The following is a 115,343-nucleotide window of genomic DNA, read 5'->3' as shown; positions in this document are numbered from 1 at the left end:
TGCCGAACCCGTTCATCGGGTAGCCGAAGTCCAGCGAGCTGATGGTGATGCCCGAGTAGACCAGGGTGTCCGCGATGTGGATGTTCCGGAAGGTGTTGTGGTAGCCGCCGTAGACGGCCAGACCCGCGGCACGCCAGGTCAGCGTCGTCGTCAGGTTCTCGTACACGTTGTTCTTCATGTCCGCGCCGCCCGCGTCGATCGCCGAGAAGAGCGCGAAGCTGTCGTCACCGGTCGCCCGGGCGTCGTTGTTGGACACCAGGTTGTCGGTCGAGCCGTTGGTCATGTTGATGCCGTCGGCGAACATGTTGCGGATCCGGGAGTTCTTGATCGTCATCCGGTCGGTGTTGGCGCCCCAGTACAGGCACACCATGTGCTCGTTCCAGATGTTGTCGATCACGATGTCCGAGGTGTTGGAGAAGTCGAACACCTTGCCCGGCCCGTCGATGCGGGTCGTGTAGTTGCCGAAGTAGGCGAAGTCCGCGAACGTCGAGCCCTTCGCGCTCGCCTCGGCACGGAACCCGATGTCGGTGTTGTCCTGCGTCGTCGGCGCGTGGAACTGGGTGAACCAGGGACCCGCGCCGACCACCTTCACCGCCTTGCCGTACACCTGGAACTTGCTCGACGTCCGGTAGTCGCCCGGCGGCAGGTACACCCCGACCAGCTTGCCGGAGGTGTCCATGCGGACCTTGTCGAGCGCGTTCTGCACGTCCTGGTGCGTGAACCCGGCCGGCACGGCGTACGCCGCCGGGTCGGGGTTGGGCAGCGCGGCGACCTGCTCGAGGTTGACGAAGTCGATCGCGTAGTCGGAGGTGTTCGCCGCGTCCTTCTGAAGCCGGATCGTGCTGCCCGCCGGGACGGTCTCGCCCAGCATGATGTGCGCCTCGTCGTAGATGTGCCGCGGGGCGCCCGCACCGGGGGAGTTGCCCGGCGACGCCTCGGCGCCGTACAGCCAGGCATACTTCGACGTCAGCGGCAGCGCCTTCTTCATGACGCCGTCGACGTACACGTTCAGCGTCGCGTCGATGCCGCCGCCGCCCGGCGCGTCCGGGATGGAGAAGCGGGTCACCAGGGTGTTGGTGTCCGCCTTCGTGGTGAACTCGACGTATTCGCCGGTCTTGTCGAGGTGGACGGCCCTGCGCCCGGACGCCTCGCCCGCGATGTCGCCGATGGTCCGGTTCGGCCCGACCACCGAGGCACCGCCGCCGACCGTCCCGTCCTCCGCCTCGTACATGTCGTACGGCATGTTCGCGCCGCGCCCGACGAACAGCGGCTGCGTGGAGGTGTTGTTCTCCCGCTTGACCGGCAGCTCGTTGGCGTCGTCGCCGACCGTGACCTTCAGGGTGTACGAGCCGTTGACCGCCTTCCAGGTGCCGAGGCTCACGGCGGGGGCGGTCTCTCCTGCGGCGATGACACCGGAGTGCGCGCCGGTCAGGGTCTTGACCGTGCCGCCCTTGGCATCGACCAGGGCGAGCGTCACCGCGTGGCTGCCGCCCGCCGAGTCCTGGGTGCCCTGGTTCTTCAGCGCGACCTTGAAGGTCACGTCGTCACCGGCGGCCGGACCGGACGGCGCGGTGGTGACGGTGGCCGCGACCAGGTCGGAGCTCTGCACCGGCTTGACGACCAGCGGGTCGGGCCGGGTGTAGGTGTTGTTGGTCTCGTTCTGCTCGATGATCTCGTTCGCCTCGTCGGCGACCGCGCTCAGTTCGTACGAACCGGCGTCGCGGGCCCCGAGGGACGCGCCGACCGTGCTCTGCGCGCCCGCCGCCAGGGCGGGGACGTCGGCGGTGGCTACCTTGGTGTCGCCCAGCCGGACGGCGACCTTGCCCGCCGGCGCGTCCGCCGCACCGCTGTTGCGGACGGTCGCGGACACGGTGATCTCGTCCGACTCGACGGGGGAGTCGGGCGACGTGGTCAGCTTCGTCACCTCGAGGTCGGGGTTGGGCGCCGGGGTGCCGACGACCTGGAACTCGGCGACCTGACCGGCCGTCGCCCCGCTGTTGGCGGTGAACTTCAGCTGGACGTCCGCGGCCCGCTCACCGACGGGTATCGACACGCTGTTGCCGCCGCTCGCCGGGTCGAAGACGTAGTCCTTCGCGTCCACCAGCGAGGTGAAGCCGGACGCGTCCTGGTCGCGGCCGAGCACCTGGATCTTCTGGGTGCGCTTGGACCAGCTGTTGTCCGGGTTGAGCTTGAGGACGACACGGTCGACGTCGGCATTCGCGCCCAGCTTCAGGGTCAGCGTGTTCGGATAGCTGCCCGACGCCCCTTCCCAGTAGGTCGACGTGCTGTTGTCGTTGGCGTTCTCGGCGACGTAGGTGTGGATGTGGGACGAGGCGCTGATCGGCTTGCCGACGGCCAGGTTCGAGCCGTCCTCGGTGCCGTTGCGGATCACGGAGTTGCTGTCGCCCGACACGTTGCCCGCCGCGTCCTTGGCCCGCACGAAGTAGGTCACGTTCGCCGACGCCGGCTGGGTGTCGGTGTAGGTGGTGACGTCTCCGGCGACGCTCTTGCGGAGCTGGTTGTTGGCGTAGACGTCGTACCCGGTGACACCCTTGTCGTCGGTGGAGGCGTCCCAGGTCAGCTTGATCCGACCCGGGTCCGGTTCGGTGAGCGCCAGGTTCGCGGGCGCGGTGGGCGCCTGGGTGTCGCCGGTGTCGGCGCGGCGGGTGACCGAGTCGCTGTTGCCCGACTGGTTGCCGGCCGCGTCCTTGGCGCGCACGTAGTAGGTGACCGTCGTACCGGCCGGCCTGGTGTCGGTGTACGTGGTGACGTCACCGGCGACGGAGGTCAGCAGGTCGCCGTTGGCGTAGATGTCGTACCCGGTGACGGCCGTGTCGTCCGAGGACTCGTTCCAGGTCAGCCTGATCTGCCCGGTGGCCGGTTCGGTGAACGCGAGGTTCGCGGGCGCGGTGGGCGCCTGGGTGTCACCCGTCTCGGGGCCGTAGACCTCCAGCTCGGAGACCTGGGCCGCGGGCTGACCGGTGTTGGCGCTCACCAGGACCCGCACGTAGCGCGCGGTGGCCGCGTCGAAGGTGATCGCGGCCGACTGACCGCCCGCCGCGTCGAAGGTGTACGCCTTGGCCGCCGTCAGGTCGGTGAAGTCCGAACCGTTCTCACCGGCCTGGATCTTCAGGGTCTGGCTGCGGTTCGGCCAGCCGTCGGGCAGCCGCAGGACGACGCGGTTCACCCGGCGCGAGGAGCCGAGGTCGGCCTGGAGCCACTGCGGCAGGGCGTTGTTGGCGCTCTCCCAGTAGGTGGCCCTGTTGCCGTCGTTGCCGTTGCCCGGGGTGTACGCGCCCGTGGAACTGCTCGCCGTCAGCCGCCGGCCGGCGGCCAGGTTCGTGGACGACTCGCCGGCCGCGTGCACCTCCAGCTCGGAGAGCTGGGCCGCCTGCCAGCCGGTGTTCGCCGTGATGTTCACCCGCACGAACCGGGTCTGCGTGGCGGGGAAGGACACGGTGACCGTGTTGCCCGAACCCGGGTCGAAGGCGTAGGTGGCGGACGTCTTCAGCGTGCTGAAACTCGTGCCGTCGGCGCTGCCCTGGACGGCGAGCGTCTGGTCGCGGCTCTCCCAGCCGGCGGGCAGTCTGAGCACGACCTCGTCGATGCGCTCGGTGGCACCGAGGTCGGTCTGGACCCACTGGGGCAGGCTGCTGCCGGCGCTCTGCCAGTACGAACTCTGGTTGCCGTCGGTGATGTTGGCGGCGCCGTACTCACCGAGCGAGCTGCTCGCCGCCGTGGCGTCCCCCACGGCGATGTTGGGACCACCGGCTGCCGTGGCCGACAGCAGCGGTCCTCCCAGCGCCAGGAGACTGGTCGCGACCACCGTGCACAGGGCACGTGATCTCCGGATCCGGTTTCTCATCTATCCCCACATCAGGTAGACACTCAATGTTCTCTGACATTTACGTTGAGCGCTCGCAGAGTTGCAGAGAAATGTTGAGTCGTCTACAGGACGGGCAGCGCGAAGTCGCCGCACGGCAGGGCCGGTGGCGGCGGGTGAAGCCTGGGCAGGCGCCGGGGCATGCCTCGGATCAGCCGCTTTCACGAGCTACGTCGGGTAGTCGCAAGCAGCTGTCATTTCCCGCAAGGAACTTGCGGTCGAAGGACGGTGCGGGGAGGTCCCTAGCCGGCGGCCGGCTGTGCGGTGGAGCCGCGGACGACGAGTTCGGGTTCGAAGAGCAGCTCGCCGTGGGGGACTTCGGTGCCTTGGATCTGTGCGCAGAGGAGGTCGACGGCGGCGCGTCCCATGGCTTCGATGGGTTGGCGGACGGTGGTGAGGGGTGGTTCGGTGCAGGTCATGAAGGCGGAGTCGTCGTAGCCGACGACGGAGACGTCGTGGGGGACGTGGTGTCCGCGGCGGCGGGCTGCGCGGACGGCGCCGAGGGCGAGGGGGTCGCTGGCGCAGATGATGCCGGTGACGCCGCGTTCGAGGAGGCGGGTGGCGGCTGCCTGGCCGCCTTCGAGGGAGAACATGGCCCGCTCCACGTGGGCGTCGGGCAGTTCCGTGCCGGCGGCGTGGGCGGTCTCGTGGGCGGCGGCGAGTTTGCGGCGGGAGGGGATGTGGTCGGAGGGTCCCAGAACCAGGCCGATGCGCTCGTGGCCGAGAGACGCGAGATGCCGCCAGGACTGCTCGACGGCCACCGCGTCGTCGCAGGCGATGCACGGGAAGTCGAGGTTCTCGATCGACGCGTTGATCAGGACGACCGGGATGTTGCGCTCGGCGAGCAGCCGGTAGTGGTCGTGCGGGGCGTCCGCCTGCGCGAACAGCCCGCCCGCGAAGACCACGCCGGACACCTGCTGCTGGAGGAGCAGTTCGACGTAGTCGGCCTCGGAGACGCCGCCCTTGGTCTGGGTGCACAGCACGGGGGTCAGCCCCTGCTGGGCGAGCGCGCCGCCGATGACCTCGGCGAACGCGGGGAAGATGGGGTTCTGCAGTTCGGGCAGGACCAGTCCGACCAGGCGGGCGCGCTCGCCCCGCAGCTGGGTGGGCCGCTCGTAGCCCAGGACGTCCAGCGCGCTGAGCACGGACTGCCGGGTCGCCGCCGAGACCCCCGGCTTGCCGTTGAGCACCCGGCTGACCGTGGCCTCGCTGACCCCAACCTTCTTCGCCACCTGAGCAAGTCGTCGCGTCACAGGCGAAAGGCTAACGCAAACACCGCAAGCGGCTTGCTTCAGTCCCAGTCGATCCGGGCGGCGACCGGAAGGTGATCGCTGCCGGTGGCGGGCAGGGTGCGGATGACGCCGACGGCCCCGGCGCGGACCATCACCTGGTCGATCCGGGCCAGCGGGAATCCGGCCGGGAAGCTGAGGGCGAGGCCCCGCTCGGCGACGTTCAGCCGAGTGGTCAGGGGAGCCAGCGCCCGGTCGTCGACCGTGCCGTTGAGATCGCCCAGCAGGACCGTCCGGCGCAGCTCCTCCGCGGCCAGGGCGTCGCCCAGCAGCCCGGCGCTCTCGTCCCGCCAGGACGAGGCGAGACCGCTCGCCCCCACCCGGACCGACGGCAGGTGCGCGACAAGGACGGCGACCTCGCCCTGCGGCGTGTGCGCCACGGTCCGCAGCCCGCGCTCCCACTCCTCGTGGATGCCCCGCGGCTTGATGTCGAGAGGGCGGGAGCCGGTGAGCGGATACTTCGACCAGAGCCCGACGGTGCCCCGGACCGTCCGGTACGGATAGTCGGGGGCCAGTGTCTTCGCGTACACCTCCAGCGCCGGCGGCACGAGTTCCTCCAGCGCGATCAGGTCGGGCTCGGCACGGGCCAGGGCGCGGGCCGTGCCGGCGGGGTCGGTGTTCTCGTCGCTGACGTTGTGCTGCACCACGACCAGATCGCCGGCGCCGGGATCCGGTGCGGGCAGGAGCAGCCCGCCGAAGTGATACGTCCAGGCGGCCGCCGGCAACAGCACGGCCACCAGCGCGAACGCCGAGCGGCGCACCAGCGCCAGGACGAGCAGCACCACGACGACCGCGCCGAGCCACGGCAGGAAGGACTCCAGGAGACTCCCCAGGCCTGCCACGCGGTTGGGAACCGCCCCGTGGAAGGACAGCAGGAGCGCGGTGACCACCGCCGCCCCGGCGAGCACCCGCCCTCGTGTCCAGGCAGACCGGCCCGGCCCATCCGTCCGCCGAGTCCACGCCGGACGTCCCGCCCACCGTCGCACCGCATTCACCGCCGAGGCCGCACCACGGCCCACCCGCTCCGCCATCGTTTCCCGTCCACTCGTCCTACCCCATCAGGACGATCCACCGCGCTGATCGGGTTCCCGGGACCATGCCCCGGACGGGGAGGCGATCACGGTGGCCGAGCACCGCGCCACCGACGTCGCGCCGGCGTACGAGACCGCCGACCGGTTCGAGCGGCTCCGTGCGAGCGGACCGCCTTCCCCGGCTTTCGCCCGCACTGTCAGTGTCAATCCGTACGCTCGGCAGCGTGAAGGGGAAAGAAGAAGGAGCACTTGCCGGGGAGACCGGTGCGGAGGCGTGGCAGCGGCTGAGCGCGTACGCCTACCTCAGCGCGCCCGAGCGTGTGGAGTACGTGGCGGTGATGCGGGTGTTCTGCGGCACGATCCTCGCCGACCTGGCCATACCCGACCTCCTCGCCAAGCTGTCCGAGCGCGGTGGCCCGGGGGCGGCGCTGGACGCGGAAACCCTCGCGCGCAGGCTCGAAGAGCTGGTGCGCTGGGGCAATCTGCTGCGCAGCACGCACACCGTCAAGGCGACGAGCATCTCCGAGTACCAGCGCTCCCGGTCGCGTTACCAGCTCTCCAAGCTGGGGGAGCGCGTGCAGCGGGACGCGGACGAGGTGCTGGGCGGGGCGGACGCAGCCCGCGAGGTGAGCAGCGAGTTGCTGGCCCTCGTCGACCGAGGTCTGCGGGAGATCGCCGCCATGGCCGCGGCGCCGGGCGGCGCGGACCCGCAGCAGGCGCTGGAGCGGATCAGCACCCTCTTCGTGCAGTTCGCCGAGTTCGCCGAGTCGGTCCGGGACTTCTACGCCTACCTGGGCCAGGTGCTGGCCCGCTACGACCTCGACTCCGCCGAATACCAGGGTTTCAAGGAACTGCTGCTCGACTACGTGGAGGCCATCACCGAGGACGTTTCCTTCCGCGCCCCGCGCATCGCGGCCCACCTGGACGCCGTCCGGCCGCACCTGCCGGCGCTGCTCGCCCGTATCGACGCGCACGCGACGGGGATCGGTGCACTCACCGACGGACTGCGCAGCGCCTCGGGCCGGTTTGACCAGGTCAGACTCGGAGCCCCGGCCATGCGACTGCTGCTGGAGCTGCTCACCATGGTACGCCCACCTGGTGAACGCGGAGGTGAACGGGCCGCACACTGCGATCGGCACCGACGGCTCCTGGCGGCTCGGCATCGCCCGAGGCCGCCACACCAAGCAGGCCGCCGAGTACGTGGGCGCGGAGGTGCGCGCCCGGACCCGCCGCCGGGCACTGGCGGACATCGACCGCAGGCTGAGTGACGTACAGGACGAGCTGGAGTGGCACCGGCACCGGCTGCGCACCCTCACCGCGCACCGCGACCAGGTCGGCGGCACCCTGCGCCGACCGCCCTCCGCACGCGGACTGACCGATGCGTGGGCCCGTACCGCCGAGGCCGAGCGCGCCGCCGAGTCCCTCGCCTCGCAGGCGTCCACGCTCGCCCGCGGGGCGCAGCAGGCACGCGCCCGCGCGGTCACCGTCCGACGCGAGACCGAGGCGACGGCGAGTGCCCAGAACCTCCCGGTCGACCCGGCCGCACTGGACATGGTCCGCCTGGACCTCGGTCGTCTCGGACAGGGCACGCAGCAGCTGCGGCGGCGGATCCGCGCGGTCCTGTCCACCACCGAGAGCCACAGGACCGGCCGCACGGACCACGAGCGCGCCCAGTCCGCCCGCCGGGAAGCCGAGGCGGACTATGCCGAGCCGCTGGGCCGCCTGGAGACGGCCCGCCGTACCGTCCGGGCGCTGGAGGACGTCCTCGGTGCCACGGAGCAGGAGATCCTCGCCCGCGAGGCCGATGCGAAGCGCCGCCTGGACGCCGTGGGACGGCAACTTCCGCCCGCGAGGAGGGACCGGGCAGAGGTGCACGACCTGCGCGTACGCGCGGAAGAGGACGAGAGGAAGCGGCGCGAGACACTCGCCGCGCAGGAATCCGAGGCACTGGCCAGCGGCAGCAGTCTGCGAACGGCCCTGTCGTTGCCGGGTGTCCTGAGAGCAACGGGTCTCCACACCGACGCGGACGGGAAGGCCGTCACCGATACGGACGGGAGGACCGTCACTGACGCGGACGGGAGGCCCGCCAATGTTCCGGACCCCGTCCACCACGACGTGAGGGAGCGCATCGCGGCACTGAGCCGGCTGATCGACGCCGTGCGCGGCGGCCTGGACGTCGAACGCCACGACCTCTCGGACACCGCCCTCCTCAACCGCCACACCGAACTGCGCGACCAGCTCTCCGGCGGTTACGACGCGACGATCGAGGAACAGGACGGCATCAAGCTCTGCCGCCTCGTCGACGACCGGGGACCGCACGACATCGCCCAGGTCGGCGAACGCGTCGCGACCGAGGCGGCCGAGGCACGCGACCGTCTGACGGAGCGTGAACGCGAAGTCTTCCAGCGCTTCCTGACGGGAGAAGTGGGCGACCACCTGTCCGCACAGGTGCTGGCCGCCGGTGCCCTGGTCGCCGCCCTCAACACCAGCCTCGCCACGGTCCGTACCTCGCACGGCCTGGGCGTCACCCTCGACTGGAAACTGGCCGACGGTGTGGAGGCGGACGTCAAGGCGGCCGTCGACCTCCTGCGCAGCCCCTCGGGCCTGCGCACCCGTGAGCAGTCCGAACGACTCCGCGACGTCCTCCAGCGCCGTATCGAGGACGCCCGCCGCGCCGACCCCGCCGCCGGGTACGCGGCACATCTGCGCACCGCCCTGGACTACCGCACCTGGTTCACGTTCACCCCCTGAGTGGTGAACGACGCGGCACCGGGCAACCGCCGCAAACTCTCCGGCCGCACGGGCCTGAGCCAGGGCGAACAGCGCGTCCTGTCCTACCTGGTCCTCTTCGCCGCGGCGGCGGCGCACTTCACCGGCCTCGCCGACACCGCCCCGCACACCCCCCGCCTGATCCTCCTCGACGACGCGTTCGCCAAGGTCGACGAGCCCACGCACGCCCGCCTCGGCCGCATCCTCGTCGATCTGGACCTCGACTTCGTCCTCACCAGCGAACGCCTGATCGGCAACTGGCCCGACGTACCGTCCCTCCATATCTACGAATGCCTGCGCGACCCGCACGTACGGGGCGTGGCCATGCTCCACTACACGTGGAACGGACGGCAGCGGAGACTGATGCCGGTATGAGAGAAACCCGCCCCGTCGACGCGCCCGCCCTGAACGCCGACACCCTCGCCTTCCTCACCCGGCCCGGCATCGCGCTCGCCAACCGGATCACGCAGCGGTACGACGCCGAACCGTGGCGTATGCGGGCGGCCGACTACGAGTACCTGGCGATCCGCGCCCAAGTGCGGGACACACCCACGATCCCCCTCACCGGCCCGCCGGCCGAGGCCGCCTGGGACCCGGAACTGGCCCCCACGATGACCGCCGTGGGAATCGCCCTGCACGAGGAGGCGGTGCTCGATCTGCTGCTGGAGGACCTCGGCTGAGGTCAGACGTCGAGCCCGCCCGCGGCGAGCAGGTCGGACACGTCGTTCACCAGTCTCCTGCCCCTGCCACCCGCGTCCTCGAGTCGCGTCTCGAAGTCCCTGAGGCTCCGGAAGACCTCGGCGTACGCCGCCTGTTCCGCCAGAGGGAGTTGCAGAACCTGCAGGCGCCGGATGTCGACCCGGGACGAACTGGAGGCGTGGGTGCCCGCCTGTCGTCCGTTGGCCGGTGCGCGCAGACAGCCGGCCAGGAAGTGGGCGTCCAGCTTCGCCGGGTCCACCCGCAGGGCGTGCAACTGCGGCCCCAGGGCCGTCGGAGGACCCTCGTGCACCCAGGCCTTGAACGCCCGCACGACACCGGCGACCACGACATCGCCCTTCTCGGCGATCACAGGCGCCGACTCGACGGCGACGGCTCCGCTGGGAGTGCCGTCCGCCAGCAGGTCGGCAATGGTGAGGAGGGGAACGGAGTGCCCGCCGGATGCCACCGCCCCGTCCGGCGGCTGCTGCCCGGCGCACAACGACAGGGCACCGGCCTTGACGAGGTCTCCGACGCCGACCGTGGTCTGCGGCCTGTCGCCGTCGAACTCCAGTTCCGACAGGCGCTCGGCCCGACGCACCAGGTCGGTCAGCGTCGACCCCACTTCTTTCCAGACCGCCGAGAGTTCGAGGCCGGACGGCTCGGTACTCGCCGAGGTGTAGCGCCCCGGCGTGACGTCCACCTCGTCGTCCAAAAGGTCGATGAGAGGAACCCGGACGGCGCCGTCCGGCAGCTCCGCGTCCGGGAGGTCGAGGGCCTGCAGCGCGGAGAGCACAAAGGCCTGGAGCGGCTCCCAGCCGGGGCCGGCCTCCCGCCCGCCGGTGCGCGCGAAGCGCGTCGCGTCGACCAGAAGCGCGTCCTGACCGGGCGAAGCCGCCCCCGAACCGTCCGGAGCGGCTCTGAGGATCCACAACTGGAGCGAGACGCTGTGCGGTTGGGCGCTGCCGGGTGGGAGAGCCACTACGGCCCGGAGCGCACCGGTCCGCAGCAAGGAGCCTCTGATGCGCCGGCCGGCCTTGCGTGAGGCGACCGCGGGAGGCAGGACGACCACGGCCGCCCCGCCGGGCTGAAGGTGGGCGAGCAGGTGCTGCACCCAGGCCAGTTCCGGCTCGGTGCGCGGCGGGAGGCCGTACGTCCAGCGCTGGTCGGTGGCGAGTTCCTCGTAGCCCCAGTCACGTTCGTTGAACGGTGGATTGCACAGCGCGACATCCGCCCGCACCTCGGCGAACGGGTCCTCGCGCAGAGAGTCGGCCGTGGCGACCTCCGCACGGACGTCGTGGTCGTCCGCGACGAACGCCAGGCGGGCGGAGGCCAGCGCGGCGAGTGCAGGGTCTCGCTCGCATGCCAGCACCCGCACACCCTGACTTGCACCACTCGCGCTCGCGCACTCCTGCACGGCGGCTGCCACCAAGTGCCCGGTGCCGCAGGCCGGGTCGAGGACGGTGAGTTCCTCGTCGAGCCCGCCGACGCGGACGTCGAACGCGATCCGTGCCATCAGGGCGGCGAGCGACGCAGGCGTCGTGCTCAGCTGACGCACATGGGTCTCGAGCCACCGCTGGAGCAGGAACTCGAACGTCTCGCGCGTCCCCTCGTTCCGCCCCAGCTTCGCCGCCTCGGCCGCCAACCGTTCGGCCTCCGGGGAGACTTCCACCCGCGATGAGCGTGCACGTGGTGAACGCATCCGGTGGGCCGCCTCGGCGATGGCCAGACCCGACTCATCCCTGCTGCCGAGCACTTCGAACCGGGGCCACAGGAGCTCGCGCCCCGCGACGCTGTCGAGCTTGCCGTTGTCCCGCAACCACTGCTCGACCTCCGCCAGGGAGAACTGGGGACTGACGTCCGTGCCCCCGATGCGGGTGGGAAAGGAGTCGTGACGCCGCCGCCAGTTGCTCACCGCGGCACGTCCCACCCCGGCGATCCGGGCGATCTCGGCAAGGCTGACGGGTACGGAACCGGTTGTACTCATCGACAGTCTCCGAGGTGCTGGGGCGGGTGGACGGACGGACGTGCGGGCCGACGGCGGGCGGGTCTCTGCAATGACGCTGTACATGAGAGGCTACTACGCTCATTGACTTTGTTCACAGTGCAAATGTCCGCGTGCGTTGTGCGGAAAGTGTGGAGGACGGGCCAAATGCATGAATTCGCGCCGGGGACAGTGCTCCTGGACCGCTACCAACTCACCTCGGTGCTCGGCCGAGGGCTGATGGGTCATGTGTGGCAAGGACGGGACATGCGCCTGGAGCGGCCCGTGGCCGTGAAGACGGTCGCTGCCGACCTGCTCGCCGTTCCCCAGAGCCGTGAAGAGGCGCTGCGGCGCTTCCAGCGGGAGGCGAAGGCCGCGGCACGTCTCGGCCACCCGAACGTGACCACGGTCTTCGACGCGTCGGTCACGGACGGCACCTGCTGTCTGGTGATGGAGCTGATCGAGGGCACCACCCTCGAGTTCCTCTTCGACCAACAGGACGACGGACGGTTCGACGTGCCCACGGCCGCCGCGGTCGCGGCCCAGTTGTGCGCCGGCCTGTCGGCCGCCCACACGGCCGGCCTCGTCCACCGTGACCTCAAGACCCAGAACGTCATGGTCGGCGGGGACGGCGTCGTGAAGATCCTGGACTTCGGACTGGTGAAGGTCCTGAGCGACACCGACCCGCGCCTGACCATGACGGGGGAGAGCGTCGGCAACATCGTGTGCGCCTCGCCCGAGCTGCTCTCCGGGCAAGGGCGGCTCGACGGACGCAGCGACCTCTACGCGGTCGGCTGCCTGCTGCACAACATGCTCACCGGTGAGACCCTCTTCGCCACGGACCAGCCCGCGCTGCTGGTGACGCACCACCTGAGCTCACCGCCGCCCTCGATCGCGGACTCTGGCGTCGACGTCCCGCGCGACCTGGGGGAACTGATCACGGCCCTGCTCGCCAAGCGTCCGGAGGACCGCCCCTCCTCTGCGGCCGAGGTGTACGCGGCCCTGGCCCCCCACCTCCCGCCTCCCAACCCCCGGCTGGCCACCCGACGAGGCATGCCGGAGGACCCTCGCCGTCCGTTCCTGGTCCCGCAGGGACCGATCCCCGTGTGAGCGGCACCCCGCGCGGGTGGCGTCCGCGGTGAGAGGCGCCGACGTGGGTGGCCCCTGCTCGGGTGGCGTCCCCGGTGAAAGGCGCCCAACGTGAACGGAACGCCGGGGGAACAGACCTCCGTGCGAGCAGACCTCCGTGCGAACAGAGCCCCGGGCGAACGGTGAGAAAATAGCCGCGCCGACCGGGTGCGTGACCTGACCACGCCCCGGCCACAGGGAAGCCTAGGGCGCACGGGCGCCGGGACTGGGGACGGGCACGATGCGGCGAAGCCTTGGACGGTACGAGCTCACCCGAGAGCTGGGCCGGGGCGGCATGGGAGTCGTCTGGGCGGCGAACGACCGGGAAGGCGGCCGCGAGGTCGCGGTGAAACTCCTCGCACCTCCGGCGGGCAGCGCGGACTTCAGCTCACTGGAGCGCCGCTTCCTCCGCGAGGCCCGACTCACCAGCCGCCTGGACCACCCGGGCATCCCCGCCGTCCACGACCACGGCAGCCACGAGGGAGAGCTCTATCTCGTCATGGACCTCATCCCCGGCCGAGCCCTCGACGCCGTCCTCAAGAGCGAGGGCCCGCTGCCCGTCGCGCGTGCCGCGGACATCACCAGACGCACGGCCGATGTCCTTGCCCACGCACACGCTCAGAGCGTCGTGCACCGCGACCTCAAACCCTCGAACCTGATGATCACGCCCACCGGGGAGACCAAGGTCCTGGACTTCGGCGTCGCCGCCGCTCTCGAGCCGCAACCCGGCGAAACCCGCTTCACCGCGGCGAACGCCACCCCCGGCACCGTGATGTACATGCCCCCCGAACAGGCCGTGGGCCAGACCGTGCCCGCCAGCGACCTGTACTCGCTGGGCTGCGTCCTCTACGAGCTGCTCACGGGCGCCCCGCCCTTCGCATCCGGAAGCCACTTCTTCCTCTACCACCAGCACGCCCACGACCCCGTGCCGCCACTCGCCGAGCGCCGCCACGGCGTCCCGGCCGGACTGCGGGAACTGGTGGAGGCGCTCCTGGAGAAGAAGCCGGAGGACCGGCCCGCCTCCGCCGCCGAGGTGGCCCTGCGCGCGGCCACCTGGGCGCCACCCGCCCCGGCCCGCCCGACCAACCCGGTGATTCCGCACCCGCGGCTGGCCGAGATCGACCGCCTCCGCCGCTCCGGCCACCCGGCCCGCGCCCTCCAGGAGTACGGCGACCTGATGGCCGGTGCCCGCCTCGGACGGGCCGATGTGCTCGCCGCCCGCGCCGGACACGCCCTGTGCGCGGGCACCATCGGCCGCACCCGCGAGGCGCTGGACGAGCTGAAGTCAGTCCTCGCCGAGCAGCGCAGCCTCCTCGGACCGGACGACCCCGGGGTGCTGGACACGCGGTACGAGATCGCCGTACTGCTGGCCCGCACCGGCGACCGCCATGCGGCCGGGGAACTGCTGAAGCGCCTCGCCGACGACGAGGACCGGATCCTCCCCGGCACCGACTCCCGATCCGGGCGCGCCCGCGCGCTGCTCGACCGACTTCGCCGCATCGCATGACCACCCGTGACCACCGGCACGGCAACATGGGAGCGGAGGGTTCTGTGATCTATGTTCACAAGCAGTAGACGTGTTAGCATGCGGTCGCACCGTTCCGGTGGGGAGACAGGACACTGTCTACGGACGGCAGCAGGAGAGAACCGAGGGGAACAGCGCCCATGACGTCAGCAGCTCAGCGCGAGACCGAGCGGTCGGGGGCGGCCGAGAAGCTCCCCGAGGAAGGCAACCTCGTCGAGGTGCGCGGCCAGTCGTGGGTGGTCGCCCGCGTGGAACCCTCCCCGCTCGCAGGGGACGACGCTGAGGAGGTTCGACGCCCCGCCACCCTCATCCACCTCCAGTCCGTCGCCGACGGCCGCTTCGGCGACACCCTCTCCGTCATCTGGGAGGTCGAGCCCGGCCGCCGCGTCCTGCCCGCCGGCTCCCTCCCCGACGCCTCCACGGGCTCGTACGACTCCCCGAACCGCCTCGCCGCGTTCCTCGATGCCGTCCGCTGGTCCGCCGTGGCCTCCGCCGACGCGAAGACCCTCCAGGCCCCCTTCCGCTCCGGCGTCGCCGTCGAGCCCTACCAGCTGGAGCCGGTGTCCCGCGCCGTAGGCGCCCCCCGAGTCAACCTCCTCCTCGCCGACGACGTCGGCCTCGGCAAGACCATCGAGGCGGGCCTGGTCGCCCAGGAACTCATGCTGCGCGGCCGAGCCCGCCGCACCATGATCGTCTGCCCGGCCGGCCTCACCCTCAAGTGGCGCGACGAGATGGCCGAGAAGTTCGGCCTGGAATTCACCATCGTCGACTCCGAGCACTGCGCCCGCCTCCGCCGCACCCACGGCACAGCGGCCAACCCCTTCCGCGTCCACCCCCTCACCATCGTCTCCCTGCCCTGGCTGCGCGGCCAGAAGGCCCAGCGCCTCCTCGACGAGGTCATCGGCACCCCCGAGGCGAGCAGCGACGGCGAACACAAGCGCTTCTTCGACCTCCTCGTCCTCGACGAGGCCCACCACGTCGCACCCGCCGCGCCCAAGCAGGTCTACGCCGTCGACTCCCAGCAGACGAAGCTGATCCGGCGCCTGGTCCCGCACTTCGAGCACCGCCTCTTCCTCTCCGCCACCCCGCACAACGGCTACCCCGAGTCGTACACGGCCCTCCTCGAACTCATCGACGACCAGCGTTTCGCGCGCGGCGTCGACCCCGACAAGGAGGCCCTGAAGGACACCGTCGTACGCCGCCTGAAGTCGACGGTCACCAACGCCGACGGCACGCCCCGCTTCCGCACCCGCGTCACGCGCGAACTCTCCGTCGACTACACGCCGCAGGAGCGCGCGATCCACGAACTGCTCGGCTCGTTCGCGGAACTCCGCCGCAAGAAGCTCACCCCGAAGGCCCGGGGCGGCCGCCGCGCCGCCGACCTGGTGACCCTGCTGCTGAAGAAGCGCCTGTTCTCCTCTCCGGCCGCCTTCCTCCACACCGTCCAGGTCTACCTCTCCCACCTGGACGACACCGGCGGCCCGGCCCGAGGACGCTCCGCCGCCGCCGAAGTCCCCGAGTGGCTGGAGGAGTTCGCCGACCTCGTCGCCGACCTCGACGACACCGGCCTGGTCGACGCGGAGGACGACGCCCTGACCCGCTCCACCTCCCTCACCCCCGCCGAGGACGGCCAGGAACTCGACCTGCTCCAGGAGATGGAACGCTGGGCCCTCACCCACGAGGCCGCCCCCGACTCCAAGGCCGACGCGCTGCTCGCCGAGCTCAAGGCCGTCTGCCGCCCCGACGGCAAGAGGTGGACCAACGAACGGGTCGTCGTCTTCACCGAGTACCGCGACACCCAGGAATGGCTCCACGACCTCCTCCAGCAGGAAGAACTCACCGACGGCGGCCGCGTCGAACGCCTCCACGGCGGCCTCTCCGCCGAGGAGCGCGAGCGCATCCGCCTCGGCTTCCAGACCGAGCCGTCCCGCGCCGAGGGCAAGGTCCGCATCCTCCTCGCCACCGACGCCGCCGGCGAGGGCATCGATCTCCAGAACCACTGCCACCGCCTGATCAACTACGACATCCCCTTCAATCCCAACAAGCTCGAACAGCGCATCGGCCGCGTCGACCGCTGGGGCCAGAAGAAGGACCCCGAGATCACCCACTTCATCGGCTCCGGCTGGCAGCAGGCGCAGGCCGGCTCCTACGAGGCCGACCTGGAGTTCCTCTCCCGCGTCGCCAAGAAGGTCGCCCGCATGGAGCACGACCTCGGCTCCGTCAACGCCGTCCTCGCCGACGCCGTACAGCGCCGCATGACCGGCGACACGGCGCCCGTCGACATCGAGAACGCCAAGCCGAAGCCCATCAAGGGCCGCCGCACGGGCGGTGACGTAGCCCCCGAGCAGAACGTCACGGCGCAGACGAAGCGGCTCGCCGACCAGTACGAGGAGACGGTCGGCACGCTCGGCTTGACGCCGGTCAACGTCAAGCGCGTCGTCGACACGGCTCTGGCCCTCGACCACCAGCCGCCCCTCCAGCCGTCCACCGTCCGCGCGGAGGACTTCGAACCGGGCGACCTCTTCGACGTACAGCCCCTCTCCGGCAGTTGGGAACGAGCCACCCGCGGTCTCGCCCACAAGCTCCGCGAGGGCGAGCAGCGCCCGCTCACCTTCTCCCCGCAGGTCGCCGCGCAGGGCAGGGACGACGTGGTCCTCGCCCACCTCAGGCACCCGCTCGTCGCCCTCTCGACGCGCCTGCTGACCGCCGCCGTCTGGAACGCCGACTCGGTCGGCCTGAGCCGCGTCACCGCCGTCGTCACCGACGACCCGGCCGTCACCACGACCCTCGTCTCGGCGTACGCCCGTTACGTTCTCGTCGGCACGGACGGCACCCGCCTGCACGAGGAAGTCCTGTACGCGGGCGGTTGGTTCGGCGACACCGGCCGCTTCCGCCGCTGGGAGTCGGTGGGGGAGCAGGGCCGGGTCCTGTCCCAGGCCCTCACCCAGGGCACCGAGGCCGCCCCGCACCTGCGCAAGGAACTCACGGAGGCCTGGCCCAAGCTCCGCGACCCCCTCTACCGCTCCCTGGAGGCCCGCGCCACCGAACTCGGCCGCCAGCTGGAGAGCCGCCTCGCCGACCGCCGGACGGAAGAGGAGCGCCGCATCACGGCCACCCTCGACCGCTTCGAGAACACCCTGCGCACGAAGCTCAAGGAGGAGGGCGACGGAGAAGGCGAACAGCTCGCCCTCCTCACCACCCACGAACTGACCGGCCACGAGCGCCGCCAGTTCGAGGAGGACCGCCAGCGCTGGCAGCACCGCCTCGAAGGCCTCCCCGCCGAACGCGAGCGCGAACTGTCCGCCATCGCCGCCCGCTACCGTGAGCCCCGCTCGCACCTCTTCCCCGCCGCCGTCGTCTTCGTCGTCCCCGCAAAGGAAGCCCGCCGATGAGCCCCCGCCGCCCCATGAGCCGTGGAGTAGCCGCCGCCAAGGCCCAGGCCGCCGACGGCCGCCGGCAGCACCAGGAGTGGCTGGACCTCACCGAGGTCTCAGGACCGTTCCTGACGATGCCCGTCCTGCTGCGCGCCTGGCCCCAGCTCGACACCCTGGAGAAGGACGAACGGGCCCGCCTGCGCGCCCACCACGCCGACTGGCAGACTGACACGGTCGCCGGACGCGACGCGTGGGTGGCGTACGTCCTGCGCCGCCTGCTGGGCTGGGACGACGCGCTGACCTTCCGCGAGGGCGAGTCCGAACACCACGGCCTGGACCGCCTCACCCTGCGCGTGGCCGAGCACAACACGGAGGTGCGTCCCGACTTCGCGCTGGTGGAACCGGGCGCCGACCTCGCCGCCGAGCCGGACGTGGACTCCGCCGCCAAGCGCGTACGGCTGCTGGGCGTCACCGTCCCGGCGGGCACCGCGCCCACCGCGCGGGCGGGCGGTGGCGGCGACTGGGCTGCCGCCCCGGCCGACCGCCTGGCCCGCCTGTTGCGCCACCACGGCGTCCCGCTGGGCCTGGTCACCGACGGCCGCTGGTGGTGCCTGGTCTGGGCCCCGCTCGGCGGCGTGACGACCACGGCCGTCTTCGACTCCATCGGCTGGAACGAGGCGGCGGAACGCAATGTCGTCCGCGCGTTCGGGTCGCTGCTGAGCAGGCGTCGCTTCTTCGAGTACGACGATGCCGAGACGCTGGTCGGCCTGCTCAAGGCCAGCCTGGCGGCGGGCGAGGACGTCACCGAGGCGCTGGGCGTCCAGGTCCGGCAGGCCGTGGAACTCCTCGTCGACGCGATCGGGCGCGCGGACGTGCGCGCGGTCGAGAACGGTGCGGCAGGGCTGCACGCGTCGGGCGTGCCGGCGAGCGAGATCTACCGCGGCGCGGTCGCGGTCATGATGCGCGTCGTCTTCCTCCTCTTCGCGGAGGAGCGAGGCCTGCTGCCGGCCGACAACGAGGTGTACGCACGCTCCTACTCCGCCCGCTTCCTGCGCGACGAGCTGAAGGCGCGGGCGGACGAGGAGGGCGAGACGTCCCTCGAGCACACGACGTCGGCCTGGCACCGCCTGATCGCCCTCTTCCACGCCGTGCACGGGGGAGTGGACCACCCCGGCTCCGGCTTCCGCCTGCCTGCCTACGACGGCTCGATCTTCGACCCGGACAAGTACCCGTGGCTGGAGCGCACCACCCCGCTCCTCCCCATCGACGACCGCACGGTCCTGCACATGCTCCAGGCCGTGCAGGAGGTCCGCGTCGGCAAGGGCAAGGACCGCGAGGTCCGCACGCTGAGCTTCCGCGCGCTGGACGTCGAGCAGATCGGCTACGTGTACGAGGGCCTGCTGTCGTACGACGGGCGCCGCGCGACCGAGCACATGGTGGGCTTCATCGGCCCGGAGGGCCTGGAACACGAGGTCCCGCTGCGGGAGCTGGAGTCCCTGGCGGCGAAGGCGGGCGGCTCGCTGAAGACGCTGGCGAAGTCCATCCACGAGAAGTGGAAGGACCCCAAGCCCCCGGCGACGGCCGGCCAGTTGGAGAAGAAGCTCGCCCCGCTGGGCGCGGAGGACGCCGCCGAGGCGCGCCGCCGCCTGAACGCGGTGACGAAGGACGCGGCACTCACGGAGCGCCTGCTCCCCTTCGTCGGCATCCTCCGCGACGACCTGCGCGGCCTGCCGACGGTCATCCCGAACGGCGCGCTGTACGTCACCGAGTCCTCGCTGAGGAAGAACACGGGCACGCACTACACGCCCCGCTTCCTGGCCGAGGAAGTCGTCCTGCACGCGCTGGAGCCCCTGGTGTATGAGCCGGGCCCGCTCCAGACGGCGGACACGGGGGGGTGGCGGCTGAAGTCCGCCGACCAGATCCTGGACCTGAAGGTCGCGGACATCGCAATGGGCTCGGCGGCGTTCTTGGTGGCGGCGTGCCGTTACCTGGCGGACCGCCTCATCGAGGCCTGGGAGAACGAGGGCCGCACGGACGCGATGGTCTACCGGGCCGGCCGCGCCGTGGACGCCGTGACGGCGGCCGACGCCGAACAGGACCCGGTGGTGGTCGAGGCCCGCCGCCAGATCATCGAGCACTGCCTGTACGGCGTGGACATCAACCCGATGGCCGTGGAGATGGCCAAGCTGTCGCTGTGGCTGGTGTCGATGGACCCGGAGCGGCCCTTCACGTTCCTGGACGACAGGTTGGTGTGCGGCGACTCGCTGCTGGGCGTGCACAGCATGGCGCAGATCCAGTCCGTCCACATGAAGCCTGAGCAGCAGGCCGATATCCTCGCGGAGCAGGCGCGTCAGTTGGCGGACCAACTGACACGGGAGCGATTGGCGATTACTGCCGTCAAGGGCGTCGACCTGCCAGCGCTTCAGGAGAAGCGGGAGCGGTTGGAAGAGGTCAATCGGCATTCGCGGAGACTGCGGTTGGTGGGTGATTTGATCGCGGGGGCAGGGTTGGCCACCTGTGCCTCAGGGCGGGTGCCGTGGTACGAGGAGAACGGTGGGGAGCGGGTCCGGGACTTGTTTCCTCGTGCTGCGCTGATCGTCCAGCAGATCATGGAGGACGGCATCGAGGACGCCTCCGAGGCTGTGCGGGAGGCGTGGAATACGGCCCAGAAGTGGCTGGGGGCGGAACTCCCCGAGGCCGTCTCCGAACGGAGACCCGTGCACTGGCCGCTTGTCTTCCCAGAGGTCTTCACCACACGGGGCGGCTTCGACGCTGTCGTCGGCAATCCGCCTTTCCTGGGAGGCCCCAAGGTATCTAACGCCCTAGGTGCCGCACACCGTGAATACCAAGTCACGTACACGGCTGAAGGCGCGGGACGCACCAATACCGACCTCGTGGCCTATTTCATCCTCAAGGCTCATCAGCTCCTCAACGCACACGGTCAGACGGGCCTCATCGCCACCAACACCCTGGCTCAGGGACATACCCGTGAAGTCGGCCTGGACCAGCTCGAATCGGCAGGTGTCACGCTACGCCGCGCCGTCAAGAGCAGCCCTTGGCCGTCGCGTTCGGCCCAGCTCGAATACTGCGCCGTATGGACGAGCAAGACCCCGCCGTCCCCGGGCATCCGCTACGTCCTGGACGGTCTGGCCACCCCCAACGGCATCTCCACATCCCTCAATCCCGCCAGCCGTGAACCATTCTGGGCGGAGTCCTTGGTGAAGAGCTCAAGGATGTCGTTCCTGGGCTCCTGCGTCATGGGCATCGACTTCGTCCTCCCCAAGGAAGAGGCTCGGTTCTGGATTGAGGAGGACGCCCGGTACGCCGACGTCCTCTTCCCGTACCTAGGGGGCCAAGACGTCAACACACACCCGTCGCAGGGCACGGGCCGCTGGATCATTAACTTCCGCGAGATGCGGGAGGACGATGCGAGGGCCTATCCCCGCGCTTACCAGCGTCTGCATGAACTGGTCCGTCCCTGGCGTCAGGAGAAGCCCGCGGACAAGTACCCGCGGATGGTGCACGAGTGGTGGAAGTACTGGAACGCCCGCCCCGGTCTCTACGGTGCCATCGACGCTCTGAGCGAGTGCATCGTCATCGCCCGAGTGAGCAAGGTGGCCATGCCCGCTATCGTCCCGACGGGACAGGTCTTCAGCGAGCAATTGGTTGTCATCGCCTCGGCCGACCCGGCTCTGTTCGCCCTGCTCAGCAGCGCCCCGCACTACTGGTGGGCGCTGGACCGCTCGTCCACCATGAAAGGGGATCTCCGCTACACCCCTACGGACGTCTTCGAAACCCTGGCCCGCCCCGTTCCCACCGGCTATCTGCGTACCACCGGCACCAGGCTGAACGACCGACGCCGCGAGGTAATGCTCGCCCGTCGAGTGGGTCTGACCGGCATCTACAACCTGGTGCACGACCCCGAGTGCCGGGACGAGGACATCGCCGAACTCCGCCGTATCCACGAGGAGATCGACAGGGCAACCATCGAGGCGTACGGCTGGGGCGACCTTCTGGACGACTCGGAGCAGACCCCGCCCGCAAACCCGACCCACGAGACGTTCCCGCTCGACCACGGCTTCCACGAGACCGACCAGGGCACCCGCTACACCATCGGCCTACTGGCCCGGACTGAAATCATCGACCGGCTGCGCCAGTTGAACCACCAGGCGTATGCCGACGAGGTGCACCTCGGTCTGCACAAGGGAATGACGGAGAAGAAGGCTAGGGAGAAGCACCCCGACCTGCCCCCGCCCTCGCCCGAGGCCGTTCGGACGCGCAAGGAGCAGCTGGCCGCGCGAGGTGGGTCGGATTTCGGTGAGGGCGCCGAGGGCGCCCTCTTTTGAGTCGACAGCATGACAACGGGCTGGTACGCGTCACCTTGAGAGACGCGAACCAGCCCGTTGTTCCGCTCGGGAGTCCTGGTCGTAGCTATCCCGCCGTGAGCGCCACGAACGCCGCCCACTCGCCCCGGCCGACCCGCAGCACCGGTCCGTCGCCCGCGGCCTTGGAGTCCCGTACGTACACGGCGTCGAGATCAGCGGCCACCTCCACGCAGTCGCCGCCGCCCGACCCGCTGTAGCTGCTCTTGAACCAGCGCAGCCCGTCCATGTTCTCGGTCACCTGCTCCATGCTCACGTCTCTCCCACCAGCCGTTCGATGAGCCGCGCAGACTCCACGCCATTCAGGGCCTGCGATCGCAGCTTGCCATACCGCAACCCGAAAGCGCTGACCTCTGCCGGATCACGGATGACGCACCCGACCTCTTGGGACTCGATGTACCCGAGGTGATGGTGCTCGCTGGTCTCCAGCACCACGAACGGCCCGTTCAGCCCGGGATGAAACCCCGGAGCGGCAGGCATGACCTGAACCTCGACGTTGCGCAACGCACCGACCTCCAGCAATCGTTGCCACTGCCCGCGCATGACTTCCTCATCGCCCACCGGGTTCCGCAACGCCTCCTCACTCACGATGAACGACAGCTCCGCGAGCGGCACCCGCGTCAGCAACTTCTGCCGACTCAACCGAGCCTCCGTGTGCTGGTCGATGATCTCCTCGCTCAACGGTGGACAGTGCCCCGCGAACACTGCCCGCGCGTACCCCTCCGTCTGCAACAGCCCCGGAACCAGCAGCGGATCGTACGAGAACCGGCTGACGACCTCCGCCTCGATGACCGCGAAGTTGCGGAAGAAGCGCGGGAGTTTCGCCCGGTCCACCTCGTCCTGGAGCACCTCTAGAACCCCGCCCGCCTCCAGCACCCGGTCCGCCGCCCGTGTGAACCCCGCCTTCGCCGGCCGTCGCCCCTGTTCGACCGAGGCGACCTGCTCCAGCGAGTAGTCGATGGCCTCCCCGAGCTGCTGCTGGTTCAGCCCGGCCCGCTTGCGCAGATGCTGGAGCAGCCTCCCGTACGCCGCCCACGCCCCCGGCAGATCACCCCCGCCCTCCTCCTTCACCTTCGCCGCCCGACCGCCCCGCGTCTCCCGCACCGTACTCACGCCTCACGCCCTTCCGTTCCGCACCCCGCTCACCCGCACCCGCGGCGGCGCCCAACCCGGCCGCCGTGACCTTGTTCAACGCGTGCCGCGATGGCCTGGGCACGGCTCAGTACTCGTACAACAGCCGTACAGAGTCCCGTACGCCCAGGGGAGGCGAGAGCCGCATCCCTTCGCGCACTGTTCCGTTGTGACAAGGCGGGTCGTTCACGGACGACGTCTCTGCGGAGGTGAACGACAGGTGGCGAGCGGCGGTTCAAGGCGAACCGGTTCAGCGGGCCATCCAACGGTCCCTCTCCGCGCCCGCGTGTCCGGGACGTTGACGACGGCTGGTGAGGTCCGGCTCGATACCCGCCCGCCGCGCGAGCGGGCTCGCGCGCCTGTCGGCGAGGCCGTACCCGGTCAACCTCGCACCGGTGAGGTTGACGACCGACGCGGGCGGCGGCTAACGCGCGTTGTGCGGGGCGACGATTTCCTTCAGCAGATTCATCAGGGCCGCCAGCGTCTCGGCGTTCGGCCCCCGCTGGAACGCGGCCTCGAGGAACTGGTAGGTCCGGTCCTGGCCGGACATCGTCAGGGTGGTGGTGTGGATGGCGCCGTCCGGGGAGGCCGCGGTCTCGTAGGTCTCGCTCACCGCCGAGTACTCGCCGAGGTCCTCGTACGGGACGGCGAGGTGGCGGTTGCCGTCGCGGAGCCGCACCCCCCAAGTGGTGACGGCGATCGCTCGGGAGCTGTTGAGGAGCCACGGCCAGCGGTAGAAGGCGAGCAGTCGTTCCTCCCCCGCCGGAACCTGCTCGTCCAGCACCTTGCCGACGATCTTCCGGGTCACGTTCGGGTCGGACGGCACCCGCAGCTTGTGCGCCCGGCACAGGGTGACGATCTCGTCGAACGGGAGCGGAGCCGGGACAGGCGCGAGCACGGGTGCCGGCGCTGGCGGTTTCGGGAGTTGCCGGGGCGCACGGTACGAGCCGTTACGGGCCAGGACGATCCGGGAGCCGAGGGCCTTGGTCCTCAGCCGGGGTTCCGGTAGCAGCGGCAGCGCCTTTCGGCGCTCGGTCAGGCGGTGGGAGACGGCCAGGAAGACGTCGTTGAGGTCGAGGTACTCGGAACCCTTGGGGTCTCCCAGCCGGAGCACATTCAGTAGTTCCCCGGTGAAAGCGGTGTGCCGCTCGCCCGCCGGGGCGAGTGCCTTCCGGGTGGCCGCGGCGGCCGTGAACAGCCCGATGCCCTCGATCTCCGCCTGCTTCGCGAACTCCGCCCCACCGCCCCCGTCCCCGCCCATCTGCCCGTCGCCCGCCAGGTCCGCGTAGCAGCAGTCCAGGATGACGACCGTGCGGCGCCCCTTACGGACCGGTGGCTGGAGACGGAGGCGCAGATCGTTGTAGCGCAGGCCCTCGTCGGAGTCCTCGATGTGAGGCAGAGTCAGGTAGAGCGAGTCGTCCGAGCCCGCCCGCAGACCATGACCGGCGTAGTAGACCAGCAGTGTGTCGGAGGCTTCCTCGGAGGCCTTCTTGAGTGTTCTCTTCACGGCCTCGCCGGACTCCGGCTGGAGCAGCGTGACGCAGTTGTCCGGCGGCAAAGACCACACGGTCCCGTCGGTCAGAACGGCATGCAACTCCCTTATGTTGTGCGCGACGGCCGGGATGTCCTTGAGTTCGGGCATGTACTTGACCCCGGAGGCGTTGCCGATCAGGACCGCCCGGCTCTCGGCCATGTCGGGCAGGGTCACTGCCCCCTGCCCTCCGGGTTCTCGTCGGAGTCGAGCAGTGCCCGCAGGGCTTCTTCGATCTGTTCCGAGTCGGCGCCGTCGACGGTGACGACTTTTCTGTTCCCGTCGCGCTCGATGCGCAGCCGCCGTCGTTCCGTGCCGCGTTCGCGACGGGCCTCCAGCCAGGTCGCGGCCGCGATGACGAACCCCCCGGTGGCGAGGGCCGTGTCGAAGGCCGCCTGGATGGTCTCCCCGGCTCCCATTTGGTCCGGACTTCCCCCGGTGAGGAGAGGCCGGGCCTCCGCCCCGGCGGGGTCCTTCCGCAGCCAGTTCAGCAGGTCGTCCGCGTCCCCGGACTCCCCGCCCTCCACCGTGACTCGTACTCGCATCGTCCGTACCCCCTGTTACGTCGACCGCACGCCGTCCGGCCATGTACAGGCGTACCTACCCCACGGCGCGCATGCTGACTCCGGGGGTCGCCATGTGGCTTTCAGGAGGTTCTGGGGGGTGTCGGATCACATGGTGAGGTGGCGCGTATTCGCCCACAGCCGGCAGCTCAGGTCACGTGGAGTGATGAGAGGACAGCCGCTGTGGCCATGCTGTGCCGCGGAAAGCGTCCCGCGGGGCCGTCAGTGGAACGCGGCGGCTTCCTCCGCAGCCCACTGCGCGAAAGGCTGGGCGGGGGAGCCGGTGACCTGTCGAACCGAGTCGTGCACCGTGAGCAGTTCGTCGTTGACGTCCCCGCCCATCAGGTCGAGCACCGCGTGCGCGGTCCGGTCTCCTAGGAAGGGGGCCATCTGCCGGTGGGCCTCTTCCCGGCTGATCTCCTCGACGGACACCTCGTGCCCCAGGGCCGCCCCGATCGCCCGGGCCTGCTGCCGGGGCGTGATGCGTTCCGGTCCGGTCAGTGCGTACGTCCGCCCGTGGTGACCGGGCTCGGTCAGCGCGGCCCGGGCCACCGCCGCGATGTCGGCGGGGTGGACGGCGGGGAGCCCGGTGTCCGCATAGGGCACCCGGATCGACCGGTGCTCCCGGATCGACTCCGCCCACCACAGGGCGTTCGACGCGAACTGGGTCGGACGCAGGATCGTCCAGCTCATCCCGCTGTCCTGGAGCAGCCGCTCGACGGCCAGGTTCCCGGCGGCGCCGGGCAGGTGCGGATGGGTCCGCACCGTGATGGAGGACACGAGCACCACGTGCTCCACATCCGCCTGCCGGGCGGTCGTGAGAACCTCCGCGTCCGCGCCCATGCCCGGTACGAGGAACAGAGAACGCACCCCGTCCAGCGCCGGCTTCAGCGAGGCGGGCCGGACGAGGTCACCCTCGACGGCTTCGACTCCGTCGGGGAGCGAGGCCCGTGCGGCGTCACGGGTCAGGCCTCGCACGGGTGACCCGCCGGACCCATGCAACTGCCGCACCAGAGCGCTTCCGATGTTTCCGGTGGCACCCGTCACGAGGATTATCGTCGTCTTCTCCTGCCGTCGGCCGGTGATCACGTCCGCCGCACGCTAGGACCTCAACCGGGATTCAGGTCAACCAGACGGGGAGGCGTCCGAGGCCGGTAAAGTCGGGATCTTCGGTCGGCGTAGGCCCCCGGAGTCCCAGAGGTGACACGTCCTGATGATCCGTCAGTGGATGAGTGACGACTCCGACAGCGCAGTGCACGAGGCGTGGAGCCTGCCCGCCGCAGACACCTTCCGAGGACATCGAGCCCTGTGGTGGAGCGCCGGGCCGGCCGGGGAACTCGCGGTCGTGCTCGTCCACCGGCGGTACCTGGAGCGCAGCCGCTACGGCAAGGGATGGCTCGCATGGCGGCCGAAGGTCCCGTTCGCGGGCGAACTGGTCACCGTCACCGCGCGGGGGGAGCGGCGTACCACGGTGGAGAACGTCCGGATCCGGCCGAGCCACCTCGCCCTGTTGCCCGGCTCCCGCTTCCTGCTGGTGAACAGCCGTACGCCTCACCGTGAGACCGGAGGCCCTTGGGCGCCCAACGCCGTGGTGTTCTCCCCTTCGGGGACACCCGAGAACGAGTTCTGCGTCGGCGACGACATCCCCGCCCTGATCACCGACCGTCACGGAGGGATCTGGACGGCCTACGGGGACGAAGGCATCTACGGCGGTCACCCCGAGTCCGGGGGCGGTCTCGCCGGCTGGAACACCGAAGGCCGCGCGACGTGGACTCCGGGGGACAGGCTGCCCGCCCACCCACTGGAAGGCTGCACCGCCGCGACCGAGGGCGACCGGGTGTGGCTGGTCTGGTACACCCACAGCCGGTCGGGTACCTTCCTGACCCGCGTCACCCCGTCCACCGGCGAAGTGGCCAGCCATCCCAGCCCCGTTCACCAACCGGACGGCTTCGCCGTGCGCGGCAACCGGGCCGTGCTGACCCGCCGCGACCACAACCGGCGGACCGTCGAACTCACCCGCGCCGCGTTCGACGGCACCACCTGGACGGCGACCGACCGCCGCACACTGCGCGTCCCCGGCCGGGTCGTCGGACGCTGCGGCCAGGGCCGCGACGGCACCCTCTGGCTCCGCACCGGCAACACCTGGCTGCGCATCGAGGTGTGACAGCCAGGTCGGGTCACCACCTCCGGCCGAGCAAGCGGGACGTCCGGGCAGGTGGTTCAAGCGTGAGGGATCCGACGCAGCGCTCCGCCATCCAGGAGAAGCGGCAGAATATGCGGGGTGAACGCACACGACGCAGACCTGGCCGACGTCCTCGGAACCCGTGAGAGCGCGACCCTGGAGTTCAAGCGGACCGCGAAGAGGGAGGGCAAACGCGGCGACGCCATCGGCAATGCCGTCTGCGCTATGGCCAACGATCTCTCCGGCAAGGGCGGAGGCGACATCCTCATCGGCGTCGCCGACGACGGGACCCCGGTCGACGACGTGGACGTCAGCGACCGCGCTCTCCTGGCCCTGACCGACCTCCGGGACGACGGCAGGATCCTGGACCGGCCGTCCTTCACCGTTCAGGCCGCGGTCTACCGGGGCAAACCCGTGGTCCACATCCACGTGGAGGCATCGGCCGCGCTGCCCGTACGCTTCGACGGAGTCGTATGGGTCCGGCCCGGTCCGACCACCCGCAAGGCCACCCGTGAGGACGAGCGCGTCCTCACCGAGCGCCGGCGGGCCGGAGACGGGCCCTTCGACACGAGGCCCGTGCCGCGCGCGAGCCTCGACGACCTGGACCTCGAACTGTTCCGGACGGCCTACCTGCCCTCGATGGTCGGTCCCGAGGCCATCGAGGAGAACGGACGGCCGGTGCCCCAACAGCTCTCCTCCCTGCACCTCACCACCCCGGACGGACGGCCCACCACCCTCGGGACGCTCATCGTCGGGCTCGACCCGAGCAGCCACATCCCCGGTGCGTACGTGCAGTTCGTCCGGTACCAGGGGGTGGACCTCGACGCTCCCGTCGCCGACGACCAGGAACTGCGCCAGAACATCGTGGGAGTCGCGTCCCGGCTCGAGCCCCTGCTGCGCAGCAACATCCGTACCCGACTGGTGGAGGAGGGGTTCCGTGAGACCCCTCAGCCCGACTACCCGCTGGAGGCGCTGCGGGAAGTGACGATGAACGCCCTGATGCACCGCAATTACGAGACCTCGTACGCGCCCGTGCGCATCGCCTGGTTCGACGACCGGATCGAGGTGACCAATCCCGGAGGGCCGTACGGTCAGGTCAGGGACGACAACTTCGACCGCGTGACCGACTACCGCAACCCCTCCCTCGCGGCCGCGATGAAAGGGCTCGGCTACGTGAACAGGTTCGGGCGTGGCATCGGCCGCATCCAGGCGGCGCTCGGACGCAACGGAAATCCCCCCGCCGAGTTCCAGGTCGACGACTTCTCGTGGGCCGTCACCCTCCGGAGGGCATCATGAGCCGGACGTCGATCGCGCTGTTCAACAACAAGGGCGGAGTGGGGAAGACAACCCTGACCTACCATCTAGCGCACATGTTCCGAAGGCTCGGGCTCACCGTGCTGGCCGTCGACCTCGACCCACAGGCGAACCTCACCTCGATGTGCCTGGACGAGACCGAGATCGAAGAGATCTGGGAGAACCCGTCCGAACTCATCGCTCAGGGCGCCGTTCCGTCCGCCCTGCCCGGGACCGGCCGCGTACGCAGCGGGCAGACCATCGCCGACGCGGTGCGGCCGATCCTGGAGGGCACCGGAGACGTCGCCCGCGTCGAGCCGGCCGAACTGCAGGACGGGCTGTGGCTGCTGGCGGGCAGCCTGGACCTGAGCCGCTTCGAGGACAAGCTGTCCAACGAGTGGTTCAAGACCTTCGCCGGGGACATTGCGGCGATCCGTACGACCACCGCGTTCCACCGCGTCATGGAACAGGCCGCCGAGGCCGTCCACGCGGACATCGTGCTGATCGACGTGGGCCCGAACCTCGGGGCGATCAACCGGTCCGCGCTGATCGCGGCGGACACCGTGCTCATGCCGCTCGCCGCGGACCTCTTCTCCCTGAAAGGGCTCAGCAACCTCGGCCCCACGCTGCGCGAGTGGCGCAGGAACTGGCAGCAACTCGTCCTGCCCCAGGTGCCGAAGGGTTTCTCGGCGCCGCGTGCCGGGATGCGCCCGCTCGGGTACGTGATCATGCAGCCCGAGATGCGTCTCGACCGGCCGGTCAAGGCGTACGAGCGGTGGTTGGAACGCATTCCCTGGGTCTACTCGGCCGCTGTGCTGGGGGAGGATCCCAAGGAACTGAGCGACGACCGGCACAGGATCGCCACGTTGCGCAACTACCGCAGCCTCATGCCGCTCGCCCACGACGCGCGGAAACCCATGTTCGACCTGAAGGCGGCCGACGGCGCGCTCGGCAGCACCCAGAAGTACGTGCAGACCTGCTACCGGGAGTTCCGCGCACTCGCGGAAGGAGTACTGGCCAGGACGGAAGAACTGGCCGCGGAGTGACCGACCGGTTCCCGCGGCGGGTGAGACCAACAGGCCCGTACAGCGGCCGTACCGCGTGACCGGGTACGGAGGTCCGACCTCGCCCGGCCGTCTGCGTGACGGGACGGTGACTCCGTGAAGTCGACCAACATCAGGGTGGAACCGCCCACCGGTGCCCCCCCCCACCTCACCGTCCGCCTCAGCAGCACTGCACGCGGAGCCCGTCTCGCCCGCCGTCTCGCCGGACAGCAGCTCGCGGCCTGGGGAGTCCCGTACGACTCCGAGACGTCACGGGCCGTCGCCCTCGTCACGACCGAACTGGCGGCCAACGCCGTCACCCACGGTCGTACTCCCGGCCGGGACTTCCGCCTGACGCTGCTCCTCCTGTCCGAGCACGGCGTCGTCCGCGTCGAGGTGACCGACACCCGCCCGGGGCACCGCCCCCGCGACCCGGCGGCCGAACCGGCGGCGTCCGACGCGCCGTCGGGGCGTGGACTGCTGCTCGTGGCGGCGTACGCCGAACGATGGGGCTGCGAGGTGCGGGACGCGTACACGAAAACGGTCTGGGCGGAGGTCGGACGACCCACCTGACTCCCTGCCGCGCAGGCAGAGTCGGGCAGAGCCCCCGTAGACACCGTGGCACGGGTGCGTGACGCGAGTCTGTGCCCCGCACGGTGCGGGCCATACTGGGGCCATGCTCGATCCCATCGGACAGCTGCCGCCGCTCCAGCACCACCTGTTGCGGGAACTGGACCTCTGCGACCTCCCGGCACCCGAAACGAACCCGGAGTCCTACGCGGCCCGGGACCTCGACACGGACGCGGTCCGGGACGCCCTGCCCACCCTGCTGTGGGCCGGGCTGGTCGAGCAGCGCGACGGGGACCGGGGCGAGCTCCGCCTCACCGCCACCGGAGCGGCGGCTCTGCGTACAGCGGAGTGCGACGAGCTGGCGGCACGGTTGAGCGCGGTGGTGTCCTTCGCCGACACCGTGGCGCGCGGTGCGGCGCCCCACTCCGCCGGACACGCCCTGAGACGGCTCGCGGAGGGGACGTGGACCCTGGAGCAGGCCGAGGCCCACGTCGCGGCCGGCGAGGGTGCGTAGCCGCGGTCACGGTTCGTCGGCCGGTCGGTCGAACTCCAGCACGACGCGTCGACGGGCACGGTCAGCTCTGGGCTGCGGCGGGAGGACGCCCGCCGACGTGAGGTCGGTGACGGTGACGACCGGGGAGTTCACGATCCTCGTGGTGAGGGCCTGCTGAGCCGGAGCGAGGTCGACCAGGCGGCGCAGGACGGACAACAGGTCGATCAGCTCGCTGGACCATTCGCTCGGCCACGCCGTGATGTGGAGGTCGTCCAGCGGGCTGGTCCTCCGGCTGGTGGGGGAGGCCTTCCGGTAGCCGAACCACTTCTTCACGATCCGCATGCCGCCGACTTCGTAGTTCCAGACCTCGGGCGGGACCCCCGTGAAGGTGCCCCGTCCTACGTGGAGGGTGCCGCTCTCCTCGTCGTAGGCCAGCGTGTCGGGCACGGCGGAGCCGATCGGAGTCACGTAGCGCACCTGGCGCAGGTCTTCCGGAGGGAAGCCGACGCCCTCCTGACCGGACGCCGGTGCGTCGGGCGGATCGCCCCGCTCGCCGTAGGTGGCCGCCCACAGGAACGCACGGCCGACACGGACTGCCTCGCTCCACAGCTCCGGATCGCGGGTGAGGGGCAACCGGACGCCCGGGGTGAGCAGTTCCTCGGCGAACTGCTCGGTGAAGGCGCTGTGCCCGGCGACGGCCACGGCGTAGGCGGCGAGGTCGTGCACGGTCACCCCGTCCAGACCGAGGACACCGGACAGGTACCGGAGCAGGCCGGTGGGCACGTTGGCGCTGCCGTCCGGGTGGAGGACGGGGTGCACCCTTCCGCCCCGGCCGTTGAAATGGTGCGTGTCCGGAAGCAGCGCCGTCGCCACCAGCGCGGGGCCGCCGTCGATCTCGTGGCTGCTCTGCTGGTTGAGGAACACCTGCCCGGGCTGGAGCGACTCCCACAGGTCGGGCCGGGGGAAGTCGAGCACCCGGTTGTCGGCGATGAGCCACTGCCGGTCGAAACTGCGCAGGGCGATGCGCAGGAGCGGTGGGCGAGCGTGGGATTCCTCGTCGACGGTCCGGTCGGGATGCGGGAAGCCCGGCAGGCACGCGGGGCGTGTGTCGAGTCGACGATCCCGCGTCTCCTTGAAGAGGAGGGCCTTGGTCTCAGGGTCCTCCTCGCCGCCGAGACGGGCACAGCGGCGCTGGAGGACCGACGGGTGAGGCGACGTGACCCAGGAACGGTTGGTCTTACAGCCCGGACTGCCCCAGGGAAACAGCGCCTCCAGCGCCGGATACTCCTCCCAGCCGGACAATGCCGCAGGAGTGAAGGGCCGTATTCCTTCCGTATGCGCGTCCCGCCAGCCGTCGTCGTCCAGACCCACCGCCCGGAGCTGAGCGAACTTCTCCGCACGCTTGCCGTGCAGGGCCCGGTAGTGGATGCGCGCGGGACCGGTGGCGTCGTGGTCCGCGCGCCGGACGAAGACGCAGATGGACAGTGGCTGGGCGACGTGCGGAAAGACGCGGGTGGCCACGTCCGAGCGTTGTCCCTCGGGCGAAAGGCTGATGACCCACCCCTCGTCGCACGTCCCGCGCAGGTAGTCCCGCATGCCCCGCCCCGCAGGGCCGGTGGCGAACGCGGACGGGGTGATGAAGCAGACCAGGCCGTGCCGGTCGTCCCCGTGGGCGTCGAAGACCTTCCACGTGGCCCAGCGCCAGAAGTAGACGTACAGGTTCTTCAGCGCGTGCTCGTAGCGGCCGTTCCCGGGGTGACGGAAGTCGTCCAGGGGCGGGCGGCCCTGGCCCTTGACGCGCTTCTCGATCCAGCCGCCGCGGTTCTCGGCCTTGTCGTCGTAGGGCGGGTTGGAGATGACCACGGTGACGGGGACGTTGGCCTTGACGTGGTTGGCGCGGGCACGGGAGACCGACAGGGCCGCGTAGGTGGAGGCGAGCTGCTCCTCCTGGACGTACGGGTCGTCGAGCGTGTCCGTCACGTGGAGGTTGAGTCCGCCCGGCGGGAGTTCGGCGCCGTGCTTCTTGAGCAGGTCGGCGGCGCGGAGTTCGGCGACCGCGAAGGGGCCCATCTGCAACTCGAAGCCGTAAAGGCGCCCGGCGAGGCGGCCGATCGCGTCGCGCGCCATGGCGTCGCCGGAGCGTTCGGCGGCCTGCCGCGCCACCCGCTCGATGATCGTGTGCAGGTAGGTTCCCGTCCCCATCGCGGGGTCGACGATGTGGACGCCGTCGTCGCCGTAGCCGCTGGCCTTGCCCAGGCGGGTGTGCAGGACCTCCTCGGCGAGGCGCACCATCTCCTCGACCACCTGGTGCGGGGTGTAGTAGGAGCCGCTGTGCCGGCGCAGGTCGTCGTCGTAGACGGAGAGGAACGACTCGTAGAGGTGGAGGTACGCGTCCCGGTTGCCCTGCCGGATGGTCTCCCACTCGACGCGGTCCACGGTGCGGGCGAGGAGGTCCAGGGTCACCTCGAACCGCTCGTTGACGTTGTCGGTGAGGAGTTGGAGGGCCTTGCCCATCAGGGCGTGACCGGCGTGGAGCTGCCGTCCGATCTCGTGGAAGCTCGTGCCGGTGACCCGGATGCCTTCCGTGCGGGCGAGGAGCAGGGCGAAGGTGACGGTCTGGGCGTAGCCGTCGGCGAAGGTCGCGTCGTCGGCGGTGGGGAAGAGCAGGCGGCGCCAGTCGCTTCTCAGCCCGGTGAAGGGTCGCTCGACGGTGGGCTCGTCGGCGTCCATCCCGCCTTCCGCGCGCAGTTGTTCCCGCACGGCCTCGCGCAGGAGCCGGCACAGCGGGGCGATGTGCTGGACGAGGACCGAGACCCGTCGGACTCCCTGCGGCTCCCAGAGGAGCACCGTGCGCGTGAGCGCGTCGAAGGCGGCCGGATCGGCGGCGGCGAGTTTCACCCCGGCGCTCTTCAGCGAACCGGACAGCACGACCTCCTCGCCGACCTGCGTGCCGTACTGGAAGAGGCGCCAGTGAGTGCCGTTGGTGTAGAGCAGGTTGGGCAGGTCGCGCAGGCGCTGCCACTGCCGTCTGTCGTGACCGGTGAAGGTGTCGGGGTCTACGCTCTTACCGGGCCGCTTCACCTCGATGTAGCCGGTGATTTGGGCGCCGACGCGTACGGCGTAGTCGGGCCGCACACCGAGGTGCGGTATGCGAGTCTCCGGATGCCAGCTGATCTCGCGCAGGGCGTGGTGCTTTCCCATGGCGCCGAACAACTGCTCCAGTGGGCCCCGGATCGCCGCCTCACGATCACCAGGCCCCGCCAAACTGCGCTTGCACTCAGCGCCGAACGCCGAGACGGCGTCCTGTAACCACTGCAGGCGTGCGTCAGCCATGGTCCCCCCAGACCTTGGGCCCCGGACGTGACACGGAGCCGACCCCTCCTGATGCGCAGTATGGGGCAGTTTTTGACCAAACGGCAGGGCGCGTACATCGGTTGGTGTGCGCTGCTCATGCGCTCGTACGGCTGTGCACGGCCCGAGTTCCCGGCCTCGCCGTTGGCGTGTATGCGTCGTGAGTGTGCGGCACCCGCCACCGGAGGGCAAGGGTGTACGCACAATTTCGCAGATTCGTTGTGAACTTAGTGCATGGAAATCAACTGGATCGTGCCACCCGCGCCGACCAGGTGGACATTTCTCTGACGTCCCACTGCGAGGTCCCATGCTCGACCACCGTCTCGTGAAGACAGTCGTGATCGGTCACGAGAACTCCGACCATCCGGTCATCCTGCCGATGGATGCATGGGAACTGGACCGCTGACGCAAGGCGCACCCCGCTTACAGCTACTGGTGCGGACTGCAACTCGGCGGCTGTGAAGAGGAGCTGAGCGACAGGCGGTACACCACCAAGGTGTGCCGCTTCGCCCACCATCCGACGGCGCCGGTGTGCTACTGGAAGAACAACGGCGAGTCCAGCGCCGAGGCACGGGCGAGCGCGGCCGTCACCGGAGCTGCGTGGCCCGGCAGTTGTCGGGATGCCCAGGAGGCAGCCAGGGCCAGGAACTCGGCCAGGTCGCACTCCGCTCCGCTGAGCAGGCACCGCAGTTCGCCGGCGGCGAGCTCGATCATGGGACTGTCGTCCCGGTCGGCGTCCACGGTCAGACGGGCGACGTCGCCGTGCCGTTCGGCGAGCGGGGACGGATCGTGGCCGAAGGAGGCCCAGCCGTTTCCGTCGAGGACGCCGAACCAGTCGCCGCGTTCCTCAAGGCCGTTGCAGCAACCCGGCAGCAAGGTGACGCCGGAGGCCGTGTCCGTGACCCGCAGGCCACCGGACGCCACGAGACAATCCTGGGTGAGCAGGCCGTGCAGAAAGGCCCCGAGAGGGTCCGCGGGCCGTGGCGTGTGGTCGTCGGCCGTCGGTACGACGTCGTTGTGGGCGGCGATGCTCATGACCGCCGTGCCGACTTCAGTGGGAGTGAGCGCGCCGCTGAGGGGGAGGAAGCCGTACGGCTCGATGCCGGCGACCGGCCAGAGCGTGAAGCCGGAGGGATCGGAGACCTCGAGGACGGGCTGCAACACGATCACCGGAAGAGTGTGCGACACGTCGTATCCTCTTCGCACTTTCATATTTCTGTCGAGTTCCGCACGGCCGCCACCTACCCTGACGGCATGGGCCACGCAAAGACCTCCTATGTCTGCCTGCCCTGTCGGGCTTCGTACAAGCAGTCCTACGACAGGGACAGGCCGCATCGGACCTGCCCCCGTTGTGCGGAACCGCTGATCCACGTGGGATCGGCCTTCGCGACGCCCCCGCGCCGGGATACGGCGGCTTGGCGAGTGCTGTCCGTCCTTCTGCACGCGGGCGTCCACTTCCACAAGAGCTGCTGTGGTGGGCCCGGATACCGTCCGCGCACCCTGAGGGAGATCCGCGAGCGCATGGCGCACGCCCGTCGCACGGACGAGTCCTTCGCCAGGGCGCTCGTACGCCACGACGTGCCGTGACGGAGAACGCAGGACTGGCACAGTTGGTGATGCCGCCCCCGGTCCCCGTCGACGCCCGTGGAAGCTGGCCGGCAGTGGAGGCCGAGCTCGGAATGCGGTTTCCCGAGGATTACAAGCATCTCGTCGAGGCGTACGGGTGGGGCGAGTTCTGTGACTACCTCAATCTTTGCACCCCGTTCGGCACGAACAGGCACAACGGCCTCGTGTGGCAGAACGGCAGGCCGTCCGGTATGGCGGCGAGGTACCGGGGACACTACCCGTACCCTCTCCACCCAGCTCCGGGCGGACTGCTGATCTGGGGCACCACCATCGACGCCGACCGGCTCTGCTGGCTCACCACGGGGACGGCCGAGAACTGGCCCGTCGTGGTGTGGAGCAGTGAAGGCTGGTACGAGCCCCATCCCATGAGTGCCACCGGGTTCGTCGAGGCATGGGTCAGGGGACGCATCGACTCCCGGCTGCTCGCGGACATGGAGCCGGGGCTGGCCCCGTGGTTCAACGCGTTCCGGCCCCGCAACCACCGCTGCCTGCGCCTCACAGAGGGGCCGCTCGCCCACGACCAGCGCCTGGCGATCCTCCGGGACGCCCTGGCCCCGACCGCGGACCGGGGCGCCTGGCGCTCCGAACAGGGGGATTCGGGCCAGGACCACTTCGCCACCGTCGGTGCCGACTGGCTGCTCACCTACGACATGTCACACCCACACCAGATCCGGATATCGTTCCCGCCGGAGGACGGCCCGGAGATCCAGCGACACCTCTTCGCCGCCGTCCGGAGGATGCGGTGCGAGGTGACCCAGATCAGCGCGTCCGACGGCGTGCCGCTACCTGCCTGGGGCACGGTCGCCGACGAGGACACGCAGACGTAGGCGCATGCCCCGTGGGAGTGGCTCAGGTGGAACAGTCGGACTGCGAGGTGAGCGTGCCCCAGCGGATCATCAGGTAGCCCGACCCGCCGATCTCCGCCACGGCGTAGCGGGTGTACGGCCAGCCGTCGCCCGAGGTCTGCCTCTCGTGTGCGAGGGCCCGGCACGCCTCGTCGGCGACCATGTCCGCCCAGGTCTCGATCTGTCCCTGGTTCCACATCAGGTACTCCGACCAGACGTACATGGCCGAATGCCCCGGGTCGAAGCCCACCTTGATCTGGTCGTGGCCGAGCGTCTGGTCGGTGCCGAGCGTTTCGCCCATCGCGTTGGTCCGCTCGATGATCTTCGCGGTGGCGCGGTCCGCGACCCGGATCTCGGTTCCGTCGGTGCTGGGGATCATCGCCTCCCCGAGACCGTTCTCGTCCGGCTCCCAGTCCTGTCCTGTGCCGTAGGCCGCGTCGGTGCCGTCCTCAAGAGCCGATCGGCACTGAGCGTCGGCGACGAAGTCCTCCTGCCATGTCACTTGCGGGGCACGGCCCTTCTCCTCCCGCACCGTGACGTACGTGCGGTAGGGCAGCTCCGGGTGAAGGCGGAGCACGACGTCCCTCACCGTCGCGCACATGGATCTGGCGATCTCTGTTTCCGCGGACGTGATCCCGTGCTCGTCCTCGGAGTCCAGTGCATACGAGAAGTAAACCTCCTCGCGTGACTCACGAAACCTCACCGCCCTCAGGGAGAGTCGGTGGGTTCGAGGTCCCCGGGCGAGGACGCCCATGTCGTGCAGCGTGGCGCGCGCCATGTCGTGCTCACCTTCGCCCTGAGCCGTACGCGCCTGCCCCCAGCTCCCCGCGTCGGCCGAGCCCTCGCCCGAGGCCTGCTGTTTCCTCCCCGCTGTGCCGTCCTCAGCGGTACTCGCGGAGGGCGGTGTGGACTTGGCCGAGGCGAGGGGTGACGCCGAGGGAGTGGCGGAGGCCACCTGTTCGCGGTTGCCGTCGTCGCCCGGCATCAGGGCGGCCGTCCCTCCGGCCAGGCCTCCGACGACGGTGGCGACGAGGATTACGGCGCCCACCAGTCGTCGCTTCGGCCGATGACGCTCCGGGGGCACATGCCAGGCCGGGTCGGCCTCGGCGGGCACGTCCCAGAGCGCCGTGACCATGTCCACGGCCGTCGCCGGCACCGCGCCGGTCGGTAGCACCTGGGAGGCCAGCAGTTCCACGCACGTCCGGGCGGCCTCGGCGGCCGACGGGCGTGCGTCCGGCTCCTTGGCCAGCGCCTTCTCCACGACCCGGCACAGCGGTCCGGGGACTCCGTCCAGGTCCGCTTCCCCGAACATCACGCGGAACGCGACCACATCCGGTGCGCCGGTGCCGAAGGGCAGCCTTCCGGTGGCCGCGTAGGCCCGGAGCGCTCCCCAGGCGAACACGTCGCTCTCGGGGCCGGTGGTCCACGTCCGGTATTGCTCGGGGCTGATCCAGCCGGGGTTCGGGTCATGACACCGGTGCGGGTGACGCTGGTTCCGTCGGCGGCGTGGGCGATCCCGAAGTCCAGAACGCGCGGGCCGCCGGGTGTCAGAATGGCGTTCTGCGGCTTCACGTCGCGGTGCACCACACCCGCGGTGTGGATGGCCGCCAGCGCCTGCTCGGTGGCCGCCGCGAGCGCGTACAGGCTGCCTCCGGCGAGCGTTCCGTGGGCGAGGAGGTGCTGGTGCACTGTCAGGCCGGGGACGTACGCGGTGGCAAGCCACGGGGTTTCTGCGTCCGGGTCGGCGGTGAGGAGGGGGACCAGGTACGGGCCGGTGACGCGGGAGGACAGCTCCACCTCACGCCTGAAGCGGGCCCTGAACTCCGGCTCCTGGGCCTGCTCCGGATGAACCACCTTCACCGCGACGCGCGTTCCGTCGGAGCCGACACCCGCATGGACGGTTCCCATGCCTCCTGCCCCGAGACGGCCGATGATCCGGTACGGACCTATGCGGGAGGAGTCGCCGGAACGTGCCGGCTGGATTCTTCCGCCGGAGCCGTTCTCACTCACAGAATGTTCCTTCGTACGGGGAACTAGGGTGGTCCGTCCCACCTGTCCACGAGCCTTCAGCGAACGGAGAAGTGACTCGAGAGCTGATTGATCTCCTTGACCCACAGCTCAATCTCCTCACCCGGCCGCTTGTACGGCGCACGCCGGGCCAGTTTGAAGAAGCCGCCGGACGGTCGGCCGGTCTCCCGCAGGACCACGAGCGCCGAGAGCAGGGGCAGTGACCCGTCCGGACTTTCCCGGACGGAGGCGTCCTCGAGCAGGTAGGGCATGGGGCCCTCGAAGGCGGGGACGTGGTGGCCCCTCCGAGCCAACTCGGTGCTGAGATCGCCGTACGTCAGCGGCGCCGCACCCGCGCGTGCCCGCTCCCGCAGGATGTCGACCACGGCGTCCAGCGCCTGCTCGTACTCCGGTGTGTCCTTCTTCATTGCCCCCTCCCCGCCCCGGTGTTCGGCTCTGAATCGGCTCAGAGCCCAAGCGCCCCGCCTGCCGAAGGACAAGGTGCACGTCAGATTTCTAGCACAGTGTTGTGAACTGAGTGCACGAACGGCATACTGATCAGGCCGGTGCCGCCGAGCAGGTCCGGCTCACCGCCGGTGGAGTACCTCTCCGGGCTCGGCCGACGGGACAACGGGTCCCGCCCTTGTCCGCGCGACGGACCACTCTCATCTGCAACAGCTTTGGGGATCACCATGCGCATCACCCGTGTCTCCGCAGCCGTGACGCTGCTGCTCGCAGCGCTCACCGCCTGTGGCCCGACCGCCGACACCGTCACGGACGACGCCGCGTCCACCGCCGCACCGGCTTCCGAGGCGCCGGTCACCGGCACCGGCGAGGCGGCCGAGGAGCCCTCGGCCGACACCGAGTCCACCGCGACGCTGCCGGACATGACCGGCAAGGGCCTGCAGAGCGCCCAGGACGAGGCGCAGGCCGCCGGCTTCTACCTCCTCACGTCGCACGACGCACTCGGCCGGGGCCGCAACCAGCTGCTCGACCGGAACTGGAAGGTCTGCGCCCAGACTCCGGCGCCCGGTGCGCACGCGACGGGCACGGAGGTCGACTTCAGTACCGTCAAGCTCGAGGAGAGCTGTCCCGCCGGTGGCGACCAGGGCGAACCCGAGGAAGCCGGGTCCACCATGCCGGACTTCGCGGGCAAGTCGGTCAAGGTCGCCCGTCAGGCACTCGACGGTTCCACCAGCATCACGGTCGAGGACGTGTCCGGCGAGGACCGGATGGTGCTCGTCGAGTCCAACTGGCAGGTCTGCTCGACCGACCCGGCGGCCGGGGCGGAGCTCGACGGACAGCCGGTGACGATCGGGGCGGTCAAATTCGGCGAGAGCTGCTGACCGCGTTTGGGCTGCGGCGCAGGTCAGTTCCCTACCCGGGGTTCGGTGTCTGCTTGGAGAATCTGTAGAGGTGCTGGTCCGTGCTGAATCACGGAGGGTGAGCGGACAGGCGAGCGCACGGCCAGGTTGATCCGGAATCAGCGCCGGTGGATTCGGACCGAATCGCAGGGTGCCGAGCCGTAGAATTCGTTGGGGAACGCCGACGACGTTAGTCCGTGGCGCGCCCTCACTGGGAGGAGATCGCATGCAGGGACCTTCGGACTCGACGGGGACCGCCGAGCCTGAGGAGAACGGCCGGTGCAGGACCGCCGAGTCGCCAGTTGTGGACGATCCGACGTCCGACTCGGACATCGACTCGGCGTCGACGGTCCTGGTGGAAGTGCTTCCGGGGGTGGCTCTCGTCGCCGGTGAGGTCCCGCCGGAGCTGAAGCCCGATCTGATCGACTTCGGAATCGTGCCGGCTGCCGACCGCAAGCAGATCTCGTCGATCCTCGCCTCGATTGGGAACGCGGCGACCGTGGCCGGGAACCTCGGAAACGCGTTCGCCGGCGTGCAGGGGCTCTACAGGATCGGCGACACGGCCCAGGCCCTGCTGAAGAGCGGTGCGACGCTCGCCGTCAAGGACGGCGGAAACCTCGGAACGGTGATGGTTCCGGGCCGTTTCTTGCATCAGGCCCGCTTCTACCCCGTGGAAGCGGTGAGCAAGGCGCAGACCGCGGCCTCGATCGGGCCGGCGCTGGCAATGGTCGCCCTTCAGGTGATGCTGAGTGAGGTCTCGGGCCTCGTCAGGATCAACCTCGCAGTGACAAGTCAGGTCCTCACTGCCATCCGCAAGGAGCAGTGGGCCGAACTGACGGGACTCGTCGTCGCCGTCGATCGCGCGGTCGACCAGGCGCGAGAGATTGAATCGGTCCCAACGTCCCTGTGGGACGACGTCGCGGGTAGTGGAGCGCTGTTGCAGAAGCAGCTTGAGCTCTACCAGGGGAACGTCCGCGACCACGTCAGGCAGATCGGTCGGCCCGACGTACGCAGCCACCGTGAGTATCTGCAGACGAACGCCGAAGCCATCGCCTTCGACGCCTACGCCCTCCTGTCCTCCCTCAAGGCATGGACCGGGTATCACGCGCTCCGCGCCGCGAGGGCAAGGGCCGCTGGACGCGAAGATGCGGCCGAGGCGCAGTACGCCGAAGTCATCGCGCGCGACACTCGCGCGGAGTTCGACTCCGCTCTTGCCGAGGCGACCGGTCTCATCGATGCGCTGATGCGGGAGCTGCGCATCACTGCCGAGCTCCCCGGCCCCGACGCATGGCCGCTCCCGGGGAAGCGGAAGGAGGTGAAGGCAACCCGCGAAACTTCCGCCCGTCTTCTGGAGGCGATCGAGCCTCTTGCCGATGCTCTTCATCCGCCGGTTCCTGTGCTCGAGGCTCCAGACGCTGTCTGTGCCCCCAAAACGCTGGTGCTCGAGCCGTACCTTCGCATCCTGCGATGGTTCCTCGAGGACGGCGAGACCCTCCGTGTCCTTGGTTTCCCCGACCAGCTCGACGCTCTCGGACCCGTTTCTGCGATCCTCAGCGGAGCGAAGGAGAAGTTGGCGACAGCGAGGGACAAGGCCGCGGTAAAGGCACTGGTCGCTGTCACGGATCGCCGCATCATCACGGCCAAGACGAATGCCTTCCTCGAGCAAGGCGAGATCGGTCAGGACATCCCGACCGACCGAGTGCGATACGTCCGGGCAGCCACCACACAGGACAGAAGCGCGCGCTTGGCGGTCGACCTCATCACGCGCGACGAGAACATCCGGTGGCTCTTCCACGCTGATATCGACAACACTCAAGTGGACGCGCTCGCCGCCGTGCTTGCTGAGTCGATGACGATCCCGGACGTTGAACGCGATGCGCTGCAACGGCGGCGGTACGCCGCCATCGAGGCGGGCAGTGGGGTCGAGAGTACAGGCACGGGGTCCATGGAACCGACTGATTCCGAGTCCGTGACCTGCGATGCCGATTAGAGCGCGTGCACAGGACGGCCGTCCTGTGCACGCATCTCGCTCTTAGACGTCGGTGAAGCCAGGCGCCCACGTAAGTCGTATGCCGGCGGAGTGGGCCAATGAGGACCACCGGGGGTCCACCGGACGCTTCTCCAGCACCAGGACGGGGTGCAGGCGGCGACCGGGGTGGGCGGTACGGAGTTGGTGTGCGTAGTCGAGGACCTGTCCGATGCCCAAGCGGATCTGTTGGTCTTCTCTCGCTCCCGTCAGACTCTTGACCTCGGCTATGAATACATCCGTCCCGCGTGACCACCCCGCGTCGAACGCGGGAGAGCCCGGCGCGTGGGTCCGTACCTCGATGCCCTGACCGGAAAGGTGCGCGAGGAGCGCACCCACCGTAGCCTCGTGCGCGGCCGTCGCCTTGTCGAGATGGTTCAGATCGAGTGTGAGATCCACGGACGAGCGTTGGCGCGGTCGGCGCACCTGAAGGGGGCCGCCGAGAATTTCGCTCCGGGGTGGAGCGGCCGCCACGGGGCGTACCCGCCCGGCACCCGACTTCCTCAGTTTCAGGCACGGGGCAGGCCGCCGTTTGAGCAGCCTTGAGAAACCGTCGGCGTCCACGACACAGACGTGCCGTCCTCCGTTGCGTGAGGCATCGGCGTCGACGAGCTTGCTGCTGTATTCCCGGCGGCTGTCCGTCACGACCTTGCTGGCCAGATCGCCGTAGACAACCAGAGTGACTTTTCGTGAGAAGTCGGTCTTGGCCACCGCCCCGCGATTCTTGGCCAGTTGCGCACAGCGCATCCTGACCGTCCACTCGCCGTCGACCAGCACGCGACCCGTGAAGCAGATCGTATGGCCGCCGAGGCCGCGGACGGTACCTTGGCACGTCCTGCCCGACATTGCTCCTCCTCTCGACTCGCTCAGCACGTGCGGGGATACTTCCCTCATATGTGAGGGGCCGCTCAGTTCAGTCCCGCTGTGCCAGATCCAGCGCCGCCGTATGCACGAACCAGTCCAACACCCCGCAGATCTCCTCCCCGTGCTCCGAGAACACCCGCACCGGGAAGGACGGACGCAGTTCCAGCTTCGCCTCGGGCAGGTCGATACCGTCGATCTTGTTGAGGCGGTTCAGCAGTTCACGGCGCTGTTCCGTGTCGTCGAAGGGACTGCGGTCCTTGAGGTACTGGAAGACGACTTCGACCGTTCCGCTCACCGGGTAGATCGCCACGGGCCAGATCAGATGGGGACGGCGACTGGTGCCGGCGTCGAGCATCGGGAAACAACTCGTCTCCTCGTGGCGGCCGTAGTTGACGTAACCGCCCTGGAGACGCCAGAAGTCGAGTGCACCCAGGACCCCGGCCGACGCCGCCGACCAGTGTTCCTGCAACTGCGAGCGGAAGCGCTCGGCCGCCGCCGTGTCTTCTCCGTCCGGGAGCGGGTCGTGCGATGCGGGTTGTGCCACGTCCTTACCGAGCAGGGTGGCCAGCTCTGCGGCGGTCAAGCGCTGCGATGGGTTGGCACGGCCCGACGGGTCGAACGTCACCCCTTCACTCGTCAGCAGTCCTTGCGGCGGCTGCCGGTCACTGCCGTCCGCCCACCGGAAGGCCGGAGAGATCTTGCCGTCCGCGGTGAGAACGCGATACGCCCCCAGCACCGTCGGGTTGGAGCCCAGGTAGGAGCCGACGGGCATCGGATGGCTGCCGATCAGCTCGGCGACATCGCCGTACGTCGTCCATGCCCCGCTCGGCATCGCCACCAGAGCGGCCCGGAGTTCGGCCCAGCCGGGCCACTCCTCGCCGGTCGGCTTGACACCGCCGACGGGACCGGGCCAGAGGCGCACCGCCCGCTCCGTCAGACGGTCGGCGCGGGCCAGGATCTCGGCCTTGCCCCACCGCTGCGTCGAGGCGATCTCCTGGTTCATGCGCAGAGCACTTGAGTCGAGGATCTGCTGCTTACGCTCGAACGGGCTGTTGGACAGCTTGGCGTTGTCTCCGGTGAGGGTGAGATTGCCGAGCGTGTGGACCAGCAGGTCGTGCAGCTCCTGCGGTGTCTGGTTCGGTTCGGTCTCGTCGGTGAGCAGATCGAACCAGGCCGAGGTCGGCCGCTGCGGAAGGACGTGCTCCACGCTGAGGGACGCCTTCACGAAGTCGATCGGCTCGCTCGAATCGTAGCTCTCCTCCAATCGGCGCAGAATGTAACTCCGCTGCGGAGGACGGCCACTCCAGTAGAACGGCTTGCTGCGGATCGCATCGCGCAGCTCCTCGTCGCTCGGCCAGCGGCGGCGCCTGCCGGACAGGAACCGCCGGACCGCCTCGGCGGCGGGACGGTCGGTCTCCAGCTCCCTCGGCGCTTCCATGAAGATGCGGTTGAGGCCGGTGGTCGACGTCTGACAGATGAGCCGTCGTACCAGATAGGACTCGACGTACCGCAGCGCCTCCGCCGCGTCCTCGGGTGTAGTGGTTCCACCGTCGACGAGGTCCAGCAGGTGTAGGGCCAGGGGGTAGTGGGTCTGGCCGCCCCATGAGGCAAGGCGCTCCAGTACGGCGCGCAGCGCGGACGACTGTTCACGCCGGGGCTCGATGATGCGAAGGAACCGCCTTCCCCGCTCGGCCAGTTGTACGATCTCGCGCTGCAGCGCGTCCTCGTTCCCGGCCAGCGGCTGAAGCCGTTTCTGCTGTTCCCGGTAGATTTCGCTCTGCTTGGTCTTGTGGTGGCCCCGCACCACCAGATCCAGCCAGACGAGGAGTTCGAGATTCTTGGGACCGAGGCTCTGCTGCATGGGCAGCCACAGCTCCTGGTAGACCCGTTCGCCCCGCTTGGGCAGCAGCATGAACACGTAGTTGCGCAGCAGGTCGCTCTGGCTGAGCCCGACGCCTGTGTTGTTGATCGATTCGAAGATCCGGTAGACGTTGTCGCCAGGCTCCGCGGTGATCTCCACGATCGACAGCAGGTCTTTGAGAACGGTCTCGACCGTCGCGATCCACTGGTTGTCGCCGGCAGCCTCCTGCCCCTCGGCGAGCGCACCGAGAAAGAACCGGTAAGCGGCTCCGATGTTGTCGCTGCCACCGGCTTCCGCCCTGGATTGGACGCAAGCCGTATACGCCTCGCGGTCGGCTTGAGTCGGCAGCAGCCGGTAATGATCGACGCCCTCATGGAACTCGTTCACCAGTATCTGGCGGTGCACCCTGTCCACCCCGCGTGAATCCCCCGTTCCCTTGAGGTGGTCGCGCAGCGCGGTGAACGCCAGCATCAGTGTTGTCAGCCGCTGCTGGCCGTCCACGACCAGCCACCGTTGTACACCGCCGGCCTGAATCTGGCCGGGAGCGAGTACCACGGAGCCCAGAAAGTGCGGGGCACTGGTCTCACCCGACAGATGCTGGTCGACGAGCTCGCCGATGTCCTCCCACAGTCGCTTCAGCTGCTCTCTGCCCCAGCTGTACGTCCGCTGATACAGGGGTACTTGAAACTGCTTGTCCCCCTGGACAAGCTTGAGGAAGGTGATCTCCTGCGCGCGCATGCGCTTCCTTTCCCTGTCGGCTGGGTGCAACCTGACGGCTTGTCCGGCGATCCAAGTCACCGTGACGACGGTCACTCAATCTATACAGTGAACTGAGTCAATGGGGTGAGGTTGTGGCCTTTACGGCTACTGGGGCGCCTCATGCGTGAGAACTGCTGCCGCCTGCTTGGAGATTCGAGGCATCGTCTCGTTGGGGGACCGACGCAGCAGCTTGATCGACCGGCCCTCGGCCCACGCGTTTCAGGCCTTGAGGTAGTAGAGCAGGTGCTCGCGTGAGTCGTCGCGGCGACGGTGCGACGTGCCCGTGGCGAGATTGAGCATCGTGTTGCGCAAGGTGAGGCGGGGGTCGCCCGGCTCCAGACGTGCGCCGGTCACGATGCCCTCCTTCCAGGCGCTTTGATCGATGTCGGGTCGTGCCTCGCTGGTCACGTACCAGCCGATGGTCGCCGCCGTGACGGTGATGCGGCACGCGCGGTTGAGTGCGACGCCGTGCTGAAGGGCGTCACGGATGCCGGGGTGCTTGTCGAGCATGGTCAGGAGCTGGTCGTTGCTGGTCACCGACGATCCGCCGCTCCAGGACGAGTTGGGTGCGTTCAGGTAGAGGTGCAGGCCGCGCAGGGCCGCCGCCAGGTGCGTGGCGTTGGCCTCGCCCGCGAGCGCGAGCGCGTCCCGGCCGGTGCGCTTGCGGCCCGTGTCCATCACTGTGAACGCGGTGCGCGGGACGCCGCGGGTGACGGTCAGGGGGACGGCGATCCCCGCTTTGGCGATCGCCGCGAGGCGGTGCTGGCCGTCGATGAGTACGCCGTCCTCGTCGAAGGCGATGCCCTGGTGTGTCAACTGCCACTCACCGCGCTGGATGCGGCCCGCCAGCTGTTGTACTGCCGCCTTGCTGAGCGGTCGGTTGCTGGTGTTGCGGGTGAGCCACTCCGTCGCGAGCTCAGGACTGACGTGGAGCACTTCCATCTGCATGGCGCATGGCCTTTCTACGGGGTCTGCCCGGAGCTGTGCGAGTGATGCCACATCATAATGACGCACAGCTGTGAACAGAGTCAACATGCGTAGTTCCTTGTGTCGGCGATTTCGATGCGGTGTCATGGGGTGCAGTGAGGATCGGAGGCCTGCTGCTACTCTCAGCCCGTGTGCTCAGTTCACACTTGAGGCGTTGCGCTGGGGGAGGCGCACTCGGGTGGGCCGGGGCAGGACGACATCAAGCGGCCACGCAGGTGGCTCCGGACAGCAGTGGGGTGGCGCGTGAGTCAGCGTGAGTACGACCTGGGTGGCGAGATGCAGCCGGTTGGGACCGTCTACCGGTACGACGACGGGTTGGACGTGCGCGTGGAGGACGTGGTGCCGTACGAGCTGGTCGATCCCGAGGGCTCCGACGGCTACCGCCAGGGCGACGACCTGGTCCGGTGCACGCTCTGCCTGAGCAACGACACGGCCCACTCCATCGACGTCGACGGCATCACGCTGCTCGTGCGTAGCGGGCCTTACGGGAAGACGGCACGGCAGGTACAGGACTACCGGACCGAGCTGCTCGACGACGAACTCGAAGGCACCCTCCGCAAGGGCCGCCGCGCGTCCGCGACGTGGGCCTACAGCATCCCGGCGGGAACCGCCGCGGAGCTGGACATCGAGGTGCGGTTCCCGTACGACCACCAGCGCGAGAGCGTCACCTTCACCACGGCGAGGGCCACCGTGCCCGCACCCGCACGGGCGGGACTGGTTCCGGACCAGGCACCGCTGTTCGGTGAACAGCAGCCGTCCCTCTTCGGCGGCGCCGACGAGGAGGGCCACGGAACGGCCCGTACCGTGCTCGGGGCCGTACCGGAACAGCCCACGAGGCCGGACCCCCGCCTGGCCACGCCCCTCGTGACGCCGCCGGCCGGGTCCACCCCCCGCCCCCAGGACCTGTCCTCCGACGAGCTCGACGCCACCCGCGTCCGTCAGATCTTCCGGTTCCTCGCCGAGGCAGAGGAGTCGAAGACACGGCCCGTCCGCACGCTCGACGGTGCCGCCGGCACCGTCTGGTTCGAGGAGCTGCCGGACGCTCCGGAAGTCGCCGTAATGCTCGACGGTGCCCTAGGCACCGACATCCCGGCCTGGCTGACCCTGGACCGCCCCGAACGCGAGGACGCCCCGCACCCCAAGCCGCTGCTCGCGCCCTGGATCGACGAGACCCGCATCCGGGACTTCAAGCAGACGCGCGCCCCGCACCTGCGCCGCAGGATCGAGCCCGAATTCCCCGACTGGTCCCAGGGCATCCCCCTCGACAAGACGTACCACGAGCTCGACGACCATCCGAAGCGGGAGAAGATCGAGAAGCAGTACGCCGCCTGGGAACAGGAATGGCTGGCCTGGGCCGAGCGACGGCGTGCCATCGACCCCGTCGTCAAGCTGTACGACCGGCTGCACAAGATGCACGAGGACGCCGCCAACCTCGGCGAGGCCTACGAACTCGTCCTCGGGCTCGGCCGGCTCACCTGGCAGACGGGCGCCGGCCAGCGCGTGGAACGCCATCTCCTCACCCACCGTGCCACCCTCCAGCTCGACCCGGCCACCGGCACCCTCACCGCCGCCCCCGACCCGACCGGCACCGGGCTGGAACTGGAAGAGGGCATGCTGGAAGGCGCCCAGCACGTGCCCGGCGCGGTGCGCGAGCAGATCGTCGGCACGTTGGACGGTGCCTCCGACGTCACCGATCCCACGCAACTCGACGCCGTACACACCGCTCTGCGCAGCTGGATCAACGCGGCACACAGTGCAGGCAGTTACGCCCCGTCCGTGGAACGCGCCCGGCCGCGCACGCTCGACGTGCCCCAGGTGGGACTCACCCCCGCGCTCGTCCTGCGGGAGCGCAACCGCCGCTCGACGATGGACGCCCTCAAGGCCATCGCGCGGCAGATCGACGCAGGTACGCCTCCCACCGAGCTGCTCGGCTACATCGCGGGTCGCGACGGGGCGCTGACCGCCGCCGACCTCGCGGCGGCCGAGGACGCCGGCGCGGACACCGTCACCGGCGAGATGTACTTCGCGCTGCCAGCCAACGAGGAGCAGCGCACCATCGCCGAACGGCTGCGTGCCAACCGGCTCGTCGTGGTGCAGGGCCCGCCCGGCACCGGCAAGACGCACACCATCGCCAACCTGGTCACGGACCTGCTCGCCCAGGGCAAGCGGGTTCTCATCACCAGCCACACCCCGCGTGCCCTGCGCGTCCTGCGGGACAAGCTGCCCGAGAGCATCCGCGACCTGTGCGTGAGCCGCACCGAGGACGGAGCGGCCGCCCAGCGGGAGCTCGAGGCGTCCGTGCAGAGGATCCTCAGCGAGTACGCCGGTTACGACCCCAAGGCGTCGCGGAGCGAGATCCGTGCGCTCCAGGCACGGCTGGTCGCGGCCCGCTCGGCCCAGCAGGCCATGCTGCGCGACCTCGGCGTACTGCGGGAGCAGGAGACGCACCGCTTCGACGCGGAGATCGGTGACTACACCGGCAGCCTCCAGGAGATCGCCGAGCGCCTCACGGCCGAGAAGGAGCGGTACGACTGGCTCGGGCAGGTTCCCCAGGAACAGCCCTCCCTCACGGCCGACGACACACTGAGGCTGCTGCACACCACGCGTGCCTTCACGCCGCACCACCGAGCCCTCGCGGCCGAGGTGCCCGGCCCCTCCGAACTGCCCGGTCCGGGTGACTTCGAAGAAGCCGTCACGGTCGTGCGCTGCGCGAACGAGGCCCACGAGGCGGTACGGCAGGACCCGCTGAGCCGGCAGTACGACGAGGCCGTCCGGGGTCTGTGCGAGGCCGAACAGCAGCGGCTGACGACGGCTCTCGACACGTTCTCCGCCGCCAGGGCCCGTGCCGCCTCCCTCGCGGCCGCCGCCGGCGAATGGGCCGGGGCACTCCTGGGAGAGGTGACGGCCGGACAGGACTGGCAGACACGCAGCCGGCACGCCGCCGTCACCGACGCCCTCGCGGCCCTCGACGCCTCGCTCGCCGTGCTGGGGTCGGCGATGGTCAGCGGTCTGGAGCAGTACGACCCGGCCACCGCGCTCGGCCGGGCCACCACCCTGCACGACGGCCTCGTCCAGGGACAGAAGCTGCGCGGACCGCTCGGTACCCGCTCGAAGCTCGCCAAGACCGTCGGCACCTTCGTGCAGGCCGTGCGGGTCGACGGGCGGTCCCCCGAGGACGCCGCCACCGCCGGGGTCCTGGTCGCCCGTATTCAGCTCGAACTGCGCCTGGCCCAGGTGGAGTCGGAGTGGGGCGCCCCCGTCGGCGCCTGGCAGGGACACGGTGCTCGCCTGGCCCGGCTGCGACAGGACGCCGAGGTACTGGAGGCACTGCTCGCCGTCGCCGTCGCCCGCACCGACGTACTCACCGCCGCCGCCACCTCCCCCGAACTCGCCGTCGCCACCTGGCACGACGCACCCGTCGAGAACGCCGTACGCGCCCTGCTGCGCGCGGCGACCACGCTGCGCGCAGCAGGACGGTCCCGCAGGGTGATCGCGGACACCGAGGAACTGCTGCGCGCGTGGAGCGACCGGCCCGGCGTGGCACCCGCCGTCACCCGCGCGCTCGACGCCGTGCGCGCCCAGGACCCGAAAGGCTACCGGGAGTTCAGCGACGAGATCGCCGAGGTGCGTGAGGCCGCCCGGCTGCGGGCCGAGCAGCACGCCGCGCTCGCCCGCGTGCGCGAGGCGTTCCCGTCCCTCGCCGAGCGTGTCACCGACACCCCGGAGGACACCGCGTGGGACGTCCGGTTGCCGCGGCTCGTCGAGACCTGGGCCTGGTCCGCGTGGCGTGAGCGGATGGAGCGGCTGACCGACCCGGAGGCCGAGCGCGGCCTGCGCCGGCGCCTGACGGAGGCCGACGACGAGGTGCGCATCATGCTCGCCCGGCTCGCCGCCGCCCGTGCCTGGCACCGCTGCCTCGGACTGCTCACCGGCGACCAGTCCCGCGCCCTCAGCGCCTACCAGCAGGCCGCCCGCCGCATCAGGGGCAAGTACCAGCACCGCTACCGGCGCGACGCCCAGGCGGCACTACGCAAGGCCCAGACGGCGGTGCCGGCCTGGATCATGCCGTTGCACCAGGTGGCGGAGACCGTGCCCATGGACCGGCCCGGCACGTTCGACGTCGTCATCGTCGACGAGGCCAGCCAGTCGGGCCTGGAGGCCATGCTGCTGAGCTGGCTCGCCGACCGGATGGTCGTCGTCGGCGACAGCAAGCAGGTCAGTCCGTCCAACGTCGGCCTCAAGCAGGACGAGTACTTCCACCTGCGGGACCGGCTGCTCACCGCCCTCGAACCGGACGTGCGCAGCCTCTTCGGTCCGGAGTCCAGCCTTTTCGACCTCACCGAGGCGTTGTCCGCGGGCCGCGGCACCCTCATGCTCAAGGAGCACTTCCGGTGCATGCCGGAGATCATCTCCTTCTCCAACGACCTGTGCTACAACGGCCGGCTCCAGCCTCTGCGGCAGTACGGCGCCGACCGGCTGCCTCCGGTCCGCACGGTGTACGTCGAGGACGGCGAAGCCGTCGGCGGCAACGACCGGCTGGTCAACGCTGCGGAGGCCGAAGCCCTCGTAGAGACGGTCGTGCGCTGCTGCGCCGACCCCGCGTACGGGGGAAAGACCATGGGGGTCATCAGCCTCCGCGGCGCCAAGGGGCACCTGACGGAACTGGAGAACCTGCTCGCCGAACGCCTCGACTACGAGCAGCGTGCGGAGCGGCGCATTCGGGTCGGCGACGCCGAGGACTTCCAGGGCGACGAGCGGAACGTCATGTTCGTCTCCTGCGCCAACTCGGCCACCACCGCCGCCGGGACCGTACCGGGCGGCTTCAACGGCAAGACGTACGAGCAGCGGCTCAACGTGGCCGCGTCCCGCGCCCAGGACCAGGTGTGGGTGTTCCACAGCGCCCGCCCGGAGCAGTTCCACGAGAACGACCTGCGCCGGCGGTGGCTCGATCACCTCACCCGGCCCGCGGAGGAGGACACCGCCGCGGTGGAGGGCGAGGTGCTGCCTGATGTCCGTCATGAGGCGTTCGACAGCCTGTTCCAGCAGAAGGTGTACCTGGAACTGACGGCCCGCGGCCACCGGGTGCGCCCCGGCTACCGGGTGGGCCGCCACACCATCGACCTGGTCGTCGAGGGCGGCACCCGCAGACTGGCGGTCGCCTGCGACGGCGACGCCTTCGCCGACGGCGAGGACGCGTCCACCGCCGCCGCCCGCCAGCGGGACCTGGAACGCGTCGACTGGACCTTCGTCCGGATCCGGGGCAGTCGTTTCCACCTCGACCGCGAGCAGGCGCTCGCCCCGCTCTGGGCGGAACTGGAACGGCTGGGCATCCAGCCGCCGACCGAACAGCCGGGAGTTTCCGGCTCCCCTGCGGAAGGGCCGGATTCCCAGGTGCCGTCGGTCGACGGCCGCGAGGAGGACGACGGAGCGGGGGAGGCGCGAGAAGGCGAGCGCTCGCAGGACCCGAACCCGGCGCCCGACGTCACGCCCGGCCCGGCGTCCGACGTCACGCCCGGCCCGTCGTCCGGCCCGGCGCTGCCGGCCGCCGGGAACTCCCTCCCCGTCCAGGACATCCCCGCCGCCGCGTTCCACCGGCTGGTGCGCGAGATGCAGGAGTTGCAGGCCGCCATCGACGCGCCCGACGAGACCCCGGTGGACGTTGACGCGGCCAACCTCGTCTTCCTCAGGAAGACCCAGGCCGACCAGCGGGAGCGCCGTACGAAGCGGCTCGGCTTCCTGCGGAGCTTCCTCGACGCCGTGCACGTCGGCCGGGAGGAGGAGATGCCGAAGGCGGTGTTCCCCGGTGCGCTGCTCGTCCTCGAATTCGACGGACAGGTCGACGAAGCGGCCCTGTACACCATCGCCGAGTTGTCCACCGAGGACGCGGACGTCATCTCCCCGTCGTCCCCGTTGGGGCACGCGTTGCTGTGGCAGCCGACGGGCCGGGAGATCTCGTACGACGCTTCCCAGGACCGGTCCCACTCGGTCGTGGTCCGGGAGATCCGGGTCTGACACCGCCCGCAGGGCCAGCACGCACGCGCACGCACGGGCACCTGCGGCGACAGCCTCGGTGCCCCGGACCCGGAACAGGGCCCGAGGCACCGAGGCACGCATGTCTCAACCGGTGACTGGATCCAGCATGCGGCTGCGCTCACCGCTCCACGAGACCGCGAGCGCGTCGCGGGCACGCGTGCACGCCACGAACAGCAGGCAGTGCTCGGCCAGCAGATCCGACTGGTGTTGGACGGGATCGGCCTCGGCCGGTGTCACCTGCGGTGCGAACGGCAGCACACTGGACGTCACGCCCACCACGGCCACGCATCGGAACTCCAGCCCCTTCATCGCGTGCATGGTGGCCACCCGCACACCGGACACGTCCGGCCCGGGATTGTCCTTCACCGCCACCGCCGGGACGCGCTCCCGGCGCAGCCGTGCGACAACCGCGTCGACCAGGGTGTTGAACCGGGCGCACACCGCCACCTCGGACGGCTTGACCCCGTCCTCTTCGATCCAGGTGCGCACCTGCTGCACCAGCGCCCGCAGTTCCTCGTCCTGGCTGCCGTATCCGCGCGCCGCCGGGGTGCGGCCGTGCAGCTGGGACCGGTAACCGCGCAGGGAGTCCTGGCCGCCGTCCTCGTCGTCGTCCTCGCCGAGCCGGCCGACCGGCTGACCGTCGAGCAGAGACGCCGACCAGCGCAGAATCTCCTCTGTACTGCGGTAGTTGAGGCGGAGCCGGGAGGTGCGTCCCCGGACGTTGATGCCCAGTGAGCGCAGCGAGACGCGGGAGTCGTAGATGCGCTGATGGGGGTCGCCGACCAGGAACATGTCGTCGGCCTGGACGGCGACGCAGGCCCGCAGCACGCGCCACTGCGCCGGATGCAGGTCCTGCGCCTCGTCCACGACGACATGGCGGTAGCGCGGTGCTCCTTCGGCGAGGACGCGTGCCGCCTGGTCGCACAGCTGCGTGTACGTCGCCGAGTCGCGCGAGGCGAGGTCCGCCGTGAACCGTTCCATCACCCGCCACAGCCGGGCCCGTTGCACCCGCCCGACCTGGGTGCCGCGGCCCCGCCGTACACAGCGCAGGTACTCCTCGGGTGTGCGCAGGCCCTGCGCCAGGACGACGTTGCGGAACTCCTGGGACAGGAACTGCTCTGTCCAGGGCAGTTCCTCGCGTGCGACGGCGCGGGTCCAGGCGCTCTTCTCGGCGGCGGCCGACAGAGGCTTCGGGGAACCGCCCTTCGCCTCACGGATCGCCCGCGCGGCGAGAGAGTCCACCGTCGTGACGTCGACGCGCTCCAGCAGGTGCGCGTCCGCGTCGCCGAGCAGCAGCGCGAGGCTGTCCCGCAGGGCAGCCGCCATGGCGTTGGTGAACGTGGTCAGCAGGATCCGGTCGCCCTCGCGGCCGGTGCGCAGCAGATGGCGTACGCGGTGCAGGGCGACGACCGTCTTGCCGGTGCCCGGGCCGCCGGTGACCTGGGCGGGACCGTTGAAACCGGGGTGGTAGGCGTAGCGGCGCTGCGCGGGGTGGAGGAAGATGCGCCAGCGGGTGAGGTCCTCGGTGAGGATGCGCTCCAGCTCGCCGGGGCCCGTCACCTCCACGATGCGGTTGGGCGTGTTGAGGATCGCCTCGCTGAGCGTGACCGCCGGCCGGTCCTCGGCCGTGCGCACGGTCTGCCCGCGCGGGGCGATCAGCTGCTCCCACACGTCCTCGGGGGAGTGGCCGTCGGCCAGGAACCACAGTGCCTCGTACTGGTCGCCGGGCATCATGGGCGGCGCCATGACGGTCAGGTCGTCGACCGTGACACAGACGCGGGCCAGTCGCAGCACCTGGTCGTCGATGCCGAGATCGCGCAGTACGGTGTCGGAGTGCGCTTGGAAGAGGCGGGTGGGGGTGGTGTCCGCCTTGGTTTCGAAGTAGGTCTCCATCTGTTCGAGGGCCTCGACGTTGCGCACCTCCAGGCCGCCGGTGGCGCCGTTGACGGAGTAGGCGCGTCTGCACGCCCAGTTGATCGCCTCGTCGTGCGGGGCGACCCGAAGGAGCGTGAACAGATCACTGCCGTCGTCGGGTGCCAGGAGGACACCGCGGTAGAACTTGGTGATGCGGATGGTGCGGATCCGGGGGTCGCGTGCCCGCTCCAGCTTCTCCAGGTGCAGTCCCTTGCTCGCGTGGAGCTGGGGGACGGTCAGGCTCCCGAACATCTGGATCGCGTCGCTGACTTCCTTCTGGACCGGTCTCTGCAGTGAGACGAGGTCCACGACGAAGTCGTCGGACAGAGCGAGTCGGGGCATCGGCATCCTCGGTGACGGGTGGGCGGGCGGGCGACGGTCGGGACCAGCCTAGAGACTCCGGCCGGTCGAAGCGACAGAGTGTCCGGTACGCGTTGTGTGAACTGAGTCAACGGTCTAGTCTTCGTGTGCTGTCCCACGTAGGATTTCCCTCCTGCTCCATCGGATTCGTCCGGAAGGACCCACCGCATGCCGGCCCAGCCTGCCCAGGCCGCTGTACCGCACCCGCTCGACGAAGTGCCCCAGACTTTCCGTGCCGGGGACTCCTACGAGGTGCGGGACGGACTCGTGACCTACGTCCGCCGCGATCTGCTGGGCCCCTGGGACGGAGAGACCGAAACCCTGCCGAGCGCCTCCTCCGGGCCGCGCGACCGGTATCTCGTGGGCATGCTCGGTCCGCGGCCCCAGACCGGCACCGCCGACCGGATCGCCCTCGCCGCAGCCCAGAGCGCGGACGGGGAGTCGGGCGACGAGCAGGAGGGCGACGACACCGAGCTGCAGGAGCGGCTGACTCCGCAGGCCGCCGGCCACATCTGGGCCTCCTCCATGGGACTGTCTTTCACGGTCCCCGCCTCCGTCGGCACGCTCAGCGTCACCACCCGCTGGGGCCGCTACAGCCAGTCGGAAGAGGCCACCGACCGCGGCACGACCCGCACGGTCTGGTCGCGCGAGCCGGTCGAGTACCCGGTGGACATCGACGTGACGGGTGCGACGGACCACACCGTCGGGCTGGAAGGGGGAGAGGTCGTCCTCGACGTACAGGTGCGCCGGCACACCGGCCGGGCCGGCACCGAGGACCTCAGAGTCGTCGAACTGGCCCTGGTGAACCGGCAGGAGGACAGCCGCGACGCCCGCGACGCCCGCTGGCTCTTCCAGACGGAGATCGACGTCACCGCCTTCCCGGACGACCAGGCGGCGGTCTTCTTCCCCGTCGACGACCCACTCGACCCCGCCAACCGCGGCAACGGCGCCGAGGACGCCGAGGAGCGCAGGCTCCGGCTCCTCTACCGCGACAGCCTCAGCCACGCCAAGGGCCGCAACGCCGCCGTGCACGCGCATGTGCGCGAGGGCGAACGCAACGCGCACCGCCTCACGACCACCTGGCTGCCGGAGTACGAGGTCCCGGCCACCACCGCCCCGACCGCGCAGGAACAGGACCTGCTCCGCGGGCTCGAACTCGGCATGGACGAACTCGCGGCCCTCGCGGTGCCCGCCCGCCGGACCGAACTGAGCGCCGCCCTCGCCCCGCTCGCCGACGGCTACGGCACCTGGCTCGGACAGCAGCGCGCGAAGGCCCGCTCGCTCCCCGACGACCTGCGCGCCTCGGCGGACGCCGCCATCGACCAGGCACTGGACATCTGCGACCGCATAACCCTCGGCATCGACCGGCTCGTGGCCGACGACACCGCGCTGAAGGCATTCCGGTTCGCCAACCGGGCCATGGGCCTCCAGCGCCGCAACACCGCGATCGCCGCGGCCCGCGCCGGACGCGAGGACGACCCCGCCTCCTACCAGGAGGCCTACGACCAGGTCCACGCGCAGGGCAAGCAGGCCGCCAGCTGGCGGCCCTTCCAGCTCGCCTTCGTCCTGCTGAACCTCGACTCCCTCAGCAGGCCCGGGCACCCCCACCGCGGCACCGGTCGCGAGGCACTCGTCGACCTGTTGTTCTTCCCGACCGGTGGTGGCAAGACCGAGGCCTATCTCGGCCTTGCCGCATACACGTTCGCGCTGCGGCGCCTGCAGGGCACGATCGGCTCCGGCGCTGAGGCGCGCAGCGGTGAAGCGGGCGTCGGCGTGCTCATGCGCTACACCCTGCGCCTGCTGACCGCCCAGCAGTTCCAGCGTGCCGCCGCCCTGGTCAGTGCCTGCGAAGTGCTGCGCCGCGAGGAGTCCGCTCAGGACGTCCGCTGGGGCGTCACCCCGTTCCGCATCGGTCTGTGGGTGGGAACCTCCGTCTCGCCCAACTGGTTCGGCGAGGCCAAGGACCAGATCGCCGAGGCCCGGGAGAGCGCGAGCGACAAGCACGCCCGCGTCCTCCAGGTCCTCACCTGCCCGTGGTGCGGAACCGGACTGACCGCCCGCTCCCACATGGAGTACGACGAAGGGCGGCGCCGCGTCCTGCTGTACTGCCCGCGCGGGGAGGGGGAGGACCGCTGTCCCTTCTCCCGGCGTGAATCTCCGGGCGAGGGCATCCCGGTGCTCACGGTCGACGAGGAGATCTACCGGCTCGCCCCGTCCCTGCTGATCGCCACCGTGGACAAGTTCGCCCAGCTGCCCTGGAACGGCTATGCCGGTCTGCTGTTCGGCAGGGTCACGGAGCTGTGCCCGCGCCACGGCTACCGCCACGACGACCTCGACGTCAAGACCGGCTGCGGCAGCCGCCACAACGCCAGGGGCGACCTGCCCGGTGTCACCGTACAGCCGGTGACGCGCCTGCGTCCCCCGGACCTGATCATCCAGGACGAGCTGCACCTGATCTCCGGCGCCCTCGGCACCACCGTCGGCCTCTTCGAGTCCGCCGTCGACCAGCTGTGCACCTGGAGCGTCACCGACGCCCAGGGGCGACGGCACGAGACCGGAGCCAAGATCGTCGCTTCCACCGCGACCACCAAACGGGCCGCCGACCAGGTGCTGGGCGTCTTCGGGCGCAAGGTCGCCGTCTTCCCGCCGCAGGTCCTCGACGTCGGGGACACGTTCTTCTCCCGGCAGGTCGAACTGACCCGCGCGAACCCGGGCCGGCGGTACCTGGGCGTGTGTGCGCACGGCACCCGCCTCAAGGCTGCTGAGATCCGGGTCGCCGAGATCCTGCTGCTGGCCGGACAGCAGCTCTTCGACGACTACGGCAAGCCCGCCGACCCGTACATGACCCTGGTCGGCTACTTCAACGCGACCCGTGAACTCGCGGGCATGCGGCGCTACATGGACGACGACATCACGACCCGGGTGCGCTCCAACGGCAGTCGACGGGGCCGGAACACACTGGCCGACCGCATCGTGAGCCGCACCGGCATGCTCGGCATCCAGGAACTGACCTCACGCATCTCCTCCTCCGACATCGGCGCCGCACTCAAACGCCTGGAGACCGAATTCGACCCCGAGCGGGACACCTCCGAGCGGCGCCGCGCCTTCCTGCGGGAGTACGCGGTCGCCGCGAAGGAGAAACGGGAGCCCCGGGCCGCCATGACGCCACTCGCCCGGCAGGCGGTGGACGCCGTCCTCGCCACCTCCATGCTCCAAGTCGGCGTCGACGTCTCCCGGTTCGGCCTGATGCTGGTGGTCGGTCAACCCAAGAACACCGCCGAATACATCCAGGCGTCCTCACGAGTCGGCCGCGACGCCTCCCGTCCCGGTCTCGTCGTCACCCTCTACAACTGGTCCCGTCCCCGAGACCTCGCCCACTACGAGGACTTCGAGCACTACCACGCCACTTTCTACCGTCAGGTCGAGGCACTCTCCGTCACCCCGTTCACCCGCCGGGCCCTCGACCGGGGCGTCGCCGCCACCTACGTGGCGGCCCTGCGTCAGGCGGCGCACGACACCTCGCGCAACCTCGACGCTCATCAGGTGGATCTCGACGGGCCCGTGGCCAGGGACGTGGAACGCCGGCTGCTGGAACGCGCGGAACGGGTGGGTGGGGACCTCTCCCGCCAGTACCTGAGCGAACGGCTGGACCGGCTGAAGGACGAGTGGCGCCGCAAGCGGGACGAGAACAGCGCGGCTCTGGGCTACCGCAAGGAGAAGCACAAGACCACCGTCGTGAACGGGCTGCTCCGACGGGCGGACGGATCCCGCTGGACCGAACTGACCGTCGGCATGTCGATGCGCGAGACGGAGAACGAGATCAACCTTCTGCTGCCCGGCGGCGGCGCCTTCCTCGAAGACCCCTCGGGCGGTGGCCCGGACTGGAACTTCGCAGCGGCCGGCACGGACGTGGGCACCGACGTCGAGACCGAACGCGACCCTGCGGCCACCGTGGACAGCGACGAGTACGGACCCACCACCGCGGACACGCCCAGGAAGGGACAGCGATGACCACTCGGAGCAACCGCAGGGTCGGCGCCGTCCGCCCCAGCCACCTCATGTTCACCGCCGGGGTCGGCTCCCTCGTCGATCTGCCCAACTTCTCCGTCCTCGTCAGGGGACTCGACGCCTGGAGCTACTCCGGCACCACCGACTACGACATCGACGAGCCCCGGCTGCGCGCCGCCGTCAACCGCTCGCTCCAGCGCTACGGGCGCGGACAGATCGAGCAGTTGCGCGCCGCCCCCTGGCTGGAGGGCGCGGACACGGACCCCAGGGGCTGGGCCGCGCAGGGAGTCGGAGTGCCCGCCGCACCGTTCCCGCAGTGGCTGCGCTGCACCGCCTGCAACATCCTCGCCGCCATCGACTCCGACGAGTTCACCTTCCTCAACGCCAACCCGCGGGCGCCCCACGAGGCCAAGTTCGTCCACGACTGCAAGCGGGGCAAGCCCCCGCTCGCCGTGGCCGCCCGCTTCACCCTCGTGTGCACGGCAGGCCACCTCGACGAGTTCCCGTACACCCCGTACGTCCACCACGGGCAGACCTGCGGCAAGATCCCCAGGCCCAAGCTGCGCATGAAGGACCACGGCGGCAACCAGGCCGCCAACGTCACCATCGAATGCGTCGCCTGCGGCGCCAAGCGCAACATCCGCGAGGCCATGGGCGAACGCGGGCGCCGCCACCTGCCTCACTGCCGCGGCCGCCATCCTCACCTGGGCACCTACGCACCGAACGGCTGTGACCAGAACTCGGTGCTGATGGTCGCGGGCGCCTCCAACCAGTGGTTCCCGCTCACCCTCAGCGCGCTCGCGCTGCCCAAGGGACAAGGGGGCGACATCGACAAACTGCTCGACGACCACTGGCCGGAGCTCGAGAAGGTGGAGGACCGCAGCGAACTTGCCTTCATGGCGCGGCTGCCCCAGTTCGGATTCCTCAAGGAGTTCGACGCCGACGCCGTCTTCGCGGCGGTCGCGGCCCGCAAGCAGGGGACCGAGGGACCGGCCCCTTCCGCCCCCGACATTCAGGCCGACCTCTTCCGTCCCGAGTGGGACGCCCTGTCCGGTCCGGTTCCCCCGCCCAGCGACGACTTCGCCCTCAGGCCCGTCTCCGTCCAGGCCCCGCTGGGCGATCTCTTCTCGGACGTCCGCCAGGTCGAGCGGCTGCGCGAGGCGCGCGCCCTGATCGGCTTCACCCGGCTCGACGCCCCCGATCCCGAGTCACCGGAGATCGCCACCCGCGTCGACCTGTCGCGGGGCACGCAGAACTGGGTACCGGCCAGCGAAGTCCGCGGGGAGGGGATCTTCCTGCGGGTGCGGGACGACCTCATGGCCGAGTGGGCGGCGCACATGGAGAAGTCGCCGCAGATGGAGGCGCACCGGGAGGCCTACGGCCGGTTTCGCACCAACCGGAAGTCGGACCGCAAGACAAGTGACTTCGACCCCTTCCACGGTTGGCCCGGCGCTCGCTACATCGCCCTGCACACCCTTTCCCACCTGCTGATCCGCACCATCGCCCTCGAATGCGGCTACAGCTCGGCCTCCCTGGCCGAACGGATCTACGCCGGAGACGAACAGAACCCGCGGACGGGGATCCTTATCTACACCTCCGTCCCGGACTCGGAGGGCACCCTCGGTGGTCTGGTCTCCCTGGCCGAGGAACGCGAGTTCGGCCGAATCGTCCGCCGGGCCCTGGCTGACGCCGGGCACTGTTCCGCCGACCCGCTCTGCTCGGAACGCCTGCCCCACGACCCGGGCGACTACCTCCACGGGGCGGCCTGCCACGTCTGCCTCTTCGTCTCCGAAACCACCTGCGAGCGTGCCAACCGGTTCCTCGACCGCCGTTTCCTCGTCCCCCTGTCCGGGGACAAGGAGCAGATACTGACACCGGTCGGCCTGCTGCCGTGAGCCGGCGCGAGTTCGAGGCCGCCGCGGAGTCCGCCGTCACCGTCCTCGGCCTGTCCCGGAGCAAGGACCTCGCCGGGCTGCTCGCCCGGCGAGTCCGCAAGGAACGGGCCCTGGCCGAACTCGCCGCACCGAGGGCCGCCGAGGCCGTGGCGCAGTTGTACGACGCGCTGGAGGGAGACTCGGTGCCGCTCACCGAGGCGGCCGCCTACGTGCGGGGCTACGTGGCGGCCATGCTGCGTGCCCGGGACAGGGTGCGGGTCCGCACCGTGTGGAGCGGCCCCTCCACGCCGGGCGTACCGGTGCGGGCGACCGCCCAGGTGCTGGTCGACGTCATCGACGCGGCCCATGACGAACTGCTGGCCATGACCTACGCCGCCCGCCCCTATCCGGCGCTGACACGGGCCCTCACGGCGGCTGCGGAACGGGGCGTGCGGATCCACGTCGTGGTCGAGACGCTGTCCGGCGCGAAGGGACTCCTCGCAGGCCGGGAACCCGCCGAGGCGTTCGCGTCCGTTCCCGGACTGAGCATTTGGCACTGGGCCCGTAACCCGGACGGCCACCCTCACTCGCGCCAGCACGCCAAGCTCGCGGTGGCCGACCGCCGTACGCTGTTCCTGGGCAGCGCCAATCTGACCGAGTCCGCAGTCCACCGCAACATCGAGGCGGGCGTGCTGGTGAACGGGGGCGAAGCGCCACGCCGGGCGGCCGAACACATCGTCGAACTGCAACGTCTGGGCGAGCTGAAGCCGTTGCGGCCATGAGTGACCGTGCAGCGTGACGTGTGGGGCCGACGGTGATCCCCGTCGGCCCCACACGTCGGCGCCTTCCGCCCGCCTACTTCAGGTACGGTCCGTCCGCCCCGATCTTCCCGGCACCGTTCAGGACATACACCCGCAGGTTGCCCTTGCCCGGCGCGGCGACGGTGAGCCGGCCGTCGGTGACGGTCCTGGTGTCTCCGGTGACCGCGTCCCGGTAGGTGCCGTTGGGGATGCCGCCGTAGGTGGCGCCGCCCGAGACGGTGACGAGGGCGAAGCTGTCCGTACCGCCGTCGGTGTAGCGGCGCTTGAAGGCCATGTCGCCGGTGATGCCCTCCGTGGAGTACTGGCCCATCTGGAGGGCGGGGACGGCCCGGCGGATCTGGTTGAGCCGCTGTACGTGCTTGACCAGGGGCTGCTCCAGCGTCGTGGCGATGGCGCCGGAGGCCGACTCCACCCGGGAGAAGCCGGACACCTTGATGTCACCTGCGAGATGGTCGCCGTAGTAGGCGCGGCCCGTCGTCGCGAGGGGGCAGGAGGGGCCGCAGTCGATCTTCTTGCCCTTTTGGAACTCGATCTCCGAGCCGTAGTAGAGGGTCGGGATGCCGCGGAAGGTCCACATCAGGGACATGTTCTCGGCCCAGGCGTCGGTGCCGCCCGTGTAGCGCTCGCTGCTCTTGTTCGGGCCGTAGTCGTGGCTGTCGACGTAGACGACGTTGTACGTGGCGTCGTTGTAGCTGTCGTCGGAGTCCTTGCCGTTGTGGAAGGCGTTGCTCGCGTCACCGAAGTTCATGTGCATGCGCATGTCGATGACGTTCATGCCGGAGAAGCGGCTGTGGTCGGGGGCGTGGTAGCTGTTGCCCTCCAGGAAGGCGTTGGCCGACGTGGGCTGGTTGCCCGTGCCCTGCTGCTGCTCGTACTCGTACATCTCTAGGGCCGCCTTCGCGTCGTCGGCGCTGTACTCCTTGCGCTCCTTCCACGTGTAGAACTGCGCCGAGTGGTTGACCGAGCCGCGGTTCCACTTGTCGTTGACGAAGGCGGCGACCTCGCCGAAGACGAAGAAGTTCTTCGCGGCCTCGGCGCCGTGCTGCTGGGTCACGCGTTCCTCGATCGCGGGCAGGAAACGGCGGTTCCAGGTCGTGCGCGGGATGTGCACGGCCGTGTCGACGCGGAAGCCGTCGACGCCCATGTCGATGTACTTGTTGTAGGCGCCGATGAGGTAGTTCTGCACCTGCGGGTTCTCGGTGTTGAAGTCGGCGAGGTCCTCGTGCAGCCAGCAGGAACGGGAGTCCTCGCCCTCCCAGTTGCCGATCCAGCAGTTGTGGTAGAGCGCCTTGGGGAACATGCCGGACGTCGGGCTCGGCCACTGGCAGTTGTAGAGGGTGTAGCCCTCGGGGCTCTTGGCGCCGGTGGGTCTGCCCCAGTTCACGCAGGTGTTGCCGGTCGGCTCGGCGGTGGACCACAGGTCGCCGTTGTAGTACGACTTGCCGCTCTTGGGTTCGACGGTCAGGCCGTCGTACTCGAACCCGGGCTGCTTCTCGTCGTAGTACCAGCTCCACTGGGAGTCGCGCACCCCGTAGACGGTCGGGGTGAACAGGCCCTTGGCACCCCAGCGGGAGGAGTGGTTGTAGACGACGTCCTGGTAGATCTTCATGCCCTTGGCGTGGGCGGCGTTGATGAGGTCCTGGTAGGAGGCTCCCGAGGACTCCAGGCGCGGGTCGACCTTGTAGAAGTCGTAGCCGTGGTAGCCGTGGTAGTCGTAGTCCGAGCGGTTGAGGACCACGGGGGTGATCCACACGGCGGAGAAGCCGAGGCCCTTGATGTAGTCGAGCTTGTTCACCAGGCCCTTGAAGTCGCCCCGGAACATGGGGTCGTCGTTCGCCGCGTTGCCCGACTTCTCGTGCTGGCTGCCGCCGCGGTTGTTGGTGGCGTCGCCGTCGTTGAAACGGGCGGTGAGGACGAAGTAGATCGGGTCCTTTCGTGGGTCGGTGGCCAGTGGCTTGCCCGCGGCGGGCGTCGCCGGCTTTGTGCCGGTGGTGGCGATCGCTGCGGCCGAGGCCGCGGAGACGTTGCCCGCCGCGTCCACCGCCCTGACGGTGTAGGTGTAGGTGGTCCTCTCCTCGAGGCCGGTGTCGGAGAAGACGGTGGAGCCGACGTCGCTCACGACCTCGCCCCCGGTGCCGCCGCCCCGGGTCACCTGGTACCGGGTGACGCCCGTGTCGTCGGTGGACGGCTCCCATGTCAGTACGACGGACACACCGTCGGCCTGTGCCTCCACCCCGGCGGGCGCGGTCGGCGCCTGCGTGTCGGGCGCTTCCTCGGCGCACGGGTCGTCGGCGTCGGCGGTGACCGTGTTGTCGGCGACGGTGGTGACGCCGGCGGGCAGGGTGTAGTCGGCGCCCTTGTTGTTGTCCCACACTCCGTTGCCGTTGTTGAAGGCGGCCCTCATCGAGCCGGCCGTGCCCAGGTCGACGTCCTTCTTCCACCAGCCGGCGCACGCGGCCCGCATGCCGACGCCCGGCACGGTGGTCCAGGAGCCACCCGAGGGCTGGTAGTGGATGTTGGCGGTGGCCCAGCCGAGGGTTCGGGTGGAGTAGTAGACGGTGGCCAGGTTGCCGTCCCCCGGCGCGGGACCGGGGTCCGTGTCACCGCCGCAGGGGTCGGAGTGCGCGATCACTCCGTCCTTGACCGTGACGGCACCGGTGCCGAGGGCGTAGTTCCTGCCCGCGTTGTTGTCCCAGGTGCCCGAGCCGTTGTTGAAGGTGGCCTGCAACCCCTCGGCGCTGCCCAGGGAGACCGTCTTCTTCACCCAGTCGGTGCACGCGCTCTCCATCGCCACGCCGGGGACCTCGGTCCAGGGGCCGCCGTCGGGCGCGTAGTGCAGGTGGTACCGGTCCCAGTTCTTCGTCTTCGTGTAGTAGAAGACGGTCGCCGTGTGGTCGGCCGTGGCAGCGGCGGGGACGGGAGTGGGCGAGGGCGCGGGTGGTGCGGTGGGCACCACCGCGAGGACGGCACCGGCGGCGAGGACCGAGGCCGACAGCCGTCCGGGCAACCGCGTGCGACTGCGTCTCGTGCGTCTCATACGTGTCTCCAGGGAGGCGGGCGGCGTGGCCGCGGGAGGTCGAACACCCAAGCCTTGAAAGAGAGAACGGAAAGTTGCACAAAGCTCTTACGCAGCCGGAAGCTACCCGTACGCGGCGGCTTCGTAAAGAGGTCGTGCTTCAACTTTCCGTGGTGCGGGAAGGGTTGACCTTCGTTGAACCCCGCCCTTACGGTCACGACCGCAACCCCTTGCAGGCTTCTGCTGCAACGCATTGCAAGCGGGTGCCGACTCCCCGGGCACCCGTCCGCACCATGCCCCCCCCCCCGAGACACCCGCCCCCTCACACGGGAGACTCCATGCACGGGAACACCAGTACAGCGCGAAGAGTCACCGCCACCGCGCTCGCCCTCACCGCCGGCGTGGCCGGCAGCCTCCTGGCCACCGCGGCGCCGGCCCAGGCGTCCCCACCCGGGGACGAGGACGTCACCGCGGTGATGTTCGAGTGGAAGTTCACCTCCGTCGCCCAGGCCTGCACCGACGTCCTCGGACCGGCCGGCTACGGCTTCGTCCAGGTCTCGCCGCCCCAGGAGCACATCCAGGGCGGACAGTGGTGGACCTCGTACCAGCCGGTGAGCTACAGGATCGCGGGACGCCTCGGTGACCGCGCCCAGTTCAAGAGCATGGTCGACGCATGTCACGCGGCCGGAGTGAAGGTCGTCGCCGACTCGGTCATCAACCACATGTCGGCCGGCAACGGCACCGGCACCGGCGGCTCGTCGTACACCAAGTACGACTACCCCGGCATCTACTCGTCGAGCGACCTCGACAACTGCACCTCGCAGATCAACAACTACGGCGACCGCTTCAACGTCCAGGAGTGCGAGCTGGTCGGCCTCGCGGACCTGGACACCGGCGAGGACTACGTACGCGGGAAGATCGCCGGCTACCTCAACGACCTGCTCTCCCTCGGCGTCGACGGCTTCCGCATCGACGCGGCCAAGCACATGGCCGCCGCCGACCTCGCCAACATCAAGTCCCGGCTCACCAACCCGAACGTGTACTGGAAGCACGAGGCGATCTACGGCGCCGGCGAGGCCGTCTCCCCGGCCGAGTACCTCGGCAGCGGCGACGTGCAGGAGTTCCGCTACGCACGCGACCTCAAGCGCGTCTTCAACAACGAGAACCTCGCCTACCTGAAGAACTTCGGCGAGGCATGGGGCTACCTGCCCTCGGACCAGGCCGCCGTCTTCGTCACCAACCACGACACCGAGCGCAACGGCGAGACGCTCACCTACAAGGACGGCGCCAACTACACCCTGGCGCACGTGTTCATGCTGGCCTGGCCGTACGGCAGTCCCGACGTCCACTCCGGGTACGAGTTCACCGACCACGACGCCGGGCCGCCCAACGGCGGTCAGGTGAACGCCTGTTACAGCGACGGCTGGAAGTGCCAGCACGCCTGGCGCGAGATCTCCTCCATGGTGGCGTTCCGCAACACCGCGCGCGGCCAGGCCGTGACCGACTGGTGGGACAACGGCGGCGACCGGATCGCCTTCGGACGCGGATCAAAGGCGTACGTCGCCATCAACCACGAGGGCACCTCACTGACCCGTACGTTCCAGACGTCGCTGCCCGCGGGGGACTACTGCGACGTCCAGTCGGGCAAGGGTGTCACGGTCGACGGGGCAGGCCGGTTCACCGCCACCCTGGGCGCCAACACGGCCGTGGCCCTACACGTGGGCGCCCGCACGTGCGACGGCGGAGGGGATCCCGGCGACCCCGACCCGGTGTCCTCCGGCGTGTCCTTCGCGGTCGACGCCACCACCAGCTGGGGCCAGAACATCTACGTGACCGGAAACCGGCCCGAGCTCGGCAACTGGAACCCGGCCGGCGCCCTCGAACTCGACCCGGCCGCCTACCCGGTGTGGAAGCGGGACGTGGAACTCCCGGAGGGCACCTCCTTCGAGTACAAGTACCTCCGCAAGGACGCGTCGGGCAACGTGACCTGGGAGAGCGGCGCCAACCGCACGGCCACCGTCAGCGACACCGGGACTGCCCTCAATGACACTTGGCGTGACTGACCGCTCCTGGTAGGGGAGTCGCGTGTGAGCAAACCGACACACGCGGGAAGACCGGGGTGGGCCGTTCGGGGGAAGGTAGCCTGTTCAAGGCTCGAACGGTCCACCGCGTGACCCGCGGTGAAGACCGCGGCGGCAGCCGTCCGCCCGGGCCGCCCGCACGCGACCTCTGAGAGTGGAGTTCATGAACGTGTCGACCGGCGGCAGACGGATACGGAGCCGGGGCGCCACCGCAGCCCTCGTCTGCGCGATCATCCTGGTGCCCGGCCCCGGTTACGCGGCCCCGGGCGAACCCGACCCGCAGCCCGGCAAGTCGATCGAGGAGATCCGCGACGAACTGGACGGTCTCTACCGCGAGGCGGAGGTCGCCACCGAGGCGTACAACGGCGCCAACGAGAAGGCGGCCAAGCAGGAGAAGCGGCTGACGGCCCTCCGCAAGGACCTGACCCGTGCCGAGAAGCGGGTGAAGGACCTGCACGACCTCGCCGGTGCGGCCGCCCGCACCCAGTACCGCGGGGGCGATCTCGCCGCCACCGGCATCCAGTTGCTGCTCGGCGACCACCCGGAAGGGGCGCTGGACGAGGCGTCCCAGGCCCGCCAGGCCATGCGCGGCCTGGTCAACGTCTCCGAGACGCAGAAGACCGCCCGCGAGGAGCTGGGTGAGCAGACCGAGGCCGCCACGAAGGAACTGCGGAAACTGGAGAGCAGCCGCGCCGACAAGGCCGCGGCGAAGCAGAAGATCGAGAAGAAGATCGCCACGGCCGAGCGGATCGAGGCGGGACTCGAAGAGGAACAGACCCGCAGACTGGCCCAGTTGGAGAAGGAGAGGGCCAAGGAGGCGGAGGCTAGGTGGACGGAGTCCGGCGGCTCCTCCGGCGGCTCGGCGGGCAAGGGGAAGGGCAAGGGAGGAGGGCCCGGCGGCGGCACGCAGGTGAGCGGAGCGGCCGGCAAGGCCGTCGGCTTCGCCATGGCGCAGATCGGCAAACCGTACGTGTGGGGCGCGGTCGGCCCGTCCTCGTACGACTGCTCCGGACTCACCTCCGCGGCGTGGGCGGCGGCCGGGCACCCCATTCCCCGTACCTCGCAGGCGCAATGGGGCGGTCTGACCCGCGTCAGCCTGTCCTCGGCCCGCCCCGGAGACCTGATCATCTACTACAACGACGCCACCCACGTGGGCATGTACATCGGAGGCGGACGGATGGTCCACGCCCCGCGGCCGGGCCGCAGCATCACGACCGCGCCGGCCGCCTCCATGCCCGTCCTCGGTGTCGTACGCCCCGGAGCCTGAGCGGATGAGCCACTCGCTGACGCCCCGTGACAAGGGGAACCTGCCCGCGCTCAACGCCGCGCCGCTGGTCCGCCTCGACGCCTATGTCGCCGAGGACGGCTCGACGGTGGTCAACGGTCACCTGCTGGAGATGGGCGGCATGCGGCAGCCCAACGAGGCGATCCTCGACGCCGTCGCCATGTTCGCCCGCACCCTGGGGGCCCCGGTCGCGGCCACCGTCATCGACCGCACCGCGCAGCAGGTGGCACGGCTGCGGGTGCACCCCGACGGATCGAGCCGGACCATCGCCGACGAGGACGACCTGCCGCCCGGGCGCGAGCGCACCGCCGCGGAGGAGGCCGCGTTCCCCCCGCTCGCCCGCGTCGAGCGCATCATCCAGCACGCGCAGCGCGAGGAACTGCACGCGGCGTTCGTCCTCGCCAGCGCACTGCGGGAGCACCTCACCCTGCGCAGGGGCGCCGAGGACGAACTCTCCCTGGAGGCCAGGGCGATCGAGGCCTATCTCGCGTATCTGCGCGGCGACCACATGCTCTCCACCGTCCTCGCGCTGACCGTCGCCCGTATCCGCTGCCGCACCGACCTGGACCGGGCCGCCCCCGACGTGGCCCGCGCCACCGCGGCGTGGCAACGGCTGTGGGACGAGGGCCAGGTGGCCACCCGGGGGCAGGAACTGCTCCACATGTGGGAACGGCTGTCCGCGGCGGGCCTGCTGCACGAACCTTCCCACCACGCCATGGCCGAGGCCGTACGGAGCCGGCTCGCACAAGGCGGCCGCTCCCTGCCGCCGCAGTCCCCGCCCGCGGCAGCGGCAGCGGCCCTGACCGCGGGCCCCGGCCAGGCCCCGGCACCCGTGGCTCCCGAGGACAAACCCCTCAAGCCCGCCCGACGCGGTCTGCGACGCTTCACCCGGCGGGCCGGCCGGTCACCGGGGGCGTCCTCCTGAGGGGCGGGGCGCCAAGGAGGTTGCCGGTGAGGCCGGACGACCGGCCCGGGGACTCCCGGCCGGTCAGGTCCGGCGGGCCGCTTCCAGTTCCCGCTTGAGGTTGCGCAGGGTCCGGTCGATGTTGCCGACCTGGAACTCGGCGAACGTCCGGCCGCCGGTGACCACCCGGTCGAAGGCGGCGGCGACGCCGTCGGGCCAGGCCCGCCGGTCGTCGGTCCACGTCTCCGTCACCCGGGTGCCGCTCCCCTCCGCGGCGAAGCGGTACTCCCAGGTGGCGATCGGGCCCCGCAGCCGCGGCCGCCGCACCCCGATGGCGTGCACCCGGAACGAGAAGCGCAGCCCGGGGTCGGCCGCGGTGACCGTGCACCGCGTCACCCACCGGAACGCCCCGCGCTTGTTGCGTCCCACGAAGCTCGTGCCCGGCGCGACGGGCCCGTCCGGCGTGCCCGCCGCCGTCCCGAGGTTCTCCGGGCTCCACCGGCCCATGTCCCCGGGACGGGACACCGCCGCGTACGCCTCGTCGGGCGGGACGTCGACGACGATGCTGCGGGTCACGCTGAGAACGCGGGGCACGGGGACACCTTCCGGCGGACGGCGGAGCTACTGGCAAGTAGCCTCATGGTACGGCGAACGGTGCGGCCGCCGGCCGGACCGGTGCGGGCCCCCTTCAACCGGGCGGTCGGGTAGGCCAAGATGCAGACATGACAGAGGGCTCCCTTTCCAGGCTTCCGCGCGAGAACATCCCACTGCCGGACGGTTCCGTACTGCGACGGCGCTCTCTCGTCCCCGACGACGCGTTCATCGACGCGGTCGCCGCCGACGTCGAGCACCTCGGCGAGTGGCTTCGCTGGGCCCAGCACCCTCCCACCCGCGAGGAGACCGCGGGGTTCCGCGCCGAACAGGACGCGGACTGGGACGCCGGCCGGTCGTTCGTCTACGTCCTCACCCCACCGGACCGCTCCGACCAGGTGATCGGCGGGGGCGCGATGTTCCCGAACGGTGCGGACGGCGTGCTGGAGATCGGCTACTGGGTCTGTTCCCCCGCCACCGGCCGCGGACTCGCCACCCGGGCCGCGGCCGCACTGACCGAGGAGGGCCTCGGGCTCCCCGGAGTCAAGGCCATGGAGATCCACTGCGACCGGGCCAACGTCCGGAGCGCCGAGATCCCGCCCCGGATCGGCTACCGGCTGCTCCGCGTCGAACCGGACGAGCCGCAGACCGCGGCGGAGGCCGGGCAGAGCATGGTCTGGCGCCGCGACGGCGCCGGACCACACTCCGTGGTTCAGGCGCCCTGACTGTTGCTGTCGCCGGTGGTCTCCTTCTTGTCCAGCGGGCGGATCTCGATCTTCTGCGCCATGTCGCGTCCTTCCGTTGCAGACGGGGTGACGGTGGTGCGGTGTGGCAGTGGTGCGGTGTGGCAATGGTGGGGCGCTAGACGTGCTCATGCCAGAATTCGGGCAGCGGGGCGCAGTTGTCAACGACCGGTCGGCGGCTGATCCCACAGCTCGTTCGGTCGGTTGCCCGCCCTCGGGGCGGTCACGGCCTTGACGCCGGGTACGAGGCTCCGCATACTGGCGGCCAAATCGATTTGGCCAAATCGATTTGGCTCTCCGTCCAGGGCCGGATCGCGGCTGAGAATCCGAACGTGCCCGTATGCCCGAACGGAGCCCGAAACGTGTCCAGTCCCCGTCAGAACCGTCCCCCGGCCGGTCCGTCCGGCCCGTCCGATTCCCCGACGACGGCCCCGCCACCGGCAGACCCGCCACCGGCAGACCCGTCTCCGAAGCCCCGGACACCGAAGCCCCCGACACCGAAGCCTCCGACACCGACGACGCACTCGTCGCCGACGCACTCGTCTCCGGCCGAGGCCGGTTCTCCGCCCCCGGCCGGAGAGGGCGACAACCGGGACGGAGTGCACCCCGTGGACGAGGCCCGTCCGCTCGGCCGGATCCTGCTCTTCGGCATCCAGCACGTCCTCGTCATGGCAGCGACCCCCATCTCGGCCATCTTCCTGATGAGCGCCACCCTCGGCCTCGACTCCGGTCTCACCGTGGACCTGCTCTCGGCGGCGTTCGTGCTCTCCGGCGTCGGATCCCTCGTCCAGTCGCTCGGCATCTGGAAGTTCGGACCCCGGCTGCCGTTCGTGATGCTTCCGGGCGGGGCACCCCTCATCCTCTTCCTCGCCATCGCCGAACAGCACGGCCTGCGCACCGCCACCGGCGCGGTGATCCTGACGGCGGTGTTCACCTTCGTCGTCCTGCCGCTCTTCTCCCGGCTCCTCGCCTACTTCCCCGCCCTCGTCATCGGCACGATGATCGTCATCGTCGGCGTCAACCTGGTGAAGGTCGGCGCCGTACTGGTGACGGGTCAGCCGGGCTCGCAGGGCTTCGCCGACCCCGGCAACCTCGGCCTCGGTCTGGCCACGATCGGGTTCACCGTCGCCTTCTACCTGTTCTTCACCGGCGTCCTGCGCCAACTCGCCGTCATGCTGGGCCTGCTGGCCGGCGCCCTCCTCGCGGCCGCGACCGGCGCGATCGACGGGGCGGGCGCCGACGCCATGGGCGGCGGCCTGGTGAACCTGCCGCAACTGATGCCCTTCGGTTCGCCGCAGTTCAACCTCGTCGCCGCGCTGCCCCTGATGCTCTACACCCTCGCTTCCATGGCCGAGGCCACCGGCCAGACCGTCATCAACGCCGAGGCCGTCGGCAAGCGGATCGACACCCGCACCGACGTACCGAAAACCGTCCGCGGCGACGCGCTCACCTCGCTCTTCGGCGGCTTCTTCGGCCTGCCGCTCATGGTCACCAGCGGCGAGAACATCGGCATCGTCCGCGTCACCGGCGTACGCAGCCGCTTCGTCACCGCCGCGGCGGGCGCCGTACTCATCGCCATCGGCATCCTCGCCCCCGTCACCCGCGCGATCAGCGTGATCCCCACCCCGGTCGTCGGCGGCACCGCCATGGTCGTCTTCGGCGTCATCACCGTGCTCGGCATCCAGATGCTCGGCCGGTCCGACCTCGACAAGCACACCAGCACGTTCGTCTGCGCCGTCGCCCTCTCCCTCGGGCTGCTGCCCATCCTCGTACCCGGCGTGTACGGGGGTTTCCCGCCCAACGTCCGCATCCTCCTGGAAAGCGGCGTGGCCGTCGGCACGTTCACGGCCGTCGTCCTCAACATCCTCTTCCACCACGTCAGGCCCGGCGTCGTCGCCCGCCTGACCACACCGCGCACAGAAAGCGACCGATGAACCGACCCGACCGAGACGCCCTCGCCCACCCCGGCCCGCTCCTCCTCGTACCGGGCTCGGTGCTGCTGCCCGAAGGCCCTGTCGACGGCTGGGCGGTCGTGGTCGACGACGGCCGCTTCACCGCCGTAGGACCGGCGGACGAACTGGCCCGCACCCACCCGCACCTGAACGCCGTCCGGGCCCCCGGGCACCTGCTGATGCCCGGCTTCGTCGACACCCACCACCACCTCACCCAGAGCTTCGGTGCCGCACTCGCCTTCGGGGAGCCGTCAGAGATCTTCCGCCGCGTCTGGGTCCCGCTGGAGGACGCGCTGGACGAGGAGTCGGCCCATACGGCGGCCAAGCTGGCGGCGCTCGAGGCACTGCGCGGCGGCTTCACCACCGTCGCCGACGCCGGCACCCGCGCCGACGTCGACGTCGACGTGGTCGCCTCGGCCGCGCGAGACGCCGGAATTCGCTGCGTACTCGGGCTGATCTGCAACGACGCCGACGGCACGGCCGACGTGGACGGTACAGGGGGCGCCGGGGCCCCGGCCGTCCTGGAGCGCGCGGAGAAGCACCTCGCCCGCTACACCGGCGACGCCCTCATCCATCCCTCTCTGGCCGTGTCGATCCCCGAGGCGGCCACCGAACACACGCTGCGCGCGACGGCCCGTATGGCCGCGGAAGCGGGAGCCGTCGTCCAGATCCACGTCAACGAACACCTCGCCGCCGTGGAACGCTCCCTGATACGGCACGGAACGCGCCCCCTCGAGCACCTGTACGACATCGGTGCGCTCGGCCCCCAGCTGCTTGCCGCGCACGCCACGCTGCTCACCCCGCGCGAGCTGACCCTGCTCGCCGACACGGGAACCGCCGTCAGCTACAACCCTGTCGCGAGCGCCTGGAAGGGCAACGCGGTCGCGCCCGCCACGGCCATGGCCGAGCGCGGCGTGCGCTTCGGCATCGGAACCGACGGCACGCGAGGCGACGGCTTCCGGCTCGCAGACGCCGCCGAGTTCGCCCAGCGGCTCGCGTACGGCCTGACGACCGGCGACTCGTCGTGCGGCGCGGGCTGGACCTGGCTGGAGCGGGCCACCCGCGGGGGAGCGGACGCCGTCGGCCTCGGCGGCCTCGTCGGAACCGTGGAACGGGGAAAGGCGGCCGACTTCCTCCTCGTCGACACCGACACCCCCGAGCTGGCACTCTCGTGGGACCTGCCGTGGGAACTCGTCAGGCGCGGCAACCGGGACCAGATCACCGCGGTGTTCACCGCCGGGCGCCTGCGTATGTGGCAGGGCCGGCCCATCGGCTGGGACGGGCCCGCGCTGGTCAGCCGGGCGGCCGAACTGGCCCGCGCCGCCGTCGCCGGGGCCGGCGTCACCAGGACGCACCCCACGTCGACGGAGGCGCGGGCACTGAACGAGCACCGGAAGGGAAGTGCACGGCGTTGAGCGCGCAGATGCTGGCGGTTCTCGCCGTCGCGGTGCTCGTCGCCGCGTTCGTCCAGGGCAGCAGCGGACTGGGCTTCGCACTGATCGTCGCGCCCGTCGCCGGGTTCGTCGACCCCGGCCTGGTCCCCGTGTTCGTCCTGGCGTCGATGATCCCGCTCAACCTGTACGTCGCCTGGCGGGAACGGGCCTCGCTCGACCTGCGCGGCGCCGGCTGGATCACCGGCGCGAGACTCGCCGCCACGCCGGCCGGCCTCGCCCTGCTCTGGCTCATCCCGGAACGCAGTCTCGGCCTCTTCGTGGGCGTCGCCACGGTGCTCGCCGCCGTCGTCAGCCTGACGGCGCCCACGTTCGCGCCGGGACGGGCGGCGTACGTCGGCGCGGGCGCGGTCACCGGACTGACGGAGACCGCGACCGGTGTGGGTGGCCCGCCGCTGGCGCTCGTCTACCAGCACCGGCCGCCCGCCGAACTGCGCTCGACCGTCGCCGCCTGCTTCCTCGTCGGCGAGGTCGCCTCCCTGCTCCTGCTCTTCGCGACGGGGAAGGCCGCACCCGCGGAACTGGGCCAGGCCGCCCTGCTCCTCCCGGCGATCGCCGTCGGCGCCTGGCTCAGCCGCCTGGTGCACCACCGCTTGGACGCCCGCAGGATGCGGCTGTTCGTCCTGGTCTTCGCGCTGGTGTCGGGGTTGGTGCTGATGCTGGGGGTCTGAGGCTCCACGGGCCCGGCCGAGCCTGGCCCGACAGAGCCGGGCCGACCTGGCTCGACCTGGCCGGGCCGGCCCGGCCAGGTCCGTCCGGATCGGTACTCGACCTGCGCCGGGCTGCCGCACCTCCGCCGCCTGTCAGGCCCCGGTCGCCCGCGCCGACGACGCGCGGGCGATCACCCGTGGCGGCGGGGACACCGCCACCGACGCGGTGGCCGTGTCCCCCCGGAGCCGGGCCAGGAGCAGCTCCACCGCGTCGGACGCGGCGCGGTCCAGGTGCAGGTCGACCGCGGTCAGCGGCGGCTCGCAGGTGCGGGCGCGCAGGCCGTCGTAGCGGGTGACGACCATGACGTCGTCCGGCACGGTCCGCCCGCTGTCCCGGATCGCCCGGACCGCGCCCACCGCGAAGGCGTCGACGAGCGCGCAGACGGCGTCGGTCTCCGGGTGCTCGGCGAGCAGGGCGGCGCAGGCGTCGTACCCGGCCTGCTCGCCCCCCGACTCCACGACGCGCGCCACGACCTGCTCCCAGCCGTACCGGTCGGCGGCCCGCTCGTAGGCGGTGAGCGCGTCGACGGACGAATGCCGGGATCCGGATCCCACGATCAACGCCGGCCGCTCCGCCCCCTGCTCCCGCAGGTGATCGAGCAGCAACTCGGCCACCAGGCCACCGCGCAGATCGACGTAGGGGACTTCCTCGTCGGGCGTGACGGGCCGGCCCAGCGCCACGTACGGCAGCCCGCGCTCACGCAACTGGGCGGCCGCCGCGTCGTCCGTCTCCGGCTCAACGACGATGGCTCCGTCGATGTCCACGGAGAACAGCGCGGAACCCGACTGCACGGGCGGTACGAGCACGAGGGCGTAGTCGTGCAGCAGGGCGCTCTCGGCGGCGGCCGCCGCGACCTCCATGTAGAACCCGAGCCGCGAGGGCCCGCCCGCCACCGCGAACGGCATGGAGGAGGCCAGCGCGATGGCCTTCGCCTGCCCCCGCCGCAGCCGCTGCGCCCGCAGGTTGGGACGGTATCCCAGCTCCGCCGCGGCCTGCCGGACACGCTCCCGGGTCCGGGGATCGACCTTGCCCAGTCCGTTCAGGGCGTGCGACACGGTCGTGCGCGAGACACCGGCGAGGCGCGCGACGTCGGCGATCGTCGGCGGCCGTGGACCGGGTGCGGAAGTGACCATCTGCGCGAAGACTCCTCGCTGGCGTGGACGGTGGACGAGACCATCTTCGCCGACGCGTCGACCCGCTGGGCGCACCGGCCGACGAGCCACTCCTGTCCACGCGTCCGGGCCGCGGCCTACGCTGTGCGCCGGGACCTGAGGCAAGATGATCCGGTGTCAAGTCTCCGCAGCGACCCACGCACCTCCGCCGCCCTTCGTGGCAGCGGCTGGACGAGCAACTCACCGCAGGCCGAAGAGCTGTTGACGCGTCTGGCCCCCGCCGAACGGGTCGATCTGCTGTTCACCACCCTTCGGTTCCACGGCGCACTGACCGCTGGACGGCTCCTCCTGTGGCGCGGCACCTTCAAGATCGAACACATGGAACTGCGCCGCCCCCTCACCGCACTGCGGGGCGGGAGTCCGTCCAGGTTCGTCGGAGCAGTCGTGCTGGACGGGCCCGAAGGCGCGATAGAGCTCAAGCCCCTCACCACGGCTGCCACCCGCGTTTTGGACGAGGCCTGCCGATCCGTCGGCGGCGACACCCCTTCTGTTCCTCCGCGCGTCGCGCAGGACAACGGCGACGCCGCGTGGATGCCCGGAGCCCACCGTTCGGCGGCCGGTCGGACACCGTCACCACCACGAGCGGAGACAGGCACCGGCCCACGGGAGACGGCGTACCGGGTGAGAACCATCCGCACCTGGCAGGACGCCGAGCTCGCCGCAGTCGACCACATGCTCGGTCTCGGCTTCACCGACGCGCGGGTCACGGGCGCCAGCGCGGACGGCGGCATCGACGTGATCGCCCGGGATGCTGTGGCGCAGGTGAAGCACTACAGCCAGCCGATCGGTGTCGGCCCCGTTCGAGAACTGCGGGGAGTGGCGGACGCACACCAGCATCTGCTGTTCTACGCGTCCGGCGGTTACACGGCCGCCGCCCGGCAGTTCGCGGACGACAGAGGGGTCGCGCTCTTCTCCCTGCAGGAAACCGGTCACATCACTGTGCTGAACGAGGCGGCGACTCGCCTGTCGACTCGTCCTGCCCCGGCCCCCGCATGGAACCGGGCGGCCGCCTGGAGCGGGCAGGCGGTGAACCTGCGAGTGAGTCAGCGCGTTGCCGAGCTGGAAGCCCAGCGGCAGACCGTGCTCCGCCTGATCGCTCGTGTCCGTGCGCATACGAGTGAGCTCCACGCACTGCCGTCCAACCGGTACACGAAGGACCGCATCAAGGCTCTGAAAGCGGCACACCAGCTGACGGCTCGGGCGGAAGTCCTCCTGCGCAAGTCCCAGGCGGAGTACCAGACCCATGGCGGACGGAAGCGGCTCATCGCCCTGGCCGACGAGAAGGCCCGCGAAGCCGCCCTCAAGCTGGGGATACGTGCCTGACGGCACGCCCTCACCGCGCTCGGGATCCGTTCGTCCCGTCCTTGGAGCCGTAGCCGAGGGACGCACGGCTGATGAAACGGTCACCGAGTTCGCGCACAGGCGTGGGCTTCGACTGCTGGGCGGCGCTCTTCGCCGCGGACTTCTTCGGGGCAGCCTTCTTGCCGCCCAGGCGCTTGGCCGGTGTCGCCTTCGCCTGCTTGGCGTTCCTCGCGGCCGGCGTGTTGCGCGCCGCGTACTTCTTCCGGAGCGCTGAGAGTTGCTCGCGTTCCTGAACGGTCAGGTTGGCGGGCAGCGCGTTGGTGAGGGCGCGGGCGCGGCTGAGCGCGTAACGCGCCTCGTTCCAGTGCTTCGTGCTGATTGCTGCGCGGGCCACCTTGATGGTCTGCTGCAAGGCCTTGATCTTCGCGGGCTGTCGCTTGGGCATGGGGGACTCGGCCCCACTGCTCCGCCGCTGCCCGGCGGCACGGGTGCCCCAGTCCGTACCCGAGGTCAGGACGACGACCGAACGGGGATTGCTGCTATGGCTTCGACGTACCACGTGTGCTGTTCCTCGGTTGAGCGGTGGGGCATGCCCTGGGGTGGTCCACCGGGCGGGGCCATGGTCAACGCCTTGTCGTGCATATCGCCGACCGGCCCGACGCAGACCCCGAACGCCCCCGTCCGGCGGCCCCGGCCGGAGAAGCGTCCCGCTTGGCAGGTGTTCGCTTCGGCGCCGTCGTCTCCGACGCCGACTGGCTACCACTTGACCTGGTGGAAGTCCATCGTGCCGAAGGTCGTGATGTCCATCGTGTAGCTCCACAACGCGTACTGCTGCTGATCGGCACGGCGATAGGTCTTGCCGAAACCGTTGTCGAGAATCTCGGTCCAGCCGTCGCCCTGTCCGTAGTGCGCGAACAGTCGGTCATTGCGCCGCGCCGCGTCCTCCGCGGACTCCGCCGGGGTCTGGTAGATCACCTCATGCAGCCGGCCGCGCCAAAGAGTGAGTAGTAGCCGGCCGCCGTCGATCGCGTAGGCGTCCACCACCGCGTCGGGAGCGTTCTCGTGAGGGAGCGACGACTCGAGTTCGCCAGGGACCCGCACTTCGTCAGCGGCGCACAGCAACTCCAGCAACGGCAGGTCATCGGTAAGGCAGCCCATGAGTGGCAATCCTAGGCCTGATGGGAGGATGGGACCGGATCCGGTCGACCTCCGGGTCCCCGCGACGACCCGCCCCTGCCTCTCGAGGCGGTTTTCGACGAGGGCGGCCAGGTCCAGGCGGTACTCCTCGAGCCCGATGCCCCGCGCGGAAGCCGGGGCGGTAACGGCGACGGTGTAGCAGCCGGCGAGTGCCTGCGACAGGTACTCCGCAGGTCAGTTGCGTCCGGCCATGACGCCGCCGTCGACGTCCCAGATGGCGCCGGTGACCCAGTCGGTCTGGTCGGACAGGAGGAAGGCGACGGTGGCGGCGACGTCGTCGGCGGTGCCGGTGCGGCCGATCGGGTGGAAGGGGTCGAAGCCGTCCATCGCGGAGTCCAGCTCCGACCTGGGGATGAACTCTTCGTAGATCGGGGTGCGCACGACGGCGGGGGCGACGGCGTTGGCGCGGATGCCGTGCGGGGCGAGTTCCATCGCGAGGTGCTGGGTCAGGGAGTGCAGAGCGGCCTTGGCCATCGAGTATGCGGAGGAGGGGGTGGCTGCGACGGCCTGGTGGGCCCACATGGAGCCGATGTTGACGATGGCGCCCTTCGCGCCGCGCTCGATCATGTTGGCGGCGACGGTCTGGGTGAGGAAGAAGAAGGCGCGGTTGAGGTCCTGGTAGCGGTCGTAGTCTGCGGCCGTGTGCTCCAGGAAGGGCTTGGGGGCGAAGACGCCGGCGGCGTTGACCAGCAGGGTGGCGTCGGCGTGCACCTCGGTGAGGGTGGTGCGCAGGCGGTCGACGGCCGCGGGGTCGGTGAGGTCGGCGGCCAGGCCGACAACCGTGCCGTGGGAGGACAGGGCGGTGGCGGCCTGGTCGGCGCTGGACTGGGTGCGGCCGGTGACGACGGCGGTGCCGCCGGCGTCGAGGACGCGGGCCGCGACGGCCTGGCCCATGCCGCTGGTGCCGCCGATGACGATGACCTTCTGGCCGGTGAAGTCGAGGGTGTTGCTGGACATGTGGTGCTCCTGTTTCAGGTGGTGTCGTGAGGGGGCAGGGGGCAGGGGGCAGGAGGCGGGGAGCAACCGGGCCGACCGTGGGGGCCGGTAGCCACGGTGCCCGGTTGCCCTCTGGCCCCCCCCGCCCGGAGGTGTCAGATGGCCAGTGCGACCAGGAAGCGCGAGACCATGTTGTAGGCCGCGACGGTGGCGACCGCTTCGACCGTCCGGGCTTCACCGAACAGGCGCTTGACCTCTTCGATGACGTCGGCATCGACTTCGACCCGTCGGGTGGACTGATCGGTCAGGGCGAGCAGGGCGAGCTCTTCCTTGTCGAAGAGGCCGCTGTCCGCGGCATCTCCCTTGAGGGCTTCGCACTTCTCTTCGGTGCCGCCGGCCCGCAGGTATGCCGGGTGGTGCACGCCCCACTCGAACTCGGCGCGGTTGAGCACGGCCACGCGCAGCATGATCAGTTCGCGGTACTCCAGCGGCAGTTCGAACTCGGCGCGGACCCGGCCCAGCAGCCCGTTCCATCCTGTTGCGAGCGGAACGCTCTTCAGCAGGACACGGTCGATGCCGATCAGCTCACCTCCCGGCCTGCGCGCCTTCATTCATTCCCGCGAGCAGTTCGGGCGGGGGCGCGGGGAGAGTGTCGTCCTGCCAGGGGGTGACTCGCACATCACTCACGTTGTGCTCCTTGATGGTGCACCGGCCCACGATGAAGGATCGGGTCGTGCCGGTGTCGAAATTGCTGCCGGCTTCACCTGGACAGAGGCGCAGGCGGTCAGGCGTAGGGGTTGCAGACCAGGTAGCCGTCGATGCGGCTGAGCCAGTCCGAGGCCGGGTCGGGAGGCAGCGCGTGGCCGAGGTTGTCGGCGCGGACCTCGCTGATCCACTGGTCGTGCTGGTACTCGTGGTTGATGAGCGCGACCAGCAGGTGATCGGCGACGACGGTCAGCTGGGTGGGGGCGCCGACCCGGCCGGCGGCGATGTCACCGATGCGGGCGTGCACGCGTTCGGCGACGGTGTCGCGGAACGTGGTGAGCCGTTCGACGGTGGGCAGCGCGCCGCGGAACTTCTCCGGATTCGCCGAGTCCATGAGCCCGTCCAGCTCCGGGTCGGGGCTGGGCTCGGCGGCGGTGAGGTTGCGGATCATGAAGTGGGCGACGTGGGCCTGATGGCCCAGGTGCCAGCCAATCGCGCTGGAGTCCTCGTGCGGTCGCCAGGTCACCTCGTCCGGGCTGAGGTCTTTCCACAGCTCATCGGTGTAGGCGCGGGCGCGGTCGTATTCGCGCAGCAGCGCGGTGAGTTCGTGCACGACCGGGCCTCAGGCGATGTCGTAGACGCGCACGTCGGGGTCGGCCTTCAGCAATGGGAACAGGCCGCCGACGACATCGCGGGTGAACAGCTCGCTGGTCAGGTACGCCTTGGCGTCGGCGACGTCCCGGAAGCCGTGGAGAACCTGGACGTCCTCGTCGCGGAGGAGGAGTTCCTTGCCGGTGGCGCCGGGGACGGTGTCGAGGAACGGCTGCTTGTACTTCTCGTACACGCCCGCGGCCGCGGCGCGGTGGGCCGGGTCGACCTGCAAGGTGATCTGAAGATACGCCATGGTTATGCCTCACTCGATTGACAGGGAGAGGGCGATGCGGCGGTTTCCGCAACGTGGCTGCCACGTTAGGCATTCCCGTCAAGGTCCGGTAGAGGACTTCGCTGAATCGGGATATAAGCAGTGCGTATGGCTTAGGAGCGGCCGGCCGCGAGGCTGTCGGCGAGGCGGAGCAGGTCCTCGGCGAGCGGGGAGTCGGCGCTCCAGACCGCTTCGAAGGAGATCTGCACTTCGCGGCCCCGGTCGTGCAGGGGGCGGTGGCAGACGTCGGGCGAGGTGAGCTTGGAGCGGGGGACCATCGCCGAGCCCAGGCCGAGCTTCGTCCAGTCCTCCAGGACCCGGTAGCTGGCGGCCTCGCCCGGATAGGTGTTCAGCGGCATCTCGTGCGCCTGGAAGAGCTGCGTGGTGAAGGTGGTCAGGCCGCAGGTGTCGGGGACGAGGATGAACTGCTCCTTGCCGGCCTCCGCGAGTTCGACGGGGGTTGCCTCCGCCGCGTCGGGAGTGACGACGACCATCGGCTCGACGTCGATGACCCGGTGCTCGAAGCGGGGCATCGCCGCCACGGCCGGGATCAGGATGATGTCGAGCTGGCCGGCCAGCAGGCATTCCCGCAGCTCCTGCATGTTCGCCTCGCGCAGCACCAGGTCCCTCGGCGTGGGAAGGCCCTGGACCATGCTGAACGCGCGGGCGACCAGGTGTGAGCCGATCAACGGCGAGACGCCCATGCGGATCTTCTGCTCACCGGATTCGGTCAGGCGCCGGGCCTCCGCCCCGACGGCGTCGAGCGCGGCCAGGGCCCGCTCGATCAGCGGTAGGATCTTGACGCCGAACGCGGTCTGCGTCACGCCGCGCGGCGACCGCTCGAACAGCTTGCCGCCCAGGCGCTCCTCCAGCTTGGCGATCCCGTTCGACAGTGCGGGCTGCGTCACCCCGTACGCTCTCGCGGCGGCGCTGAACGACTTGGTCTCCGCCACCGCCTGCGCATAGCGGAGCCCTTCGAGATTAAGGCGATCCGTTGCCATAGCCACGGCTTATCGCTCCATTCACTGATGTCCTCTACCCGGCTGCGATTTCTCTGCCTACGGTGGGTCTCCCGCCAATTCAGCATAACCAGCAGCTATGAGCATCGTCGTTCGGAACGGAAGGCACCATGTCGGACAGCGCCATGACCGTGGTCGTGACCGAGCCCCGCGGGCCTCTGCACCCGGAGGCGGCCGAGACGGTCCCGCCTCCTGCCGGGTGGGTCCGCGTATCGGTGGTGGCGAGCGGCGTGTGCAACGCCGACATCGGCACAGCCGCAGCCACCGGCGAGGACACCGCCTTCCCCGTCACCCCCGGCCACGAGGTCGCCGGTGTCATCGCCGAGACCGGCGACACGGTCGAGGGCTGGGCGGCCGGCGACCGGGTGGCCGTCGGCTGGTTCGGAGGCAGCTGCGGACACTGCGCGTACTGCCGCACCGGCGACGTCGTCCACTGCGCCGAACGCAGGATCCCCGGCCTGTCCTACCCGGGCGGCTGGGCGCAGAGCATCACCGTCCCCGCCGACGCGCTCGCCCGCATCCCCGACGGCCTCGACCTCTTCGACGCCGCCCCCTTCGGCTGCGCCGGGGTGACGACCTTCAACGCGATCCGCAAGGCCGGCATCCGCGCCGGAGGACGGGTCGCCGTCTTCGGGATCGGCGGCCTGGGCCACCTCGCCGTCCAGTTCGCCGCGAAGCTCGGGTACGAGACCGTGGCCGTCGCACGCGGCGGCGACCGCGAGCACCTCGTCCGTGAGCTCGGCGCCCACCACTACGTCGACAGCGACGCCCGAGCGCCCGGAGCCGCCCTGAAGGAGCTCGGCGGCGCCGACCTCATCGTCTGCACCGCCTCCTCCACCGCCCCCGTGGACGAACTGCTCACCGGTCTGCGCGCGCACGGGCAGCTCATCCTCGTCGGCGTCGACGCGGGATCCGTGACCGTCCCGGCGGCCCGGCTGGTCATGAACGGCCACACCCTCACCGGCCACCTGACCGGCAGCCCGCGCGAGACGGAAGAGGCCATGGCCTTCGCCGTCGTCACGGGTGTCCGGCCGATGATCGAGCGGATGCCGCTGGAGAAGGCCGACGATGCCGTCACCCGGCTGCGCTCCGGCGCTCCCCGCTTCCGCATCGTCCTGGACACCTCCGGCGGCGAGTAGCGGGACCCATCGCCACGCCGCGCGCCCCGGGCACGCGGCGGGCGGCACTCCGCCCCGTCTTCCACCCGATGCCGCAACCACCGACGACCGCGGGGGTTCAGTCTGCGCAGAACGGAGCCACAATGCCCCACCAGGAAACCCACGAGGTCATCGTCATCGGCGCCGGCGCGTCCGGACTGGCCGCGGCCACCGCGCTGCACGCCGCCGGCCGCGATGTCGTCGTTCTGGAGGCCCGTGAACGCGTCGGCGGCCGCCTGCTCTCCGTCCCCGCCGCGCACCCAGAGCGGGCCCTCGACCTGGGAGCCACCTGGTTCTGGGACGGCGAGGAACGCGTACGGACCTTGGCCGCCCGCGGTAACATCGCCACCTTCGACCAGCACCTCTCCGGCGACACCATGCTCCAGGAGACCACCGGCACCCGCCGTCTCACCGGCAACCTGATCGACGCCCCGTCACGCCGTTTCGCCACCGGCGCGCAGAGCCTCGCCACCGTCCTTGCCGCCGGACTTCCCACCGGGGCCCTGCGGCTGGGCACACCCGCCACCGCCGTCCACCCCGGAGGCCAAGGCGGCGGCCTCGACGTGCTCACCCCCACCGGCACACTCCACACCGGGCACGTCATCCTGGCCGTCCCCCCGGCCCTCGCACTGGAGCGCATCGACTTCCCCAACGCGTTTCCCGACGACCTCGTACGCCTGGCCCAGTCCACCCCGGTGTGGATGGGCGCGGCCGTCAAGGTCGTCGCCCACTACCCGACCGCGTTCTGGCGCGAGGACGGTCTGGCCGGTGCGGCGTTCAGCCGGACCGGCCCGCTGCAGGAGATCCACGACATGTCCGGGCCCGGCGGTGAGCCGGCCGCGCTGTTCGGCTTCGCCCACGCGCGCACCGTCCGCCCCGGCTTCGAGCAGGCCGTCACCGCCCAGCTCGCCCGGCTCTTCGGCCCGGCCGCCGCCTCCCCCCTCGCTTTGCACGTGCAGGACTGGAGCACCGAGGAGTGGACCGCCCCGTCCACCGTGCAGCGCCTCGCCGACTACTCGCTCTTCGGCCACCCCCTCTACCAGCGGCCGGCTCTCGACGGCCGGCTGCACTGGGCGACGACCGAGACGGCCACCGATCACGCCGGACACATCGAAGGCGCCCTGGCCGCCGGACAACGCGCGGCGCGGACCGTCCTCGCGGCCTCCGACGCGGACGACATCGCGCCGGGCGCCACCGCCCCCAGCAGGTAGGCCACCATTCGGACGCCTCACGGAACCCGTACGACTCACCGCGTCCAGCCTTGCGCTCCCCGGCAATGCCCGGCTTCCTCACACACCAGGAGAGAGATGACCAACGCCGCACCCACCGCCCCGGGACTCATATCCGACCCCGCCCAAGCACAGCGGCGGATCCTGCGCGTCCTGGTCGCCTCCCAGATCCTCAGCGGCGCGGGTCTCGCCGCCGGCGTCACCGTCGGCGCCCTCCTCGCCCAGGACATGCTCGGCACCACCAGCCTCGCCGGACTGCCCAGCGCCCTGTTCACCGCCGGCTCCGCCCTCACCGCCATCACCGTGGGCCGTATCTCCCAGGCCCGCGGCCGCCGCCCCGGCCTCGCCACCGGCTACCTCACCGGCGCCATCGGCTCCGCCGGCGTCATCGTCGCCGCCGTCCTGGACACCCCCGTCCTGCTGTTCCTCGCCCTGTTCGTCTACGGCGCCGGCACCGCCACCAACCTCCAGGCCCGCTACGCCGGAGCCGACCTGGCCCCGCCCGGCCACCGCGCCCGCGCCGTGTCCACCGTCCTGGTCGCCACCACCCTCGGCGGCGTCGCCGGACCCAACCTCGCCGCCCCCGCAGGCACCCTCGCCGAACACCTCGGCATCCCCCAGCTCGCCGGACTCTTCGTCATCTCCGGCGCCGCCTACGCGCTGGCCGCCCTCGTCCTCGCCCTCTGGCTGCGCCCCGACCCGCTGCTACTGGCCCGAACCGTCGCCCGGGCCAAGGAGGCCGACGCCGCGACCGACCCGGCCGCCGGCGGTGACACCGACACCGGCGCTCGCGGAGGCGTCGTCCTCGGCGCCCTCGTCATGATCCTCACCCAGCTCGTCATGGTCGCGATCATGACGATGACCCCGGTCCACATGCACGACCACGGCCACTCCACCGCCGCCTCCGGCCTCGTCATCGGCATCCACATCGGCGCCATGTACCTGCCCTCCCCACTCACCGGCTGGCTCGTCGACCGCTACGGCCGCATGAAGATCGCCGCGGCGTCCGGCACCACCCTCCTGGCAGCCGGCCTCCTCGCCGCCGCAGCCCCCGGCGACTCCGTCGCACTCCTCGCCCTCGCCCTGGCCCTGCTGGGGCTGGGCTGGAACTTCGGCCTCGTCTCCGGCACCGCGATCATCACCGACACCGTCCCGCTCGCCACCCGCGCCAAGACCCAGGGCCTGGTCGACGTCTCCATCGCCATCGCCGGCGCCACCGGCGGCATCACCTCCGGCATCATGGTCGCCGCCACCAGCTACCCCGCCCTCGCCCTCACCGGCGGAGCCCTCTCCCTCGCCCTGCTGCCCGCCGTCGCCGCCACCGCCCACCGCCGATGAACGCCACCAACCACGAAACCCCCGGCCCCGACCTCACCGTCGACGGCACCGGCCTGCTCTGCGTCACACTCCTGCTCCGCCTGCGCAAGGACATCGACGGCGCCCAACCGGGCACCGTCGTGCACGTCGTCGCCACCGACCCCGCCGCCCCGCTCGACCTGCCCGCCTGGTGCCACATGACCGGCCACGACTACCTCGGCCCTGTGCCGAACTCCGCCGATGTGCCTGTGTACGCACTGCGGATCGCTGCCGGTGCGCGCCCTGTCCGCGCGGGCGCACCGTGGCATGCGGACGACCCGGGAGGGTGAGGGCTCACCTCATCCGGCGGCCAGTGCGCGGTTGCGGCGCACGGAGGAGAAGAAGGACCAGGCGATGAGGGTGACGCCGACGAGGCCGGTGATGATCTCGTGGATCTCGTACTGGATGGTGACCAGCAGGATCACGGCGAGCGCGCCGATGGCGTAGTGGGCGCCGTGCTCCAGGTAGACGTAGTCGTCGAGGGTGCCCTGGCGGACCAGGTAGACGGTCAGGGACCGGACGTACATGGCGCCGATGCCGAGGCCGAGGGCCATCAGGACGATGTCGTTGGTGATGGCGAAGGCGCCGATGACGCCGTCGAAGGAGAACGACGCGTCCAGGACCTCCAGGTAGAGGAACATGAAGAACGCGGCCTTGCCCGCCAGCGCGACGGCCGACTTGGGCTTGCCGGTGCGCGCGGCCCGCTCCTCCTCCTCGTGCTCGCGTTCCTCCTCCTCTTCGAGTTTGTCCTCGAAGTAGCCGGAGAGACCGCCGACGATCATGTAGGTGATCAGGCCCGCGATGCCCGCGAGCAACACGGTCTCGGCCTTGTCGACATGGGCGCCGCCGTGCTGGTGGGCGTGGGCGCCGAAGGTGATGGCGGAGACCAGCAGCACGATCAGGGCGATGCAGACCGACAGCATGTCGACCTTGCCGAGCTTGGCCAGCGGACGCTCCAGCCAGGCCAGCCACTTGATGTCGCGGTCCTCGAAGATGAAGTCGAGGAAGATCATCAGGAGGAACATGCCACCGAACGCGGCGATCGACGGATGGGCGTCCGTCACCAGCTCCTGGTAGCGGTCCTTGTCGGTGAGCGCGAGGTCGACGGCCTCGATGGGTCCGAGCTGGGCGCTGATCGCCACGATCACGACCGGGAACACCAGGCGCATGCCGAACACGGCGATGAGGATGCCGATGGTGAGGAAGATCTTCTGCCAGAAGGCATTCATCTTCTTCAGGATCCCGGCGTTGACCACCGCGTTGTCGAAGGACAGCGAGATCTCCATGATCGAGAGGATCGCGACGATGCCGAAGGCGGTCCACCCCCCGTAGAAGATCGCCGCGACCAGGCCGAGCGCGGTGACCGCGAACGACCAGCCGAAGGTTCTCAGAAGCACCGGTCAGCTCACCGTGCCTTCGGGCAGCAGGGCGATGCCGTCGTCGTCGGCGTGCAGGATGTCGCCGGGGCGGAAGGTGACGTCGCCGAAGGTGACGGGTACGTCAACGGCTCCCGCGGCGTCCTTGGCGCTCTTGCGCGGGACGGTGCCCAGCGCCTTGATGCCGAGGCGGAGTCCGGCGAGCGCGGCACTGTCGCGGACGGCGCCGTGCAGGACGAGGCCGGCCCAGCCGTTGTCCTGGGCGGCGCCGGCGATGAGGTCGCCGACCAGGGCGGTGCGCAGGGAGCTGCCGCCGTCGACGACGAGGACGGCGCCGTCGCCGGGGGTGCGCAGCAGGTCGCGCAGGAGGCCGTTGTCCTCGTGGCACGAGACGGTGCGGACCGGACCGGCGAAGCTCCGGTTGGCGCCGTACTGGCGGAACTGCAGGTCGCAGACGCGCAGGTCGGTGCCGTACTGGTCGACGAGGTCAGCAGTGGGGACGGGAGTGAGTGTCTCAGGCATGGTGGTGCTCCTTCATCGGGGGCTGCCGCACCCGCTTCTCATCCGGCCGTCAGGGGGATGTGGGCGCGAGTGCGGCAGCCTGCTCGGGGGTGAGGGGGCGGGTGCCGTGTCCTCGCAGGAGGAGGTGCAGCTTGGCGGTCTCCTCCAGTTCCTCGATGGCGTCGGCGGCTTGCTCCATGGATGCGCCGGCGACGACGGGCCCGTGGTTGGCGAGGAGGACGGCACGGTGGGTGCGGGCCGTCCGCTCGGCGAGCGGCTCCAGACTCCCGTCGCCGGGGGCGTGGTAGGGGAGCAGGGGAAGGGCGCCGACGCGCATGGCGTAGTAGGCGGTGAGCGGGGGCAGCACGTCGGCGGGGTCCACGCTGGCGAGGCAGGAGACGGCGGCGGCGTGGGTGGAGTGCAGATGGACGACCGCGTGGGCGCCGGGGCGTGCGCGGTAGAAGGCGGCGTGCAGGAACGCCTCCTTGGTCGGCCGGGGGCCGTCGAGGTGCTTTCCGTGGAGGTCGGTGCGCGACAGGTCGGCCTCCTGAACGGTGCCGAGGCTGGACCCGGTGGGGGTGAGGAGCAGGCTGCCGTCGGTGAGGCGGACGGACAGGTTGCCGGTCGAGCCGTGCGTCAGACCGCGGGTGAAGAGCGATCGGGCGGTCCGGACGATGAGCAGACGGGCCGCCGACTCGTCCGCGTAGGCGGTCACTTGGCCTCCGCGAGGGCACGGGTGAACAGATCGGGGGCGCCGAAGTTGCCGGACTTCAGCATGAGCGCCAGGTCGCCGTTGGTGGTGGAGGCGTACGTCCAGGGCACGCCGGGATCGGCTTCCTCGCCGACCAGGACGGCACGGACGCCGAGGGCGGTGGTGACTGCGCCCGAGGTTTCCCCGCCGGCGACGAGGAGCCGGCGTACGCCACGCTCGACGAGGTGGGACGCGAGCGTACCGAGGAGTTCCTCGACCTGCGCGGCGGCCTCGGCGACGCCGAGCTGGGCCTGGACGGCGGCCAGTTCCTCGGGGGAGGCGGAGGCGTAGACGAGGACGGGCAGGTCCGGGTCCTGCTGCGCGTACCAGGCCAGGGCCTCGCCGGTGACGTCGCGGCCGGTGGCGGCGGCGAGGACGTCGAGGTGGAGGGAGGGCAGACCGGCGGCGTAGAACTGCGCGATCTGCTCCAGGGTGCGGGCCGAGCAACTGCCGGCCAGAACCGCGGCCCGTCCCTCGGGCGGCTTCGGTTCGGCGGCGGCCGGTCCGGTGGCCGGGTATGCGTGCCCGAGTCCTTCGGCGAGCCCCGCGGCGCCGGCGACCACCGGGAGTTCGAGCGTGGCGGAACCGAGTACGGCCAGGTCGTCGTCGGTGAGGGCGTCGGCCACGATGTGCCGGACACCGGCCTGCTGGTGTCGTACGACCGCGGCGCGCACCGCCTCGACGCCGCGGCGCACGGTGGCCCAGTCGATCAGGCCGACCCGGTGGCGGGTCTGTGCGGCCAGCAGTCGCACCAGGGCGGAGTCCGTCATCGGGTTGAGCGGGTGGTGGCGCAGCGGCGAGTCGGACAGCAACTGGTCCTGCACGAACAGGTGACCCTGGTAGACCGTCCGACCGTTGGGCGGAGAGGCCGGGCAGTGCAGGGTGACGCCGGCGCCGGCGGCGTCCAGGAGGGCGTCGGTGACCGGGCCGATGTTGCCCTGAGGGGTGGAATCGAAGGTGGAGCAGTATTTGAAGTACACCTGCGCCGCGCCCTTGGTCCACAGCCAGCGCTGAGCGGTGAGGGAGTCGGCGACGGCCTCGTCGGCGGGCGTGGAGCGGGACTTGAGGGCGATGACGGCAGCGTCGCAGTCCGCCGGCAGCGCGGTGGTGCCGTCCGGGGCACCGAAGACCAGGGCGGTGCGCAGGCCGGCCCGCCGGAAGGCGGCGGCGACGTCGGTGCCGCCGGTGAAGTCGTCGGCTATGCAGCCGATGCGCAGGGACATGGTCGGAGTCTCTCCTCGGGCTGTGCGTCGTGCGGCTCGTGCGGTCCGGGGCGGGCGGGGGACGTGGGAACCCGCCCGCCCCGGGCGTCCGGGGGACGTGGGGACCCGCCCGCCCCGGGCGTTCGGGGGCGCTGCTACCGGCCGGCGCCGATGGCCTTGATGACGGCGGCGGTGAACTCGGTGGTGGAGGCGGAGCCGCCGAGGTCGCGGGTGGAGGTGCCGGCGGCGATCGCGTCGGCCACGCCCTTCTCGATGGTCCGGGCGACGGTGGCGAGCTTCTCGTCGCCGTGCTTGGCGGCGAGCCACTCGAAGAGCATGGCGCCGGAGAGGATCATGGCGACCGGGTTGGCGGCGTTCTGCCCGGCGATGTCGGGGGCGGAGCCGTGGGAGGCCTGGGCCATGGCGGTGGTGGCGGAGGAGTTGATCGAGGGCGCGGTGCCCAGGGAGCCCGAGATCTCGCCGGCCAGGTCGGAGAGGATGTCGCCGAACATGTTCTCGGTGACGATGACGTCGAAGTCCTGGGCCCGGCGCACCAGGTGGACGGTCATGGCGTCGATGTGGAAGTCGTCCACGGCGACGTCCGGGTAGTCCTTGGCGACCTCCTGGCACACCGTGCGGAACAGGCCGGTGGTGAGCTTGAGGACGTTGGCCTTGTGGACGATGGTGAGCTTCTTGCGGCGCGAGCGGGCCAGGTCGAAGGCGACGCGGGCGACGCGCTCGGTGGCCTCGCGGGTGATGATGCCCAGCATGATCGCGGTGTCCGCGGTGGGCATGAACTCGCCGGTGCCGGCGAAGGTGTTGCGGTCGGCGTAGAAGCCCTCGGTGTTCTCGCGGACGATGACCAGGTCGGCGTTGTCGCAGACGGACTTGGCGCCCGGGAAGGACTTGGCGGGGCGGATGTTGGCGAAGAGCTGGAAGTGCTTGCGCAGGGTGCCCGAGGGGTTGAGCGCCGACTTGTGCGGCTCGGGGTAGCTGACGGAGTCGTGCGGGCCGAGGTACCAGCCGTCCAGTCCGGCGAGGGCGTCCTTGGTCTCCTCGGGGACGGGGGTGCCGTGGCTCTCGATGGCCGAGGCGCCGAGGGGCAGGGTCACCCAGTCGATGTGGACCCCGGCGGCTTCGGAGGCCGCGGTGGCGATCTCGACGGAGGACGGGACGATCTCGGGGCCGATGCCGTCGCCCTCGAGGACGCCGAGGCGGTAGGTCGTGCTGCTCATGGGGCGGGTTCCTCTCAGAACAAGTGGGTGGGGAGTGGGGCGGGTCAGGGCAGGACGACCGCGGCGTCGGTGAGCGCGGTCCACGAGCGGGCGGCGGCCTTCGGGCTGTCGCCGTCCTGGGTGTGTTCCAGCGTCAGCCAGCCGGTGAAGCCGCCCTCGCGCAACGCGCTGAACAGGGCGGGGAGCCGGGGATCACCGATGGTCAGTGGGCCTCGGGCGGAGCGCGCGGCGAGTTGCAGGCAGCCGGTGACGGCGGCGTGTTCGGTGACGGCCGGGACCAGGTCCACGCCCTCGGCGTCGAGGTGGTGGGTGTCCAGTACCAGTCCGGCGGGAGCGTCGAGCGAGTCGATGAAGGCGAGCGCTTCGGCGGGGGTGTGCCACAGCGAGGTGCCGGCCCGCGACTGCGGTTCCAGCAGGAGCCGGCTGCCGTGGTCGGCCGCCTCCCCGGCCAGTCGGTGCACGGCGCGTTCGGCCCAGAGGCGTTGCATGTCCTCCAGCCCCGGCAGGAAGGTGCCGCGGGTCTGCCCGAGGGTGACCGGTACACCCAGCTCGCCGGCGAGACGGGCTGCGCCCAGCAGGCGGCCCAGGGCGTGACGGCGTACGTCGGGCGACGGATCGGTCAGCGTCAGCCCGTCCTGTGCGGCGACGGGCCCGGTGCCGATGCCCAGTACCCGCAGGCCGGCGGCTTCCACGGTTCGGGTCAGTGCCTCCGCGGCGTGCGCGCCGGTGTCGCGGACCTGCACCTCCACCCCGTCGTAGCCCAGCTCGGCCAGTCGACGGACGGCCTCGGTGAGCGGTGCGGCGAAGCCGAGCGGCATCGGCGCGGAGCAGTCGTCACCGGAGACGGTGTAGGCCAGCGGCCAGGGCGGGCGCGCGGTCACGAGGCGACCGCCGCGGCCGGGACCGGGGGGCCGTCGGGTGTGAGCAGGACGCGAAGTTCACGTGCGGCGGCGCCCGCACCGTCCAGTACCGGCACACCCAACAGGCCGGCCAGGGCTTCGCGGGCGGGGCTGAGCGAGTACTGCGCCAGCAGGACCGCATCGACGTCGGCACCGTCTGCGGCGTGCAGGGTGTCGGCCAAGTGACGGGCGGCGGCCTCTGCGTCGTCGGCCGCGGCGGCCTCCTCGCTCAGGGCGGTCACGATGTCGAGGGGGCGGTCCGGGCGGACCGCCGGGACGAGCGCCTCGAGCTGGGCGACGGCGGCCGGTACGGCGGGCGGGGTGGAGGCGACCACGGCGATACGCCGGTAGGGCCCGCCCAGGGCGGCCTTGAACATGGCCTCGTCGGACTTCAGCACGGGTACGTCCCACAGGGCGCGGGCGGTGTCCACGACCTCCCCGTAGGAGGAGCAGGTCAGCAGCAGGGCCCGCGCGCCGCCGTCCATCACGTGGCCGATCAGGCGGAGCATGCGCTGGCGCAGCGCGCCGGTGAGTCCGCCGGCGCCGCGGGCGTCGTCCAGGAGGCGGTCGTCCAGCACGTTCCAGACCGTGGCCTGCGGGAACTCCCGCGCGAACGCCTCTTCGGCGGTGCGGTGCGCGGCCGGCACGGCATGGATCATGGCGACCAGGGGGTGGGGTTCGATCACCGGGGTTCTTACCTCTTCCGGTAGGCGGGGACCGGCAAGGGTCCCGACCGCGGGCCTGCTCCGGGCCGTACGGGTGAACGCCCGTGACGACGGTTGTGCGGGCCCGAGATGGGGGCGGCAACACGGTGTGGTGTAAGCCGTACCGTCACTCTAGGCCGAACCGGTCAACCGGTCAACCGGTTGTGCTCGTGGGAGGCCGTGCGGGCTGCCGGTGCCGGTCCGGCAGCCCGCGATACCCCTACGCCTCGCGCTGTTCGAGTGCCTTCATCAGGCGGCGGGACGCGCCGTCCATGTGCTGGGCCATCGCCGCGCGGGCGGCCTCGGCGTCGCCCTTCGCGACCGCCTCGAAGATCGGCACATGGTCCGCGTAGGCCACCTCTCGGGACCGCACGGCGCCGGTTCGCTCCACCCAGCCGCGCTGGATCATCGCGCGCATGCCCTTGAGCATGTCGCGCAGCACCGTGTTGCCGGCCAGCTCACCGAGGGCGGCGTGGAAGGCCGTGTCCGCCTCGGGGAACTCGTCGTCCGGGCACTCCCGCATCGCCGTCAGCCGGGCCCTGAGCAACTCGACGCCCGCCTCGTCGCGCGCTCGCGCGGCCAGCCCGGCGACGATCACCTCCAGTTCGGCGCGGGCCTGCACCATGTCGCGTGCGCCCCGCTCGCCCAGGACCAGCCCCATCTCGAACAGGCGGTAGAGCACGTCGGAGTCGGTGCCGCGGAAGTAGGTCCCGCTGGACTGCCGGATCTCCAGGAGGCCGAGGAAGCCCAGTGACTTGATCGCCTCCCGCACGGTGGGCCGGTTCACCCCGAGCATCTCGGTGAGCTGCCGCTCGGAGGGGATGCGGTCGCCGGGCTGCACCTCGCCGGACATCAGGTAGTCGATCAGGCGGCGGGAGACCTCGGCGGCCAGCGGCTCGCGCGGCTCGACCGTGATCCTGGCGAGTTCGGCCATCGATTTCCTCACTTCGGTATTGACGTGATGGCTGGATTCTAGTTACCTACCGGCAATCCGGTAAACCGGTTGTCCGGAAGATCGATGGCCTGGTTCCCTCCTCTCTTCCCGCCCCCGTCCGGCGAGCCCGCCCTACAGGAGCCGCACGTACCATGACCGACCCGACGCACGAGCCGAGTACGGCCACGCGTGCGCTGCCGGTCGTCGCCCGAACCGACACGCACTGACCCGATGCGCCGTTCTGTGCCGCCGTCCGACCGGCGGCCCTCAGTCCTGCACCGACCAAGGAGCAACGATGCTCGCCGTCCTCGGCTTCGCAACGCTGGGCAGCTTCATGCTGCTCGTGATGCGCAAGTACCTCTCCGCGTTCACCGCCATCATGCTCACCCCGATCGTCGCCGCCCTCATAGCGGGCAAGGGCACCCAGCTCGGCGACATGATCATGAACGGTCTGGACACGGTCGCGCCCACCGCGGCGCTCCTGCTGTTCGCCGTCCTCTACTTCGGCCTGATGATGGAGGTGAAACTGTTCGAGCCGATCGTCCAGGCCATCGTCCGAGCCTCCAAGGGCGATCCGCTCCGCATCGTCATCGGCACCGCGGTGCTGTCGCTCTGCGTGGCCCTCGACGGCGACGGCACCACCAGCTACATGATCGTCTGCTCGGCCTTCCTGCCCATCTACCGGCGCCTGGGCATGAACCCCCTGGTCCTGGCGACCCTGGCCGCCATGTCGCTCGGCACCATCTCCGGCACCACCCCCTGGGGCGGCGCCGCCACCCGCGGCATCAGCGTCCTGCACCTCAACGCCAGTGAATACTTCGTCCACATGATCGGCCCGATGGCGCTGACCAGCCTCGCCATCATCGCCGTCGCCTACTGGCTCGGCCTGCGCGAGCGCCGCCGCATCGACGGCGAGAAGCTCGCCGCCTACAAGCTCGAGATCGCCTCCGGCGAGGCGTTCGAGCCGGTCCGGGCCGACTGGCGGATGTGGTTCAACGCGGCCCTCACCGTGCTCCTGATGGTGCTCCTCATCCTCGAGGTCGCCGACCTCCTCGTGCTCTTCATGGTCGCCTTCGTCATCGCCCTGCTCGTCAACATCCGCGCCATCGGTGACCAGCAGGAGCTCATCAAGCGCCAGGCCGCCAACGCCGTGCCCGTGATGATCCTCGTCCTCGCCGCCGGTGTCTTCACCGGCATCATGACCGACTCCGGCATGATCAAGGAGATGGCCGACGCGGCCCTCTCGATCGTCCCGGACGGGTGGGGCAACGTCATCCCGCTGTTCACCGCCCTCCTGTCCCTGCCCCTCGGCTTCTTCATGTCGAACGACGGCTACTGGTTCGGCGTCGTCCCCGTCCTCGCCGAGTCCGCCGCGCACTACGGCATCGACGCCAACGAGATCGCCCGCGCCGGCGCCATCGGTCAGATCCTCCACATGATGGGTCCGACGAGCGCCCCGCTGTGGGTCCTCATCGGCCTCGTGAAGACCGAACTCGGCGACTTCCAGAAGCACGCCTTGCGCTGGGGCGTCCTCGTCTCCCTCGGCTACATCGCCTTCGCCCTCCTCACGGGCGCCATCAGCGTCACCTGAGGCGTGAACGGGTGCCGTTCCGCCCGGAGCGTGCCCGCCGGTGGTCCTTCGCCGGGACCCCGGCGTCGCTCCTCGACCACCGACGTGGCCGACGCCGGGGCCGGCGGTACCGCCGCACTCGGCGCCGAGAGCGTCGACGCGAGTCGACACCGACGCTGTACAGAACATGTCGCCACGTGACCGCACCACCAGGAGAAACGCCATGCGCGACCACGCCACGCACGCCCCCTGCTTCGCATCCTTCCCGCCCGCCGTCCTGCGTCCGGCAGAACTGACCGCCTTCGACCGCAGCGGTGGCGCCCGCACCATCCCTCTGGTCACCCGCGCCCATGGGGCGGAGGTCTTCCTCACCGGCCAGACCCTGTTCGACGGCGGCGCGGCCATCCCTCTGCACACGCACAACTGTCCGGAGAGCGTGACGATCCTCGAGGGTGACGCCATCGTGGAGATCGACGGTACTGAGCATCGTGTGACTCGCTTCGACACCACGTACGTGCCCGCCGGTACCACCCACCGCTTCCGAAACGCCTCGACGACGGAGCCGATGCGCATTCTGTGGGTCTACGCGTCTGTGGATGCCACTCGCACCGTCGTCGAGACCGGTGTCACCACCAGGGTCGACGAGGAGCACGGAGCGACAGCCGACGAGAACCGCTGACACCAACGGCAAGCCCCGCAGTCGCCGAGATCGCAGAGAGTTCCGCTTTCAGCGCCGAAGGGGGCCTGGGGGCACCGCCGGCCGGGGTCGGTTTCCTGCCTCGCAGACAGAGGCTTCGCCAACTTGAAGGCGCAGGTCAAAGGGCTGATGTGATGGTAGTTCGGGGTGCTCATGCTGGTCGCGGGCGGCAGTCTGTGCAGTAGATCATCCGTCACCCCGCACCCCAGTGTGACGGTGGTCGGGGGCTGTGAAGCGGGTGCTGCCAAAGGCCGGAGATCTTGGTCGATCAGCTGCGTTGGTATCTGGCTGCCATCGTGTGGAACACCTTCTTCGGTTCCCAGCGCATCTCGTCGAGCATCCGGACGACGCCGTAGGAGCCAAGGTCTCGCTCCCCGGGCCTGCTGTAACCGGCGAAGGTGAACCAGAGCGCGGTGTCCACGCCTTCGTCCTCGAAGATGTCCAGCAATTCGGTGAGGTAGCGCGCCTGCTCGTCTTCGTCCGGGACCGCGCCGGGCGGCACCTGCCAGGCCATGCCGCCACGTTCTCCCGCGCCCCGGTACGCACAGGTTCCGTACTCGGTCACCGCGACGGGTTTGCCGTGGGCGAGGTGCCCACGCAGCTCGTCACGGAAGCTGTCGGCGTTGTAGGCGGCTCGGTAGGCGTCGATGCCTACGAGGTCGAACGCATCCCAGTCGACGAACTCCCAGGGAGCCGAGGCGTAGGTGATCTTCCCGCGGAAGTGCGTACGGACGGTCGCGGCGATCTGGGAGAGGAAGTCGTTGAGGCGTTCTTGCACCGGTCCGAGGGAGGACCACCACTCCATGTCGGCGTCGGCCATGGCCCGAAGGCGGTCGCCGTAGGTGTCGCCCGGGAGGAAACCGCCGCAGAACGTGCTGATCTCGCAGCCGGCGACGAACACCACTTCGGTGCCGGCCTCCCGTACGGCTTCGGCCCGGGCTGCGCAGTCGGCGAAGAACGGGAGCAACTGGTCGCGGGGAAGGTCCACGGGAAAGGGGGCGAACCAGACCTCAAGGCCGGTGTCTGCAGCGTGTCTTGCAGCGATGCTCAACCGTTCGGGCTCTCGTCCCGAGATCCGAACGGCGTCACAGTGGAGATCTCTGGAGATCACCGCCATGTCGTGCCGGACCGTCTCAGAGGTGAAGCTCTTGCGGGAGAGTTGTTCCCCCGGGAGGAACCCTGTGTCGTAGTTGATGCCCCGTGCGCGCACGCCCGTGTCCCTTCACTGCCGTTGCCGTGTTCGAGCAAGTCAAAGCCGCGCTTGGGGTTCTTGGCCAGAGGGCGGCTCCCGAAGGTGATGTCGCCGGAAACTCCATGCGGTGTTGTTTAAGCGGTTGACTTCCAGATTCGTCAGGACGAGCAGTGCACGCAGGAGGCGGGTGGCGTGGGCGGGATCGGTACGAAGCTTGGTCAAGGTCCGTCAGTTCTTGAGGTGGGCGAAGCCGTGCTCGACCGGTGCACGTCCGACGGCGAGGACACGGTTGGCTTCCTTCTGGCCCGGGGTGAGCTTGTGGGCGCGGGTGGCGGCGAAGCCGGTGACGATCACAGGGGCTGTGAATGTCGTTGTCCAGGCCGCGGAAGCCGAGGTCGGCCAGCGCCCCGAGGCTAGCGGCGCGCAGGTGGGCCAGAATGTGGTCGTGGCGGGCGGCGGTGTTGTCGTGGGTGCGGCCGGACCGGGCGGCGGACATCCGGATCAGGCGGCCCCTCTCGTCGGTGAGGGCGAGGAACTGCAGGCCGTGCTGGCGGTGCTTGCCGGAGTAGTTCTTGCGGTCGGCTTTCCCGGTTCGGCGCTGAGTGTGGACCAGGGTGCCCTCAATCAGGACGGCCTCCCCACCCTGGCGGGCGATCGTCTGCAAGGCACGGTCCAGGCGCGGGGCCTGTGCGGCGAGCAGGGCGATCATCTCGTCGCGCCAGCGACGGACGGTGGACTCGGAGATGTTGTTGCCGCCCGCCATGTCGGCCAGGCGCTGGTCGTGGCGAAGCTCGTCCAGGACGATTACCGCGATCTTCCCGGGCGACAGGATCCGTCACCTGGACCGGATCGCCTTCAGATGACGCCGCAGCAGGTCGGCGAGGTGATTGACGGTGCGCGTGGACAGCGACAGACGGCACTGATAGACAAGCGGGCAGGTGTCCTCGGCGCGTTCTTTGGTTCTCGTCACACAATTCCAACGGCCGCCGGCGGCAGCCCGGTTACGCCCGCTCGTCAGCGAGCTGCCCACGTTGGATCAGGGCTTCTCAGAGGTCCTGCACCTCGGTGGCGGGAACACCGAGCACGGTGTCGCGTGCCCCCTGCCTGAGCTCGACGGAGATGGCCTCGGACCAACGCAGCGCCGCCAGGTTCGTGGGGGAGTCGACGCCTATACCGAGGTCGTTCAGTACGAGTCCGTCGCCCTGGCTCAGCAGACCGAAGAGCCTCAGCAGCTTCAAGAAAGCCGTGAACCCGACCAGTGTTCTCACACCTTCGGCGACGTGGACCAGGCCGCCGCCCGCCGCGAACGCGACGAACACAAGGATGAACAGCGTGTTCCGCAGCATCAGGCCCATCCGGCTCCGCCTACTGCGGAGATAGAGAGCGGTGGGGCCGCCCCCGGCGGCTGCGGCGGAGCGAGGGTGCGCCACGGCCGACCGCGATGGCAGAGGCTGCGCGACCAGCGAGGGCGGCTCTTTGTCGGCTGCCCGCCGAGGTGGGCAATCCGGCTCTGTGGTCGGCTTTCCGAGGCCGATCCGGTCCACGCACACGTCAAGCAATTGCTCCGGCGTGGGTCGCAGCTCCGGCTCCTTACGCGGGCGACGACAAGAGGGTTGAGCGCAGCAGGTACGGCAGAGACGTCCGCCTCCTCGTGGACCGCCCGGTACAGCAGTCACTCGGGAGCGGCCCAGATGGACCGAGCCCATGCCTCCGCTTCCGAGCTCGTCCGGAGCGCTGTGACTGACCGGACAAGCCAGCCGCAGCGCCCGCTCACGCTTCGCCTCACCCCATGGCCTTCTCGATCTTCGCGTTGTTCATCGAGCTTCGTCAGCGGTGCCGCTCGAGAGTGAGGACGGCTCTGGCGATTGACGTCATGCGGTTCGGACTGCATCGGGCATGACGGAAAATCCGCCGGCACTTCAGGCGGGCGGCACCGCGTTCGACCGGCACCCTGGTGCAAGACAGTGCCCGGTTGAGGGTCTGGTCGGTCGGAGTGAGGTCGTGGTGCGGACGACGCTTAGGGCGTTCAGCTTGGATCACCTGATAGCTGGAAGAGGCTGGTGGCCGGTGTGACAATCGCGGTGCACCCGGTGGCGCGGAGGACTTCCGCAAGGGCCTACTGAACCAGTTCGATGTGCGGGTGGTCCGGGGAGGCCGGGCAGACGTGGAGCTGGAGGTTGTAGCCGCCGGCGATGTCGATCAGCGTGAAGTTGCCGTCCCGCGCTCCCAGGGGAGGCGGGGCCGGGTTCGTCGGCTCCTCCTCGGCAACCCAGGTTCCGCTGCCGGCGTCCCATTCCGAGGAAGCGATGGTGAGAAGCGGCACCTCGTCCGTGCCGCACTCGGGGCAGGGTCGGTCCACGGGGTCGCTGAGGCCCCAGCAGGTCCAGCCGCCGGTCTTCCAGCCTGGTGCGTGGCAGAGGTTGTTCAAGTACAGCTCCCCCGGGTCGTACGCGTAATTGCTGTACAGCGCGGGGTCGATCGACGCCCATCGGCTCATGTCCTCCACCTGGGCACGCAACTCCTCCGGCAGCTCTGAGGGATTGGGGTATTCCGTGACCTGTTCCGGTGAGAACAGGCATGGCTCCGGGAGGTACCACTGGGACTGGATGACCGGCGGCTCGGGCGGTGCGTCGAGGAGGTCGGTGACAGTGGCGGCGGAGCGCCAGACGAGTGTGGTCGTGGGGTGGGCGCGTTCGGCGTGGTCGAAGGGGCACCACAGGACCTGGAGGAGGTCCGCATCGGGTGGGCACGGGAAGGCGACGTCACGGGCGTAGAGCTGGGCGACGGGGAGCAGGGGGATCGGGCCGTCGAACCACGGGCGTCCCACCTTGATCCGCTCCCAGTTCTCCCGTTCCTCGGGGGTGACCTCGGGCGCCTCGGGGTCGAGCCGCAGCCGCTCGTCCGCGGCTGCGAGATCGCGACGCAGCAGCCGGACATCGTCCGGCGAGTGGACCGTCTGCGACGCGTGCCTGTCGTGCGGCTCGTCGCAGTGCGGCCACGGCTCGCCGGCGGGCCACAGGAGCGGCCCGCCGACGGAGCTGTCGTGCACAGTGGGCGACCCCGGCCGCGGGTGCAGCCGCGTGCCCGTCCGCACCAGCGGAGCCAGTTGAGGGAAGAGTGCGGCGATGTCGAACGGCCGCGGTGGAGTGGTAAAGATGGCGCTCATAGCTGTGATGCTGGCACCGGCGACTGACAATGGGTGTACCGACCCCCGTCGGCTGCCACCGGATATGTTCCCTGAGTCAGCAGCCGGACCAGAGGAAGATGCCGGCGATATGTAGTCCGGCCAGGTAGATGGTTGCGGTCTTCTCGTAGCGTGTGGCGATGCCTCGCCATTGCTTCAGGCGGTTGATGCACCGTTCGATGGTGTTGCGTTGTTTGTAGATCTCTCGGTCGAAGGCCGGTGGCCTGCCGCCCTGGCTGCCGCGACGCGGCCGATGACGTTGCTGGTCCGCGGGGATGGGGATCACCGCTCGGATGCCGCGCTTGCGTAGGTGCTCGCGAATCGCACGGGAGGAGTACGCCTTGTCCGCCAGGACCACGTTCGGCCGATCAGGGGCCAGCCCGAAGAAGCTCAGTGAGCCGACTTCCTGAGCGGTCGAGCGTCGAACGCCTGATGGCCGAACGGACCGTGCTTCATGGAATTGGCGGACCTCTGCCCGGAGTGGGTGAGTCACGTAGTGGCCGCCGTTGATGCTGAACCTGTGACACATGCCCGGCTTGGTCTTATGTGCCGGATGTTCTGTGGTGACAGGGCACAATGATTTGCACTCGGTGGCTGGGGGGAGCGGCTCCGGGGAGGGGCGGTGAGGTTCAGAAAGCGAACGCCGGTGATGCTTGGCGGCCTTGTATGCGGAAACCTCGGTGCGGTTGATCCTCAAGCCGGTGCCGAGCCTGCGGGTTACAGTGTGATCGCCGAGAGGGGTTCGAAGTTTTCCATCAGGCCGTGAGGCAGGTCGAGTACGCAGGATATGGAACCAACGAGGCTCACGAGCTGATGAGTCGAGACGTCGAACACCTCTCTCAACGGCACGGGCGCCTCGTTCGTCGCAGGCACCAGCCGGCCATCCGAGCAGTGGCCACTCTTGAAGACCTCACTGTTCGATCTTCCACGGCACAACCATGCCGAACTTCCAGACGTAGATCCCGAACAGTGCCGTGACGATCACTAGTCCCGCCGTGGTAAGGACGATGTTGCGTCGCCGTACCTTGGGGTCGAGTGCGCGCTGGGCGGCTGCGGTTACCTTGCGCCTGGTCCAGCGTAGGAAGATCTGGGCCCAGACGAACTCGGTCGCCCAGATGGCCATGCCTGCGAAAATCACCAGCCAGCCCGGTCCGGGCAGCACCAGCATCGCGATGCCGGCCCCAACCACGGCGAGACCAACAACGAAGACCCCGACCTGCCAGCCCAGGCGAAGCAAACTTGACTTCCGTATGAACCCGGGTGCCCGCGAGCCCAGTTTCCCCTCCGCCGTCCGTTCGTCCCCCGCGGCGGAATCAGCGGCCACCGTCACGGCGACCTCATTCTGTTTGTTGTTCGTCGAGTTCATCAAGCCCAACCTGTCGGAACCGGAATCATCACCGAAATGGACGCATCCCGCAAAGGGGTGCACGCGAAAACGAACGGATTGAACCTTCGCAAGGTGAATACGGTGGTGGACACCTTCGCGCGGCACGGGACTTGAAGGACCAGATGACCTGAACCGCTGCGATCGGGTCCTCGCAGCTGACGGTGTGGAGGCGGAGCAGTTTTGGGGCGCGCACGGCGGGGCGCGTGGGCAGGGCGAGGACGGTGAGGGTGGGTGTCTTCACTGTCCGGCGTCGAGGCGTGCTGCCACTTCGGTTGCCGCGCGCCGGCCCGAGAGGATGGCGCCGTTCATGGTGCCGGATGTCTCGTCGGCTGTTTCGGTGCCGGCCCAGTGGACGCGTCCGACGGGTTGGCGCAGGAACGGTCCGAAGGTGGTCCATGTCTTCGGTCCGACCGCCGGGTTCGGCCCGCCGGGTGCGAAGCTGTCGTTGCCCCAGGAGAAGTCGGTGTAGTCGATGGAGTGGCGCGCGGGCTCACCGTAGAGGTGGATGAGGTGCCTCATGACGCGGCGGCGGCGTTCGTCCTTGTCGTAGGCGTCGAATCCGCGGCCGTCACAGAAGACCATGAGGATGCCGGGGCCGTCGGCGTGGGGGCTGACGTCGAAGGTGAGGAAGGCGGTCTCGTCGTCGGACATTCCCTCCCCCGAGAGACCTTCGTCTCGCCAGAAGGGGCGGTCGTAGGCGACGAACGCCTTGCTGAGCGCTCCCAGCCGCCAACTGCGCGAGAGCCCGTAGTGACGCTCCGGGAGTGCGGGTGTGAACTCGATGGCCGAGCGGTGTGCCGGCGACGCCGTCACGATGGCATACCGGGCATCGATGGTGTGCTTGGCGGTTTCGACCGTGATGCGTTCGCCGGCCGTGGTGACGCGCTCCACCGGGGAGGCGACGAGCAGACAGTCCTCGAGCGTGCCCGCGAGCCTGCTGACCAGCGTGTGCGTTGTTCCGAGCACCCGGTCCTGCTGGTCGCCGCCCTCGACGGCGAGCATGTGCTCGATGCCGCCCAGGTTCTTGATGTACCGCATCGCGTTGAACAGTGACACCTCGCCGACGGGTGCGCCCCAGTGCACCAGGCTGAACATGTTCATGAACTTCCGGGTGTCCTTCAGGGCGTGCTTCAAGGTCAGCCACTCGCCGAGCGACATCGAATCGAAGTGCGCGGCGTGGCGGTGCTCCCAAGGAGACGAGACGGGAAGTCCGTCGACCATTTTCTGCAGGACCCCCATGATCCGCGTGAGGTCGAGCATCACCCAGGGTGCCATGGACGTGGCGCTCTCGATCTTGCGCTTGCCTCCGAAGGACATGACGCCCTTGCCCGGCTGGGACTGGGGCACGAACTCGCAGTCGAATCGGCGGGCGAGATCGCGTACCGCGGTGTGACCCGGCGCGACCCAGGTCGCTCCGGCGTCGACGGGGACGCCCGCGATCTCGACCGTGTGGATCCGTCCGCCGATGCGGTCGCGGCCCTCGATGACGACGACGTCGTGCCCGGCTCGGGAGAGCTGGTCGGCTGCCGTGAGCCCTGCGAGGCCGGCGCCGACGACGACGACGTCGGCGGATCGGGTGCTGACACTGGTCATGGTCGTGCTCCGTTCGTATGCGGCCTGCCGGCCGTCTACCTCGTGCCCCAATTACTGTACTGACACGTCAGTACAGTTTTCAAGTCGGGTGCCATGCTCGGACACGAAGGTGGAGAGGGCCGCGGGCGACGCCGAGATGTTCACCGGTTACCCGGCGGGGTCGGCATGCTCGTCTCGGCCCGTGCCATGGCGGGATCCCGACTTCGCCGCGCCGGGCACCGAAGTGCCGTCGGCAGATCCCTCACATCATTGGGGAGAAGCGCGACGGGCCGGCCACCGCCGACACCGAGGTTCGGCCGGCTGCCGCCCACCCGGCTTCGACCGTGAGAAATACAAGGCCAGACACAAAGTCGAGTGCCGGATCGGGCTCGTCAAGCAGGTACGAGGTGTCGCGACACGCTTCGAGAAACTCGCCGTCCGCCACGAAGCCGCCATCCAACTCACCTTGATACGCCAGGCGCTGTGACCGCACCTCAAGCGCGACCCGGGTGTCCTCCGGCAACTGCACTACAGTTGGCCCACCATGGCCGAACTCTTCGGAATCAACCATCTGACTCTGTCCACGACCGACCTCGACCGGCTCGTGGCGTACTACACGGAGTTGCTCGGAGCAGTGCTCGCATTCGAGCGCGCTGCAACCCCTTCGGACCCTCGGATCGCAGTCATCGACGTCGGCGGCGACGACCACCTGATGATCGTCGAAACCACTGCCGCCCCCACCACTGATCTCGACCCTCTGGGCAATGCCGGATGGGGGCTGCGCGTGGGAACACACGCGCAGCTGTGTGAGGTCCGCGAACAGATTCTGGGCGCCGGGTGGCCGGTCGGACGGATCGAGACACTGCCCACGCAGTGGACGATGACCGCTCACGATCCCGATGGACGCCCTGTGGACGTTCGAGCCCATCGCCCACGCACCTCATCGCAGTCACCAACCACTGGCTGACGGCCGACTCTCAGAACACGCCCTAGTGGTGGACGCCGGGGCTGGCGAGGTTCTCCAGCTCGGTACGCAGGGCGACGAGTTCGGCGCGATCGGGCTTGAGCCCCCACCCGGTCATCAGGCCGGCGCCGTCGACGGCGTTGAGGATGACCGTGCGTGCTCCGACCGACAGTCCGTCTTCGGCCATCTCGGCCTTCCAGCTGGCCCCGTCCTCGGCGAGGATTTCGGGCACCCCGGGGGTGACGGCGAGGGCGGCCAGGAGGAACAGCCGCTCGCCGACGGCGTCGATCTCGTCTCCGTCCAGCGATGCGCGGATGAAGGCACGCGCCAGACGGCCGGGCTTCTGGCCGTCCTCGACGTCGTCATGCACCGCTTTACGGAACTGGGTGAGTACATCGCGGGTCAGGGCGACCCACAGCGTGTTCTTCGAGCTGTAGTGGTAGATCACGGCACCCCGAGTCATCCCGGCCGCTTCCGCCACGTCGTCGAGGGTCGCCCGGGCGCCCTGGGCCACGACGACACCCCTCGCGGCATCCAGGATCAACCGCTTGGTGTCTTCGGGTCCTCGTCCTGCTGTGCGTCCCATTGATCTCTCTCATGTGCAGTAGCGGCATCGTACGGCGACCAGTGTGCCTGGCTGCCACGCGGGCTCGTCCCGGCCCGGTGACCTGCCAGGGGCAAAGAGGGTTCATGGCCGGAGCGCAGCCTGCCTGCGGTTGCTGTGCCTCGTCAGTGTCGCCGGGATGGTGGCCAGCAGATCGCCGATCCCTCCGGCAAGTGTGGCCGCGCGGTTGCGTCCCTCGGCCCGGGTGCTGAACTCCACGGTCCGCGCCGTGATGCTCTGTGCCGTCCTGGCGAAGGGACGGATCTCGGCCTCGAACCGCGCGAAGGCGAGGGTGACGTCGTCCGTGGCCCGCAGGGACTCGGCCAGCACCTTGGCGCCCGGCAGCGAAGCGTGCGCGCCCATGCCGGACACCGGGTCGATGCAGTGCGCGGAGTCGCCGAGGAGCACGACCCGGCGGGTGTACCAGCGTGGCAGTCGCACCTGCGAGAACCGGGTCAGCTTGGTGTCCTCGGACTTCCGTGCCGCCGCCGCGACCGCGCGCATGTCCGGGCCCAGGCGCTCGACCATGTCGCAAACCTGCTCGACCAGCATCGGCTCGTCCGCAATGGTCGAGTCCGGCACGGGAACGACCGCCATGACCGAGGTCTGGTCGGTGTCCGGGAACGGGTAGATCAGCGACAGCATCCCCTCGCGGGAGGAGATCACCGCACGCCCGTCGGGCAGGGGCACGTCGGCGTTGATCCACACGTGGGTGAGGCCATTGCGGTACACGCTGTGCGCTTCGGATGCCAGCGTCAGCCGGCGCACCGTCGAGTGCAGCCCGTCCGCCCCGACGACCACGTCGAACGACTCCGCCGAACCATCGCTGAACCGGGCCAGAACGTCGTCGCTACGGTGCTCCAGCGCCTCGAGCCCGACGCCCAGCCTCTTCTGGACTGCGGCGGGCAAGTGCGCGAAAAGCCGCGACAGCAGCACCGACCGGCGAGCGAGGCGCCAATCGCCGTCACCGTCGATCTTGAACTCGCGGACCTTGCGCGTGCCCCACCGCACCGACACCGCCGGCGCCGCGAAGGTCACCTCGTCGACGATCTGCCGGCCTCCCATGAGCCGCAGGACCCGCGTCGCCTGAGCGTCCAGCTGCAGCAGGTAGCTGCTCGGATACGGATCGGCTTCCTTGTCGACGAGTACGACATCCCACCCCTCATGCTCCAACCACCACGCCGCGGCGCACCCGGCCATCCCGCAGCCCACGACGAGAGCCCGCCGACGGACGGGCTCCACAGACTCAGATGCCATACCCGCCCCAAAACTAGTCTGACTTGTCAGTCTAGTTTATGGTGAGGTCGATGACTGTCAACGCCGGGTGCGACGCGCCTGGGCGGGGCCGGTTCTGCCTCCGGCGGGAGTCCGCTCGCGGCGGTGCGGGGCGTGCGGTCTTCCGAAGTGGCCGGTCGCATGAAGAGACGTTGATGTAGCCAATGAGACATGAACGTCTCACATGAGTTACTGTTGACTCATGAGCTTCGATCGTGATCATGTGTTGCGTGCAGCTGCCGATCTGCTGACGCGCAAGGCCACGGCGACCACGGAAGAGGTCGCCCGGGCTGCCGGGATCAGCAGGGCGACGTTGAACCGTCACTTCTCCGGACGCGACGCCCTGGTGCGCGCCTTGGAGGACCTCGGTATCGCAGAGTGCGAAGCGGCTCTGGACGCGGCCCGCCTGGCGGAAGGGACGGCCGAAGAGGCGGTGCGCCGCCTGGTCCGTGCCCTGGAGCCCTGTACGAGCCTGCTCGCTTTCCTCTACTCGGAAAACCAGCTCTTCGAGGGCGAGGGGCAGCACGCGGGCTGGTCCCGTATCGACGCCCGGCTCACCGAACTGTTCCGCCGGGGCCAGGAGAGCGGCGAGTTCCGCATCGACCTGAGCGCGGTGTGGCTCACCGAGGCCCTGTACGGCCTGCTGGCCGCCGGCGGCTGGGCCGTCATCGAGGGCCGGGCGGCCCGCAACGACTTCACTCACATGATCGCCGAGCTGCTGCTCGGCGGCACGATGCGAAGGGACGCATCATGACCCATCCCCTGCGTACGGCTGAGCAGGGCAGCACAGAGCAGGTGCCGGGCCGCTGGATCGCCTTGGGCGTCCTGGTCCTGGCCGTGCTGCTCGTCGCGGTGGACGCCACCGTTCTCGGCCTGGCCACGCCCTACCTCAGCGAGGACCTGCAGCCTTCGGGTACCCAGCTGCTGTGGATCGGCGACGCCTACTCGTTCGTGATCGCCGGCCTGCTCATCTCCATGGGCAGCCTGGGCGACCGCATCGGCCGCAAGCGCCTGCTGCTGATCGGAGCGACCGCGTTCGGCCTGGTCTCCGTACTCAACGCCTACGCGCAGACCCCCGAGATGATGATCGTCGCCCGGGCGCTGCTCGGTGTCGCCGGCGCCACGCTGATGCCCTCCACGCTCGCGTTGATCCGCAACCTCTTCCACGACCCGCGTGAGCGCAGCCTCGCCATCGGTATCTGGAGCGCCGCCGCCTCGGCGGGCATGGCGGTCGGCCCGATCGTGGGCGGTGTGCTGCTGGAGCACTTCTGGTGGGGCTCGGTCTTCCTGATCAACCTGCCCGTGATGGCTCTGCTGGTCATTGTCGGGGTCAAGATGCTGCCGGAATCGCGCAACCCCTCCCCGGGGCCGTGGGACATGCCGAGTGTCTTCCTGTCGCTGATCGGCATGGTCGGTGTCGTCTACGGCATCAAGGAGGCCGCGGCCGAGGGGTTCGCCTGGCTCACCCTCGCGGCAGGCGTGCTCGGTGCGGCCGCTCTCTACGGCTTCGTCCGGCGCCAGCACACCCTGCCCGTCCCGCTGGTGGACGTCCGGCTGTTCCGCAACCGCGGCTTCAGCGGCGCCGTCCTGGCGAACGTACTGACCATTCTCGGGCTCTCCGGCCTGCTGTTCTTCCTCTCCCAGTACCTGCAGCTCGTCCAGGACCGGCGGCCCATCGAAGCGGGCATCGCCGAACTGCCGGCCGCCGCGGGCGCGGTCGTGGCCGGCCTGGTCGCCGGCGCCGCGGCACGACGTCTCTCGGTGCGCGCGGTGGTCTCCAGCGGGCTGGCCGTCATCGGTCTTTCGCTGGCCGCGCTGACCACGATCACCCAGTCCACCGGCTACCCGCTGATCGGAACCACCCTGCTGGTCGTCGGCTTCGGCGCCGGACTGTCGTTCACGATCACCTCCGACATCATCCTCACCGCCGTCCCCAAGGAACAGGCCGGCGCAGCCTCGGCGGTCTCGGAGACGGCCTACGAACTGGGCACCGCTCTGGGCATCGCCCTGCTGGGGTCGGTCGTCACCAACATCTACCAGGACTTCACCGGACCGGCCGGAACCCCGGAAGCGGCACACGAATCGCTGGCCGGAGCCGTCGTGGCCGCCGTGCACATGCCCGCCGACGCGGCCGCGGCGCTGCTGCAGGCAGCACGCGAGTCCTTCGTCGACGGCGTGGCACTCGCCGCGGGCGTCGGCGCCGGCCTGCTGCTGCTCGCCTCAGCCGTCGCCTGGTTCCTGCTGCGCGGCCAGAAGCTGACCAACGAACCCGTCCAGCACTGAACGCACGGACAGAACAGCGGACACAGCACCTGCTGCCGCAGACGGAAGCTGAGCCGGCAACGCGGGCCTCGAGGCTTGGGGCCCGCATTGCCCGTGGCTCGGACGCAGAGGGCGAGACGGAGCGGACCGGCTGGAATCCCGTCCGGTCCACGCCCCCGGCCGACACGAAGGGGTCCGACGGACGGCCTGGGCCGCGCCAGCACCACAGGCCCGGCGCCGCCACTCAGCCACCTCAGTACCTGCTGGGACACGCCGGCGTCCGACGGCAACGACTCCACCCAGTGCCCAGCCCCTGACAACACGCCCAGGAAGAGACCATGAGCAACCGGCCCGCCACACTCCAGACCACCGCAGACGGAGAGTCCCCGCTGTCGCGACGGGCCGCCTCATGTGCTGTCTGGTACCTACGGGTTGTTGCGTTCGTCAACTTCCTCAGCGCCATATGGGTCTCCCTCGGCCAGGACTTGCGACGGCACAACCAACAGGATCTGTTCACGCCGTACTTGTTGACCGCCGGATTCGCCTCCGGCGTGGTCACGGCCTTCCTCGCGGTGACGATGCGGCGCCGCAAACGCGCGGCATGGATCCTCAACCTGGCGCTCGGCGGGCTGTTCCTGGCGCTCGTCTGCTTCGCCATGATCTTCCCGCAGTGGCGGCGGCACCCGCAGAACTGGATCTCACTTCTTTTCACTGCCGCGTTCGTCGTCGCGCTGCTGGCAGGACGGCGAGAGTTCTACGCCAAGGGAGACCGCTCCAACCCCAAGCTCGCCGCCGTCGTGGCCGTCGGTGGGCTGGCCACGGCTTCACTGCTCGCCTGGTTGCTGGTCACCGCCACCAACCAGGCTCCCCACGCGGACCGTCCCGCCCTTACAGAGCGCTGGCGCTACGGTGCGTGGCAGCTGATCACGGTCACGGTGGACAAGTCGCGCTTCCCGGGGATCGCCGTCCCGCACTGGGCCAACGTCACCGTCAACATGCTGGGCACCGCGGTCGTCATCGCTGTCGCCTACGCCGCGTTCCGCGCCCGCCGCGCCGTCGACCCGCTCACCGAGAACGATGAGGACCGGCTGCGGACCTTGCTGGAGCTCCACGGAGAGCGCGACTCCCTCGGCTACTTCTCACTGCGCCGGGACAAGAGCGCGGTGTGGTCCCCGACCGGGAAGGCCGCAGTCGCCTACCGCGTGGTGGGCGGTGTGTCGCTGGCATCCGGGGACCCGATCGGTGACCCGGAGGCCTGGCCGGGCGCCATCACCCCGTGGCTCGCCGAAGCACGCGCACACGGCTGGGTGCCGGCCGTCATGGGCGCGAGCGAGGAAGCAGGCACCGTCTATGCCCGGCACGGCCTGGACGCACTGGAACTCGGCGATGAGGCCATCGTCGACGTCGCCGACTTCACTTTGGAGGGCCGCGCCATGCGCGCCGTCCGGCAGGCCCACAACCGGGTGAGGTGAGCCGGCTGCACCGTCCGCGTCCGGCGCCACGAGGACATCCCCACCGATGAGATGGCGCGTCTTGTCGAGCGTGCCGACGACTGGCGCGACGGTGCGACCGAGCGCGGGTTCAGCATGGCGCTGGGCCGGCTCGGGGACCCGGAGGACGGGCGGTGCGTGATGGTCGAATGCCACGACGCCGAGGGCACGCTGCGGGCCCTGCTGTCGTTCGTGCCATGGGGCCCTCAGGGGCTCTCCCTCGACCTGATGCGCCGCGACCGCGACTCCGACAACGGCCTGATGGAGTACATGGTCATCGAACTGCTGCGCCGGGCAGACGAGATCGACACCACCCAAGTGTCCCTGAACTTCGCGATGTTCCGCTCGGTGTTCGAGCGCGGAGCACGGCTCGGCGCCGGACCGGTACTACGCCTGTGGCGATCGCTGCTGAGCTTCTTCTCCCGCTGGTGGCAGATCGAGTCCCTCTACCGCGCCAACGCGAAGTACCGCCCGATCTGGGAACCGCGCTTCCTCCTCTTCGAGAAGAGCGCCGACCTGCCCCGCATAGGACTGGCATCAGCCCGCGCGGAGGGCTTCCTCGAGGCCCCGGGACTACCGAAGTGGCTCCACCGCCGGCGCCTGCAAGCCCCGCACCAGCGGAACGGCCTCGCTCCGGAAGGAGTGCGCGATGTGAGCAAAGAGTGAGTCGTTTACGGTTCGCTTGAAACGTTCACGTCTCACATGGGATACCGTTGACTCAGGTGGTGAGTAGCAACGCGAGCCGCGGCGTCACACCGTCCTGATCACTCCCACCACCGCACCCCTGCGGAACGTGTCGCTCAGGCCCTGCCGCCAACCTGGCAGAACTCGTATCCACGACGACCCCGTAGCTCCAGACGCCCGCGGATGTCAGCCGTGTCCAGCGCCCTGCCTGAAGTCGCTTGCTGAGGGGAAGACCATGAACAACCGCCCCAACGACGTCGAGCCGTCTTGCGCCGGCACCCTCGGGCTGCACAGCATGAGGACGAGGCTTCTGGCCCGCACCGGTGACCCTGTAGCCAAGCTCATCGCGCCGGACTTCCGGGGTGACGCCTATGCGTTGTACGAGCAGATGCGTGTTCAGGGGCCGGTCCACCGCAGCCGCACGGGACTGTTCGCCGTCCTCTCGTACGACGGCTGTCGCCAAGTCCTTCAGGACCCACGCTTCTCGACCTGCGAGTCACCCACCCGCCCCGCGGCCACGTGCGCGCCCGCGCGTTCGGAGCCGACTCGCACTGAGGGACGCTGGTCATCGGCGAAGCGATCCGACGAGGCGTACGCCATCGCCGGGCCGTTGCTGCACCCAGCTCTGCATCGGTCCGCCACCCGAATCGACACCGCCGCTCATGACCTGCTTCGCCGGCACGCTGATGCCGACTCCATAGACCTTGTGGACGACTTCGCCTTTCCACTGGTTGTGGCATGCCTCAGTGAGATGCTCGGTGTTCCATCAGCCGCCTCGGAGCACTTCGCTGACATGTGTGACGTCCTCGGTCGCCCCGTCCACGCGACGCCCTCAGCGGTCCGGACGGAAGCAGTCAAGGATGCGCACGAGGACCTGGCAGCCCTGGTGATCCCATCGGAAAGTGAGCGGCGGCAGAGTCCTGGAGGCGACCTGATCAGCCGACTGACCGCTCCCCGAGGCGGAAACGACACAGGGAATGACGTGACCAGACTGATCGAACACGTACAACGGTACGGCCGTCAGGAGACGCCGGCGACGAACCCGGGGCGGTCAGGCATGGCCTCCGACAAGTTGGGTCTGGAAGAGATCGCCGCAGTCTGTAGGACTCTGATCACCTCCGGCCTGGAGACCGCGGTCTGCCTGATCGGCAACGCGACAGCCGCACTCGCGGCGCGCCCTGACCAATGGAAGACACTCAGAACAGCCCCGCACCTCACGACCAAGGCGGTCAACGAGATCCTGCGCTTTGATCCTCCACGCCAGTTCGTCCTGCGCATTGCCTCCGAGCAGGCCGAGGTGGCAGGTCACTCCCTGCCGCCTCACAGCCGCGTTCTGGTGATGCTCGCCGCGGCTCACCGCGATCCCCGCCGGTTTCCCGATCCCGCCCGCTTCGACCTCGCACGGAGTTCCCAGCCCGGTCACCTCACCGCTGACGGTGCCATGGGACTTGAGATCTCATTGTTTCCCGGCTGGCGGGAGAGATCGCCCTCTGGACCCTTGCCGGCCGGTTGCCGCACCTGCGACCGGTGGGGCGGGCGGTCCGCAGGCCCGGCGGAGCAGTCAGCGGCTTCACCCATCTGTCGCTCCGTGCGTCTGCAACTGCATGAGGGAAGACTTGCTGCCCTCGCTGCACGCGTGGTGCGGGCGAGGCGGGACATGGGGGCCTGGGGGCCTGGGGCAGTTGCCCCATGGCGTCGCGTGGCTCGACTTCCGGTCGAGCGCCTTCGCATCTGACTCCCGTCCGGACCGAAGCCTCTCGCAGGACAGCCGCCCGGACACGGGCCTCGTTGTAGGGTGTGAAAGAAGCCCTTGACCTGCAGAAAGCAGGCAGGGAGCCGTCTTCCCGGGAGTCCAAAGTGCTGCGCACCATGTTCAAGTCCAAGATCTACTATCTGGAAATTTGCGCAGGTCAGGGGCATGTTGGAGCCACTCGGGTCAGCAAATGGTCAGCATCGGACGCGGGGGCGTCCTGACTTGCTGACCTGACCGCCGCCGTGGCGGGGTCTGGACGCGAATGTCCGGCTCTCGTTCGGAGGTTGCGTCTCTTGGCTCGTCAGCTCGTCCGGGGGATGGGGCCGTTCGCCAAGGACTGCGTCTGTGCCCGGCCGTCCCCGTGCCTGCATCCGTACACGATCCGTGTCGGCAACGGGCTGGGAAAGCAGTCCGAGGAGGGCGGCTTCGGCACGCAGGACGATGCGATCGAGCGCCTGACGCAGATCTATACGGAGAAGAAGCGCACGGCGCCGTCTGTGGCAGAGGCGCGTCGCGAGCTGGGGCAGAAGACGGTGGCGGAGTATGCGCAGGAGTGGCGGTCCCGGCAGCGGAAGATGACCCAGTACCCCACGGGCCAACACGTTGGCAGCTCCCTCAACGTGCACATCTTCCCGCGCCTGGGTTCGCGGAAGCTCAATACCGTCACGCCGCTCGTGGTGGAGCGTTTCTGGATGCATTGGAGGCGGACGGTGTCGGTCGAGGGAATCAGGTCAACATATTCCGCATCCTGAAGGCGATTCTGCGGGACGCCTAGTGCGCCATCCGCACCGCCGAGGCACCGATCTCCCTGATCAGAGCGAAGTCCTGCTCGTAATCGGCGTTGCTGATCGCCCAGCCGTCGCCCATGCGGTCCTGGTGCAGGTTGACGCCGTGCAGGCTCAGGTGCTTGCCGTTGAGCGAGAAGCCGGTGTCGGGGTCGAGACCGAAGGCGCGCAGGCCGAGCGGCTCGGTGACCACGTCCGTGACCGCTCCGGCCGCCGCGTCCCGGATCTCGACACTGGTCTTGTACAGGTGAGGGTCGGTCAGCCCGTTCCACAGACGCGGAGTGGTGATGGTGAGCGTCTGCACGACGTCGATTCCGCTGTTCGCGCTGACCGTGCGCGGCGTGCTGCTGCGGTCGGCCACGACGTTTCCGTCGGCGTCGTTGACCACGGCGCGGACCAGCACGGAGCGGCTGGAGCCGTGGTTGTTGAAGATCCTGGCGGTGACGTCGACGGTGGCCGACGAGGCCGTGACGTTCCGCTGACGCTGGTAGACGCCGGGGCCGGCGTAGTCGAGCATCCGCACGGCGAGCTTGTCGACCGCGTGGAGGCTGACGTTGCGGTAGATGCCGCCCTGGAAGGTGTAGTCCATGTCCAGGGGGCGATGTCCGGGGCATGGGCGTTGGTCACCTTGACCGCCAGGACGTTGTCCTGGCCCGGTACGAGGATGTTGGTGACGCCGAACCGGAAGCGCGAGTATCCACCCCGGTGCTGGCCGACATGAGTGCCGTTGATCCAGACGTCGGCGACCTGGTTGGCCCCTGCGAAATGGAGGAACAGCATCTTCCCCGAGAGGTCCGCGGGCACCGTGACGTGTTTGCGGTACCAGCCGACACCCCGGTAGTAGTCGTCGCCGCCGTCCGCGCCGTCCTCGGCGTTCCAGGTGTGCGGCACGCTGGTGGCGCTCCACGCGCCGTCGTCGAAGCCGGGCGCTTCGGCGCCGGGGCATCACCCTTGTGGAACCTCCAGCCGGAGTTGAGATCCAGCCGGGTGCGCTTGGCGGGCGGATCGTAGGCCTGGACGGCGGCCGGTGCGGCGGCCGCCTTGCCGCCCGCGGCGAAGGTGGCGAGGACGCCGCCGGCCAGGGTCGGGCCGCAGAACGAGTTCGTCGTCCCCAGCGGATTCCTCAGGGCACGGGGCACGAACACCATCGCACTGGCGGTCACCGCCGAGCAGTCCGGCGCCGGACCCGACTCGGTCGAACTCGTGAACCAGGGCACCGTATTCGGCGGCGTCCCCGCAGGTCAGAACACCTCCCCGGGATACCGGGATCTGGTCGGTGACGCCGGCGCACGTGGCCGGTGACGACCGGCCTGTTCCGGCAGGTACGACCCGCTCCGCCCCACCGGCGTGGGGCGGAGCGGCCCACGGCGCGTACCCGTGAGCACGGGGCGCGCCCCACCACTGGAGTGACGAGACGCAGGAGAGACGGACATGTTCGGAATAAGGGCTCTCGGACCGCCCCTGAGGACGTCGGGGAGCGGCCGGGCCGATCGGGGCGGTGCTCGGCCTCGCGGCCACCCCGCTCCCCGTGTCGCCCGCCGTCGCTCAGTCGCCGCAGGAGACCTCCGCCGCCGCGGCGGCCCCGCAGGTGCTGCCCGCGCTGCGGGACTGGCAGGCGGCGCCCGGAGAGTTCCGGCTCGGCCGGCACGCGCGCATCGTGCTGGACGACGCCGACCGCCGGACCAGGGCGGACGCCCGCAGGTTCGCGGACGAACCGCGTGGGGTCACCGGAAGGACGCCGGTGGTGCTGAGCGCAGGGGGCGGCTACGGAGGACCCGGCGACATCATGCTGCGCCAGGACACGTCCGGGCAGTGGAACCCGGGGACCGAGGGGTACAGCTGGAGTCCGGTGACCGGCTCACCGTCACCGGTGCCACCTCCACGGGTGTCTTCCACGGCACCCGCACCGTCCTGCAACTGCTGCGCGAGGACCGCACGGCGCCCGCCGGTACTGCCCGCCTGCCGGAGCCCGACCCGCAGGTCGGCGAGAGCGACGTCGGCGTTGCGGACCAGGCGGTCGATCATGCTCGAGGCCGCCGCGCCGGACGCCCGGCCGGCCGCCTCCCGCAGGGGCGTGCGGGCCTGGCAGATGCGCTTGCGACAGATAGGCCGCGGCCCGCCGCAGGACCTCGTTCAGCTGGGCCTGCGAGCTGCCGGCGAACGGATGCCCATCACCGAGATCGTGGCCTGCTACGTGCGTACGGTGCGTGAGTGGTTGGAGTTCATGGACGACGCCGCGTGTTGAGCAGGGCGTCTTCGTCCGGGTGCCGAGCGCGTACTCGGACACGCGCAGTCCGGTCGATGTCCGAAAGTCGTGCAACGCGGGAGATGCCTTGCACGAGGGGCGGGAAGGCGGTCGCGTTGGGGTGGAGGGGTGAGCGTCAGCCCGCGGTCGGCTGGGGTGCCGCGGACAGGCTCTGCTTGACGTACCGGCTGGTCTCGTCGGCGAGGATCTCGGGCAGACCGGTCTCGATCCCGTCCAGGGCCTGGGCCGCGACGTCGGCGGCGGCGACCTTCTGATCGGCGGGCACGGCGGCGGCCATGTCGGTGTCCATGTAACCGACATGCAGCGCCGAGACGGAGATCCCGCGCGGCGCCAGCTCCTCACGGGTCGCGTCGCTCAGCGCCCAGGCGGCGGCCTTGGAGGCCGCGTAGGAGCCGAGGCCGGCCGGGTGGAACCAGGAGAGGGCGGACAGGACGTTGAGTACGGCGCCGCCGCCGTTGCCCTCGATGACGGGGGCGAAGGCGCGGGTCGCGACGAGCGGCCCGTAGAAGTTGGTCTCCATCTCGTGACGTATCTCGTCCAGGCCGCCTCCGACCAGCGTCGCGCCGGTGGAGATGCCCGCGTTGTTGATCAGCAGTGTCGCGTCGGACGCCACGCGGGCGGCCTTCCGTATCGACGCCTCGTCCGTGATGTCCAGCCGCAGCGGGACGACGCCCGGCACATCGACCGTCTCGGGGCGTCGGGCAGCCGCGTAGACCTTCGCGCCGCGCTCGACGAGCTGGGCTGCCAGGTGTCGCCCGAG

91 protein-coding genes and 4 pseudogenes (2 of these 95 running past the window's edge) are annotated in these 115,343 nt (G+C 70.0%); 44 read left to right on the top strand and 51 right to left on the bottom strand.

Going from position 1 to position 115,343, the window contains the following annotated elements; all coding sequences use genetic code 11:
- The 3 genes from Sco07f_RS23340 to Sco07f_RS23330 form a co-directional block, all read right to left on the bottom strand.
- Positions 1-3,865 carry the 5' portion of a discoidin domain-containing protein gene (locus Sco07f_RS23340; RefSeq protein ID WP_108989080.1) on the bottom strand. 425 nt of this gene lie to the left of the window's left edge, so only the first 3,865 of its 4,290 coding nucleotides appear in the window; the start codon lies at positions 3,863-3,865; its stop codon lies beyond the left edge, outside the window.
- 260 nt (positions 3,866-4,125) lie between these two features.
- Positions 4,126-5,136 carry a LacI family DNA-binding transcriptional regulator gene (locus Sco07f_RS23335; protein ID WP_108989079.1) on the bottom strand — a complete coding sequence of 337 codons (1,011 nt, stop codon included), beginning with the start codon at positions 5,134-5,136 and terminating at the stop codon, positions 4,126-4,128.
- A 38-nt stretch (positions 5,137-5,174) separates the two neighbouring features.
- On the bottom strand, positions 5,175-6,080 hold the full coding sequence (locus Sco07f_RS23330) for an endonuclease/exonuclease/phosphatase family protein (protein ID WP_108989078.1): 906 nt from the start codon (positions 6,078-6,080) through the stop codon (positions 5,175-5,177).
- 347 nt (positions 6,081-6,427) lie between these two features.
- On the opposite strand from Sco07f_RS23330, the gene Sco07f_RS23325 reads away from it, so the two are divergent.
- The 4 genes from Sco07f_RS23325 to Sco07f_RS23315 are packed head-to-tail and all read left to right on the top strand — an operon-like array spanning position 6,428 to position 9,652.
- On the top strand, positions 6,428-7,471 hold the full coding sequence (locus Sco07f_RS23325) for a DUF2397 family protein (protein WP_244942133.1): 1,044 nt from the start codon (positions 6,428-6,430) through the stop codon (positions 7,469-7,471).
- Entirely contained in the window at positions 7,365-8,954 is a 1,590-nt protein-coding gene (locus tag Sco07f_RS23320; RefSeq protein WP_244942139.1) for a hypothetical protein, read from the top strand. Before Sco07f_RS23325 ends, Sco07f_RS23320 begins: the two co-directional genes overlap by 107 nt.
- Before the next feature lie 3 nt (positions 8,955-8,957).
- Positions 8,958-9,347, top strand: a complete 390-nt coding sequence (locus tag Sco07f_RS40775; protein ID WP_244942132.1) for an SbcC/MukB-like Walker B domain-containing protein — start codon at positions 8,958-8,960, stop codon at positions 9,345-9,347.
- Positions 9,344-9,652, top strand: coding sequence for a DUF2399 domain-containing protein (locus tag Sco07f_RS23315; protein ID WP_369695778.1), 309 nt, complete (start codon positions 9,344-9,346; stop codon positions 9,650-9,652). The genes Sco07f_RS40775 and Sco07f_RS23315 overlap by 4 nt, the downstream gene beginning before the upstream one ends.
- Before the next feature lie 2 nt (positions 9,653-9,654).
- On the opposite strand, the gene Sco07f_RS23310 is transcribed toward Sco07f_RS23315, so the two are convergent.
- Positions 9,655-11,655, bottom strand: a complete 2,001-nt coding sequence (locus tag Sco07f_RS23310) for an N-6 DNA methylase (RefSeq protein ID WP_108989077.1) — start codon at positions 11,653-11,655, stop codon at positions 9,655-9,657.
- 165 nt (positions 11,656-11,820) lie between these two features.
- Between Sco07f_RS23310 and Sco07f_RS23305 the strand changes: the two genes are divergently transcribed.
- The 4 genes from Sco07f_RS23305 (at position 11,821) to Sco07f_RS23290 (ending at position 22,025) form a co-directional block, all read left to right on the top strand.
- Positions 11,821-12,762 carry a serine/threonine-protein kinase gene (locus tag Sco07f_RS23305; RefSeq protein ID WP_108989076.1) on the top strand — a complete coding sequence of 314 codons (942 nt, stop codon included), beginning with the start codon at positions 11,821-11,823 and terminating at the stop codon, positions 12,760-12,762.
- 259 nt (positions 12,763-13,021) lie between these two features.
- Positions 13,022-14,287 carry a serine/threonine-protein kinase gene (locus Sco07f_RS23300; RefSeq protein ID WP_108989075.1) on the top strand — a complete coding sequence of 422 codons (1,266 nt, stop codon included), beginning with the start codon at positions 13,022-13,024 and terminating at the stop codon, positions 14,285-14,287.
- A 158-nt stretch (positions 14,288-14,445) separates the two neighbouring features.
- Entirely contained in the window at positions 14,446-17,697 is a 3,252-nt protein-coding gene (drmD, locus tag Sco07f_RS23295; protein ID WP_108989074.1) for a DISARM system SNF2-like helicase DrmD, read from the top strand.
- Complete coding sequence (locus Sco07f_RS23290; RefSeq protein WP_108989073.1) at positions 17,694-22,025, top strand: Eco57I restriction-modification methylase domain-containing protein; 4,332 nt, start codon at positions 17,694-17,696, stop codon at positions 22,023-22,025. The genes drmD and Sco07f_RS23290 overlap by 4 nt, the downstream gene beginning before the upstream one ends.
- Before the next feature lie 85 nt (positions 22,026-22,110).
- Here Sco07f_RS23290 and Sco07f_RS23285 read toward each other — a convergent pair whose 3' ends face one another.
- The 5 genes from Sco07f_RS23285 to Sco07f_RS23270 form a co-directional block, all read right to left on the bottom strand.
- Entirely contained in the window at positions 22,111-22,311 is a 201-nt protein-coding gene (locus Sco07f_RS23285) for a DUF397 domain-containing protein (protein ID WP_108989072.1), read from the bottom strand.
- A 2-nt stretch (positions 22,312-22,313) separates the two neighbouring features.
- Positions 22,314-23,165 carry a helix-turn-helix domain-containing protein gene (locus Sco07f_RS23280; RefSeq protein WP_108989152.1) on the bottom strand — a complete coding sequence of 284 codons (852 nt, stop codon included), beginning with the start codon at positions 23,163-23,165 and terminating at the stop codon, positions 22,314-22,316.
- 451 nt (positions 23,166-23,616) lie between these two features.
- A complete protein-coding gene (locus tag Sco07f_RS23275; RefSeq protein WP_159106983.1) occupies positions 23,617-24,885 on the bottom strand; it encodes a caspase, EACC1-associated type in 1,269 nt (422 codons plus the stop codon).
- Positions 24,886-24,896: 11 nt separating this feature from the next.
- Positions 24,897-25,268, bottom strand: coding sequence for an effector-associated constant component EACC1 (locus Sco07f_RS39805; protein ID WP_159106982.1), 372 nt, complete (start codon positions 25,266-25,268; stop codon positions 24,897-24,899).
- 240 nt (positions 25,269-25,508) lie between these two features.
- Positions 25,509-26,342 carry an SDR family oxidoreductase gene (locus Sco07f_RS23270; protein ID WP_108989151.1) on the bottom strand — a complete coding sequence of 278 codons (834 nt, stop codon included), beginning with the start codon at positions 26,340-26,342 and terminating at the stop codon, positions 25,509-25,511.
- Between the two features lie 172 nt (positions 26,343-26,514).
- On the opposite strand from Sco07f_RS23270, the gene Sco07f_RS23265 reads away from it, so the two are divergent.
- The 5 genes from Sco07f_RS23265 (at position 26,515) to Sco07f_RS23245 (ending at position 30,888) form a co-directional block, all read left to right on the top strand.
- Positions 26,515-27,450, top strand: coding sequence for a hypothetical protein (locus tag Sco07f_RS23265; RefSeq protein WP_244942130.1), 936 nt, complete (start codon positions 26,515-26,517; stop codon positions 27,448-27,450).
- Between the two features lie 117 nt (positions 27,451-27,567).
- Positions 27,568-28,764, top strand: a complete 1,197-nt coding sequence (locus tag Sco07f_RS23260) for an ATP-binding protein (protein ID WP_108989069.1) — start codon at positions 27,568-27,570, stop codon at positions 28,762-28,764.
- Positions 28,761-29,807 (top strand): ParA family protein, encoded by a 1,047-nt coding sequence (locus Sco07f_RS23255; RefSeq protein ID WP_108989068.1) that lies wholly within the window; start codon positions 28,761-28,763, stop codon positions 29,805-29,807. The genes Sco07f_RS23260 and Sco07f_RS23255 overlap by 4 nt, the downstream gene beginning before the upstream one ends.
- A gap of 114 nt (positions 29,808-29,921) precedes the next feature.
- Entirely contained in the window at positions 29,922-30,377 is a 456-nt protein-coding gene (locus tag Sco07f_RS23250) for an ATP-binding protein (protein ID WP_244942129.1), read from the top strand.
- A gap of 103 nt (positions 30,378-30,480) precedes the next feature.
- Positions 30,481-30,888 carry a hypothetical protein gene (locus tag Sco07f_RS23245; protein WP_108989067.1) on the top strand — a complete coding sequence of 136 codons (408 nt, stop codon included), beginning with the start codon at positions 30,481-30,483 and terminating at the stop codon, positions 30,886-30,888.
- Between the two features lie 6 nt (positions 30,889-30,894).
- Here Sco07f_RS23245 and Sco07f_RS40370 read toward each other — a convergent pair whose 3' ends face one another.
- Positions 30,895-34,068 carry a type ISP restriction/modification enzyme gene (locus tag Sco07f_RS40370; protein ID WP_244942128.1) on the bottom strand — a complete coding sequence of 1,058 codons (3,174 nt, stop codon included), beginning with the start codon at positions 34,066-34,068 and terminating at the stop codon, positions 30,895-30,897.
- Between the two features lie 684 nt (positions 34,069-34,752).
- On the bottom strand, positions 34,753-35,406 hold the full coding sequence (locus tag Sco07f_RS23230; RefSeq protein ID WP_108989065.1) for a hypothetical protein: 654 nt from the start codon (positions 35,404-35,406) through the stop codon (positions 34,753-34,755).
- Between the two features lie 66 nt (positions 35,407-35,472).
- Here Sco07f_RS23230 and Sco07f_RS23225 point away from each other — a divergent pair, with 66 nt between their 5' ends.
- Both Sco07f_RS23225 and Sco07f_RS23220 read left to right on the top strand, forming a co-directional pair.
- Positions 35,473-35,805 carry a deoxyxylulose-5-phosphate synthase gene (locus tag Sco07f_RS23225; protein ID WP_108989064.1) on the top strand — a complete coding sequence of 111 codons (333 nt, stop codon included), beginning with the start codon at positions 35,473-35,475 and terminating at the stop codon, positions 35,803-35,805.
- 29 nt (positions 35,806-35,834) lie between these two features.
- Positions 35,835-36,671: an SMI1/KNR4 family protein gene (locus Sco07f_RS23220; protein WP_108989149.1), complete on the top strand. Its 837-nt coding sequence runs from the start codon at positions 35,835-35,837 to the stop codon at positions 36,669-36,671.
- Between the two features lie 22 nt (positions 36,672-36,693).
- On the opposite strand, the gene Sco07f_RS23215 is transcribed toward Sco07f_RS23220, so the two are convergent.
- The 3 genes from Sco07f_RS23215 to Sco07f_RS23210 all read right to left on the bottom strand — a co-directional run bounded on the left by Sco07f_RS23215 (position 36,694) and on the right by Sco07f_RS23210 (position 39,124).
- The gene (locus Sco07f_RS23215; protein WP_244942126.1) at positions 36,694-38,001 is read right to left on the bottom strand and encodes a serine/threonine-protein kinase; all 1,308 of its coding nucleotides are present in this window, start codon (positions 37,999-38,001) and stop codon (positions 36,694-36,696) included.
- On the bottom strand, positions 38,001-38,597 hold the full coding sequence (locus Sco07f_RS40770) for a protein kinase domain-containing protein (protein WP_244942125.1): 597 nt from the start codon (positions 38,595-38,597) through the stop codon (positions 38,001-38,003). The genes Sco07f_RS23215 and Sco07f_RS40770 overlap by 1 nt, the downstream gene beginning before the upstream one ends.
- 158 nt (positions 38,598-38,755) lie before the next feature.
- The gene (locus Sco07f_RS23210; RefSeq protein WP_108989063.1) at positions 38,756-39,124 is read right to left on the bottom strand and encodes a hypothetical protein; all 369 of its coding nucleotides are present in this window, start codon (positions 39,122-39,124) and stop codon (positions 38,756-38,758) included.
- A 264-nt stretch (positions 39,125-39,388) separates the two neighbouring features.
- On the opposite strand from Sco07f_RS23210, the gene Sco07f_RS23205 reads away from it, so the two are divergent.
- A complete protein-coding gene (locus Sco07f_RS23205) occupies positions 39,389-40,042 on the top strand; it encodes a PASTA domain-containing protein (RefSeq protein WP_108989062.1) in 654 nt (217 codons plus the stop codon).
- Positions 40,043-40,286: 244 nt separating this feature from the next.
- Positions 40,287-42,050, top strand: coding sequence for a hypothetical protein (locus tag Sco07f_RS23200; RefSeq protein ID WP_108989061.1), 1,764 nt, complete (start codon positions 40,287-40,289; stop codon positions 42,048-42,050).
- Between the two features lie 42 nt (positions 42,051-42,092).
- Here the strand turns inward: Sco07f_RS23200 and Sco07f_RS23195 are convergent, their stop codons facing one another.
- From Sco07f_RS23195 to Sco07f_RS23185, 3 genes are all read right to left on the bottom strand, one after another.
- On the bottom strand, positions 42,093-42,932 hold the full coding sequence (locus Sco07f_RS23195; protein WP_244942124.1) for a BRCT domain-containing protein: 840 nt from the start codon (positions 42,930-42,932) through the stop codon (positions 42,093-42,095).
- A gap of 67 nt (positions 42,933-42,999) precedes the next feature.
- Positions 43,000-45,549, bottom strand: coding sequence for a GmrSD restriction endonuclease domain-containing protein (locus tag Sco07f_RS23190; RefSeq protein ID WP_108989060.1), 2,550 nt, complete (start codon positions 45,547-45,549; stop codon positions 43,000-43,002).
- A gap of 240 nt (positions 45,550-45,789) precedes the next feature.
- Positions 45,790-46,518, bottom strand: coding sequence for a ParB N-terminal domain-containing protein (locus Sco07f_RS23185; RefSeq protein WP_244942123.1), 729 nt, complete (start codon positions 46,516-46,518; stop codon positions 45,790-45,792).
- 282 nt (positions 46,519-46,800) lie between these two features.
- Here Sco07f_RS23185 and Sco07f_RS23180 point away from each other — a divergent pair, with 282 nt between their 5' ends.
- The gene (locus tag Sco07f_RS23180) at positions 46,801-52,569 is read left to right on the top strand and encodes a PDDEXK-like endonuclease domain-containing protein (protein ID WP_244942122.1); all 5,769 of its coding nucleotides are present in this window, start codon (positions 46,801-46,803) and stop codon (positions 52,567-52,569) included.
- Positions 52,570-52,674: 105 nt separating this feature from the next.
- On the opposite strand, the gene Sco07f_RS23175 is transcribed toward Sco07f_RS23180, so the two are convergent.
- Complete coding sequence (locus Sco07f_RS23175) at positions 52,675-54,846, bottom strand: UvrD-helicase domain-containing protein (protein WP_108989059.1); 2,172 nt, start codon at positions 54,844-54,846, stop codon at positions 52,675-52,677.
- Positions 54,847-55,032: 186 nt separating this feature from the next.
- Here Sco07f_RS23175 and drmA point away from each other — a divergent pair, with 186 nt between their 5' ends.
- From drmA to drmC, 3 genes are read left to right on the top strand one after another with little or no spacing between them, the layout of a single operon-like run.
- On the top strand, positions 55,033-58,875 hold the full coding sequence (gene drmA, locus Sco07f_RS23170) for a DISARM system helicase DrmA (protein WP_174855402.1): 3,843 nt from the start codon (positions 55,033-55,035) through the stop codon (positions 58,873-58,875).
- Positions 58,872-60,767, top strand: coding sequence for a DUF1998 domain-containing protein (gene drmB / locus Sco07f_RS23165; protein ID WP_108989058.1), 1,896 nt, complete (start codon positions 58,872-58,874; stop codon positions 60,765-60,767). Before drmA ends, drmB begins: the two co-directional genes overlap by 4 nt.
- The gene (drmC, locus tag Sco07f_RS23160; RefSeq protein WP_108989057.1) at positions 60,764-61,528 is read left to right on the top strand and encodes a DISARM system phospholipase D-like protein DrmC; all 765 of its coding nucleotides are present in this window, start codon (positions 60,764-60,766) and stop codon (positions 61,526-61,528) included. Before drmB ends, drmC begins: the two co-directional genes overlap by 4 nt.
- A gap of 73 nt (positions 61,529-61,601) precedes the next feature.
- On the opposite strand, the gene Sco07f_RS23155 is transcribed toward drmC, so the two are convergent.
- Complete coding sequence (locus Sco07f_RS23155; RefSeq protein WP_108989056.1) at positions 61,602-64,604, bottom strand: carbohydrate binding domain-containing protein; 3,003 nt, start codon at positions 64,602-64,604, stop codon at positions 61,602-61,604.
- Positions 64,605-64,921: 317 nt separating this feature from the next.
- Between Sco07f_RS23155 and Sco07f_RS23150 the strand changes: the two genes are divergently transcribed.
- From Sco07f_RS23150 to Sco07f_RS23140, 3 genes are all read left to right on the top strand, one after another.
- Complete coding sequence (locus tag Sco07f_RS23150) at positions 64,922-66,646, top strand: carbohydrate-binding module family 20 domain-containing protein (RefSeq protein ID WP_108989055.1); 1,725 nt, start codon at positions 64,922-64,924, stop codon at positions 66,644-66,646.
- Positions 66,647-66,827: 181 nt separating this feature from the next.
- Positions 66,828-67,931, top strand: a complete 1,104-nt coding sequence (locus Sco07f_RS23145) for a C40 family peptidase (RefSeq protein ID WP_108989054.1) — start codon at positions 66,828-66,830, stop codon at positions 67,929-67,931.
- 4 nt (positions 67,932-67,935) lie between these two features.
- On the top strand, positions 67,936-68,874 hold the full coding sequence (locus tag Sco07f_RS23140) for a hypothetical protein (RefSeq protein WP_054101350.1): 939 nt from the start codon (positions 67,936-67,938) through the stop codon (positions 68,872-68,874).
- A 63-nt stretch (positions 68,875-68,937) separates the two neighbouring features.
- Here the strand turns inward: Sco07f_RS23140 and Sco07f_RS23135 are convergent, their stop codons facing one another.
- Positions 68,938-69,447 (bottom strand): SRPBCC family protein, encoded by a 510-nt coding sequence (locus tag Sco07f_RS23135; RefSeq protein WP_108989053.1) that lies wholly within the window; start codon positions 69,445-69,447, stop codon positions 68,938-68,940.
- A 128-nt stretch (positions 69,448-69,575) separates the two neighbouring features.
- Here Sco07f_RS23135 and Sco07f_RS23130 point away from each other — a divergent pair, with 128 nt between their 5' ends.
- The 4 genes from Sco07f_RS23130 (at position 69,576) to Sco07f_RS23115 (ending at position 74,261) form a co-directional block, all read left to right on the top strand.
- On the top strand, positions 69,576-70,169 hold the full coding sequence (locus tag Sco07f_RS23130) for a GNAT family N-acetyltransferase (RefSeq protein ID WP_054101348.1): 594 nt from the start codon (positions 69,576-69,578) through the stop codon (positions 70,167-70,169).
- A gap of 617 nt (positions 70,170-70,786) precedes the next feature.
- On the top strand, positions 70,787-72,121 hold the full coding sequence (locus Sco07f_RS23125) for a uracil-xanthine permease family protein (protein ID WP_054101347.1): 1,335 nt from the start codon (positions 70,787-70,789) through the stop codon (positions 72,119-72,121).
- Complete coding sequence (locus Sco07f_RS23120; RefSeq protein WP_108989051.1) at positions 72,118-73,554, top strand: amidohydrolase family protein; 1,437 nt, start codon at positions 72,118-72,120, stop codon at positions 73,552-73,554. The genes Sco07f_RS23125 and Sco07f_RS23120 overlap by 4 nt, the downstream gene beginning before the upstream one ends.
- Entirely contained in the window at positions 73,551-74,261 is a 711-nt protein-coding gene (locus Sco07f_RS23115; protein ID WP_108989050.1) for a sulfite exporter TauE/SafE family protein, read from the top strand. The genes Sco07f_RS23120 and Sco07f_RS23115 overlap by 4 nt, the downstream gene beginning before the upstream one ends.
- A gap of 132 nt (positions 74,262-74,393) precedes the next feature.
- Here Sco07f_RS23115 and Sco07f_RS23110 read toward each other — a convergent pair whose 3' ends face one another.
- Positions 74,394-75,434 carry a LacI family DNA-binding transcriptional regulator gene (locus tag Sco07f_RS23110; protein ID WP_054101345.1) on the bottom strand — a complete coding sequence of 347 codons (1,041 nt, stop codon included), beginning with the start codon at positions 75,432-75,434 and terminating at the stop codon, positions 74,394-74,396.
- A gap of 30 nt (positions 75,435-75,464) precedes the next feature.
- Between Sco07f_RS23110 and Sco07f_RS23105 the strand changes: the two genes are divergently transcribed.
- Entirely contained in the window at positions 75,465-76,796 is a 1,332-nt protein-coding gene (locus tag Sco07f_RS23105; protein ID WP_159106980.1) for a restriction endonuclease, read from the top strand.
- Positions 76,797-76,806: 10 nt separating this feature from the next.
- On the opposite strand, the gene Sco07f_RS23100 is transcribed toward Sco07f_RS23105, so the two are convergent.
- The 7 genes from Sco07f_RS23100 to Sco07f_RS23070 all read right to left on the bottom strand — a co-directional run bounded on the left by Sco07f_RS23100 (position 76,807) and on the right by Sco07f_RS23070 (position 81,536).
- On the bottom strand, positions 76,807-77,220 hold the full coding sequence (locus Sco07f_RS23100; protein WP_108989048.1) for a hypothetical protein: 414 nt from the start codon (positions 77,218-77,220) through the stop codon (positions 76,807-76,809).
- A gap of 311 nt (positions 77,221-77,531) precedes the next feature.
- Complete coding sequence (locus Sco07f_RS23095; protein WP_108989047.1) at positions 77,532-77,933, bottom strand: hypothetical protein; 402 nt, start codon at positions 77,931-77,933, stop codon at positions 77,532-77,534.
- A gap of 213 nt (positions 77,934-78,146) precedes the next feature.
- Entirely contained in the window at positions 78,147-78,929 is a 783-nt protein-coding gene (locus Sco07f_RS23090) for an SDR family NAD(P)-dependent oxidoreductase (RefSeq protein ID WP_108989046.1), read from the bottom strand.
- Between the two features lie 134 nt (positions 78,930-79,063).
- Positions 79,064-79,519, bottom strand: coding sequence for a carboxymuconolactone decarboxylase family protein (locus Sco07f_RS23085; RefSeq protein WP_108989045.1), 456 nt, complete (start codon positions 79,517-79,519; stop codon positions 79,064-79,066).
- A 173-nt stretch (positions 79,520-79,692) separates the two neighbouring features.
- A complete protein-coding gene (locus Sco07f_RS23080) occupies positions 79,693-80,226 on the bottom strand; it encodes a DinB family protein (RefSeq protein ID WP_108989044.1) in 534 nt (177 codons plus the stop codon).
- A 9-nt stretch (positions 80,227-80,235) separates the two neighbouring features.
- Complete coding sequence (locus Sco07f_RS23075; RefSeq protein WP_108989043.1) at positions 80,236-80,517, bottom strand: hypothetical protein; 282 nt, start codon at positions 80,515-80,517, stop codon at positions 80,236-80,238.
- A gap of 131 nt (positions 80,518-80,648) precedes the next feature.
- Positions 80,649-81,536 carry a LysR family transcriptional regulator gene (locus Sco07f_RS23070; protein ID WP_108989042.1) on the bottom strand — a complete coding sequence of 296 codons (888 nt, stop codon included), beginning with the start codon at positions 81,534-81,536 and terminating at the stop codon, positions 80,649-80,651.
- 128 nt (positions 81,537-81,664) lie between these two features.
- Between Sco07f_RS23070 and Sco07f_RS23065 the strand changes: the two genes are divergently transcribed.
- The 4 genes from Sco07f_RS23065 (at position 81,665) to Sco07f_RS23050 (ending at position 85,586) form a co-directional block, all read left to right on the top strand.
- Entirely contained in the window at positions 81,665-82,693 is a 1,029-nt protein-coding gene (locus Sco07f_RS23065; protein WP_244942121.1) for an alcohol dehydrogenase catalytic domain-containing protein, read from the top strand.
- Between the two features lie 122 nt (positions 82,694-82,815).
- Positions 82,816-83,922: a flavin monoamine oxidase family protein gene (locus Sco07f_RS23060; RefSeq protein WP_108989041.1), complete on the top strand. Its 1,107-nt coding sequence runs from the start codon at positions 82,816-82,818 to the stop codon at positions 83,920-83,922.
- A 96-nt stretch (positions 83,923-84,018) separates the two neighbouring features.
- A complete protein-coding gene (locus tag Sco07f_RS23055; RefSeq protein WP_108989040.1) occupies positions 84,019-85,278 on the top strand; it encodes an MFS transporter in 1,260 nt (419 codons plus the stop codon).
- The gene (locus tag Sco07f_RS23050) at positions 85,275-85,586 is read left to right on the top strand and encodes a sulfurtransferase TusA family protein (RefSeq protein ID WP_108989039.1); all 312 of its coding nucleotides are present in this window, start codon (positions 85,275-85,277) and stop codon (positions 85,584-85,586) included. Before Sco07f_RS23055 ends, Sco07f_RS23050 begins: the two co-directional genes overlap by 4 nt.
- A 9-nt stretch (positions 85,587-85,595) precedes the next feature.
- Here Sco07f_RS23050 and Sco07f_RS23045 read toward each other — a convergent pair whose 3' ends face one another.
- The 8 genes from Sco07f_RS23045 to Sco07f_RS23010 form a co-directional block, all read right to left on the bottom strand.
- Positions 85,596-86,693 (bottom strand): DUF475 domain-containing protein, encoded by a 1,098-nt coding sequence (locus Sco07f_RS23045; protein WP_087788614.1) that lies wholly within the window; start codon positions 86,691-86,693, stop codon positions 85,596-85,598.
- A 3-nt stretch (positions 86,694-86,696) separates the two neighbouring features.
- Positions 86,697-87,194 (bottom strand): ribonuclease E activity regulator RraA, encoded by a 498-nt coding sequence (rraA, locus tag Sco07f_RS23040; protein ID WP_108989038.1) that lies wholly within the window; start codon positions 87,192-87,194, stop codon positions 86,697-86,699.
- Positions 87,195-87,243: 49 nt separating this feature from the next.
- Positions 87,244-87,888, bottom strand: a complete 645-nt coding sequence (otnC, locus tag Sco07f_RS23035; RefSeq protein ID WP_087788612.1) for a 3-oxo-tetronate 4-phosphate decarboxylase — start codon at positions 87,886-87,888, stop codon at positions 87,244-87,246.
- Positions 87,885-89,147, bottom strand: a complete 1,263-nt coding sequence (otnK, locus tag Sco07f_RS23030) for a 3-oxo-tetronate kinase (protein WP_108989037.1) — start codon at positions 89,145-89,147, stop codon at positions 87,885-87,887. Before otnK ends, otnC begins: the two co-directional genes overlap by 4 nt.
- A 134-nt stretch (positions 89,148-89,281) precedes the next feature.
- A complete protein-coding gene (locus Sco07f_RS23025; protein ID WP_167468181.1) occupies positions 89,282-90,361 on the bottom strand; it encodes an isocitrate/isopropylmalate dehydrogenase family protein in 1,080 nt (359 codons plus the stop codon).
- A 44-nt stretch (positions 90,362-90,405) separates the two neighbouring features.
- Positions 90,406-91,242 carry a sugar phosphate isomerase/epimerase family protein gene (locus Sco07f_RS23020; RefSeq protein WP_244942120.1) on the bottom strand — a complete coding sequence of 279 codons (837 nt, stop codon included), beginning with the start codon at positions 91,240-91,242 and terminating at the stop codon, positions 90,406-90,408.
- Complete coding sequence (locus tag Sco07f_RS23015; protein WP_108989036.1) at positions 91,239-91,946, bottom strand: aspartate/glutamate racemase family protein; 708 nt, start codon at positions 91,944-91,946, stop codon at positions 91,239-91,241. The genes Sco07f_RS23020 and Sco07f_RS23015 overlap by 4 nt, the downstream gene beginning before the upstream one ends.
- A 238-nt stretch (positions 91,947-92,184) precedes the next feature.
- On the bottom strand, positions 92,185-92,898 hold the full coding sequence (locus Sco07f_RS23010) for a FadR/GntR family transcriptional regulator (protein WP_167468180.1): 714 nt from the start codon (positions 92,896-92,898) through the stop codon (positions 92,185-92,187).
- Positions 92,899-93,193: 295 nt separating this feature from the next.
- Between Sco07f_RS23010 and Sco07f_RS23005 the strand changes: the two genes are divergently transcribed.
- A complete protein-coding gene (locus Sco07f_RS23005) occupies positions 93,194-94,489 on the top strand; it encodes a CitMHS family transporter (protein WP_087788608.1) in 1,296 nt (431 codons plus the stop codon).
- A 202-nt stretch (positions 94,490-94,691) separates the two neighbouring features.
- Positions 94,692-95,147, top strand: a complete 456-nt coding sequence (locus tag Sco07f_RS23000) for a cupin domain-containing protein (protein WP_108989035.1) — start codon at positions 94,692-94,694, stop codon at positions 95,145-95,147.
- A gap of 286 nt (positions 95,148-95,433) precedes the next feature.
- Here Sco07f_RS23000 and Sco07f_RS22995 read toward each other — a convergent pair whose 3' ends face one another.
- The 10 genes and pseudogenes from Sco07f_RS22995 to Sco07f_RS41360 all read right to left on the bottom strand — a co-directional run bounded on the left by Sco07f_RS22995 (position 95,434) and on the right by Sco07f_RS41360 (position 103,029).
- Positions 95,434-96,375, bottom strand: coding sequence for a glycoside hydrolase family 113 protein (locus Sco07f_RS22995; protein WP_108989034.1), 942 nt, complete (start codon positions 96,373-96,375; stop codon positions 95,434-95,436).
- A complete protein-coding gene (locus Sco07f_RS41245; RefSeq protein WP_369695779.1) occupies positions 96,299-97,066 on the bottom strand; it encodes a transposase family protein in 768 nt (255 codons plus the stop codon). Before Sco07f_RS41245 ends, Sco07f_RS22995 begins: the two co-directional genes overlap by 77 nt.
- Before the next feature lie 126 nt (positions 97,067-97,192).
- Positions 97,193-97,387, bottom strand: coding sequence for a hypothetical protein (locus tag Sco07f_RS40760; RefSeq protein ID WP_159106979.1), 195 nt, complete (start codon positions 97,385-97,387; stop codon positions 97,193-97,195).
- A 16-nt stretch (positions 97,388-97,403) separates the two neighbouring features.
- Entirely contained in the window at positions 97,404-97,712 is a 309-nt protein-coding gene (locus tag Sco07f_RS22985) for a hypothetical protein (RefSeq protein ID WP_108989033.1), read from the bottom strand.
- Positions 97,713-98,184: 472 nt separating this feature from the next.
- On the bottom strand, positions 98,185-98,397 hold the full coding sequence (locus tag Sco07f_RS22980; protein ID WP_439959695.1) for a transposase family protein: 213 nt from the start codon (positions 98,395-98,397) through the stop codon (positions 98,185-98,187).
- A 76-nt stretch (positions 98,398-98,473) separates the two neighbouring features.
- Positions 98,474-99,523: a hypothetical protein gene (locus Sco07f_RS22975; protein ID WP_108989032.1), complete on the bottom strand. Its 1,050-nt coding sequence runs from the start codon at positions 99,521-99,523 to the stop codon at positions 98,474-98,476.
- Between the two features lie 76 nt (positions 99,524-99,599).
- Positions 99,600-99,908 (bottom strand): annotated as a pseudogene (locus Sco07f_RS39790) (transposase); the annotation flags it as partial.
- Positions 99,909-100,451: 543 nt separating this feature from the next.
- Positions 100,452-100,907 carry a TIGR02611 family protein gene (locus Sco07f_RS22965; protein ID WP_108989030.1) on the bottom strand — a complete coding sequence of 152 codons (456 nt, stop codon included), beginning with the start codon at positions 100,905-100,907 and terminating at the stop codon, positions 100,452-100,454.
- Between the two features lie 258 nt (positions 100,908-101,165).
- Positions 101,166-102,521, bottom strand: coding sequence for a flavin monoamine oxidase family protein (locus Sco07f_RS22960; protein ID WP_108989029.1), 1,356 nt, complete (start codon positions 102,519-102,521; stop codon positions 101,166-101,168).
- A gap of 241 nt (positions 102,522-102,762) precedes the next feature.
- Positions 102,763-103,029, bottom strand: a complete 267-nt coding sequence (locus Sco07f_RS41360) for a hypothetical protein (RefSeq protein WP_244942119.1) — start codon at positions 103,027-103,029, stop codon at positions 102,763-102,765.
- Positions 103,030-103,044: 15 nt separating this feature from the next.
- Between Sco07f_RS41360 and Sco07f_RS22950 the strand changes: the two genes are divergently transcribed.
- Positions 103,045-103,467 carry a VOC family protein gene (locus tag Sco07f_RS22950; protein WP_108989028.1) on the top strand — a complete coding sequence of 141 codons (423 nt, stop codon included), beginning with the start codon at positions 103,045-103,047 and terminating at the stop codon, positions 103,465-103,467.
- Positions 103,468-103,489: 22 nt separating this feature from the next.
- Here Sco07f_RS22950 and Sco07f_RS22945 read toward each other — a convergent pair whose 3' ends face one another.
- Entirely contained in the window at positions 103,490-104,050 is a 561-nt protein-coding gene (locus Sco07f_RS22945; protein ID WP_087788595.1) for a TetR/AcrR family transcriptional regulator, read from the bottom strand.
- Between the two features lie 102 nt (positions 104,051-104,152).
- Positions 104,153-105,325, bottom strand: a complete 1,173-nt coding sequence (locus tag Sco07f_RS22940; protein WP_108989027.1) for an FAD-dependent oxidoreductase — start codon at positions 105,323-105,325, stop codon at positions 104,153-104,155.
- Positions 105,326-105,545: 220 nt separating this feature from the next.
- On the opposite strand from Sco07f_RS22940, the gene Sco07f_RS22935 reads away from it, so the two are divergent.
- The 5 genes and pseudogenes from Sco07f_RS22935 (at position 105,546) to Sco07f_RS22915 (ending at position 112,284) form a co-directional block, all read left to right on the top strand.
- Entirely contained in the window at positions 105,546-106,097 is a 552-nt protein-coding gene (locus tag Sco07f_RS22935; protein ID WP_108989026.1) for a TetR/AcrR family transcriptional regulator, read from the top strand.
- On the top strand, positions 106,094-107,626 hold the full coding sequence (locus tag Sco07f_RS22930) for an MFS transporter (protein ID WP_108989025.1): 1,533 nt from the start codon (positions 106,094-106,096) through the stop codon (positions 107,624-107,626). The genes Sco07f_RS22935 and Sco07f_RS22930 overlap by 4 nt, the downstream gene beginning before the upstream one ends.
- A 317-nt stretch (positions 107,627-107,943) precedes the next feature.
- A pseudogene (locus Sco07f_RS22925) lies at positions 107,944-109,761 on the top strand (phosphatidylglycerol lysyltransferase domain-containing protein).
- A gap of 253 nt (positions 109,762-110,014) precedes the next feature.
- Positions 110,015-111,514, top strand: a complete 1,500-nt coding sequence (locus Sco07f_RS22920) for a cytochrome P450 (RefSeq protein ID WP_108989024.1) — start codon at positions 110,015-110,017, stop codon at positions 111,512-111,514.
- Positions 111,515-111,825: 311 nt separating this feature from the next.
- Positions 111,826-112,284 (top strand): hypothetical protein, encoded by a 459-nt coding sequence (locus tag Sco07f_RS22915; RefSeq protein WP_244942117.1) that lies wholly within the window; start codon positions 111,826-111,828, stop codon positions 112,282-112,284.
- Positions 112,285-112,303: 19 nt separating this feature from the next.
- Here the strand turns inward: Sco07f_RS22915 and Sco07f_RS40750 are convergent, their stop codons facing one another.
- Complete coding sequence (locus Sco07f_RS40750) at positions 112,304-112,906, bottom strand: glycoside hydrolase family 2 TIM barrel-domain containing protein (RefSeq protein WP_244942116.1); 603 nt, start codon at positions 112,904-112,906, stop codon at positions 112,304-112,306.
- Between the two features lie 80 nt (positions 112,907-112,986).
- Positions 112,987-113,208: pseudogene (locus tag Sco07f_RS40745) on the bottom strand (glycosyl hydrolase 2 galactose-binding domain-containing protein); the annotation flags it as partial.
- Between the two features lie 150 nt (positions 113,209-113,358).
- Between Sco07f_RS40745 and Sco07f_RS22905 the strand changes: the two are divergent.
- The 3 genes and pseudogenes from Sco07f_RS22905 to Sco07f_RS40185 all read left to right on the top strand — a co-directional run bounded on the left by Sco07f_RS22905 (position 113,359) and on the right by Sco07f_RS40185 (position 114,562).
- On the top strand, positions 113,359-113,619 hold the full coding sequence (locus Sco07f_RS22905) for a beta galactosidase jelly roll domain-containing protein (protein ID WP_244942115.1): 261 nt from the start codon (positions 113,359-113,361) through the stop codon (positions 113,617-113,619).
- Between the two features lie 196 nt (positions 113,620-113,815).
- A pseudogene (locus Sco07f_RS40740) lies at positions 113,816-114,213 on the top strand (glycoside hydrolase family 20 zincin-like fold domain-containing protein); the annotation flags it as partial.
- A 127-nt stretch (positions 114,214-114,340) separates the two neighbouring features.
- Positions 114,341-114,562 (top strand): hypothetical protein, encoded by a 222-nt coding sequence (locus tag Sco07f_RS40185; protein WP_167468171.1) that lies wholly within the window; start codon positions 114,341-114,343, stop codon positions 114,560-114,562.
- 136 nt (positions 114,563-114,698) lie between these two features.
- Here the strand turns inward: Sco07f_RS40185 and Sco07f_RS22895 are convergent, their stop codons facing one another.
- Positions 114,699-115,343, bottom strand: partial view of an SDR family oxidoreductase gene (locus Sco07f_RS22895; protein ID WP_108989022.1) — the 3' portion only. It continues 48 nt past the right edge of the window; only the last 645 of its 693 coding nucleotides appear in the window; its start codon lies off the right edge, out of view — the gene reads right to left on this strand; its stop codon occupies positions 114,699-114,701.

The sequence above is a fragment of the Streptomyces coelicoflavus genome (assembly GCF_003112555.1).
Classification (GTDB): Bacteria; Actinomycetota; Actinomycetes; order Streptomycetales; family Streptomycetaceae; genus Streptomyces; species Streptomyces coelicoflavus.
This window is presented reverse-complemented; position numbering and strand designations above follow the sequence as displayed.

What these genes read in the sequence shown, in the direction of transcription:
- Sco07f_RS23145 (WP_108989054.1), top strand. Translation starts at nt 66,828, where the DNA reads ATGAACGTGTCGACCGGCGGCAGACGGATACGGAGCCGGGGCGCCACC.
- Sco07f_RS23120 (WP_108989051.1), top strand. Translation starts at nt 72,118, where the DNA reads ATGAACCGACCCGACCGAGACGCCCTCGCCCACCCCGGCCCGCTCCTC.
- Sco07f_RS23310 (WP_108989077.1), bottom strand. Translation starts at nt 11,655, where the DNA reads ATGAGTACAACCGGTTCCGTACCCGTCAGCCTTGCCGAGATCGCCCGG.
- Sco07f_RS22975 (WP_108989032.1), bottom strand. Translation starts at nt 99,523, where the DNA reads ATGAGCGCCATCTTTACCACTCCACCGCGGCCGTTCGACATCGCCGCA.
- rraA (WP_108989038.1), bottom strand. Translation starts at nt 87,194, where the DNA reads ATGCCTGAGACACTCACTCCCGTCCCCACTGCTGACCTCGTCGACCAG.
- Sco07f_RS23010 (WP_167468180.1), bottom strand. Translation starts at nt 92,898, where the DNA reads ATGGCCGAACTCGCCAGGATCACGGTCGAGCCGCGCGAGCCGCTGGCC.
- Sco07f_RS23195 (WP_244942124.1), bottom strand. Translation starts at nt 42,932, where the DNA reads ATGTCGGGCAGGACGTGCCAAGGTACCGTCCGCGGCCTCGGCGGCCAT.
- Sco07f_RS23055 (WP_108989040.1), top strand. Translation starts at nt 84,019, where the DNA reads ATGACCAACGCCGCACCCACCGCCCCGGGACTCATATCCGACCCCGCC.
- Sco07f_RS40370 (WP_244942128.1), bottom strand. Translation starts at nt 34,068, where the DNA reads ATGGGAAAGCACCACGCCCTGCGCGAGATCAGCTGGCATCCGGAGACT.
- Sco07f_RS23140 (WP_054101350.1), top strand. Translation starts at nt 67,936, where the DNA reads ATGAGCCACTCGCTGACGCCCCGTGACAAGGGGAACCTGCCCGCGCTC.
- Sco07f_RS22930 (WP_108989025.1), top strand. Translation starts at nt 106,094, where the DNA reads ATGACCCATCCCCTGCGTACGGCTGAGCAGGGCAGCACAGAGCAGGTG.
- Sco07f_RS23190 (WP_108989060.1), bottom strand. Translation starts at nt 45,549, where the DNA reads ATGCGCGCGCAGGAGATCACCTTCCTCAAGCTTGTCCAGGGGGACAAG.
- Sco07f_RS23245 (WP_108989067.1), top strand. Translation starts at nt 30,481, where the DNA reads ATGCTCGATCCCATCGGACAGCTGCCGCCGCTCCAGCACCACCTGTTG.
- Sco07f_RS23085 (WP_108989045.1), bottom strand. Translation starts at nt 79,519, where the DNA reads ATGAAGGCGCGCAGGCCGGGAGGTGAGCTGATCGGCATCGACCGTGTC.
- Sco07f_RS23305 (WP_108989076.1), top strand. Translation starts at nt 11,821, where the DNA reads ATGCATGAATTCGCGCCGGGGACAGTGCTCCTGGACCGCTACCAACTC.
- Sco07f_RS23185 (WP_244942123.1), bottom strand. Translation starts at nt 46,518, where the DNA reads ATGCAGATGGAAGTGCTCCACGTCAGTCCTGAGCTCGCGACGGAGTGG.
- Sco07f_RS23265 (WP_244942130.1), top strand. Translation starts at nt 26,515, where the DNA reads ATGAGTGACGACTCCGACAGCGCAGTGCACGAGGCGTGGAGCCTGCCC.
- Sco07f_RS22950 (WP_108989028.1), top strand. Translation starts at nt 103,045, where the DNA reads ATGGCCGAACTCTTCGGAATCAACCATCTGACTCTGTCCACGACCGAC.
- Sco07f_RS23070 (WP_108989042.1), bottom strand. Translation starts at nt 81,536, where the DNA reads ATGGCAACGGATCGCCTTAATCTCGAAGGGCTCCGCTATGCGCAGGCG.
- Sco07f_RS23000 (WP_108989035.1), top strand. Translation starts at nt 94,692, where the DNA reads ATGCGCGACCACGCCACGCACGCCCCCTGCTTCGCATCCTTCCCGCCC.
- Sco07f_RS23090 (WP_108989046.1), bottom strand. Translation starts at nt 78,929, where the DNA reads ATGTCCAGCAACACCCTCGACTTCACCGGCCAGAAGGTCATCGTCATC.
- Sco07f_RS23025 (WP_167468181.1), bottom strand. Translation starts at nt 90,361, where the DNA reads ATGAGCAGCACGACCTACCGCCTCGGCGTCCTCGAGGGCGACGGCATC.
- Sco07f_RS23255 (WP_108989068.1), top strand. Translation starts at nt 28,761, where the DNA reads ATGAGCCGGACGTCGATCGCGCTGTTCAACAACAAGGGCGGAGTGGGG.
- Sco07f_RS22940 (WP_108989027.1), bottom strand. Translation starts at nt 105,325, where the DNA reads ATGGCATCTGAGTCTGTGGAGCCCGTCCGTCGGCGGGCTCTCGTCGTG.
- drmB (WP_108989058.1), top strand. Translation starts at nt 58,872, where the DNA reads ATGACCACTCGGAGCAACCGCAGGGTCGGCGCCGTCCGCCCCAGCCAC.
- Sco07f_RS22985 (WP_108989033.1), bottom strand. Translation starts at nt 97,712, where the DNA reads ATGGGCCTGATGCTGCGGAACACGCTGTTCATCCTTGTGTTCGTCGCG.
- drmD (WP_108989074.1), top strand. Translation starts at nt 14,446, where the DNA reads ATGACGTCAGCAGCTCAGCGCGAGACCGAGCGGTCGGGGGCGGCCGAG.
- Sco07f_RS23175 (WP_108989059.1), bottom strand. Translation starts at nt 54,846, where the DNA reads ATGCCCCGACTCGCTCTGTCCGACGACTTCGTCGTGGACCTCGTCTCA.
- Sco07f_RS23155 (WP_108989056.1), bottom strand. Translation starts at nt 64,604, where the DNA reads ATGAGACGCACGAGACGCAGTCGCACGCGGTTGCCCGGACGGCTGTCG.
- Sco07f_RS23225 (WP_108989064.1), top strand. Translation starts at nt 35,473, where the DNA reads ATGGGCCACGCAAAGACCTCCTATGTCTGCCTGCCCTGTCGGGCTTCG.
- Sco07f_RS23315 (WP_369695778.1), top strand. Translation starts at nt 9,344, where the DNA reads ATGAGAGAAACCCGCCCCGTCGACGCGCCCGCCCTGAACGCCGACACC.
- Sco07f_RS23005 (WP_087788608.1), top strand. Translation starts at nt 93,194, where the DNA reads ATGCTCGCCGTCCTCGGCTTCGCAACGCTGGGCAGCTTCATGCTGCTC.
- Sco07f_RS40750 (WP_244942116.1), bottom strand. Translation starts at nt 112,906, where the DNA reads ATGGACTACACCTTCCAGGGCGGCATCTACCGCAACGTCAGCCTCCAC.
- Sco07f_RS23150 (WP_108989055.1), top strand. Translation starts at nt 64,922, where the DNA reads ATGCACGGGAACACCAGTACAGCGCGAAGAGTCACCGCCACCGCGCTC.
- Sco07f_RS22965 (WP_108989030.1), bottom strand. Translation starts at nt 100,907, where the DNA reads ATGAACTCGACGAACAACAAACAGAATGAGGTCGCCGTGACGGTGGCC.
- Sco07f_RS23285 (WP_108989072.1), bottom strand. Translation starts at nt 22,311, where the DNA reads ATGGAGCAGGTGACCGAGAACATGGACGGGCTGCGCTGGTTCAAGAGC.
- Sco07f_RS22920 (WP_108989024.1), top strand. Translation starts at nt 110,015, where the DNA reads ATGAACAACCGCCCCAACGACGTCGAGCCGTCTTGCGCCGGCACCCTC.
- otnK (WP_108989037.1), bottom strand. Translation starts at nt 89,147, where the DNA reads ATGTCCCTGCGCATCGGCTGCATAGCCGACGACTTCACCGGCGGCACC.
- Sco07f_RS23130 (WP_054101348.1), top strand. Translation starts at nt 69,576, where the DNA reads ATGACAGAGGGCTCCCTTTCCAGGCTTCCGCGCGAGAACATCCCACTG.
- Sco07f_RS40770 (WP_244942125.1), bottom strand. Translation starts at nt 38,597, where the DNA reads ATGGGAACCGTCCATGCGGGTGTCGGCTCCGACGGAACGCGCGTCGCG.
- Sco07f_RS22945 (WP_087788595.1), bottom strand. Translation starts at nt 104,050, where the DNA reads ATGGGACGCACAGCAGGACGAGGACCCGAAGACACCAAGCGGTTGATC.
- Sco07f_RS23060 (WP_108989041.1), top strand. Translation starts at nt 82,816, where the DNA reads ATGCCCCACCAGGAAACCCACGAGGTCATCGTCATCGGCGCCGGCGCG.
- drmA (WP_174855402.1), top strand. Translation starts at nt 55,033, where the DNA reads ATGCCGGCCCAGCCTGCCCAGGCCGCTGTACCGCACCCGCTCGACGAA.
- Sco07f_RS23075 (WP_108989043.1), bottom strand. Translation starts at nt 80,517, where the DNA reads ATGGCGTATCTTCAGATCACCTTGCAGGTCGACCCGGCCCACCGCGCC.
- Sco07f_RS23050 (WP_108989039.1), top strand. Translation starts at nt 85,275, where the DNA reads ATGAACGCCACCAACCACGAAACCCCCGGCCCCGACCTCACCGTCGAC.
- Sco07f_RS22935 (WP_108989026.1), top strand. Translation starts at nt 105,546, where the DNA reads ATGAGCTTCGATCGTGATCATGTGTTGCGTGCAGCTGCCGATCTGCTG.
- Sco07f_RS40185 (WP_167468171.1), top strand. Translation starts at nt 114,341, where the DNA reads ATGCTCGAGGCCGCCGCGCCGGACGCCCGGCCGGCCGCCTCCCGCAGG.
- Sco07f_RS22960 (WP_108989029.1), bottom strand. Translation starts at nt 102,521, where the DNA reads ATGACCAGTGTCAGCACCCGATCCGCCGACGTCGTCGTCGTCGGCGCC.
- Sco07f_RS23300 (WP_108989075.1), top strand. Translation starts at nt 13,022, where the DNA reads ATGCGGCGAAGCCTTGGACGGTACGAGCTCACCCGAGAGCTGGGCCGG.
- Sco07f_RS39805 (WP_159106982.1), bottom strand. Translation starts at nt 25,268, where the DNA reads ATGCGAGTACGAGTCACGGTGGAGGGCGGGGAGTCCGGGGACGCGGAC.
- Sco07f_RS23095 (WP_108989047.1), bottom strand. Translation starts at nt 77,933, where the DNA reads ATGGGCTGCCTTACCGATGACCTGCCGTTGCTGGAGTTGCTGTGCGCC.
- Sco07f_RS23220 (WP_108989149.1), top strand. Translation starts at nt 35,835, where the DNA reads ATGCCGCCCCCGGTCCCCGTCGACGCCCGTGGAAGCTGGCCGGCAGTG.
- Sco07f_RS23215 (WP_244942126.1), bottom strand. Translation starts at nt 38,001, where the DNA reads ATGTTCGGGGAAGCGGACCTGGACGGAGTCCCCGGACCGCTGTGCCGG.
- Sco07f_RS23065 (WP_244942121.1), top strand. Translation starts at nt 81,665, where the DNA reads ATGTCGGACAGCGCCATGACCGTGGTCGTGACCGAGCCCCGCGGGCCT.
- Sco07f_RS23290 (WP_108989073.1), top strand. Translation starts at nt 17,694, where the DNA reads ATGAGCCCCCGCCGCCCCATGAGCCGTGGAGTAGCCGCCGCCAAGGCC.
- Sco07f_RS23100 (WP_108989048.1), bottom strand. Translation starts at nt 77,220, where the DNA reads ATGCCCAAGCGACAGCCCGCGAAGATCAAGGCCTTGCAGCAGACCATC.
- Sco07f_RS41245 (WP_369695779.1), bottom strand. Translation starts at nt 97,066, where the DNA reads ATGATCGCCCTGCTCGCCGCACAGGCCCCGCGCCTGGACCGTGCCTTG.
- Sco07f_RS23275 (WP_159106983.1), bottom strand. Translation starts at nt 24,885, where the DNA reads ATGGCCGAGAGCCGGGCGGTCCTGATCGGCAACGCCTCCGGGGTCAAG.
- Sco07f_RS23205 (WP_108989062.1), top strand. Translation starts at nt 39,389, where the DNA reads ATGCGCATCACCCGTGTCTCCGCAGCCGTGACGCTGCTGCTCGCAGCG.
- Sco07f_RS23210 (WP_108989063.1), bottom strand. Translation starts at nt 39,124, where the DNA reads ATGAAGAAGGACACACCGGAGTACGAGCAGGCGCTGGACGCCGTGGTC.
- Sco07f_RS23110 (WP_054101345.1), bottom strand. Translation starts at nt 75,434, where the DNA reads ATGGTCACTTCCGCACCCGGTCCACGGCCGCCGACGATCGCCGACGTC.
- Sco07f_RS23200 (WP_108989061.1), top strand. Translation starts at nt 40,287, where the DNA reads ATGCAGGGACCTTCGGACTCGACGGGGACCGCCGAGCCTGAGGAGAAC.